The sequence below is a fragment of the Flavobacterium sp. FG139 genome (assembly GCF_057809695.1).
Map to the genome: position 1 here is coordinate 57,672 of NZ_JBMDKL010000002.1, position 115,343 is coordinate 173,014.

108 protein-coding genes (2 of these 108 cut by a window edge) are annotated in these 115,343 nt (G+C 33.0%); 68 read left to right on the forward strand and 40 right to left on the reverse strand.

What is annotated here, in order from left to right; all coding sequences use genetic code 11:
• A protein-coding gene (locus tag ACODSI_RS01695; protein WP_488915111.1) for an RteC domain-containing protein crosses the window boundary here: on the forward strand, positions 1 to 639 show its 3' portion. The gene continues 207 nt to the left of window position 1, outside the view; 639 of the gene's 846 nt are visible here — the last part of the coding sequence; its start codon lies beyond the left edge, outside the window; the stop codon is at positions 637 to 639.
• A gap of 72 nt (positions 640 to 711) precedes the next feature.
• Here the strand turns inward: ACODSI_RS01695 and ACODSI_RS01700 are convergent, their stop codons facing one another.
• A complete protein-coding gene (locus ACODSI_RS01700; RefSeq protein ID WP_488915112.1) occupies positions 712 to 1,428 on the reverse strand; it encodes a hypothetical protein in 717 nt (238 codons plus the stop codon).
• A 379-nt stretch (positions 1,429 to 1,807) separates the two neighbouring features.
• Between ACODSI_RS01700 and ACODSI_RS01705 the strand changes: the two genes are divergently transcribed.
• The 26 genes from ACODSI_RS01705 (at position 1,808) to ACODSI_RS01830 (ending at position 31,747) form a co-directional block, all read left to right on the forward strand.
• Entirely contained in the window at positions 1,808 to 3,541 is a 1,734-nt protein-coding gene (locus tag ACODSI_RS01705; protein ID WP_488915113.1) for a helix-turn-helix domain-containing protein, read from the forward strand.
• A gap of 262 nt (positions 3,542 to 3,803) precedes the next feature.
• Positions 3,804 to 4,094 (forward strand): helix-turn-helix domain-containing protein, encoded by a 291-nt coding sequence (locus ACODSI_RS01710; RefSeq protein WP_488915114.1) that lies wholly within the window; start codon positions 3,804 to 3,806, stop codon positions 4,092 to 4,094.
• 201 nt (positions 4,095 to 4,295) lie between these two features.
• On the forward strand, positions 4,296 to 5,159 hold the full coding sequence (locus ACODSI_RS01715; RefSeq protein ID WP_488915115.1) for a transcriptional regulator: 864 nt from the start codon (positions 4,296 to 4,298) through the stop codon (positions 5,157 to 5,159).
• On the forward strand, positions 5,092 to 5,754 hold the full coding sequence (locus ACODSI_RS01720; RefSeq protein WP_488915116.1) for an AAA family ATPase: 663 nt from the start codon (positions 5,092 to 5,094) through the stop codon (positions 5,752 to 5,754). Before ACODSI_RS01715 ends, ACODSI_RS01720 begins: the two co-directional genes overlap by 68 nt.
• Before the next feature lie 103 nt (positions 5,755 to 5,857).
• Positions 5,858 to 6,490, forward strand: a complete 633-nt coding sequence (locus ACODSI_RS01725; protein ID WP_488915117.1) for a hypothetical protein — start codon at positions 5,858 to 5,860, stop codon at positions 6,488 to 6,490.
• A gap of 107 nt (positions 6,491 to 6,597) precedes the next feature.
• The gene (locus tag ACODSI_RS01730; protein ID WP_488915118.1) at positions 6,598 to 6,969 is read left to right on the forward strand and encodes a hypothetical protein; all 372 of its coding nucleotides are present in this window, start codon (positions 6,598 to 6,600) and stop codon (positions 6,967 to 6,969) included.
• Positions 6,970 to 7,125: 156 nt separating this feature from the next.
• Complete coding sequence (locus ACODSI_RS01735) at positions 7,126 to 7,995, forward strand: DUF3347 domain-containing protein (protein WP_488915119.1); 870 nt, start codon at positions 7,126 to 7,128, stop codon at positions 7,993 to 7,995.
• 9 nt (positions 7,996 to 8,004) lie between these two features.
• Positions 8,005 to 9,054, forward strand: a complete 1,050-nt coding sequence (locus ACODSI_RS01740) for a YncE family protein (protein ID WP_488915120.1) — start codon at positions 8,005 to 8,007, stop codon at positions 9,052 to 9,054.
• A 105-nt stretch (positions 9,055 to 9,159) separates the two neighbouring features.
• Complete coding sequence (locus ACODSI_RS01745; RefSeq protein WP_488915121.1) at positions 9,160 to 9,867, forward strand: DUF3347 domain-containing protein; 708 nt, start codon at positions 9,160 to 9,162, stop codon at positions 9,865 to 9,867.
• The gene (locus ACODSI_RS01750) at positions 9,868 to 10,326 is read left to right on the forward strand and encodes a heme-binding domain-containing protein (protein WP_488915122.1); all 459 of its coding nucleotides are present in this window, start codon (positions 9,868 to 9,870) and stop codon (positions 10,324 to 10,326) included.
• On the forward strand, positions 10,319 to 11,569 hold the full coding sequence (locus ACODSI_RS01755) for a hypothetical protein (protein ID WP_488915123.1): 1,251 nt from the start codon (positions 10,319 to 10,321) through the stop codon (positions 11,567 to 11,569). The genes ACODSI_RS01750 and ACODSI_RS01755 overlap by 8 nt, the downstream gene beginning before the upstream one ends.
• A 4-nt stretch (positions 11,570 to 11,573) precedes the next feature.
• Entirely contained in the window at positions 11,574 to 12,134 is a 561-nt protein-coding gene (locus ACODSI_RS01760) for a helix-turn-helix domain-containing protein (protein WP_488915124.1), read from the forward strand.
• A 77-nt stretch (positions 12,135 to 12,211) separates the two neighbouring features.
• On the forward strand, positions 12,212 to 14,749 hold the full coding sequence (locus tag ACODSI_RS01765) for a heavy metal translocating P-type ATPase (RefSeq protein ID WP_488915125.1): 2,538 nt from the start codon (positions 12,212 to 12,214) through the stop codon (positions 14,747 to 14,749).
• A gap of 12 nt (positions 14,750 to 14,761) precedes the next feature.
• Positions 14,762 to 17,290, forward strand: coding sequence for a multicopper oxidase domain-containing protein (locus ACODSI_RS01770; RefSeq protein ID WP_488915126.1), 2,529 nt, complete (start codon positions 14,762 to 14,764; stop codon positions 17,288 to 17,290).
• Positions 17,291 to 17,593: 303 nt separating this feature from the next.
• Positions 17,594 to 17,908 (forward strand): DUF6660 family protein, encoded by a 315-nt coding sequence (locus ACODSI_RS01775; RefSeq protein ID WP_488915127.1) that lies wholly within the window; start codon positions 17,594 to 17,596, stop codon positions 17,906 to 17,908.
• A 95-nt stretch (positions 17,909 to 18,003) separates the two neighbouring features.
• The gene (locus tag ACODSI_RS01780; protein WP_488915128.1) at positions 18,004 to 22,326 is read left to right on the forward strand and encodes a CusA/CzcA family heavy metal efflux RND transporter; all 4,323 of its coding nucleotides are present in this window, start codon (positions 18,004 to 18,006) and stop codon (positions 22,324 to 22,326) included.
• An 11-nt stretch (positions 22,327 to 22,337) separates the two neighbouring features.
• Entirely contained in the window at positions 22,338 to 23,591 is a 1,254-nt protein-coding gene (locus ACODSI_RS01785; protein WP_488915129.1) for an efflux RND transporter periplasmic adaptor subunit, read from the forward strand.
• Positions 23,592 to 23,663: 72 nt separating this feature from the next.
• The gene (locus tag ACODSI_RS01790; RefSeq protein ID WP_488915130.1) at positions 23,664 to 23,891 is read left to right on the forward strand and encodes a dodecin family protein; all 228 of its coding nucleotides are present in this window, start codon (positions 23,664 to 23,666) and stop codon (positions 23,889 to 23,891) included.
• Positions 23,892 to 23,956: 65 nt separating this feature from the next.
• A complete protein-coding gene (gene lpdA, locus ACODSI_RS01795) occupies positions 23,957 to 25,354 on the forward strand; it encodes a dihydrolipoyl dehydrogenase (RefSeq protein ID WP_488915131.1) in 1,398 nt (465 codons plus the stop codon).
• A 230-nt stretch (positions 25,355 to 25,584) separates the two neighbouring features.
• Positions 25,585 to 26,235, forward strand: a complete 651-nt coding sequence (locus ACODSI_RS01800; RefSeq protein WP_488915132.1) for a hypothetical protein — start codon at positions 25,585 to 25,587, stop codon at positions 26,233 to 26,235.
• Between the two features lie 133 nt (positions 26,236 to 26,368).
• Positions 26,369 to 26,755: a SpoIIAA family protein gene (locus ACODSI_RS01805; RefSeq protein ID WP_488915133.1), complete on the forward strand. Its 387-nt coding sequence runs from the start codon at positions 26,369 to 26,371 to the stop codon at positions 26,753 to 26,755.
• 23 nt (positions 26,756 to 26,778) lie between these two features.
• Positions 26,779 to 27,240, forward strand: a complete 462-nt coding sequence (locus ACODSI_RS01810) for an MgtC/SapB family protein (protein WP_488915134.1) — start codon at positions 26,779 to 26,781, stop codon at positions 27,238 to 27,240.
• Positions 27,241 to 27,271: 31 nt separating this feature from the next.
• Complete coding sequence (locus ACODSI_RS01815; RefSeq protein WP_488915135.1) at positions 27,272 to 28,003, forward strand: ZIP family metal transporter; 732 nt, start codon at positions 27,272 to 27,274, stop codon at positions 28,001 to 28,003.
• A gap of 12 nt (positions 28,004 to 28,015) precedes the next feature.
• Positions 28,016 to 28,693 carry a DUF1345 domain-containing protein gene (locus tag ACODSI_RS01820; RefSeq protein WP_488915136.1) on the forward strand — a complete coding sequence of 226 codons (678 nt, stop codon included), beginning with the start codon at positions 28,016 to 28,018 and terminating at the stop codon, positions 28,691 to 28,693.
• A gap of 12 nt (positions 28,694 to 28,705) precedes the next feature.
• Positions 28,706 to 29,587, forward strand: a complete 882-nt coding sequence (locus ACODSI_RS01825; RefSeq protein WP_488915137.1) for a bestrophin family protein — start codon at positions 28,706 to 28,708, stop codon at positions 29,585 to 29,587.
• A 39-nt stretch (positions 29,588 to 29,626) separates the two neighbouring features.
• A complete protein-coding gene (locus ACODSI_RS01830; protein ID WP_488915138.1) occupies positions 29,627 to 31,747 on the forward strand; it encodes a heavy metal translocating P-type ATPase in 2,121 nt (706 codons plus the stop codon).
• A 62-nt stretch (positions 31,748 to 31,809) separates the two neighbouring features.
• On the opposite strand, the gene ACODSI_RS01835 is transcribed toward ACODSI_RS01830, so the two are convergent.
• From ACODSI_RS01835 to ACODSI_RS01890, 12 genes are all read right to left on the reverse strand, one after another.
• Positions 31,810 to 34,860 (reverse strand): efflux RND transporter permease subunit, encoded by a 3,051-nt coding sequence (locus ACODSI_RS01835; protein ID WP_488915139.1) that lies wholly within the window; start codon positions 34,858 to 34,860, stop codon positions 31,810 to 31,812.
• Between the two features lie 3 nt (positions 34,861 to 34,863).
• Complete coding sequence (locus ACODSI_RS01840; RefSeq protein ID WP_488915140.1) at positions 34,864 to 35,778, reverse strand: efflux RND transporter periplasmic adaptor subunit; 915 nt, start codon at positions 35,776 to 35,778, stop codon at positions 34,864 to 34,866.
• Between the two features lie 5 nt (positions 35,779 to 35,783).
• Positions 35,784 to 36,944 carry a hypothetical protein gene (locus tag ACODSI_RS01845; RefSeq protein WP_488915141.1) on the reverse strand — a complete coding sequence of 387 codons (1,161 nt, stop codon included), beginning with the start codon at positions 36,942 to 36,944 and terminating at the stop codon, positions 35,784 to 35,786.
• Between the two features lie 94 nt (positions 36,945 to 37,038).
• Positions 37,039 to 37,461 carry an EamA family transporter gene (locus tag ACODSI_RS01850; RefSeq protein WP_488915142.1) on the reverse strand — a complete coding sequence of 141 codons (423 nt, stop codon included), beginning with the start codon at positions 37,459 to 37,461 and terminating at the stop codon, positions 37,039 to 37,041.
• 146 nt (positions 37,462 to 37,607) lie between these two features.
• On the reverse strand, positions 37,608 to 38,630 hold the full coding sequence (locus tag ACODSI_RS01855) for a YncE family protein (RefSeq protein WP_488915143.1): 1,023 nt from the start codon (positions 38,628 to 38,630) through the stop codon (positions 37,608 to 37,610).
• A 48-nt stretch (positions 38,631 to 38,678) separates the two neighbouring features.
• A complete protein-coding gene (locus ACODSI_RS01860; RefSeq protein ID WP_488915144.1) occupies positions 38,679 to 39,452 on the reverse strand; it encodes a phosphatase PAP2 family protein in 774 nt (257 codons plus the stop codon).
• A 12-nt stretch (positions 39,453 to 39,464) separates the two neighbouring features.
• Positions 39,465 to 39,752, reverse strand: a complete 288-nt coding sequence (locus ACODSI_RS01865; RefSeq protein ID WP_488915145.1) for a hypothetical protein — start codon at positions 39,750 to 39,752, stop codon at positions 39,465 to 39,467.
• Between the two features lie 140 nt (positions 39,753 to 39,892).
• A complete protein-coding gene (locus ACODSI_RS01870) occupies positions 39,893 to 40,756 on the reverse strand; it encodes a hypothetical protein (protein ID WP_488915146.1) in 864 nt (287 codons plus the stop codon).
• Between the two features lie 72 nt (positions 40,757 to 40,828).
• Positions 40,829 to 41,275 (reverse strand): PepSY-like domain-containing protein, encoded by a 447-nt coding sequence (locus tag ACODSI_RS01875; RefSeq protein WP_488915147.1) that lies wholly within the window; start codon positions 41,273 to 41,275, stop codon positions 40,829 to 40,831.
• Positions 41,276 to 41,375: 100 nt separating this feature from the next.
• Positions 41,376 to 42,647: a sensor histidine kinase gene (locus ACODSI_RS01880; RefSeq protein ID WP_488915148.1), complete on the reverse strand. Its 1,272-nt coding sequence runs from the start codon at positions 42,645 to 42,647 to the stop codon at positions 41,376 to 41,378.
• The gene (locus tag ACODSI_RS01885; protein WP_488915149.1) at positions 42,644 to 43,324 is read right to left on the reverse strand and encodes a response regulator transcription factor; all 681 of its coding nucleotides are present in this window, start codon (positions 43,322 to 43,324) and stop codon (positions 42,644 to 42,646) included. Before ACODSI_RS01885 ends, ACODSI_RS01880 begins: the two co-directional genes overlap by 4 nt.
• 79 nt (positions 43,325 to 43,403) lie before the next feature.
• A complete protein-coding gene (locus ACODSI_RS01890; RefSeq protein ID WP_488915150.1) occupies positions 43,404 to 44,447 on the reverse strand; it encodes a phosphatase PAP2 family protein in 1,044 nt (347 codons plus the stop codon).
• Positions 44,448 to 44,879: 432 nt separating this feature from the next.
• Here ACODSI_RS01890 and ACODSI_RS01895 point away from each other — a divergent pair, with 432 nt between their 5' ends.
• Entirely contained in the window at positions 44,880 to 47,987 is a 3,108-nt protein-coding gene (locus tag ACODSI_RS01895) for a DUF5686 family protein (protein WP_488915151.1), read from the forward strand.
• A gap of 81 nt (positions 47,988 to 48,068) precedes the next feature.
• On the opposite strand, the gene ACODSI_RS01900 is transcribed toward ACODSI_RS01895, so the two are convergent.
• Positions 48,069 to 48,665: a DUF6134 family protein gene (locus ACODSI_RS01900; RefSeq protein ID WP_488915152.1), complete on the reverse strand. Its 597-nt coding sequence runs from the start codon at positions 48,663 to 48,665 to the stop codon at positions 48,069 to 48,071.
• 10 nt (positions 48,666 to 48,675) lie between these two features.
• Positions 48,676 to 49,905, reverse strand: a complete 1,230-nt coding sequence (locus ACODSI_RS01905; RefSeq protein ID WP_488915153.1) for a T9SS type A sorting domain-containing protein — start codon at positions 49,903 to 49,905, stop codon at positions 48,676 to 48,678.
• Positions 49,906 to 51,310: 1,405 nt separating this feature from the next.
• Here ACODSI_RS01905 and ACODSI_RS01910 point away from each other — a divergent pair.
• The 6 genes from ACODSI_RS01910 (at position 51,311) to ACODSI_RS01935 (ending at position 55,285) form a co-directional block, all read left to right on the forward strand.
• A complete protein-coding gene (locus ACODSI_RS01910) occupies positions 51,311 to 51,751 on the forward strand; it encodes a DUF6943 family protein (protein WP_488915154.1) in 441 nt (146 codons plus the stop codon).
• A gap of 35 nt (positions 51,752 to 51,786) precedes the next feature.
• Positions 51,787 to 51,966 (forward strand): hypothetical protein, encoded by a 180-nt coding sequence (locus ACODSI_RS01915; protein WP_488915155.1) that lies wholly within the window; start codon positions 51,787 to 51,789, stop codon positions 51,964 to 51,966.
• Positions 51,967 to 51,982: 16 nt separating this feature from the next.
• On the forward strand, positions 51,983 to 52,336 hold the full coding sequence (locus tag ACODSI_RS01920) for a PcfK-like family protein (RefSeq protein WP_488915156.1): 354 nt from the start codon (positions 51,983 to 51,985) through the stop codon (positions 52,334 to 52,336).
• 4 nt (positions 52,337 to 52,340) lie between these two features.
• The gene (locus ACODSI_RS01925) at positions 52,341 to 53,630 is read left to right on the forward strand and encodes a PcfJ domain-containing protein (protein WP_488915157.1); all 1,290 of its coding nucleotides are present in this window, start codon (positions 52,341 to 52,343) and stop codon (positions 53,628 to 53,630) included.
• Between the two features lie 134 nt (positions 53,631 to 53,764).
• A complete protein-coding gene (locus ACODSI_RS01930) occupies positions 53,765 to 54,268 on the forward strand; it encodes a hypothetical protein (RefSeq protein ID WP_488915158.1) in 504 nt (167 codons plus the stop codon).
• 252 nt (positions 54,269 to 54,520) lie between these two features.
• Positions 54,521 to 55,285, forward strand: a complete 765-nt coding sequence (locus ACODSI_RS01935; RefSeq protein ID WP_488915159.1) for a DUF2971 domain-containing protein — start codon at positions 54,521 to 54,523, stop codon at positions 55,283 to 55,285.
• 82 nt (positions 55,286 to 55,367) lie between these two features.
• On the opposite strand, the gene ACODSI_RS01940 is transcribed toward ACODSI_RS01935, so the two are convergent.
• The 5 genes from ACODSI_RS01940 to ACODSI_RS01960 are packed head-to-tail and all read right to left on the reverse strand — an operon-like array spanning position 55,368 to position 57,542.
• Positions 55,368 to 55,544, reverse strand: coding sequence for a hypothetical protein (locus ACODSI_RS01940; RefSeq protein WP_488915160.1), 177 nt, complete (start codon positions 55,542 to 55,544; stop codon positions 55,368 to 55,370).
• Positions 55,531 to 55,773 carry a hypothetical protein gene (locus ACODSI_RS01945; protein ID WP_488915161.1) on the reverse strand — a complete coding sequence of 81 codons (243 nt, stop codon included), beginning with the start codon at positions 55,771 to 55,773 and terminating at the stop codon, positions 55,531 to 55,533. The genes ACODSI_RS01940 and ACODSI_RS01945 overlap by 14 nt, the downstream gene beginning before the upstream one ends.
• 25 nt (positions 55,774 to 55,798) lie before the next feature.
• Complete coding sequence (locus ACODSI_RS01950) at positions 55,799 to 56,377, reverse strand: hypothetical protein (RefSeq protein ID WP_488915162.1); 579 nt, start codon at positions 56,375 to 56,377, stop codon at positions 55,799 to 55,801.
• An 11-nt stretch (positions 56,378 to 56,388) separates the two neighbouring features.
• Positions 56,389 to 56,784: a DUF5675 family protein gene (locus ACODSI_RS01955; protein ID WP_488915163.1), complete on the reverse strand. Its 396-nt coding sequence runs from the start codon at positions 56,782 to 56,784 to the stop codon at positions 56,389 to 56,391.
• Positions 56,784 to 57,542 carry a hypothetical protein gene (locus ACODSI_RS01960; RefSeq protein WP_488915164.1) on the reverse strand — a complete coding sequence of 253 codons (759 nt, stop codon included), beginning with the start codon at positions 57,540 to 57,542 and terminating at the stop codon, positions 56,784 to 56,786. The genes ACODSI_RS01955 and ACODSI_RS01960 overlap by 1 nt, the downstream gene beginning before the upstream one ends.
• Positions 57,543 to 58,419: 877 nt before the next feature.
• Here ACODSI_RS01960 and ACODSI_RS01965 point away from each other — a divergent pair.
• From ACODSI_RS01965 to ACODSI_RS01975, 3 genes are all read left to right on the forward strand, one after another.
• Positions 58,420 to 59,301 carry a hypothetical protein gene (locus ACODSI_RS01965; protein WP_488915165.1) on the forward strand — a complete coding sequence of 294 codons (882 nt, stop codon included), beginning with the start codon at positions 58,420 to 58,422 and terminating at the stop codon, positions 59,299 to 59,301.
• Positions 59,302 to 59,309: 8 nt separating this feature from the next.
• Positions 59,310 to 60,077, forward strand: a complete 768-nt coding sequence (locus ACODSI_RS01970) for a S1/P1 nuclease (RefSeq protein WP_488915166.1) — start codon at positions 59,310 to 59,312, stop codon at positions 60,075 to 60,077.
• 94 nt (positions 60,078 to 60,171) lie between these two features.
• On the forward strand, positions 60,172 to 60,600 hold the full coding sequence (locus ACODSI_RS01975; protein ID WP_488915167.1) for a hypothetical protein: 429 nt from the start codon (positions 60,172 to 60,174) through the stop codon (positions 60,598 to 60,600).
• Here the strand turns inward: ACODSI_RS01975 and ACODSI_RS01980 are convergent, their stop codons facing one another.
• Positions 60,601 to 60,915, reverse strand: a complete 315-nt coding sequence (locus ACODSI_RS01980; RefSeq protein ID WP_488915168.1) for a rhodanese-like domain-containing protein — start codon at positions 60,913 to 60,915, stop codon at positions 60,601 to 60,603.
• A gap of 155 nt (positions 60,916 to 61,070) precedes the next feature.
• On the opposite strand from ACODSI_RS01980, the gene ACODSI_RS01985 reads away from it, so the two are divergent.
• The 15 genes from ACODSI_RS01985 to ACODSI_RS02055 all read left to right on the forward strand — a co-directional run bounded on the left by ACODSI_RS01985 (position 61,071) and on the right by ACODSI_RS02055 (position 75,049).
• Complete coding sequence (locus tag ACODSI_RS01985; protein ID WP_488915169.1) at positions 61,071 to 61,529, forward strand: MarR family winged helix-turn-helix transcriptional regulator; 459 nt, start codon at positions 61,071 to 61,073, stop codon at positions 61,527 to 61,529.
• A 23-nt stretch (positions 61,530 to 61,552) separates the two neighbouring features.
• On the forward strand, positions 61,553 to 62,185 hold the full coding sequence (locus tag ACODSI_RS01990) for an NAD(P)H-dependent oxidoreductase (RefSeq protein WP_488915170.1): 633 nt from the start codon (positions 61,553 to 61,555) through the stop codon (positions 62,183 to 62,185).
• A gap of 35 nt (positions 62,186 to 62,220) precedes the next feature.
• On the forward strand, positions 62,221 to 62,784 hold the full coding sequence (locus ACODSI_RS01995) for a YceI family protein (RefSeq protein ID WP_488915171.1): 564 nt from the start codon (positions 62,221 to 62,223) through the stop codon (positions 62,782 to 62,784).
• 393 nt (positions 62,785 to 63,177) lie between these two features.
• Complete coding sequence (locus ACODSI_RS02000) at positions 63,178 to 64,578, forward strand: anthranilate synthase component I family protein (protein ID WP_488915172.1); 1,401 nt, start codon at positions 63,178 to 63,180, stop codon at positions 64,576 to 64,578.
• Positions 64,579 to 64,721: 143 nt separating this feature from the next.
• Positions 64,722 to 65,288, forward strand: a complete 567-nt coding sequence (locus ACODSI_RS02005; RefSeq protein WP_488915173.1) for an anthranilate synthase component II — start codon at positions 64,722 to 64,724, stop codon at positions 65,286 to 65,288.
• A gap of 44 nt (positions 65,289 to 65,332) precedes the next feature.
• Entirely contained in the window at positions 65,333 to 66,325 is a 993-nt protein-coding gene (gene trpD, locus ACODSI_RS02010; protein WP_488915174.1) for an anthranilate phosphoribosyltransferase, read from the forward strand.
• Positions 66,322 to 67,107: an indole-3-glycerol phosphate synthase TrpC gene (trpC, locus tag ACODSI_RS02015; protein ID WP_488915175.1), complete on the forward strand. Its 786-nt coding sequence runs from the start codon at positions 66,322 to 66,324 to the stop codon at positions 67,105 to 67,107. The genes trpD and trpC overlap by 4 nt, the downstream gene beginning before the upstream one ends.
• Positions 67,104 to 67,733: a phosphoribosylanthranilate isomerase gene (locus ACODSI_RS02020; RefSeq protein ID WP_488915176.1), complete on the forward strand. Its 630-nt coding sequence runs from the start codon at positions 67,104 to 67,106 to the stop codon at positions 67,731 to 67,733. The genes trpC and ACODSI_RS02020 overlap by 4 nt, the downstream gene beginning before the upstream one ends.
• Entirely contained in the window at positions 67,717 to 68,904 is a 1,188-nt protein-coding gene (gene trpB / locus ACODSI_RS02025) for a tryptophan synthase subunit beta (RefSeq protein WP_488915177.1), read from the forward strand. Before ACODSI_RS02020 ends, trpB begins: the two co-directional genes overlap by 17 nt.
• A gap of 5 nt (positions 68,905 to 68,909) precedes the next feature.
• Positions 68,910 to 69,671 carry a tryptophan synthase subunit alpha gene (gene trpA / locus ACODSI_RS02030; RefSeq protein WP_488915178.1) on the forward strand — a complete coding sequence of 254 codons (762 nt, stop codon included), beginning with the start codon at positions 68,910 to 68,912 and terminating at the stop codon, positions 69,669 to 69,671.
• 162 nt (positions 69,672 to 69,833) lie between these two features.
• On the forward strand, positions 69,834 to 70,457 hold the full coding sequence (locus ACODSI_RS02035; protein ID WP_488915179.1) for a TetR/AcrR family transcriptional regulator: 624 nt from the start codon (positions 69,834 to 69,836) through the stop codon (positions 70,455 to 70,457).
• A complete protein-coding gene (locus tag ACODSI_RS02040) occupies positions 70,444 to 71,751 on the forward strand; it encodes a TolC family protein (RefSeq protein ID WP_488915180.1) in 1,308 nt (435 codons plus the stop codon). Before ACODSI_RS02035 ends, ACODSI_RS02040 begins: the two co-directional genes overlap by 14 nt.
• A gap of 7 nt (positions 71,752 to 71,758) precedes the next feature.
• Entirely contained in the window at positions 71,759 to 72,838 is a 1,080-nt protein-coding gene (locus ACODSI_RS02045) for an HlyD family secretion protein (RefSeq protein WP_488915181.1), read from the forward strand.
• Between the two features lie 125 nt (positions 72,839 to 72,963).
• Entirely contained in the window at positions 72,964 to 74,541 is a 1,578-nt protein-coding gene (locus tag ACODSI_RS02050; protein WP_488915182.1) for an MDR family MFS transporter, read from the forward strand.
• Positions 74,542 to 74,701: 160 nt separating this feature from the next.
• On the forward strand, positions 74,702 to 75,049 hold the full coding sequence (locus ACODSI_RS02055) for a hypothetical protein (protein ID WP_488915183.1): 348 nt from the start codon (positions 74,702 to 74,704) through the stop codon (positions 75,047 to 75,049).
• A 1-nt stretch (position 75,050) separates the two neighbouring features.
• On the opposite strand, the gene yaaA is transcribed toward ACODSI_RS02055, so the two are convergent.
• The gene (gene yaaA, locus ACODSI_RS02060; protein ID WP_488915184.1) at positions 75,051 to 75,812 is read right to left on the reverse strand and encodes a peroxide stress protein YaaA; all 762 of its coding nucleotides are present in this window, start codon (positions 75,810 to 75,812) and stop codon (positions 75,051 to 75,053) included.
• A gap of 152 nt (positions 75,813 to 75,964) precedes the next feature.
• Between yaaA and ACODSI_RS02065 the strand changes: the two genes are divergently transcribed.
• The 13 genes from ACODSI_RS02065 to ACODSI_RS02125 all read left to right on the forward strand — a co-directional run bounded on the left by ACODSI_RS02065 (position 75,965) and on the right by ACODSI_RS02125 (position 89,731).
• Complete coding sequence (locus ACODSI_RS02065) at positions 75,965 to 76,720, forward strand: DUF2695 domain-containing protein (RefSeq protein ID WP_488915185.1); 756 nt, start codon at positions 75,965 to 75,967, stop codon at positions 76,718 to 76,720.
• Positions 76,720 to 77,109, forward strand: coding sequence for an SMU1112c/YaeR family gloxylase I-like metalloprotein (gene gloA2, locus ACODSI_RS02070; protein WP_488915186.1), 390 nt, complete (start codon positions 76,720 to 76,722; stop codon positions 77,107 to 77,109). Before ACODSI_RS02065 ends, gloA2 begins: the two co-directional genes overlap by 1 nt.
• Positions 77,110 to 77,152: 43 nt before the next feature.
• A complete protein-coding gene (locus ACODSI_RS02075; RefSeq protein WP_488915187.1) occupies positions 77,153 to 78,115 on the forward strand; it encodes a lipid A deacylase LpxR family protein in 963 nt (320 codons plus the stop codon).
• 99 nt (positions 78,116 to 78,214) lie between these two features.
• Positions 78,215 to 78,760, forward strand: coding sequence for an IS1096 element passenger TnpR family protein (locus tag ACODSI_RS02080; RefSeq protein WP_488915188.1), 546 nt, complete (start codon positions 78,215 to 78,217; stop codon positions 78,758 to 78,760).
• A gap of 74 nt (positions 78,761 to 78,834) precedes the next feature.
• On the forward strand, positions 78,835 to 79,194 hold the full coding sequence (locus tag ACODSI_RS02085) for a four helix bundle protein (protein ID WP_488915189.1): 360 nt from the start codon (positions 78,835 to 78,837) through the stop codon (positions 79,192 to 79,194).
• A gap of 44 nt (positions 79,195 to 79,238) precedes the next feature.
• Positions 79,239 to 80,297: a nucleoid-associated protein gene (locus ACODSI_RS02090; protein ID WP_488915190.1), complete on the forward strand. Its 1,059-nt coding sequence runs from the start codon at positions 79,239 to 79,241 to the stop codon at positions 80,295 to 80,297.
• A 177-nt stretch (positions 80,298 to 80,474) separates the two neighbouring features.
• Complete coding sequence (locus ACODSI_RS02095; protein ID WP_488915191.1) at positions 80,475 to 82,265, forward strand: hypothetical protein; 1,791 nt, start codon at positions 80,475 to 80,477, stop codon at positions 82,263 to 82,265.
• A gap of 128 nt (positions 82,266 to 82,393) precedes the next feature.
• Positions 82,394 to 84,088: a WG repeat-containing protein gene (locus tag ACODSI_RS02100; protein WP_488915192.1), complete on the forward strand. Its 1,695-nt coding sequence runs from the start codon at positions 82,394 to 82,396 to the stop codon at positions 84,086 to 84,088.
• A gap of 67 nt (positions 84,089 to 84,155) precedes the next feature.
• The gene (locus tag ACODSI_RS02105) at positions 84,156 to 85,499 is read left to right on the forward strand and encodes a DEAD/DEAH box helicase (RefSeq protein ID WP_488915193.1); all 1,344 of its coding nucleotides are present in this window, start codon (positions 84,156 to 84,158) and stop codon (positions 85,497 to 85,499) included.
• Positions 85,500 to 85,576: 77 nt separating this feature from the next.
• On the forward strand, positions 85,577 to 87,505 hold the full coding sequence (locus ACODSI_RS02110; RefSeq protein WP_488915194.1) for a vWA domain-containing protein: 1,929 nt from the start codon (positions 85,577 to 85,579) through the stop codon (positions 87,503 to 87,505).
• Positions 87,502 to 88,755: a dihydroorotase gene (locus tag ACODSI_RS02115; RefSeq protein ID WP_488915195.1), complete on the forward strand. Its 1,254-nt coding sequence runs from the start codon at positions 87,502 to 87,504 to the stop codon at positions 88,753 to 88,755. Before ACODSI_RS02110 ends, ACODSI_RS02115 begins: the two co-directional genes overlap by 4 nt.
• Positions 88,755 to 89,081: a magnetosome magnetite crystal formation protein family gene (locus tag ACODSI_RS02120; RefSeq protein ID WP_488915196.1), complete on the forward strand. Its 327-nt coding sequence runs from the start codon at positions 88,755 to 88,757 to the stop codon at positions 89,079 to 89,081. Before ACODSI_RS02115 ends, ACODSI_RS02120 begins: the two co-directional genes overlap by 1 nt.
• An 11-nt stretch (positions 89,082 to 89,092) precedes the next feature.
• Positions 89,093 to 89,731 carry an alpha/beta hydrolase gene (locus ACODSI_RS02125; RefSeq protein WP_488915197.1) on the forward strand — a complete coding sequence of 213 codons (639 nt, stop codon included), beginning with the start codon at positions 89,093 to 89,095 and terminating at the stop codon, positions 89,729 to 89,731.
• 51 nt (positions 89,732 to 89,782) lie between these two features.
• Here the strand turns inward: ACODSI_RS02125 and ACODSI_RS02130 are convergent, their stop codons facing one another.
• From ACODSI_RS02130 to ACODSI_RS02140, 3 genes are read right to left on the reverse strand one after another with little or no spacing between them, the layout of a single operon-like run.
• Positions 89,783 to 90,277 (reverse strand): hypothetical protein, encoded by a 495-nt coding sequence (locus ACODSI_RS02130; protein ID WP_488915198.1) that lies wholly within the window; start codon positions 90,275 to 90,277, stop codon positions 89,783 to 89,785.
• An 11-nt stretch (positions 90,278 to 90,288) separates the two neighbouring features.
• On the reverse strand, positions 90,289 to 90,780 hold the full coding sequence (locus ACODSI_RS02135) for a hypothetical protein (RefSeq protein WP_488915199.1): 492 nt from the start codon (positions 90,778 to 90,780) through the stop codon (positions 90,289 to 90,291).
• A complete protein-coding gene (locus ACODSI_RS02140; RefSeq protein WP_488915200.1) occupies positions 90,781 to 91,545 on the reverse strand; it encodes an MBL fold metallo-hydrolase in 765 nt (254 codons plus the stop codon).
• Positions 91,546 to 91,687: 142 nt separating this feature from the next.
• Here ACODSI_RS02140 and ACODSI_RS02145 point away from each other — a divergent pair, with 142 nt between their 5' ends.
• Both ACODSI_RS02145 and ACODSI_RS02150 read left to right on the forward strand, forming a co-directional pair.
• The gene (locus tag ACODSI_RS02145) at positions 91,688 to 93,151 is read left to right on the forward strand and encodes a TonB-dependent receptor (RefSeq protein ID WP_488915201.1); all 1,464 of its coding nucleotides are present in this window, start codon (positions 91,688 to 91,690) and stop codon (positions 93,149 to 93,151) included.
• Positions 93,152 to 93,356: 205 nt separating this feature from the next.
• On the forward strand, positions 93,357 to 93,599 hold the full coding sequence (locus ACODSI_RS02150) for a DUF1660 family phage protein (RefSeq protein ID WP_488915202.1): 243 nt from the start codon (positions 93,357 to 93,359) through the stop codon (positions 93,597 to 93,599).
• Positions 93,600 to 93,648: 49 nt separating this feature from the next.
• On the opposite strand, the gene bcp is transcribed toward ACODSI_RS02150, so the two are convergent.
• Positions 93,649 to 94,101 (reverse strand): thioredoxin-dependent thiol peroxidase, encoded by a 453-nt coding sequence (gene bcp / locus ACODSI_RS02155; RefSeq protein WP_488915203.1) that lies wholly within the window; start codon positions 94,099 to 94,101, stop codon positions 93,649 to 93,651.
• Positions 94,102 to 94,165: 64 nt separating this feature from the next.
• Here bcp and ACODSI_RS02160 point away from each other — a divergent pair, with 64 nt between their 5' ends.
• Positions 94,166 to 94,825, forward strand: coding sequence for an endonuclease III domain-containing protein (locus tag ACODSI_RS02160; RefSeq protein WP_488915204.1), 660 nt, complete (start codon positions 94,166 to 94,168; stop codon positions 94,823 to 94,825).
• Positions 94,826 to 94,841: 16 nt separating this feature from the next.
• Here the strand turns inward: ACODSI_RS02160 and ACODSI_RS02165 are convergent, their stop codons facing one another.
• The 14 genes from ACODSI_RS02165 to ACODSI_RS02230 form a co-directional block, all read right to left on the reverse strand.
• The gene (locus tag ACODSI_RS02165; protein ID WP_488915205.1) at positions 94,842 to 94,985 is read right to left on the reverse strand and encodes a hypothetical protein; all 144 of its coding nucleotides are present in this window, start codon (positions 94,983 to 94,985) and stop codon (positions 94,842 to 94,844) included.
• Positions 94,986 to 95,035: 50 nt separating this feature from the next.
• Positions 95,036 to 95,620 (reverse strand): RNA polymerase sigma factor, encoded by a 585-nt coding sequence (locus ACODSI_RS02170; protein WP_488915206.1) that lies wholly within the window; start codon positions 95,618 to 95,620, stop codon positions 95,036 to 95,038.
• Between the two features lie 248 nt (positions 95,621 to 95,868).
• Entirely contained in the window at positions 95,869 to 96,627 is a 759-nt protein-coding gene (locus ACODSI_RS02175; protein ID WP_488915207.1) for a glycoside hydrolase family 16 protein, read from the reverse strand.
• A 3-nt stretch (positions 96,628 to 96,630) separates the two neighbouring features.
• Positions 96,631 to 98,853 (reverse strand): glycoside hydrolase family 3 N-terminal domain-containing protein, encoded by a 2,223-nt coding sequence (locus ACODSI_RS02180; protein WP_488915208.1) that lies wholly within the window; start codon positions 98,851 to 98,853, stop codon positions 96,631 to 96,633.
• Between the two features lie 14 nt (positions 98,854 to 98,867).
• Positions 98,868 to 100,649 (reverse strand): cellulase family glycosylhydrolase, encoded by a 1,782-nt coding sequence (locus tag ACODSI_RS02185; protein WP_488915209.1) that lies wholly within the window; start codon positions 100,647 to 100,649, stop codon positions 98,868 to 98,870.
• A gap of 30 nt (positions 100,650 to 100,679) precedes the next feature.
• Positions 100,680 to 102,137, reverse strand: a complete 1,458-nt coding sequence (locus tag ACODSI_RS02190) for a glycoside hydrolase family 30 protein (protein WP_488915210.1) — start codon at positions 102,135 to 102,137, stop codon at positions 100,680 to 100,682.
• Between the two features lie 9 nt (positions 102,138 to 102,146).
• The gene (locus ACODSI_RS02195) at positions 102,147 to 103,589 is read right to left on the reverse strand and encodes a glycoside hydrolase family 30 protein (RefSeq protein ID WP_488915211.1); all 1,443 of its coding nucleotides are present in this window, start codon (positions 103,587 to 103,589) and stop codon (positions 102,147 to 102,149) included.
• Positions 103,586 to 104,431 (reverse strand): endonuclease/exonuclease/phosphatase family protein, encoded by an 846-nt coding sequence (locus tag ACODSI_RS02200; RefSeq protein WP_488915212.1) that lies wholly within the window; start codon positions 104,429 to 104,431, stop codon positions 103,586 to 103,588. Before ACODSI_RS02200 ends, ACODSI_RS02195 begins: the two co-directional genes overlap by 4 nt.
• 79 nt (positions 104,432 to 104,510) lie before the next feature.
• Positions 104,511 to 105,602, reverse strand: coding sequence for a glycoside hydrolase family 16 protein (locus ACODSI_RS02205; protein WP_488915213.1), 1,092 nt, complete (start codon positions 105,600 to 105,602; stop codon positions 104,511 to 104,513).
• A gap of 69 nt (positions 105,603 to 105,671) precedes the next feature.
• On the reverse strand, positions 105,672 to 106,661 hold the full coding sequence (locus ACODSI_RS02210) for a hypothetical protein (RefSeq protein ID WP_488915214.1): 990 nt from the start codon (positions 106,659 to 106,661) through the stop codon (positions 105,672 to 105,674).
• Positions 106,642 to 107,748 (reverse strand): hypothetical protein, encoded by a 1,107-nt coding sequence (locus tag ACODSI_RS02215; RefSeq protein WP_488915215.1) that lies wholly within the window; start codon positions 107,746 to 107,748, stop codon positions 106,642 to 106,644. The genes ACODSI_RS02210 and ACODSI_RS02215 overlap by 20 nt, the downstream gene beginning before the upstream one ends.
• An 18-nt stretch (positions 107,749 to 107,766) precedes the next feature.
• A complete protein-coding gene (locus tag ACODSI_RS02220; protein WP_488915216.1) occupies positions 107,767 to 109,275 on the reverse strand; it encodes a RagB/SusD family nutrient uptake outer membrane protein in 1,509 nt (502 codons plus the stop codon).
• Positions 109,276 to 109,288: 13 nt separating this feature from the next.
• Positions 109,289 to 112,369: a SusC/RagA family TonB-linked outer membrane protein gene (locus tag ACODSI_RS02225; protein ID WP_488915217.1), complete on the reverse strand. Its 3,081-nt coding sequence runs from the start codon at positions 112,367 to 112,369 to the stop codon at positions 109,289 to 109,291.
• Positions 112,370 to 112,715: 346 nt separating this feature from the next.
• Positions 112,716 to 115,343: the 3' portion of a triple tyrosine motif-containing protein gene (locus ACODSI_RS02230; protein WP_488915218.1), read on the reverse strand. 192 nt of this gene lie beyond the right edge of the window; 2,628 of the gene's 2,820 nt are visible here — the last part of the coding sequence; its start codon lies beyond the right edge, outside the window — the gene reads right to left on this strand; its stop codon occupies positions 112,716 to 112,718.

Genomic DNA, 115,343 nt, shown 5'->3' on the forward strand with positions numbered 1-115,343 from the left:
TTCGCGGCCAAACTTATTTATTACAACGAAATCTATAATATTGAAACGAGCAAGCCATTGGGCACAAAAAAGATGATTAGAAAACATCTTAATACGGAATTAATAAAATTGCAAACCTATTTCAATGAAAATAAGGAGTTTTACAAATACCTCAGAACAGGTAATCGTAGTTTAGACAACAAATACTTTCTTAGAGGCAAACATCATTTGTGCCACACTTTAGATAGCTTTTACTTTCAGGCAGACCATCGGTTCTCTACTTCACACGATTATAAAGTAGCACGAATTTTGGCAAATGATAAAATTAAAATCTTTTTAGAATCCGAAATTTTAAAACTGGAAAATAAACCCAATCACAACGGAACAAATGCTACACTAAAGAAAATTCAAAAATGGACCGGTTCAAAAGTGGCTTTAGTCGAGTTAATATATGCACTACATACCGAAGGAGTTTTCAATAACGGAGCTTCTGAACTCAAAGAAGTCTTTTCTTTTTTTGAAACTGTATTTGAGGTCGATTTAGGGCAATTCAACCGAACTTTTCTTGAAATCAGAACCCGAAAATCTGAAAGAACCAAATTCCTAAATACCTTAAAAGAAAAGCTTATCCTCCGCATGGATGATGCCGACGAAAATTAATAAGGGCTGCCGAATAGCAACTGCCCTTATCTAAAATCTTGCATCTTGCCTTCTGCTTTCTGCTTTCTTTCTCTAATTCTGAGCTATTCCAGTCACAAGTCCCATCACAATAGCTTCTGCAGAACCATATTCAGCCCCATCAGCTGCGGCAATTACATTACCCACAAATATAATCCAATCAGGATCAGTATTCTTTTTAGGTTTCTTCTTAGCTAGATAGGTAGAATGTCTAGCAATCGAGGTAGTAATTAAGATAATCTGTTTATCCCGTGCAGTCAGCAAAGTAGTATTGAGAATTCCCTTTTCATATTCCGAAACAAACTGATAAAGGTCGTCAGAGGTACTTTCACCATTAAAAGTTGTCAGTAAAGAATTAATAAATGTGGTAAAGCTCAATTGAGCTCCTGCACTTAAAGTAGAATTTGATATGACATCACCCACACAAGTTTTGGAATGATCCAAAAGATATTGAACCCGTTCAACCGATACGGGGTGATACGAAGAAGTTTTAATGCTAATGAAATTGGCATTAGTATTGGCTAAAGCTTCAACCCTACTAATAATAGCAGAAAGGTTTTTTGGGTTACTAGTATTCTCATAATACGATTCGAAAAGGGCATTGTGAATCCAACCAGCAGTATCATAAGGATTGGCAGCATTTCTAGGCAACTCACTTGCAATACGGTGGAATTGTTCTTTATTAGTGGTTTGTTCTAGCGATAGGTCTGAAGCCGTATCACAGGAAATAAAAAAAGTCAAAATGAATACACAGGTATAAATTGTTTTCATGTTAGTTAATGTGTTAAAATGTTACTGATTACTTTTTTTCATCAGTTCATTTCGCCCGGGGTAATCTGAACTAGGTTTTGGTTTTGCTTATAACAAAACCGTTTGAATTCAAGGCAAAACTAAGGGGCGTTTTTACGTCCCACAAGTCATTAACTCCACCATTCGGGAATATAAAATGTACCATTCCCGAATGCAACACCAATTAGTTATAACTAAATAACAACCCATCAATAACTTACATTACAATTACAATTTTCTCAATTTAGGACTACAATTCGTACAGTTTTAGAATATTTTTTTTACATTTATTCGCAACAAATAGAGCCTAAATCACAATTATTTTCCTTTTTTTAATGCATTAAGTAACAATTGTTTAAAAATGACTAAAAAAACACACCTATATAGTATTCTTTACTTATCCTTCAATTTTCTAGGCGCTCAACAAGTGAATACCAAAACACAGGACTCGCTTAGTAATAAAAATTATGAGCATTTAAGTAAGGTAATTTCCAACACTGAAATAAATACCAATAAATCACAGATATATGTAAAAGCCTGGCTAAAAAAAGCCAAAGCGGAAAAAAATTATCGTCAGTTAGCGCGAGCATACAAAGCTCAAATTCATAACAGTAGAAAAGAATTTAGAATAGCATACGCTGATAGTATGGTAAATGCTGCAAAGCTTACAAATGAAATTGAATTAATTGGCTCAGCATACATGACAAGAGGAATAGTCTTTTATGATCATAAAGAACAAATTAAAGCACTCGACAATTATTTAATAGCAGACAAATACATTTCTCAAACAGATGATCAATACTTAATTTTTAAAGTAAAATATGGAATAGCCCAAACCAAATATTACCTAGGATTCTATGAGGAAGCAATAAGCCTATTCAGAGAATGTATTGACTATTTTAAAGAAGAAAACGATCGTGCTTATCTCAATTCGCTACATTGTTTAGGCTTGTGTTATAACCATATAGGAAATTATGAGTGGTGTACCATAACCAATCAAATGGGCATAGATGAAGGAAGAAAACTAGAAAACCTCGAAATGGAACCCTATTTTATTCATTCAGAGGGCGTAAATCTCTGTGGAAAGCACAAGTACAAAGAAGCAATAAAAGAATTGAACAAGGCTTTGCCAAACATAATTAAGGTAAAAGATTTTGCAAACGAAACGGTTGCTTACTTCTATATAGGAAAATCCTATTGGGAGATGAAGCAAGAAATAAAAGCAATAGCCTATTTTAAAAAAGTAGATAAAACCTTCGAGAAGGAAGGATACATCCGACCTGATCTGCGCGAAGGTTATGAAAGGTTGATTGATTATTATAAAAATCAAAACGATACAAAATCACAATTATTCTATATCAACCAACTGCTAAAAGTGGATAAAGTGCTAGGGCAAAACTACAAATACCTACTGCAAAAAATTGTCAAAGAATACGATACTAAAGAATTACTAAAGTCAAAGCAAGACATTGAAAAAGCTATGACATTCAGAACTAGTGTGGGGTTTAGTATAATTGGTGTACTGATTATTGTTATTGTAGTATTAATCAATAGACATTTCAAAAACAAAAGATTGTTTGAAGAAATAATGAAACGAGATACTTCAAAACCTGCTACTAGTGAAAACAATAATTCGCAAAAGGGTATTGAAGAAATAATAGGAACCAATAGTGATAGCATTAATAGTGCAGAAAACAGCGACAAGCAAAATACACAGGAGATTAGCCCAGATATAGAAATAGGTATTGTAAAAAAGTTAGAGAAATTTGAACAAAATAAAAAGTATCTAGAAAAAGACATGACACTTACCAAAATGGCATCTTTATTAAATACAAACACAAAATACGTTACTAAGATTATTGCCAAACACAGAGGAAAAGGTACTATTGAGTACATAACGGATTTAAAAATAGACTACATAATCCACATTCTAAAAACAGAAAGTAAATACAGAAACTACACCAACAAAGCTTTAGGAGAAGAAGCAGGTTTTGGTTCCACTCAAAATTTTACTAAATCATTCAAAGAAAGAAATGGAATTTCCCCAACCTACTTTATTTACAAATTAAAAAAGTCAATAAATACAGGTAATTAGCAATAAATTGTATTTTTTTCTTTCACAACTTGTGATTGACTTGTGAAATAAAAATTTCCAAATCACACAATTTTGCATTACCGGTTAATATTCAAAATTGCCTTAAAGAAATTGAGGCTTTTTTTCTTTATTCAATAAAGAAAAATCAAGCATAGCATGGCTACGTTTTATTTTTATTTTGAAGAAGAAAGGAAAAAAGGCCAATTTACTAAGGTTATTTTGGGTGTTAATCGGTAAAATATAACAATGTAAAACATAAATTATGGCAGTAGAAATTATTACTAAGCAAGACCTTGAAGATTTCCGCACATTACTCTTAAATGACATTAGGGAAATTTTCCAAAGCAAAACAGAGCAAACTAGACAATGGCTCAAATCCAAAGAAGTCCGCAAGCTATTAAACATTTCTCCAGGAACACTCCAAACCCTTCGTATCAACAAAACATTATCCTATACTAAAATTGGCGGTATCCTCTATTACGACAATGACGATATAGACAAACTACTATCAGCCAACAAAGTCTCCGCTAACCCAACGCTCTTCAAAAAGTAAAATTTCTAATTATTGAGTAAAAGACCTTGGAGTTCGGAATCGAGCGTCAAATATTCGAAAAATTCGTAAAAAGAAAAGCTGTCTGAGCGAAGCGAGTTCTTTTCTTTTAGAATTTGAGAATTAATTTGACCGATGAGAACTCTAGTCTTGACCTTTTGTTTCTTTTGGGTCAAGCCAAAAGAAAACATAACAACTACAAATATGAATTATATAAAACACCTCACAGGCTTTTTTGATAAAGTAGCCAAAGACAGAGCATTGAATCCAACACATGTAAGTCTATACATGTCACTGTTTCAGTTCTGGAATTGCAACCGGTTCAAAAATCCGATAAGTATTTCCCGTGATGAAGTAATGCGAATTAGCAAGATCAGTTCCAAAGCTACGTATCACAAATGTCTCAAAGCATTACATGCACAAGGCTATATTAAATACGAACCTTCCTATAATCCATTCAAAGGTAGCCATGTTTTTTTATTCAATTTTTCGGATGATCTAAAGCCTTTACCAAAAAATACAAGTTCAAATTTTAACCCAGTTGATGAACAAGTAGTGAACAAGTCTTGTACTGGTTCTGAAACAAGTACTGAACAGGTTGATGAACAAGTCGTAGTACCTTATATAAACAATACAAACAATACAAACGATTTAAACAATTCAAACAGTTTAAACTTGGACGAGCCCGAAAAAAAAATTGAAGAAGATCAATTCATTTTTAAAAATTCGGAAGTACAAGAAAAAGAAAAAGGTTCCGCTGAAAAAGAAAAAGATGTAATGACTTCAAATTTGTCATCCCGAGCGCAGTCGAGGGAACTCAATCCAGCTTTAGAAGATGTATTAAATTATTTCCTCCAACAAAACTTCCCAGAACTGGAAGCCCATAAATTCTACAATTACTTTTCAAGTGTTGGTTGGCTAGTCGGTGGAAAAATACCAATGGCTGACTGGCCAGCAGCTGCCAATAACTGGATGTTAAACGCACCTAAATTCATTTCAAATGAACGAACAGACAGAACAAAACAACTCGACACCTCAGCAAATAAAGACTATTCAGAACCTCTATAGCTATGAGGATATTGTCTTGTGGATTGAAAAAAAAGGTGCTGAGCTCTATGGTAATCATTTCAAAATCCTTGAAATCGATTATCCAATCATATACAAACTCATAGCCTATTTTCTAAAAGATGAGCCAACATGTTTTCAATATGGGATAAACCTCAACAAAGGAATTCTCCTTTCTGGTCCTATTGGTTGCGGCAAAACTTCACTAATGAGCATCATGAAATACCTAACGCCAACAGAACACAAATTTTTCGTAAAACCATGCCGGGATATAAGCTTTGAATTTATCCAGGACGGCTACCAAATCATACACAAATACAGTAAGGGGAAATTATATGAATCAGAACCTAAAATAATTTGTTTCGATGATTTAGGAATAGAGAACAACTTAAAATATTACGGTAACGAATGTAATGTGATGGCAGAAATATTGTTAAGCCGCTATGATGTTTTTATTGCAAAAAGAATTCCAACTCACATCACTACTAATTTATCAGCATCAGAAATAGAAACCCATTACGGCAAGAGGGTGAGAAGCCGAATGCGGGAACTTTTCAATTTAATAGCTTATGATAACAACACTAAAGATAAACGTTAGGGACGAGCGTAAAAAAACAGTTCAGTGAACTGTTTTAGCGAAGTAGCCAGGCGGCGCGATGGCATTTTGTAATCGAATCAAATAACTTAAACAAAATTTTATTATGAAAAAAGTAGAACATTTTTGGTCCTGGTTCAGTGGCCACCAATCAAAATTAAAAAACCTAATCACATTAAGCGCAAAAGAGAAAAAGCACTATGTCCATTGGCTTGATTGGCACCTCCATTTTTATGCTCCAGGGGTAGATTTTATCCTGATATTTCCTAACCGCAAAAATGAAAAAACACAAATGATTATCTCAGCCAACGGTAATCCTGATTTTTTTAATAAAGTGGAAGAAGTTATAAAATCTGCACCTAAACTAAAAGATTGGGAATTTATTGCATTCGTTCAACCTTCCGCAGCTATTGACGAAATGGAAGCCGGATTGGACAAACCTTATATATTCAAAGACATAAACCTCAAGGCAAGTGAACTTAAATTCATGCCTTTTGAATATGAAGATTCAAAAAAGATTGACATGATTGTTTACCTAAAGAATTATACGGTGCATTGCAATAATAAAAACCTACTTGAGGCAGTATTCATTATCATGCAGGACATACTAGGGGAAAAATCTTTGTATGAAAATATCAATTTCGTAGAATTAGCGCAAATGCCGGAACAGGAAGATGATGAATTGATTTACCTCTACGATTTGCAATATTATCTTGACGAGATAAATACAAAAAAATAAAATCAATTATGGTCTTTGAATAATTCACAACAAAACATGATGATTTAACAAATGTTTAGTGAAATATCAATTCAATTTAATTATTTTTGTGACGTTTAGTTTTAAAAATGAAAAAATACCACTTCATATTACTTCTGTTATTAGGCATATTCTTTATGCCTAATAACACTTATGCTTGTGGTACATGCTCGGCGGACAAGCACTCAGCAAAAAAAGAAATTTCATCAAAAGCAGACAAAGACAGTTGTTGTGAAAGCACCAATCATTCCAAAACAAAAAATCATGAGGGTTGCGGCGGAAAATGTGGTCATTCAAAATGTGCCTGTCCATCAGCAATAAGTGGCTTTACAGTTTCTTCTGAATTTATTTTAAAAAATAATAGTTTTGATTTTTCTCTAGAAAAACAAAAATTTTCTAATACTGAAACCGCTATTTCTTCTGGTTTCTATTTCCTTTGGCTAATCCCAAAAATAAGCTAAAATCCTTTTTTGACAGCCATAAGTGTGTCAAATAGAAAGCATAATTTGCTTTTAAATTCATTTATTTTTTCGGTTAATTCAATTTCAAAATTTCGGCATAATACGCCATGTTTTGTGATGGTTTAACTAATTCAATTTAAAATTAATTTCATAACAATGAACTCATTAAATAAAATAATGATGGCAATCCTAGTATTGCTGTCAGGAGTATCAAACGCACAAATAAAAAATGCTAAAACCGAAACAGTTAAAATCTATGGTAACTGTGGGATGTGCAAAACCAAAATAGAAAAAGCAGGGAATCTGAAAAATATTGCTCAAGTCGATTGGAATGAAGATACCAAAATGGCAACCCTAACTTATGATGAAAGCAAAACCAATCAAGATGAAATACTAAAACGTATTGCTCTTGTCGGTTATGATAGTGAAAAATTTCTTGCTCCTGCTGATGCTTATTCAAAACTTCCCGGCTGTTGCCAATATGACCGAGAGGCAAAAGTTCCAGTAAAAGTAGATGCGGTATCAGGAGCTACTAAAATGGTAATGAATGACCACACTACAATGTCTGAAAATCAAGACCCGAGCAATAGCGAACTGACGAAGCAAAGCAATCAATTACAATCAGTATTTGATAACTATTTCTTATTGAAAGAGGCGCTAGTAAAAACAGATGCTAAAACAACTGCAGCTAAATCAAAAGAGCTACTAACTTCAGTCGAAGCGGTAAAAATGGAAACGTTGAAAATGGAGGTTCACATGGTTTGGATGAAAGTACTGAAAGATTTGAAAGCTGATGCGAAAAGTATTTCAGAAACACAAGACATCAAAAAGCAAAGAGATTCTTTTAAATCATTATCTAAAAACACGTATGAATTGATAAAAGTTTCAAAACCTACAGAGCCTGTATATTATCAATACTGCCCTATGCAGGATGCTAATTGGTTAAGCAAAGAAAATGCAGTTAAAAACCCATACTATGGGTCTCAAATGTTGACTTGTGGTAAAACAGTAGAAACAATTAAATAAAATAACGAAATGAAAAAAACAAATTCAATTTACACCATAGCAACTGTAATGGTTGTAATTTTTACATTAGCTTCTTGTTCAAAAGATAATAATACAGCTACACCATTAAATGTAGATTATCCTGCGGCTTATGTAGTCAATGGTCAAGATGCAACAGTTTCAGTAATAAAACTATCAACAGGTGAAGTAACCGGAACAATATCGTTTCCTAGTGCTGACATGATTACTTGGCCACACCATATTGTTTACCATCAAGGGCATTTAGCGTTAGGAGTTCCCGGAATGGATTTTAGCGCTGGTCATACAATAACGGGTACAATGCCCGGAAAAATGTTAGTTTTAAATGCAACAACAGGTGCAGTTTTAGAAAATTTAGATTTGCCTGTAATGAATCATAACACTATCTATTCTCCAGATGGTACAGAAATTTGGGTACCACAAATGGATATGGATGGAAAAGTATTGGTTTACAATGCAACTACTTACGCATTGATGACCACAATTACAGTTGGAATGATGCCCGCAGAATTAACATTTTCATCTGATGGTACAAAAGCGTATGTGGCTAATGGAGACGATGATACAGTTTCTGTAATCAATGTCGCTACAAAAGCAGTTATCACTACTGTTAATGTTGGAGATAATCCAGTTGGTGCTTGGACAGGGAGCAACGGACAAATGTTTGTTGACAACGAAGACGGACAATCTATTTCTGTAATTAATGTCGCTACAAATGCAGTTGACCAAACTATTGCTCTAGGTTTTATGCCAGGTATCGCTGCTCACAATGGGGTTAAAAATGAATTATGGGTTACTGACCCTATGAATGCAAAAGTACACTACTACACTTGGGATTCGGGTATGGGAATGTGGATGGACGCAGGTGTAATAAATGCTGGGAATGGAACTCATGCAGTTGCTTTTACAACCGATGGAAACACAGCTTATGTCACTAATCAATCAGCCAAATCAGTTTCAGTAATAAACGTTACAAATCATACAGTTACCAAAACAATAACTGTAGGTAACAAACCAAATGGTATCGTTTTAAAAATGTAATTATAAAAATGAAAAAAACACTAAACATATTAAAGTGGATTTTCAAAAAAATATTTATTAAAAAATGTTGCCAATAGCAACGATAACTATTTAAAATATAAAAAAATGAAAAATATAATCCTTTCAGCCATAGCAATGGCATTTGTTCTAGTTTCTTGTAATCAAAAAAATAAAGAAGCTTCAACAACTAATTCAGAAAAAACAGAAAGTACCTCACAGTTATATGCGTGTTCAATGCACCCAGAAGTAACAGGAAAGAAAGGCGATAAATGTTCAAAATGTGGCATGGAATTAACCGAGCCAGTTCCAACCGCAGAGTCAAAAACGACTGATACAATAGCAAAAACTGGAGCAACTGTTGATAGTGCTACAGTAACTCCAAAAGACTATGTAAGTGACATTGTAACGTGCTACATAAATCTTAAAAACAATTTAGCAAAAGATGATTCTAAAGGTGCTGCGGATAACGGAAAATTATTATTGGCATCGCTTAACAGATTTGATACAAAAACGCTAAATGCAGAACAGAAAAAAGAATATCTTGATATTGCCGATGATGCTAAAGAAAACGCAGAACATATCGGAGATAACGCTGGTAAATTAGAACATCAAAGAGAACATTTTGTATTGTTAAGCAAAGACATCAACGATTTAATTAAAACGTTTGGGTCACACAGAAAGCTATACCAAGACTATTGTCCTATGGCAGATGATGGCAAAGGTGCGATTTGGATAAGTGAAATTAAAGAAATCAAAAATCCATATCAAGGTAGCAAAATGTTAACTTGTGGTTCTGTTAAAAAAACATACTAAATGAAAAAGCTCATCAAAAAAATAGCAGTTATTGGGTTCATTATTTTTTTGCTGATGCAATGCTATCAACCTGCTCGTAACACTAGTTACGAGCAGTATTTTTCATCAAATTTTACTGAAGTATATAAAGTGCCAAAGAATATTGAAACTACTTTAAGAACTTCCTGCTACGATTGCCATAGTAATAATACTAATTACCCTTGGTATTCCTATATACAACCTGTTCGTTTCTTTATGGACGGACATATTAATGAGGGGAAAAAAGAATTGAATTTCAATGAATATGGAAATTACTCAAAACGAAAACAAGAGAATAAATTAGACCGAATGATAAAGCAAATTAAAAAAAACGAAATGCCTTTGAGTTCTTATACTTTGATTCATAAAAATGCAATACTTAAAGCCAAACAAAAAGAAGAAATAATCAATTGGATAAATACACTTAATAAAGATGAGTAACCTAACACAAATCATTCAGCAATACAAAAACGACAACGAAAGTGTTTACAATACTTGGTTTGTTGACAATGACCAAAGACTAAAGGCATTCCGAACAATTAGACGTGGTGTTTTACAGGTTATTGAAGACATAAAAAACAAAAACTTCCCAAACGATTTTAAAGAAAGTAGTTTAGAGTTTGTATTGAGTTGTATTGCAGAACAAAAGCAAGTTTTCGTTGGAGTTGCACATCCTTTTTATTGGAAACCAAAATTGCGCATCCCCGATATTTATGAAAATCAAACCAACAAAATCGCTTTTGGGCAGTTCCTCGAAAATTGCATCAATGCTAAAACCGAAGAACAAGTAGTAAAAGAGATTGTAAAGTTAGATACACTCAAAATCAAAGGTCTTGGTCCTGCGGTCGCCAGTATTTTATATTTCATACATCCCACTTGGTTTCCACCATTCAATACGGCTATTCTCAATGGGTTTAATTTTTTATACAAAGACAAAAAGAAACTTGGCAGTTGGACAGAATATCTAAAAATTCGTGAAACACTTCTCGAAACCAACAATGCACATAAAACCGATTTATCAAATGATTTAGGCGCAATAGCAGGACTGTGTTTTGAAATTGGAACGCAAAAAATGTTGATTGGTAATGATGAATATTTAAGTGAAGAGGAACGTAATAAGTTTGAAAAAAACATAGTAAAACGCCAAAAAGAAATTCAAGAAGAAAAGCAGGAAGAAAATTTACATAGTGAAATGCAATACCATTTATTAAAAATTGGAGCTTCATTAGGTTTTGATGTTACACCTGCCAGTAATGATAAAAGTAAAGCTTTCAATGGACAAAGTTTTTCTTTTATCTCTATGAGCAAATTCCCTGAATTACCATGTGATAAAGATACGCAAAACACTATTAAACTAATTGATGTCCTTTGGTTTGAAAAAGGAACTAACAATATTATTGGTGCGTTTGAGGTAGAAAAAAGCACTAGCATTTATTCGGGAATTTTACGCCTTTCCGACCTCTATTTTAGTATTTCTGATGGTGATGAAGTGTTTTATATAATCATTCCAGACAGTCGAGAAAAAGATGTAATTCAGCAACTCAACAGACCTGCTATAAAAAATTCAAAAATGTGTATCAAATACATATTGTTTTCAGAATTGAGAGCCAATTGTGATGCGATTTGCAAATTCGGAACAGATCATTCCATTATGGATAAAATAGCAAAATCAATTTTAACCTAATAATATGAAACTGTACATAAAAAATATGGTTTGTAGTCGCTGCAAAATGGTTGTGAAATCTGTGTTTGAAAATATAGGTATTAATCCTATTGTAGTTGAATTGGGTGAAGTTGAATTGGAAAATAATATTAACGAAAACCAAAAACAGGAATTACTAAAAAACCTTCGTGCAATTGGTTTTGATTTAATCGATGATAGGAAAAGTAAAACTATTGATAAGATTAAAACCCTCATTATTGATTTGGTTCAGAATAAAAACAACGATTTGAAAAGCAATTTATCCGATTATATTTCACAAGAACTGCATCAGGACTATAATACCTTGAGCAACCTGTTTTCAGAAGTCGAAAATACTACTATAGAGAAGTATTTTATGAATCAAAAAATTGAAAAAGTAAAAGAGTTAATTATCTATGATGAACTGTCATTAAGTGAAATTGCTTATTCTTTAAATTACAGCAGCGTTTCTCATTTAAGTAACCAGTTCAAGAAGATAACAGGCTTTTCTCCAACCTATTTCAAAAATTTAAAAACCATCAAACGAAGACAAATTGAAGATTTATAAATCTTGCAAATCAAACCCAGAATTGTGCAACTCCATAATAATGATATACGGGAAATTTGTATTAAAATAACAAAAAGATGATACATACTTACAACATTACCGGAATGACTTGTGATGGTTGCCGCACCAAAGTCGAAAAAACATTGAATGCTATTGATGGCGTTGAAGCTAAAGTTTCATTAAACCCACCAATCGCAACTATAACTATGGAAAAGCACATTCCAACAGCACAATTTCAAGAAGCATTAACAGCAGTTGGAAAATACACCATAGAAATGACTAATAGCAAAATGTCAGAGCAATCAGCAACGAATGAGGTTACTACAAAATCTTGTTGCTCTACACATTCTCACAGCGATAAAAAAGAAATCAAAACACCCATTAATGCTAATGGAAAATACTATTGTCCAATGCACTGCGAAGGCGAAAAAGTCTATGACAAAGCAGGCGATTGTCCCGTATGTGGAATGGATTTAGTCAAAGCACCAGAGTTGACAGTTAGCAAAACTTTGTACACTTGTCCCATGCACCCAGAAGTTATTAGTGAAACTCAGGGTTCATGTCCAATTTGCGGAATGGATTTAGTACCTATGAATCCAACTGACACCGAAGACCAAAAAAAGTATAAGGATTTGGTTAAGAAAATGAAAATAGCGGTTGTATTTACAGTTCCCATTTTCGCTATTGCAATGATAGAAATGGCACACAACAATCCTTTATTCAGAATAATGGATGCTCCAAAATGGAATTGGGTGCAATTGATATTATCGCTTCCTGTGGTTTTTTATGCTTGTTGGATATTCTTTGTTCGTGCTTGGAAATCAATAATCACATGGAATTTGAATATGTTCACGCTTATCGGAATTGGTACAGGAGTAGCATTTGTATTTAGTTTAGTCGGAATGTTTTTTCCCGATATTTTTCCAAGTGAATTTAAGACAGAACATGGAACAGTATTACTCTATTTTGAAGCTACAACTGTCATTCTAACTTTGGTTTTGTTGGGGCAATTGTTAGAAGCGAGAGCGCATAGTCAAACCAGTGGAGCGATAAAAGAATTATTAAAATTGGCTCCTACTGAAGCTACTTTGGTTATTGATGGAAGCGATAAAGTAATCTCGATTCACGACATCAAAAAAGGTGATTTATTAAGAGTAAAACCCGGAGACAAAATACCTGTTGACGGAAAAATTACCGATGGCGAAAGTAGCATTGATGAAGCTATGATTACAGGCGAACCAATACCCGTTGATAAAAAGAAAGATGATAATGTTATCGCCGGAACAATTAACGGTAATAAATCATTTGTAATGATAGCTGAAAAAGTAGGTTCAGAAACCTTGCTTTCTCAAATCGTGCAAATGGTAAATGATGCTTCTCGTTCCAGAGCACCAATTCAAAAATTAGCCGATAGTATCGCAAAATACTTTGTGCCAATTGTTGTAATTATTTCCGTCATTACCTTTTTATTTTGGGCAAAATTTGGTCCCGAACCTGCATTAGTTTACGGATTTATAAATGCTATTGCCGTTTTAATTATTGCCTGTCCTTGTGCTTTAGGATTGGCAACTCCAATGTCAGTGATGGTTGGTGTTGGCAAAGGTGCGCAATCAGGCGTTTTAATAAAAAATGCGGAAGCTTTAGAGAATATGAATAAGGTTAATGTTCTAATAACTGATAAAACAGGAACCATTACAGAGGGGAAACCATCAGTAGAAAAAATTTATTCGTCAAATAACAACGATAATGATTTATTACAAAGCATTGCTTCGTTAAACCAGTATAGTGAGCATCCATTGGCGCAAGCTGTTGTGAATTATGTAAAAACAAAATCTATTTCATTAATTGATGTTAAAGATTTTGAAGCCGTTGCAGGCAAAGGAGTTACAGGAACAGTAACCAATAAAAAAGTAGCATTAGGAAATAAAAAACTAATGGAACAAGTAAAGGCAAATGTTTCAAATGATTTGGAAAACAAAATTATTGCCGAGCAAAAACTAGGAAAAACCGTTTCATATATTGCTGTTGATGGGGTTGCAGTTGGTTTTGTATCAATTACCGATGCAATTAAAATATCAAGTAAAGAAGCTATAGAAGAGCTGATGCGTCGAGGAGTTGAAGTAATAATGCTAACTGGCGACAATATAAATACAGCCAAAGCTGTTGCTGATGAATTAAAATTATCATCCTACAAAGCAGGATGTTTACCCGAAGATAAATTAAACGAAATTAAACGTTTACAATCCGATGGAAAAATTGTAGCGATGGCAGGCGATGGTATAAATGATGCACCTGCTTTAGCACAAGCTAATATAGGAATTGCAATGGGAACAGGAACTGACGTAGCCATTGAAAGTGCCAAAATCACATTAGTAAAAGGAGATTTACAAGGTATAGTGAAAGCCAAGAATTTAAGCCACGCTGTTATGAGAAATATTAAGCAGAACTTATTTTTCGCATTTTTCTATAACGTGTTAGGTGTTCCAATTGCAGCGGGGGTTTTATATCCATTTTTCGGAATTTTACTATCTCCTATGATTGCCGCTTTAGCCATGAGTTTTAGTTCCGTTTCAGTAATTGTAAATGCCTTGCGCTTAAGAAGATTACAACTTTAAAAAAACAAAAAGATGAAAATTAAATTATCAATAATTATTGTTCTCCTAACTTTCGCTCATATAGCTACTGCTCAAGATATGAAAGGCATGGATATGGGTAAAAAAGAAAAACAACAAACGTTCTATACTTGCATAATGCACCCAGAAATTCACGAAAGTAAACCTGGCAATTGTCCTAAATGCGGGATGGTTTTGATTAAAGAAAAATCAAAAACCACTAATAAGGCAGTAGAGACCAAAAAAATAGTTTCAGAACCTAAAAAAGTAATTCAAGAACAGAATAATGAAGTTCAAAAAACTCCAGTTTCATACAAAGCAGAACCAGTAAAGGAAAATAAAGTAAAAACAATTTCTAAAACGGTTCGTTACGATTTATACGTCCGTGATACTATTGTAAATTTTTCGGGAAAACAAAAACGCGCAATAGCTGTAAACGGTCAAATTCCAATGCCAACCTTAACTTTTACTGAGGGCGATATTGCCGAAATATATGTACATAACGAGCTAAATGAAGAAACATCAATGCACTGGCACGGTTTATTTTTACCTAATCAATATGATGGAGTACCTAATCTTACTCAAATGCCAATAAAACCCCATACTACACATTTATATACTTTTCCAATAATTCAACACGGAACCCATTGGTATCATAGCCACACAGGTTTACAAGAGCAAATCGGAATGTATGGTTCATTCATAATGAATAAAAAAGCTGAGGATCCAACATTTAGAAAAGGAATTGATGATTTGCCAACACTTCCGATAATTTTAAGTGAATGGACAGATTTAAAACCCGAAAATGTTCATAGAATGTTACACAATGCTACGGATTGGTTTGCTATCAAAAAAGGCACAACACAAAGCTATGCCGAAGCCATAAAACAAGGATATTTTAAAACTAAAATAGCTAACGAATGGAAACGAATGAATGCTATGGATGTGAGCGATGTGTATTATGAAAAATTTCTAATCAACGGTAAAAACGAAAGTCAATTATCACAATTTAAAGCGGGAGATAAAATTCGTCTAAGAATTTCAAATGGTGGTGCTTCAACCTATTTTTGGCTTACCTATGCGGGCGGGAAAATCATGGTAGTTGCTAATGATGGTAACGATGTAGAACCCATCGAAGTCGATAGATTAATAGTGGCTGTTTCCGAAACCTACGATATTATTGTAACCATTCCGGCAGATAAAACCAGTTATGAACTTTTAGCCACTCCGGAAGATAGAACAAAATCAACCTCAATATATATTGGAGCTGGCATTAAGCAATTGGTTTCTCCAATGCCAAAACTGAAATATTTTGAAGGAATGAAAATGATGAACGGCATGATGAAAATGAACGGTGACTTAGACGATATGGGAATGCAAATGTCATTGAACCAAATGGATATGAATGTGGTAATGTACCCAGAGATTACGGGTGAAACCAAGAAAAAGGCAGATGATAAAATGGGTAAAATGAAAATGAGTGCTGATGATTACAACAGCAACGAACTTTCAGATATTACAACCCTAAATTATCAAATGCTCAAATCTCCAACAAAAACAACACTTCCAAAAGATGCACCCGTAAAAGAATTGCATTTTGAACTTACCGGGAATATGAACCGATACGTTTGGAGTTTAGACAACAAAGTAGTTTCCGAAACCGATAAAATCTTAATCAAAAAGGGCGAAAACATTAGAATGGTAATTCACAACGGTTCCATGATGCGCCACCCAATGCACTTACACGGACACGATTTCAGAGTACTCAATGGTCAAGGCGATTATGCGCCACTCAAAAACATAGTAGATATAATGCCAATGGAAACCGATACTCTTGAGTTTAATGCCAATGTTGAGGGAGATTGGTTCTTTCACTGTCATATTCTCTACCACATGATGAGCGGAATGGGACGTATTTTTACTTATGAAAACCAAGCAGCAAATCCAGAAATTCCAAATCCAAAATTAGCGCAACGAAAACTATTTGCCGATGATAGAAAATTTCATTTTATGGGGGAAGATAATATTGCAACCAACGGAAATGAAGGTACCGCAATGATTGCTAATACACGTTGGAAAATTAGCACACTTTGGCATTTAGGCTACCACGATATGCACGGTTACGAAAGTGAAACTATGATTGGTAGATATTTCGGCAAAATGCAATGGCTATACCCATACATTGGTTTTGATTATCATTATAAAATGGAGGGAGGTCCAAAAAATATTTTTGGTAGCGAAGAAAAAAACTGGTTTGGACAAACCAGCAATAAAAACAATCGACACACACTAATAGCAGGTATTGCTTATACTTTACCTATGCTATTTATTGCTGATTTACGAATTGATGGCGATGGCAAATTTCGTTTTCAGTTAGGTAGAGAAGATATTCCTGTTTCAAAACGATTAAGAGCGATGATTATGATTAATACTGATAAAGAATATACAACGGGCTTAAAATATATTTTCACAAGAAATTTAGGCGTAACAACTCATTATGACAGCGATATGGGTATAGGGTTTGGAATGAATTTGAATTACTAAAAATAAAAATATTATTTTTACATCTGTGAACCAATCATTATTAATTTATAATTATAGACTTGATTAGAATTAATATTTTTTCTCACTACAATTCCAATTACATCAAAATTATTTTAGAGCAATTATATAATGGTAAAAAAAATAACACATAAAAAAGCACCAATTAAAAGACCAATAATAGGATTTGGTGTAGTTCGAGTAATATTGATTACTTTAGCTTGTTCAATTTTGATTTTAGGAATAGTAGCAAGAGTTTTGCATTACTTTAACAATCATTAAAATATAATTGCTATTTTTGCAACAATGAAAATTTTTAATATAATATTATCAATTTTAGTCCTTCTACTTTCTTGTATGCCTTGTGCAGATAAGGAACAAGTATTTTTATACAATGATGTAACTGTAAAAACAAGCCCTAAACAGCACCTCGATAATGATGCTTGTTCGCCATTATGTATCTGTAACTGTTGCGGTTGTCAAGGTTTTTCTTCTAATAATACTTACAATTATACTTTTTTTTCTGTTAAAACCATAATAGACAAAAAAATACCTGAATACAAATCAATACTTACTTCCAATTTCTTCGGAAGTATTTGGCAGCCACCACAAATAGTATAATTAAGCCCGAGTAATTTCGGGTTAGAAACTCGTGACCTTTTCACAAATAATAGCAAAAGAAATTTTGCTAATTTCTAATTCATTATACTATTTCAATGTTAGACAAAATAATTCACTTTAGCATAAATAACAAGTTCATCATTGGTTTGATGACTTTATTTCTAATCATTTGGGGAGTTTGGAGTGCATCCAAATTACCAATTGATGCCGTACCAGATATTACAAACAATCAAGTACAAATTATTACGCTTTGCCCAACATTGGCAGGGCAAGAAGTAGAACAATTAGTAACTTTTCCAATTGAGCAAAGTATAGCAAATCTTCCTGATTTAGAAGAAACTAGAAGTATTTCGCGCTTTGGTTTATCAGTAATCACTGTTGTTTTTGATGATGATGTCAATATTTATTTTGCTCGTCAATTAATTAGTGAGAGACTTAAAGAAGCCATTAGTCAAATACCTCAAGGTATTGGGACACCTGAATTAGGACCAGTGAGTACAGGACTTGGTGAGGTGTATCAATATATTTTGCATCCAAAAAAAGGAAGTGAAAATAAATATTCCGCAATGGATTTACGTTCTATGCAAGACTGGATAGTAGCAAGACAACTTAACGGAACTCCTGGAATTGCCGAAATAAATAGTTTTGGTGGAAAATTAAAACAATATGAAGTTGGCGTAAATCCAAATCGTCTCAAAGCAATGGGAGTAACTATTCCAGATATTTTTAACGCTTTAGAAAAAAACAATCAAAATACAGGTGGTGCATACATAGATAAAAAACCAAGTGCATACTTTATTCGAGGTGTTGGGTTAGTTACTTCGCTTGAAGATGTAAAAAATATCGTAGTAAAAAGCAATCCTAATAGCGTTCCTATTTTTATAAAAGATGTTGCACAAGTGCAATTTGGAAACGCTGTAAGATATGGTGCGATGACTTACAATGGTAAAGTAGATGCTGTAGGTGGAATCGTGTTGATGCTAAAAGGAGCTAACAGTAACGAAGTAGTGCAAAGAGTAAAAGATAAAATGATTATCATTCAAAAATCATTACCTGATGATGTGGTTGTCGAACCTTTTATTGACAGAAGTAAATTTGTAAATCGTGCTATTGAAACTGTAGAGAAAAACTTAATCGAAGGAGCATTAATTGTAATTTTTGTTTTAGTCCTATTTCTCGGAAATCTGCGAGCTGGACTTATTGTTGCTTCTGCAATACCGTTGTCTATGCTTTTTGCGTTAGCATTAATGAAAATATTTGGAGTAAGTGCCAACCTAATGAGTTTAGGTGCCATAGATTTTGGTCTAATTGTAGATGGTGCTGTAATTATTGTCGAAGCCTCTTTATATTTTCTCGAGCACAATAAAAGCAAAACGGCACTCACACAAATTGAAATGGATAGTGCTGTTGAAAATAGTGCTAAAAAAATGATGAGTAGTGCTGCATTTGGACAAATCATTATTATGATTGTTTATTTCCCTATTTTATCATTAGTGGGTATTGAAGGAAAAATGTTTGGACCAATGGCAAAAACCGTTTCATTTGCCATCATAGGTGCAATGATACTTTCATTAACATATATTCCGATGATGAGTGCCTTGTTTTTACCAAAAAACATCAGTCATAAAAAAACATTTTCTGATAAAATGATGGATTTCTTGTACAGCAAGTACGAACCGCTTTTGGTAAAAGTAATTGCAATAAAATATAAAGTAGTTGGTATTACTGTTGCCTTATTATTAGTTACCTTTTTTATCTTTAGTAAAATGGGTGGTGAGTTTATTCCAAATCTAGCCGAAGGAGATTATGCGTTTGAATTTAAAATGCCACTTGAAACATCTTTATCTCAAAGTATTGAAACTTCAATGCAAGGAGCAAGAATCGCCAAGCAATTTGATGAAGTAAAAATTGTAGTAGGAAAAACAGGTGCAGGAGAAGTACCAACTGACCCAATGCCACCAGGTGCAACAGATATGATGATAATTCTAAAACCGCAAGACGAATGGAAATCTGGACGATCTTATGATGAATTGGGCGATGCGTTAGAAGAAAAGTTGAGCGTAATACCTGGTGTTTTTATAGAAAAAAGCCAACCCATTCAAATGCGTTTCAATGAATTGATGACGGGAATTAAACAAGATGTAGCGATAAAAATATTTGGCGAAAATTTAGATAGTCTTTCTGTTTATGCTAAAAAAGTAAAAGATGTTATTATAAAAGTGAAAGGAGTTTCCTCGCCACAAGTCGAGCAAGTTGACGGTTTACCACAAATTAATATTGAGTACGACCGTTTACGAATCGCAAATTATGGACTAAATGTTGAAGATGTAAATGGTATCGTAAGTACTGCTTTTGCAGGAAAAGCAGCTGGAGTAGTTTTTGAAAATGAGCGAAAATATGATTTAGTAGTGCGTTTAGACAGTACATCACGAAGAAGTATCGATGATGTAAATAATCTGTTGATACCAACACCTACTGGCAGTCAAATTCCATTATCTCAAGTGGCAAAAATAGATTTTAAATTGGGTCCAGCACAAATAAGCCGTGAAGCAGGAAAACGTAGAATCGTTATTGGTTTCAATATTCAAGATAGAGATGTTCAAAGTGTGGTAAATGAAATTCAAGGCAAGTTGGCAACAAAAGTAAAATTACCTTCGGGCTATTATTTTACTTACGGAGGTACATTTGAAAATTTACAAAAAGCATCCAATCGTTTGATGATTGCAGTACCAATTTCATTATTACTCATTTTTATGCTTTTGTATTTTACATTTAATTCTATGAAACAAGCCAGTTTGATATTTTCTGCAATACCTATGAGTGCTATTGGTGGCGTATTTGCATTATTGCTACGAGGAATGCCCTTTAGTATATCAGCGGGTATCGGATTTATTGCCTTATTTGGTGTAGCCGTATTAAACGGAATTGTATTAGTTGGCACTTTCAATCAACTCGAAAAAGACGGTTGGAATGATGTAATAAAACGTGTTATTGAAGGAACAAAAATTAGGTTACGCCCAGTTTTAATGACCGCTACCGTGGCATCATTGGGCTTTTTGCCAATGGCATTATCACATAGTGCAGGTGCCGAAGTGCAAAAACCACTAGCGACAGTAGTTATTGGTGGCTTACTTTCTGCAACGTTTTTAACTTTATTTGTATTACCACTTTTATATATAATTTTCAATTCTAAAATTAATTTATCATTGAAACCAAAAGTAAATATAATTACAACAATTTTAGTAATTGGATTGTTTTTATCTTTTAATAACAGTCAGGCACAATCCAGAAAAAGTATTGATGAAGTTTTGAATTTAGGTTTAAAAGACAATTTACAATACAATATAAATCAATCACAAATCACCAAAAATCAGTTTTTGATAAAAGGAAACAAAGAATTTCCTAAAACAGGTTTTTTTATAGAAAATGAAGATTTGCGTCCATCAGATAAATCAGGGATTTTGAAAATAGGTTTGCAACAAAGTTTTTTTATGCCACAAGTAAACCAATCCAAGAAAAATTATTACAAAGAGCAAACTAAATATTTTGAAATAAACAAAGAAGTAATCAATACGGAACTGAAAAAAAATATTCGGTCAGTATATTATCAATTGTGGTATTTACAAGATAAAACGGCTTTGTATCAAAGATTGGATAGCATTTATATAGTTTTGCTAAAAACTACTATTGTAAAAGTAAAAACAGGCGAAAGTGCAGGTATCGAAAAAATTTCAGCAAACGTAAGGTTGAAAGAAATTGAAACCAATATTATGCAACTTCAAAAAGAAATCCAAGTACAACAACAGGCATTAATGCAATTACTAAATAGTTCAGAAGCTATTTTACCACTTTCTAAATCGTTAGAAAAATTAGATTATGGATTACAAAATTCATCAGAAAACCATCCTAATCTTCTTTTATTACAACAAAATGTAGCCATTGCCAATAGTGAAATTGCGATACAAAAAAGCAGTCGTTTGCCAGAATTTTCAGGTCGTGTTTTTTCACAAAAATTATATGGTTTGCAAGATCCTTACACAGGTTTTTCATTTGCAACGTCATTTCCAATTTTTGGTAATGGTGCAATTAGTAACAAAATAAAAGCTGCTAAAAAAGAAAAAGAAGTACAGGAGCAACAATTGCAATATCAGTCACAAATTTTAAAATCATCTTTGGCACAAAGACAAACCGAAGTAGAAAAAAGTTTATCTGGATTACAATTTTACGAAACTTCGGGTTTACAACAGGCAGACGAAATTATAAAAGCCGCAAATCAATCCTATAAAGCTGGAGAAATTAGTTACGCCGATTTTTCACTGTATTTAAGTCAAGCCATTGAAATACGAAAAAACTATTTAGATAATTTGAATGCTTATAACCAAGCAATTATCGAATACAATTATTTTACAAATAAATAAATTTAAAAAAAATGAAAACTTTAAAAATAAAATATAAGAATTACTTTTTGATTGCAATTTCCTGTTTAGCAATAATTTCTTGCGGTAGTAAAGAAACTAAACTAGATGAAACCGAAGAAAAAGTAACAACCGATGAAGCACCAACATCAATTGCATCACTCACTGCCGAACAAATAAAAACAGTAGATGTACAATTTGGGTCTATTGAACAAAAACAATTAACAGCAACGCTCAAAGCAAATGGAGCGTTGCGAGTACCCAATAATAACAAAGCAAATGCAACATCGCTTTATGGTGGTGTGGTCAAAAGCATTACGGTACAATTAGGAGATTTTGTAAAAAAAGGGCAAGTAATTGCTACAATTGCCAATCCTCAATTCATACAATTACAAGAAGAGTATTTGAGCACCTCAAGTAAAATAATCTTTGCCGAACAAGAAGTCGCAAGGCAAAAAGAATTAAATGCAGGAAATGCAGGAGCATTAAAAAATTATCAAAATGCCGATGCTGAACTAAAATCAATGCGCACTCGCAGAGCATCATTACAACAACAAATTCAACTGATGGGTATTAATCCATCAAGTTTAAATAATAGTAATTTGCGCTCTGCATTAACGGTTACAAGCCCAATAAGTGGTACAATAAGTAATGTGTTTGCAAAAATCGGAAGTTATGTTGATGTATCGTCGCCTGTTGCCGAAATTGTAGATAACTCTCAATTGCATTTGGATTTGAATGTTTTCGAAAAAGATTTACCAATGTTAAAAGTTGGGCAAATTATTCATTTCAGAATTACCAATAATTCTAGTGAAGATTATAACGCCAAAGTATATTCAATAGGTGCTTCATTTGAAAACGATAGTAAATCAATTCCTGTTCACGCCACAGTTCAAGGTAATAAATCAGGATTAATAGATGGTATGAATATCACTGCCATAGTAAGTTTAAATAATGTTACAACAAGTGCAGTTCCTAATGATGCTATCGTGAGTGCAGAAGGCAAAGATTACATTTTTGTTGTTACCAATAAAAAAGCCGAAGAAGAAAAACCTGAAGAAGGCGAAGAACAAAAAGAAACTGAAACAAAAGGTAAAGAGCAAGATGCAAAAAATACCAACTTTGAAAAAATTGAAGTAGTTAAAGGTGTCTCAAATTTGGGTTATACTGCAATAACTTTAGTAAAAGATATAGCAGCAAATGCTAAAATTGTAACCAAAGGAGCGTTTTTTGTAAATGCTAAACTAACCAATAAAGGAGAAGAATAAAACAACCAAGAAAGGCAAAACGAAAGTTTTTCCTATATTTAAACCTTTAATTAATCTTAAAAAAACCAAATTATGGCAGTAGTAAAAGTAATCGAAGTTATTGCAACTTCGGCAATCGGAATTGAAGATGCAATTCAAAACGCAGTTACAGAAGTTTCTAAAACCATTCGCAACGTAGATTCGGTATACGTTAAAGATACCAAAGCGCACGTAAAAGATGGAAAAGTAACAACCTATGGCGTTATTTGTCAAATCTCATTTAGAATCGATGCTGGTGTAGATTCAGAACCATCAGAATAAAAAGCTTCAGGCATAAGTAAGATTATGCCTGATTTTTTTTTTTACTTAATTAAAAATTTAACTTTATGCAATACAATTTAGCAATTATAGGCTCTGGACCTGGCGGATATGTAGCTGCCATTAGAGCCGCGCAATTAGGATTAACCGTTGCCATTATAGAAAAATACAACACATTAGGCGGTACTTGTCTTAATGTGGGCTGTATTCCATCAAAATCATTATTGGATAGTTCAGAACATTTTTTTAATGCCAATCATATTTTTGCCGAACACGGAATAAAAATTGGAACTCCAGAAGCCGATATTAATCAAATGGTTACCCGAAAAAACGGAGTAATCAAAAAAATAAATGACGGCATACATTATTTAATGAGTAAAAATAAAATCACAGTTTATAACGGTTTGGGTTCTTTTATTGATAAAAATTCCATCAAAATTGTAAAACTTGACAACACCGAAGAAACTATTACAGCCGACAACATCATCATTGCAACTGGTTCTAAACCAACTGTTTTGCCATTTATTCCTTTAGATAAAAAAAGAATTATAACTTCTACCGAAGCATTAAGTTTGTCAGAAATACCAAAAAGCCTAATCATCATTGGTGCAGGAGTTATTGGTGCCGAAATGGGTTCAGTATTTGCACGATTAGGAGCAAAAATTACATTTGTAGAATTTGCCGATAGTCTGATTCCAACAATGGATAAAACAATGGGGAAAGAATTGCAAAAATCAATGAAGAAAGATTTTTCGCCAGAATTTTATTTTAATCATAAAGTTGCAAAAGTTGAAAACCTAGGTAGTGAAGTAGTAGTAACCGCAGATAATAATGGACAAATTATTGAACTTAAAGGCGATTATTGTTTGGTTGCCATTGGTAGAAAGCCTTATACCGAAGGATTAAATTTAGAAAGTTTGGGTATTGAGTTAGACAAAGGACGAATTCCAGTTGATGAAAAAACATTACAAACTAATATTCCGAATATTTATGCCATTGGTGATGTAATTCGGGGTGCAATGTTGGCACACAAAGCATCAGAAGAAGGTGTATTGGTAGCCGAGATTATAGCTGGACAAAAACCACATATTAATTATAATCTGATTCCAAATGTAGTTTATACTTGGCCAGAATTGGCATCGGTTGGACAAACCGAAGAGCAATTAAAAGAACAAGGAATAAATTATAAATCGGGAAGTTTTCCTTTTAAAGCATTAGGTAGAGCAATAGCAAGCGGAGACGAAGATGGTTTAGTAAAAGTATTAGCAAATAGTGCGACAGATGAAATTTTAGGCGTTCATATGATAGGTGCAAGAACAGCAGATTTAATAGCAGAAGCTGTACTAGCAATGGAATATAGAGCCTCTTGCGAAGATGTAATTAGAACAAGCCACGCACACCCAACCTATACAGAAGCATTTAGAGAAGCCTGTATGGCAACAGATAACAAGGCGATACATATTTAAAAAACGAATAGTATGACAAACATTTCAGATCAAACCTGAAAATAGTAAACATAATCAAACCAATACAGAAATAGATCAAGAATATTAAATGGTATTTTACATTTAAAAATAGCAAAAAAATGAATAAATACTTGATAGTTTTATAATTCTGAGCTATTAATCAAACAAATTACAGCGTATGAGATTTACACATTCAACAATATTTTAGTATCAACTTAAAAATCAATATCATGAAGAACGTAATTTTAAAATCAACATTCATTTTTTCGTTTCTATTCATTACCTCAAATCATATTATAGGACAAACAAAAAGGACATTTGAAGAAGATGGTCCAAATAAATTTGAATTTGTTGTGGTAGCTAAATTAGGAACATTAAAGTATCAGGAAACAGGAAATGTAGCTCTTAATGGATTTACAAACAGTGCTGACATTTTGTTTTCAAAAAAAATTAATAAAAAAATAAATATCTCAACGGGTATCGGATTAATTGAGTTTGATGGTAACAGAATAGCGTTAGGCACAACTTCAAGTATAAAAAACACTTATTTGCATTTGCCTTTAAATTTAAAAAGTAACATCAATATATTTAAAGATAAAGCTGACTCTAACATATTTTTATCAGTAGGGTTAGGTTTATATGGAAATACTTTATTAAAACAAACTGTTGAAACGACAAGTGGAAATTTTAACGATAAAAATTTAGGTTGGAATATTGGTTTTTCAACTCAACTCGGTATAAAATTTAAAGCATCTGATAAATTAAATTTAGGTGTTGGGTATGAGAGTCAAAGTGACTTATTTAAAATGAAGAAAAATAATATTGAACGAAAAATTGAAGCATCAAATTCAATCTATTTTTCATTTGGATTAATTTTATAGGAATCAAAACATTCATGTCTACAATTACAATGTGGATATCGATATGGTATTTCAAAATTTTATATGATTTATACAAACAGTTAGTAATAGTTTTTTGATTAAAAACTACTCAAAACTTTAAAATATTTGAATTATGTTACAAATGTTAGACTTTACTGGAAAGAATGTTATAGCTACTCGTGCTAATGACTTACTAGGAATAAAAGACTACGAAAAGATTCATCCGTTTATCCACAATATAATAAATACAGGTAAAAAAGTCCGCTGGTATTTTGAAATGGATGATGATTCGGAATCTGAATCAATAGGTTTTTGGGAAGATGGTGAAATTGAAATAAACTACGGCAGTATGAAATTTATACATTCAGAAGATATAGAGACTATTGCTATTGTTGGTGATAAAAAGTGGAAAAAGTGTATGCAGTCAATAATGAAACCATTTGTAAATGCTAATTTGGTTTATTTTGAAATGTCAGAAAGGGAAAAAGCGAAAGAATGGATTATTAATAGTACAAAGTAAAATGAAAATAAATCTGCAAAATTATGGATGTTACTTTTGAATTAATTATCGTTTCAAAATTAATTGTTTCCTTTTTATTAGGAGCATTTATAGGTTTAGATAGAGAAAAACACGGTCGTGATGCAGGAATAAGAACCTATGCAGCCGTTTGTATTGGAGCAACTATGTTTACAAGCATAACTGCTCATTTAGTAAATAATCCGTCAGATACATCAAGAGTAATTGCCAATATTATTACTGGTGTTGGTTTTCTTGGAGCTGGAATTATTTATCGTAATTCTAGCACAGGAGCATCAAAAGGGTTAACAACAGCAGCAACTGTATGGTGTACATCAGCTATTGGCGTTGCTATTGGAGTAAATATGTTTATAATAGCAATTGTAGGTTCAATGTCTTTGTATTTTTTACTTTCATTGCATCATCAAAAATGGTATTTAAAATGGAAAGAAAAAATGATTCACAAACATAATCAAGAAGATGAATAATTAAAATATTAAGTTAATTTAAAAATAATATATGACAAACATTTCAGAAGTCTATTTATACGCGTTAATTCCACTTATTTCAATACTTTTTGGAGGAATTGTAGGATTAATAAAAACACCTAGTGAAGCATTTAAAAGTTCTGTGCTTCATTTTGCAGGTGGTGTGGTTTTCTCGGTGGTGGCAGTAGAATTATTGCCCGAAATTATCAAAAATCATAAACCTGTAGAAGTTGGTATCGGTTTTAGTTTGGGAATTTTAACAATGCTATTGATAAAATACTTTGCAGAAAAATTTGAAGAAAAATCAGAAGCAAATAAAAAAAAGAATGCTTTACCAATAGGCTTATTGGTAGTATTAGGCATCGATTTGGTGATTGATGGTTTGTTACTCGGTGTAGGTTTTGCCGCCGGAAACACCGAAGGGATTTTACTGTCTGTCGCATTAGCATTTGAGGTATTTTCATTAGGTTTAGCCGTAGTTTTAGCTTGCGCCGATGCCAATATATCCAAACAAAAAAACCTAATGATATTACTAGTATTAGGTTTACTATTCTTTGTAGGTGCCATTATAGGAATTACACTTTTATCAGGTTTATCACAAGAATGGTTAGAACTAGTTTTATCCTTTGGGCTTGCCGCTTTGTTATTTTTGGTAATCGAAGAATTATTAACCGAAGCACACGAAGAAAAAGAAACTTTATTTCAAACCGCAATGTTTTTTGTTGGGTTTCTTATATTTTTAATAATTGGAATGATAGCGTAAACATTTAAAATAATGGAGAATAACAGCAAACATCATTGGATTGAAAAAATAACGGGTTCTAAAAAATTAATTATTTCTTCAATACTTTCAATAATTATATTTAGTTTATTGTTTTATTTAAATGTCAATTTTAATAATCGTATTATTTTAAGTTGGGATGCTTTTTGTATATCAATGTTATTTTTCAGTTGGACACTTTTTTTCTCAACACAAGCCCACGAATTGTGTCACATTGTTGCAAAACAAGATGAAAATATTAAAATCATATTTGGGATTGTGGTTGTTGCTGTAATTTTTAGTCTTTTTGGAACTTTGGCATTAATAACTGAAAAAAACTATGTAAATCAATATAAACTTTTTTATTCTATTATTTCAATCTCACCAGTTGTATTTTCGTGGACACTTTTGCACACAACATTTACAATTAGATATGCTCATTTATACCACGACCATAACGAACTCAATACAGGTACTAATATTGGTGGTATAAAATTTCCCAGCAAAACCAAACCCGATTATTTAGATTTTGCCTACTTTTCGTTCGTAATAGGAATGACTTTTCAAGTTTCAGACATTGTAATAACTTCAAGAACAATTAGGCGTTTTGTTTTATTTCATAGTTTAATATCTTTTTTATTCAATACAATCATTGTGGCACTAACAATAAGTGCAATTTCAAACTTAAAATAAAAATATTTTCAAATGTTATTAAATAAAAAAATATCTCTCTGGTACTTTCTAAATCAAATAAAATACCAACTACTACTAATTATTTGTTTTGCCATATTTGTTGGTTTTTTAGATACACATCCAATTTTTACAAACATTATATTACCATTGCCAATAGTGGCAATAGTTGGAACTGTAGTTTCATTACTTTTGGCTTTTCGTACCTCACAATCTTACGATAGGTGGTGGGAAGCACGCAAAATTTGGGGAGCAATTGTAAATGATTCTCGCACCTTTGTGCGACTCCTAATTCAATTCAATTCAGGAACCAATTTTTCTGAAATTAAATTATTTACTGAACGACAAATAATATGGACTTATGCACTTGGCGAATCGTTAAGAAGACAAACTTATTCAAAAAAAGTAAAAGAATTTATCGAGTTAAATAACATTGAAGCATCAAATATTCCAAATGCTTTACTTGATGCTCATGCAAACCAGTTAAAAAAACTTGCGAAAAAAAATAGCCTATCAGAATTGCAATTGATGCAACTCAATACAACTCTTAACAATTTTTGTGCTAGTATGGGCATGTGCGAACGAATAAAAAATACAGTTTTTCCAAAATCATATAGTTTGGTTTTACATACTCTTATATATATATTTACCTTTCTTTTACCTTTTGGCTTAGATGATTCTCAAATTGTTATCGAAATAGTTTTAACAATACTATTACCAACTATTTTTCTAACTATAGAAAAAACAGCAATACTAATGCAGGACCCATTCGAAAATACACCAACAGACGTTCCAATTACTACAATTGCACAAACCATAGAAATAAATATATTGCAAATGATAAACGAAATTAATATCCCTAACATCCAGCAACAAAAACTTTATTACCAGATGTAAAAAATAGTAAATTTAACTCTTAATTTTAAATAATAAATCATGAAAAATACAGACCCAAAACACAAACATATTTTTGACAAAAACGGCAAACAAATTTGTTGTACTCAAGAAGAAAAAATAAATCTTTTGGCAGACAAAAAAACCAAAAACAAACCAAAAAAAGACAGTTGCTGTGGCGATGACGAACCTGTAAAAGCACCTCATAAACACAATGACAATCACGAGGACGGACACGACCACGATGCACACAGCCACGACGAACATTCAGACGATGACGGACACGACCATTCAGGCACAGACCAAACAATGTTTCAAATGTTCTTGCCAGCAATCATAAGTTTTACATTATTACTCATTGCAATTGCTTTCGACAACTATTTTACTCAAACTTGGTTCACAGGTTGGGTGCGTATTGGTTGGTACATTTTGGCATACCTTCCTGTTGGTTTTCCTGTGGTTAAAGAAGCATTTGAAAGCATTCGCAAAGGCGAAATATTTTCAGAATTTCTATTAATGTCAATAGCAACAATCGGAGCATTTGCCATTGCCGAATTTCCTGAAGGCGTTGCCGTAATGCTATTTTACGCCATTGGCGAAATTTTTCAAACCTTGGCAGTGCAACGAGCAAAAGCCAATATTAAAACCTTACTCGACCAGCGACCAGACGAGGTGACTGTTCTTGAAAACAATGTAGCCAAAACCATCAAAGCATCAACCGCAAAAATTGGCGATATTATCCAACTCAAAGCAGGAGAAAAACTGGGTTTAGATGGCGAATTACTATCAGATACGGCTTCATTCAACACAGCCGCACTCACAGGCGAAAGCAAACCCGACACCAAACTAAAAGGCGAAACCGTTTTAGCAGGAATGATAAACCTAAACACTATTGCACAAGTAGAAGTTACAACCGCTTACACCGATAGTAAATTATCAAAAATACTTGAAATGGTGCAAGATGCCACCGCCAAAAAAGCACCAACCGAATTATTTATCCGCAAATTTGCTAAAATATATACCCCAATAGTGGTAGTATTGGCGATCTTAATTTGTGTTTTACCTATGCTTTTTGTCGATAATTATGTGTTTAGAGATTGGTTGTACCGTGCATTAGTTTTTTTGGTTATTTCGTGTCCGTGTGCATTGGTTATCAGTATTCCATTAGGCTATTTTGGCGGAATTGGTGCAGCAAGTAAAAACGGAATATTATTCAAAGGTTCAAGTTTTCTCGACATAATGGCATCAATTCAAGTCGTCGTTATGGACAAAACAGGAACGCTAACCAAAGGAGTTTTTAAAGTTCAGAAAGTAGTAGCAATTGATATTCCCGAAGCCGATTTAGTAAAATTCACATCAGCACTCGAAACCAAATCAACACATCCTGTTGGTACTGCAATAATCGAATATGCAAAAGGAACAGAAAAAAACGCAACTGTTACCGATGTTGAAGAGATTGCAGGACACGGACTAAAAGGAAAAGTTGACGGAAACGAAATTTTGGCAGGAAATATCAAACTGATGAAAAAATTCAATATCAGCTACGATGCCGAAATCGACAATACACCTTTTACAATTATTGTTATAGCAATCAATCAAAAATATGCAGGATATTTTCTAATTGCCGATGAAATCAAAGAAGACGCAAAACAAGCCATCGAAAGTTTACATAAAATAAACATCAAAACCGTTATGCTTTCGGGCGACAAACAAGCCGTTGTAAATGCAGTTGCAACAGAACTAAACATAGATTTAGCACACGGCGATTTATTACCCGAACACAAAGTAGAAAAGGTCGAAGAACTAAAACTTCAAAACCTAAAAATTGCTTTTGTGGGCGATGGTGTAAACGATGCACCAGTAGTTGCTCTTGCCGATGCAGGAATTGCAATGGGTGGTTTAGGAAGCGATGCCACAATAGAAACCGCTGATATTGTAATTCAAAACGACCAACCATATAAAATCTTTACTGCTATTAATATTGGCAAGAAAACAAAACAAATTGTTTGGCAAAATATAGGTTTAGCATTTATTGTAAAAGCAATTGTTTTAGTTCTTGGCGCAGGAGGTTTAGCTACAATGTGGGAAGCCGTTTTTGCTGATGTTGGAGTAGCGTTATTGGCTATTTTAAATGCGGTTAGAATACAGAGAATGAAATTTTAGAGTTAATTATTATTCGATAATTAAAGGGTGTTTGTTTTAAATAACAAGCATCCTTTTTTAATTTATTCCAAATGCTTAAAATGTTTCTCATTTTTATAAACCCGCGCTAAAAAACTTGGTAGCACTATCAATAACAAAGGCATTGCAATAATAAAACCACCAATTACGGCTATCGCTAAAGGTTGATGCAATTCTGAACCAGTTCCTATTCCTATGGCTAATGGTAAAAGAGCTATAATAGCTCCCAAAGCGGTCATTAGTTTTGGTCGCAATCGGGTTGAAATAGAATAAATAATGGATTCATTTACATTTCGTGTCAGTTTGAAGGTTTCTCTAAATTGAAGAAAAGTGAAAATAGCATTTTCTGCAATTATACCTACAATCATAATGATTCCTGTATAGCTACCAACATTTAATGGCGTTCCTGTTATAAAAAGCAACAAATAACTACCAGCTATTCCTAAAACAGAGATTAAAAGAATCACTAATGCTACTCTAAAATCTTTAAAAAGAAATAAAATTACTCCAAAAACCAACAAGGATGAAGTGATTAAAATCAGTAATAATTCTTTAAAAGATTGTTGTTGGTCTTTATAAGCACCGCCATATTCTATATAATATCCTGAGGGAAGATGCACTTCAGCAGTTACTTTATTTTGAATTTCTTGCATTACACTACCCAAATCTCGATTGTCCAATCGTCCTGTAATGACACTCATCATTTGAAGGTTTTCTCGTTGAATTTCGGCGATTCCCTTTTGAACGTTTATAGTAACCAAATTAGTTATGGGTACTGATTGTCCGCTCGGTAAAAAAAGTTTAAGTTGCTTAATATCTTCCAAACTTCGTTTTTGTCCATTGGCATAAATCAATCGTATGGGAATAATACGTTCGTTTTCCAACAAGCCGCCGACCACATTACCTTCGAGAGCGGTTTGCAATTGAAACTGTAAGTTACTAGGTGTAATTCCGTATTGCGCCAGTTGTTTGTAATTGGGCTCAATATTAATAGCTGGTCCAGCCAAAACAATACCGTCAAAAACATCGGCGGTACCTTTTACTTTTTCTACAATGGCAGCAACTTGTTTGGCTGTTTTTTGCAAAATTATTTGATTGCCTCCATAAACTTTTACCTCAATTGGAGAAACCGAACTCATTAAATCGCCCAACATATCGCCAATTACTTGACCAAAATCTATACGCAATGCAGGCTGTGTGGCTTCTACCCTAGCACGAATTTCATCTATAACGGCATTACTGGTTTTATTTCTGTCTTTTTTTAATTGAATTAAATAATCTCCACGATTAGGCTCAGTAATAAAAAAACCCATTTGTGTACCTGTTCGTCTGCTATAAGCGTCAACCTCGGGGATACTGATGATTATTTTCTCTACTTCTTTCAGCACTCTGTCGGTTTCTTCTAGTGAAGTTCCTGGTGGACTTTCATAATCTAAAACGATGCTTCCTTCATCCATTTCAGGTAAAAAACCAGTTTCTAAATTGGGAAGTAGTATAAAAATAGAAAGTAATAGTAAAACACAAAATGAAATACTGAAGATAGGTTTTTCGATAAAAAAAGACACCCATTTTTGTGTTGGAACATCATGTGACTTTGTTTCTCTTCCTAATGTATAACTATTTCCTTTTTTAGTAAGTAACAAATAAACTACTGGAAGCAATAACCAAGTTACAAAAAAGGAACAAACTAAAGTGATAATCATAGTATCGGTGAGTACTTTAAAATAGGCTCCAGCTACACCACTCATTAATACAAAAGGAATAAAAATCACAATAGTACTTATAGAAGAACCCAACATGGCAGGAAATAAATAATGAATGGCTTTTTGCAAAAGCGAAACGGTGGGTTCACTTGGATGTTCTTCGTGGGTTCTATGTATTTGCTCCACAACAACAATGGCATCATCAATAATTAATCCTAAAGCTGCTGCTATAGCTCCTAAAGTCATAATATTAAAAGTAGCGCCAGTTAAGTATAAAACAATTAGCGTGAGTCCCAAAGTAACTGGAATTACAATCAAAATAGTAGCACTTGCTTTAAACGATTTTAAGAACAAAACCGCTACAATTAGGGCTAAAAGCAATCCAATTAATAAACTGTCGGTAACACTTTTTACAGCGTCATTTACAAAACTGGCTTGCTCATAATACGGTTTGATAGTAACGCCTTTGGGTATGATTTTTTTTAAGGCAACCAACTTGTCACTCATAGCATCCGAAATTGCAATTAAGTTAGAATTGGGTTGTTTGATTACCGCAATTAAAATGCTTTCATTTCCGTTGGCATTGACTTTTATGTATTCTTTTGCTTCTCTAATTTCAACTTCAGAAATGTCTTTAAGAGTAACAATTCCTTTTCCGTTGTTGAGAATTACTAGATTTTCAAGTTCTTCTTTTTGATCTACTTGAGCATCAGTTATTGTCAAATACAAATAACGATAATCGGCTAAATAACCATTGGATTTTATAAAATTAGTCTGGCTCAATACTTGCGAAACAGCATCGGGCGTGATACCAAGAGCTGCCATTTTATTAAAATTCAACGACAACCAATATTCTTTTTCTTTACCGCCAATAATTCTAATTTCGGAAACACCATCAATTTGTGAAAGAAATGGTTTTATAGTATAATTGGCAATTTTTTTTAATTCTAAAGCCGATTTTCCTCTGCCTTCCATGGCATATCCAATTACGGGTAGAATGGACGGATTCATCTTCTCAACGGTTATTTGAGTGCCCAGCGGAAGATTATTTTGAATTTGATTAATTTGTTCTTCAATACGCGTTTTACTCAAATCAATATCCGATTTCCAATCCATAAAAGCCGATATCTCACAACTTCCTCTGCTGGTGGTGCTTCGTACCGTTTTTAAATCTTGTACTTTTTTAATCGCATTTTCAAGTGGTTTGGTAACCGTAATCATCATTTTATCGATAGGTTGTTGTCCTGCATCGGCAATAATTTTTATTTTCGGAAACGTAATTTCTGGAAACAAACTAGTTTGCATTTTGGAATACGTAAAAATTCCGCCCAAAATAATCAGGAAAATTATTGTGCTTAAACCATTTTTATGCTTTACAAAAAAAGTATTCATACTTTAATTTTTAATTACTTTCACTTTAATGGTATCATTTACGCCATAATTACCTGTCAATAAAACTTGATCTTTATTAGTTAAAATAGGCCAAAGAATTTCTATTTTAGTATCAGTTTCAATTCCTTTTTGAATTGGAATTTTTACAGCCGTATTGGTATTAATCAGTTTCATAATCCAAAAATGAGATTCTGTTTCATCACTTAAAACGGCAGCTTTTGGCAACGAAATAGTATGAGAATTGGACGATTTATTAATCTTCACTTTCACAATTAAATTCTCAGGAATATCTTGTTTGCCATCAATTTTTAAAACTACATTTTGAGTTTGAGAAACTGCATCAACAGTAGGCATAAACTTTTGAACAGTACCAGTTCTGGTAGTACCATCGGGCAAAGTAATTGGAAACGATTGACCAACGGCAACATACTTTTTAAGCTCGTAGGGCAAACTTAATAAAATACCAAAGCTTTTAGTATCATTAATAGTCACCAATGGATCGCCATCTTGAATGTAATCGCCTTGTTGTACACTTATTAAGATTACAATGCCATTAGTATTGGAACGTACTTTGATAGCTCCGCCAAAATTTAAGGTAGGATCAATTTTATTGATAGTATTTCCCAATACTTTTGCCTCTCGAGTTTTTATTGAAAATAATTCTTTGCCATTGGTAACAAAATCATTAATAGCAACATTGACCGAATTCAAATATCCAGTGGCATTGGCTTTAATAACATTTTTGACTAAATAAGTAGCCGTTCCATTCAACTCAACGTAGTCCTCCAATCCACTAGTAGTAATGGTGGTTAGTGTTACTGGAATACTAGCATCAATATCCTTTTCAGGTGCTTCCGTTTTTTTACAAGCGGTAAACGATAACAGCAATATGGCATAAAATAGAACGTGTTTTTTCATACTATTTAGTTATTTGTACTCCAATAATTAAGGTCGTTAATAATTTGAAGTTTAGTGACTTTATTTTGAGAAATGGTATTGTTAATCGTAATTATATTTCCTATTGCAATTACAAAATCGGTAATTTGAGCATCACCTGTGAGTAATAATTTTTTATCAGCTTCTATGAGAGCCTCGGCTACTTGAAGTTGTAACTGCAATTGTTTTTCTACCTGATTGGTTTGTTCTAATTTTTGATTCAGAAGCAATAATTGTTGATTATACTGACGATTGAAATTATTTTTGTATGCCAAATTAGTGGCCAAAGCAACTTGATTTTTTTGATGTAATAAATCTCTTTGATTACCATCATAAATGGGAATTGAAAGCCCCAAACCAACACTAAAACCAAAGTTCTTATAGCCTTGACTGTAAAAACTAGACAAATAACCCGCATCACTTAACAAATTTAAGGCTGGTTTGTATCGATTATCAATAAGTTTATTTTGATTTAAAATCTTCAAACTGTCTACTTCAAATTGCTGTATAAAAATACTTTTACTAGTGCTTTTACTATTTGTTAAAGAAATATCAGGTTTTTTCAAATTTATATAAGTGGTATCCGTTACTCCGCATAGATAATTAAGCAAACCTAAATCATTTTGATATTGTTGTTGAAGCTGCAATACTAATAATTCCTGTTGTTTTAATGATGAAAGAAAAATTAAATAATCGGTTTGTTTGTAAATGGAATTTTGAGTCAGTTTTTTTAAAATGACGGCTTCGTCTTTGAGTAAGGAACTCATTTTTTTGTTATACTCAATTTGTTCGGCACTTCCAGAAGCGGTAATATATTGTGACGCTACAATTCTATTCAAATCCTTTAACGCAATTTTTTTATTTAAAACCAAAGCATCTTTAAGCAATTTAAAACTTTCAGATTGCGACTTGATTTGATTTTTTCCGATGATTCTTTTATTTACTCCAACCAATCCTGCAATCGATTGACCATTAGTAACCGCACTATCATAACCAAATCCGTTTAGACTTGGTGAAAAATTGGCATTCAAATTTCCAGTAACTTGTGGTTTGTACAATGCTTTGTTGAGCAAACTATCCAATGAATTGGACTTGATTTGATTCGATAAATCAGTTACTAATGGAGAGTTAGCTTTTGCTTTTTCCATATAAAAACGTAAGTCCTTTTCTTGTGAAAAAGAAAGTAGGCTACATAAAAAAAGTAAAACTAAAAAAGTGCTTTTCATTATTTTGAAATTTATTCTATTTCAGTGTCAAAACTAATATTCCTCCAATAATCAGCAACCCTCCAACAGCAACTTTCCAAGTAAATTGTTCATTAAGGAAGAAAAAAGAAAGTGCGAGAGTGATAATGATACTTCCCTTATCAATTAATGCAATTTCAGAAACACTACCTATTTTCATTGCTCTATAATAAAATATCCAAGAAATTGTAGTTGTGAATCCAGAAACACCAAGTAATAAAATATCTCTTTTTGTGAGGTTTCCAAAATCTTTGGTAGTATTAAATACTAAAATATTAAGCCAAATTAAAAAAAACACAAACGAAGTTCGCACGGCTAAACCGGTATCCGACGCTACATTTTTTAAACCTGCCTTTGCAATTACGGATGTCAATCCTGCAAAAACCATTGATAGGAGTGCAAAAAGCTGATATTGTTTCATTATTAATTAATTTTCAATGGACTAATGATGAAGGTTTTATGGTAAAAAGCGTAAGTCCTTTTCTTGCGAAAAAGACTTAACACCAAACAAAAAAAGCATGAAAAAATATTTAATTTCTTTTGATATAATTAAGGCAATTCGACTACTTATTTGATAGCACTATCTACAACCAAAACAACAAATGAATTTGGAGTCAAACTCGCTCTTGGCTTTGGGTTTTCAGTTGTTGGATCTGGTTTAGCACCAAAATCAGCAGTTGATAAATACAATTGACTAGTGGTTCTATTCAAAGCAATTGTTCGTGCTCCTTTTTGAGTTTCCACGGTTTCTAATACCGAAAAACTATTGGCATTATCTTCTTTTACTACAGTAATTGTTCCAATTCCGTTAGAACTAAAAACAAGTTTTTTCTTAGGATCAAATGCCACGCCATCACAACCATCATCAATAGGTAATGTTTTAATTATTTTACCATTTGAGGCATCAACAATGATCATTAAATTATTTCCACAAACCGAAAATAATCGGTTGGTTTCCAAATCAATTGCCAATCCAGATGGTTCGTCACCAGGCGCAATACTCCAAGTTGCTGTAACTTCTAATTTAGTGGCATCAATGGTTTTAATTTGGTTTTTATCTTCAATATTTACATAGATCAAACCTTTGGTATTAGTCACCGAAAATTCTGGTTTTCCTCCAAGCGGAATTGTTTTTATTACTTTATTAGTAATAGCATCAAGAACTGTTGCATCATTAGATTTAGCATTGTAGGTAAACACTTTTTGAGAAAATTGGTCATATAAAACCGCATCTGGTTTCTGTCCTTCAATGGCAACTTTTTCAATTAGTTGAAACGTTTTCAAATCAACAACAGCGACAGCATTCTCTTTACCGCAGGTTATAAAAGCTTTATTTAAATCATAAGCTACAGCAATTCCGTGCACACCTTTTGTATCTAAAATTGTAAATAGTGTTTTATCTGATTTCAAATCAATCACATTAACTACGTTTCCATGAGAAACAAATAAATGTTGATTGACATCATCTACCGCTAAATAATCCCAACCTTCATCGCCAGCGATACTTATTTTTTTGGAAACTTTATAGGTTTGACCGATGCAGCTGCTAATACAAAAGCAAGCAAATAGAATAGATATTATTTTTTTCATAGTTTTATAATTTAGTGTAAATATCCGAATTAGTTTTAATTTAAATAGTTATTTTAGATTTAAAATCATGCCTACGCCCATTTGATTTCCATTATAAAAAGGAGCTACCATTCCAGTAGTTCCATTTTTTTGTGAGTTAAAAATGTGTTTATTTACATAAGGAAAAATCCAATAAGCCACCTTAGTACTCAATATTCCAATACCAGCACCTGCAGCTACATCGGTTAACCAGTGTTTGTTGTTGTAAATTCTGAAGAATCCTGTTCCTGTGGCTACAATATATACTGAAATTCCATACCAAACAGAAACATCTTTATACTCTTGCCACAAAAACTCTGCACCTGCAAATGCAGTCGCTGTATGTCCAGATGGAAAAGAGTTAAAGCCACTTCCATCTGGTCGTTCTATTTTGGTTAAATTTTTTAATCCATAGGTTGTAGTTCCCATAATTAAATAAGAAGTTGCCAAAATGATACTTCTATCACGCAAGTTATTTTTTCCTTTTATTCCTCCTAAATTTAAAGCATAAACCGATACTGCTGGAACATATTGTGAGAAATCATCAATTGTAATTTTCTTATCTATATTTTCGGTTACTTCATTTCTAATATCAAGATTTACACCTTTTAAAGCATCACTTTCAATACCAATAACACCATAAGTAATAAGTGCTGTTGGTATAATTAATTGTTTATAATTAAATTTTATGTTTTCATTTTTTGAATCACTTATACTATCTTTTTTTATAATTTCTTGAGCATTCGTTGTATTAAACAAGAACATAATTATAAAAAGGTATATACTTTTATTTAATATTTTCATTTTTCTAAATTTTTAATCAGCTGTTTCTCCTTTTGTTGATAGTTCATTATCGATATTCACTCCACCTTCGTAACGAGGATTTACTATATTATTAAAAATAGAACCAAATGTATAACGCACTCCAATTTGCATTGAATAGCTAAAATTAGTTAGTGTTTCTCTTTGTTTCAATATAATTTGTTCTGGAGTTAAACTTTGTGAACTCAAAGAAAGTTGGTTATTGATTAATGAAGCGTTTCCTGTAATGTTAAAAAATAAACCTTTTGCTACTCTAAAATTTACTTGATTAACTAAATCCAATCGATAAGCTTTGGTGTGGTTCAAATAATCGGAACCAGTAAGTGTAGAAGATATATTCCCCCAAGGTGCAATATGAGTATAAGTAACATCTACTATTTGATTGAATAAAAACTCGTTCGTTTTATCAAAAACAGTGTTATTTATATAAGTGTTGTATAGTGGTTTAGTCTATATTTAAAAGTAAATAAATCATTTACAGATTGCGTGTACGGAAAAACATCATATTCAATTCCCGATGCAATGGAGAATTGCGATTTTACATTACTAAAAGTTGAAGCATAAAAAGCAGGTTCTAAACCTAAACTCCAATGGTCATCAAGACTTTTTACTATCAAACCTTTTAAATTTTTTATAACTGTTGATCCTGTAAAATTATAAGTTGCAGTTTCATAATTGTTACTTCCATAACTTAATCCTGCCGTCAACCTTGTTTTCCATTGATCTGTAATTCTTGCAGCACTAAAAGAACCATCAGCAGACAAAACTTCCGAAACTTTATCACCACTCAAAAAAGTATTAGCGGTTGCGGTATATACCCAATTCTTGTATTTATCAACACTTTGTTCTACTAATTTGGTTTTATCGGTATAATCAAAAGCCATATATTTTTGTTGTCCGTTTAATGCTAAATAAGGCATTAATCCCATTGTAATTACATTGGTTAATTCATCACGATTTTCACGATTACTATTTTCTACTTTTGCAATATATTGTAGTGTATCGTTTTTATTTTCAAATTTTTCGTGCCCTAAAAAGCGAACACTATATTTCATTCCACCAGATGCTGTTGGTTGTGAGTTGATAATAATATGTACTTGCGATTGTTTTTGATCACGAACATAATCTATATACCAAAGCTTAACTTTGATGTAATTCTCACTTTCTGTAGCTCCATCTAAATAGACACGCAAATAATTATTTTTAGGTAAACTATCGTTAGATTGCGCAAAAACATTGCTGTATATTGTGGTAAGCAATAAAGTAAAAAGAACTATTTTTTTCATTTGAGTAGGTTTTATTAATAGATTAAAAAAAGGGCAACAAGTAAAATGTTGCCCATTAACTAACTCAAATAATTAATCTCCTTCAACGATTTTTATAAATTTTCCGTTTGCATCAAATAAAACATCGTATGATTTACCATCTTTTCCAATTTCAGCTTCATAGGTAACTACATTTTTATCATCAGTAATTTTTGCAGCTTCAGTAATTTTACTTTTTGGGTAATTTGTTTTTACATAATCTAATACATTTGCAGGAAGTTCAGTCGTTTTAATAGTTATTTCAACTCCCTTTTTGTGTCCTTTTTTATCATAAACTGCTGATGCATCGCTTCCGTTTATTTTAAATTCCGCTTCAAAGTCGCCATCTTCCATTCCCCATTTTACTTTTTTACCAGGAAAGTCTTTTGTAAATTGCGTTTTTACAACATCTGGTACATTTACTTTTTTTGATTTTGCTTCTGTTTGTGCAAACGTTGTTAGACTAAAAGCGATTGCCATTGCTAAAAATACTTTTTTCATTTTTTTAGATTTAAAAGTTAATTGTTTTTAATTTTATAGCACAAATATTAAATGTAATTCTATTTTAATTCTATGCTAAAATGGTAGTAAATCAGTTTTTTTATTTAAATGTTATAGTAAAACGATGTCTATAAGTAATAAACTTATATTTTAACGACAATCCGCTTACTTCGGCTATTTCATTTGCGATTGCTAGACCTAATCCTGTAGATAAATGAGAGGTAGAATTTTTTTGAAAACGTTTAAAAAGTAATGCCATATTAAGCGGTTCTTCTTTGCCTGTATTGTGTATGGATAAACTATTGTTTTTAATAAAAATAATAATACTTCCTCCTTCAATATTATGTCTAATCGCATTTTGAAACAAATTATTAATAAGTACCAAGAATAAATCGGCATTCATATTGATGAAAAAATCTTCTTCAATGTTTTTTAGCACTTTAATTTTATTCGCTTTTATATGCTCTTCAAATAAAAGTAATGATTGATTTATAATTTTAACTACTGAAACATTTTCTGTAGTTTTAAATTGTTTATTTTCAATTTTTGTAAGTAATAATAATGATTTGTTTAATCGTATTAATTTAGAACAAGCATCGTCAATAGCAATAATTAGTTCTACTTCATTTGCTTTTAAATTAGCAGATTGAATGAGTAAATCTACCTTCGATTTTATTACTGCTAACGGTGTTTGAATTTCGTGGGAAGCATTTTCTGTAAATTTCTTTTGACTATTATAGTCCACAATCATTTTATCCATCATTTCAGTAAGCGAATTATTCAAATCCTTAAATTCTGTAACAGTTGTTTTAGAAAATTCTGGGACATCATTATCGCTGGCACGAAAAGTTTTTAACGAACTTATCGTTTTATGGAAAGGTTTCCATAAGGTTTTAGCAACTAGAAGATTAATACATAAGGAAATTAAAAATAATAAAAATAAAATAATTGTTATCAAGTAAAACAATCCAACTTTCAGTTCGTCATACTCAAGTGTGCTTCGCCAAATCTTAATTTGATAATTTGTATTTCTTACCGATACAATAGAACTAATCATTCGATGTTCAGCCATTTCATCTTCTTGCTTATCAAGTATCAAAGTGTCCGAAAACATAGTTTTTGTTCCGTTTTTAAATTGGCTTCGTCTAATTTTTTCAATTTGAGCTTCTTTACTTTTTATAATAAGACTTAATGACACAGTATCATTATTTTTTAAATAATGTTCTACTTGAATTTTTCGATTAAGCAATAATTCATTATTACTGTCTTTAACCTCTTTTGTAATTACGTAGTAGCAAACAAATCCCGATAAAATTAAAATCGGAATACTCAATAGTAAATAGTATAAACTGGTTTTTGCAAGTAACTTCATTCGTGTGTTTTAAAATTATAACCTATTCCGTATATGGTTTGCAAGTAATCTTCACATTTTTTGTCTAATAATTTTTTGCGAAGATTTTTTACGTGATTGTATATAAAATCAAAATTATCAAGTCTATCAGCATTATCACCCCAAAGATGTTCTGCCAAGGCATTTTTACTAACAACTCTGTTTTTATTTGCAATAAAATAGAGTAATAAATCATATTCTTTAGAAGTCAAAATCACGTTTTTATCATTCACAAAAACACTTCTTTCTACTGGCAAAATTCTAATTTCATTGACAGTGATTTCTAAATTTCCATCAAAACTTTTACGTCTTATTAGTGCTTTTATTCTCGAATTCAATTCCGATAAATGAAACGGTTTTGGCAAATAGTCATCGGCACCAAGATCTAAACCATAAATTTTATCATCAAGCGAATTTTTGGCAGAAATAATAATAACTCCTACTTTAGACTTTTTTAGTTTTATTTCCTTTATTAAATCCAATCCAGAACCATTAGGCAAAGTAATATCGACCAATATACAATCGTAATCGTAAATTGCTATTTTCTGTTCAGCCTTTCCGTAATCTGACGCTATTTCAACTACATTTCCTTCCATTTCAAAGTATTGCTTGATACTTTTCTGCAATTCGGGTTCGTCCTCAATTAATAAGATTTTCATAATATAAATGCTTTATTTAGAGTTAGAATATGATTTCCAATAAAAACCATAAAATTAATCAAGATTTACAAACATTGGTTTAAAAAACCATATTTACTCCTGCTAATATGTAATTTTGATTTGAACTAAAAGAATAATTAAACTTGGGCTGAAACGTTTTTAAATCACCAACATTATTGTTTTTTATTTCTGTAATTCTTGATTTAACAATGCTTTTTCCAATTATATATCCCATAAAAACAGCAATTGGATAATCGGAAATCCAATGTACTTTGCTTTGCAACATTTCAAAACCCATTAGCCCCATTAGTCCAAAACCAACTGGTTTTATCCATTTTACTTCTTTATAATTTTCAGAAAGTATCATTACAGTAGTCATTAACGTAGTAATATGTCCCGAAGGCATTGCATCATAATATGGAGTGTTTTTTTGATAAGCGGTAAACGAAGGAAAGAAATTCCAATCACCACCTTTATTTCCATTTTGCTCTGCAATAAATGGACTTTCACGGCCTGTAATTCGTTTTATTGGTTGTACTAACAATCCTGAAGCAATTAATCCTTCCATCAATTCACTTGAGGTATGTATCGCTCTATAATCATCATTAGACAAACCATAAACCAATAATCCTCCACCAACCAAAAGTGCAGTAAAGCCGTTACCAACTCTATAAATTCCAGAATTTATATTTTTGGGAAACATTTTTAAAGGTCCTGAATAAGTATGATTTTCTTGCAATCCTATTTGTTGACCAAAGTCTCTCGAACCGTTTATTATTTGTTGGTCAATCGGAAGTAATGCAGCTGTAGTCCCAACCGAAGCACCAAACCAAATTAAGTTATTTTTTTGTATCAGCATACTTCCCATTAGTCCAAAATCGTGAGGCACTTTTGTAATGAAATCAAAGAATTTAGGTTTTGAATATTGATACGTTAAATTATAATTTATTTTAAACTGTTGATAGTTTAAATTTTCAATAATTGGTTTTGTAATGGTGTCTTTTGCTTGTGCTTTTATACTTGAATAACATAGAATAAATGAAATTACAATCACAATTTTTCTTATGCTAGCATTTTTATCAAACAAAAATTTAAAAGTACATTTTAATTTATGATCTCTCATTTTCTATGTCGTATGTAATTTAATCGAAAATAATTTCGGTACAATTTTATAAACTAAATCTATTTCAATTCTATGGTAAGTAAGATATTATTAGTATTCTGAATTTTTAAACTGAAACAATAGATTTCAAATAGATTTCAGATAGAATTGAGGTAGAATGAAAGCCTACTATTGTAGTACTATTAATTAAAATACAATAAGATGGTACATTTTCTTAATCATATCTTTGAATTTCAAATTTTACTGTTCATTTGTGTATTAGTGTTTTTTTGGGTTTTAGAATTTTTTATTTTCTCTCAAAATATAAAAACCAAACTTTCTCATACTTTTTTAAACGCAAGGTTCTTGTTTTTTGTAATTCCAGTTCAATTTTCATTATCAATTCTGGTATTGTTTGCTTCCAATTTTATTGAGGTTAAACAGTGGGGCTTTATGTTTTTACTACCTATTTCAAAAAACTCATTTCTGTTTTTTATAATTGCTTTTGTGATTCTTGATTTGTTTGATTATTTATATCATTTTATGATGCACAAAACATCATTCTTTTGGAAATTTCATCAAGTACATCACAGTGATTTAGATGTAGATATTTCAACTACAGTTAGAGAACATCCTGGAGAAACATTTATAAGAGTAAGCTATTCCGTTTTGGTAATTTGCCTTGTTGGTGCTACACCTTGGGTACTTATTCTCAAACAATTTATTCAAAGTGCCTCTAATATTATTTCACATTCTAAAACCAAGCTTCCTAAAAGAGTAAACGATATTGTATCTAAAGTTTTTGTTACACCAAACACACATCACATTCATCATCATTATCAATTGCCTTATACGGATAGTAATTTTGGTGATGTGCTTACAATATGGGATCAATTATTTTCTACATTTCATCAGTTAAAACAATCCGAAATTATTTGTGGTGTAGATACCAATATGGTTCGTGATGAAAACGAGAGTTTCAAAAAGCTAATTTTAAGACCATTTGTTGAAAAAGATAAATGCTCAAAACACAAAGTAAAATCGAAAGTAATAGTAATGAAAACCAATACTTTAATAATTGGTTTTCTATTAATTTCTAACTTTATGTCAAGCCAAACTAGCGTAAAAGGTATTCTTACCGATGAAAAAAGCAAGCCAATAGCTAGTGCCAATATACTATTTGTAGGTTCAACCGAAGGTACATTAACCAATTCCGCTGGGGCTTTTACATTAAAATCAAACAACCATTATTCTGATATTAGTATCAGTTTTATTGGATTTGAAAATAAAATAATTCATCTAGAAAATCAAAATACCAATAACCTTACTATTGCACTAAAAGAACAAGCTTCAACACTAAACGAAGTTATTATAAAATCTAGACCAAGAATACGATTAAAAAAGAAAGAAAATCCAGCTTATAAAATCCTTGAAAATATCTGGAAAAACAAAAAAAAAAATGGATTAAAGCTTGCTAAAAACTATGAGTTTGAAAAATATTCAACAATAGAATTAGGTATTGATAATTTAGATACTGCATTTGTAAAAAAAGTTTTAAAAAAAGATTTTGATAGTATTGCATTAAAAATGAAAACTAATATTGATAATAAGTTTTATGTGCCAATAGAATTAGTAGAAAAAAATGAAAAAATATATGGAAGTAATATTCTAAACAAAGAACGAATAGATATTGAAGGAGAAAGAATAATTGGTATTAAACAAGAAGGAAAAATATTCGAAAATATTGCAAATACATTTCAAGAAATAGATGTTTATCAAAACAATATAACGATTTTAAACAAAAATTTTGTAAGCCCAATTTCATCTGAAGGTTTCGGAACCTACGATTATGAGTTAACTGACAGTACATTTGTAGCAGATAAAAAACAATATACTATTCGATTTTTCCCAAGAGAACCAAGAAATTTTGCTTTTAGAGGAAGTTTTACCGTCGATACTAAAAATTTTGCATTAACAGAAATTGAAATGCGAACACCTAGAAAAATGAATTTGAATTTCGTTAGAAATTTTGAATTAACAAAAACATTTACAATTCAAAACGATAGTATTTACTTACCATTATTAAATGAGTACAAAGGAGATTTCACACTACTAACCAAAGATGAAAAAGAAAAAGGTGCTTATGTTGTTAAAAAAGAAATGTTTAGCAACTACTTACTTAATGCTGCAAAAGAAGCCGGTTTTTATAATATTGAAATACAACAAATAGTTACCAATCAGTTTGAAAAGGACAGCATTTATTGGAATAACAAACAAGATGAAGAAACTAAAAACTTATATAAACTTGTAAATGTAATCAAGGATAGTAAAAAAATAAAAGCGGTTACTGGAACTATTTACATACTTTCAGACGGTTATATTCCGCTATTCAAAGGGTTTCAAACAGGTAATATTTGGGCAACAGCAGCAAGAAATCAAATTGAGGGTTTACGATTGCGATTTGGTTTTAGGACATTCATTTCAGATGATGATCGTTTTAGAGTAGAAGGATTTACGGCTTATGGTCGCAAAGATAAAATAACAAAATACGGTTTAGAAGCTAGATATTTACTTTCAAATACTCCAAGAACGACTATAAGTGCCGCATTTTTGAAAGATAACGAACAAATGGGTTTGACACAATTTAATGGTATTCATCTTTTGCCCGAAGCAGACAAAGGTTCGAAAGCATTGTTTAACAGAGGTCAAAATTTCTTTCTTTCTAAAATTCAAAAAAGTATGTTCAGAATTGATTTAGAGCCTTCAAAAAATTTGCACCTTGGTCTAACTCTTACCCATAATATAATCAAATCAGCAGCTCCAAATAGATTTTCACTAGATTATTTAGATACTAATACTGGGCAAATAAAATCTGAAACCACCGATGTAACATCCGATTTGTACTTGACTTATACACCAAGAAAAGAAGTTTCAGGTTTTGGCGTTGATCAAAAACAAGGTATCAAATTGCATCCTACATTTATGTTCAATTATAAACGAGGTTATAAAAATGTATTTGGTGGAAGTTTTAATTACAACCGATTACAAGTTTTGTATAACAATCCTATTTCATTGGGTAAATTTGGTGTTTTTGATACTACAATTGGTGCTGGAAAAACATTTGAACCTACGCCATTATCAATACTTACAGCAGTCTCTTCTAATCAAACCTATTTTTTATTACCCAATACATTTGCATTGTTAGATTATTATGATTTTGTAGCCGACACCTATGTAGAAGGTCATTTCGAACACCATTTTAACGGATTTTTAATGAATAAAATTCCAATTATAAAAAAGTTAAACTGGAGGAGTTTAGTGACCTTTAGAGGTGTTTATGGTACAATTTCTAATGGAAGTAAGGAAATAAACCAATCGTCTATATTGTACGTTGCGCCAACAAAACTCTATTACGAATATGGTTTTGGTTTTGAAAACATTGGTTATGGGAACGTAAGACCGTTCCGATTAGATTTTATTTGGCGAAGCGATTTTCAAAATTTTAATGGCTCTGTAAATCCAAAATTTGGAATTAGAATTGGATTAAAAACCACATTTTAATTAATAAAAATCATTAGCTATAATTATAAAAAAAGCTTTTGGTAATTTTTTAATAATTATAGCTAATGGTTATGATTGAAATTATTTAGTTTTCAAAACCATTTTAAAATCTACTAAAGTGTTTCTAACTAAAGAAGATTGCAAGTTGCCATCTTTATAGTTATAATCATCTTTTTGAGTATTATTTTGATTAAACAACTGATAATTATTCTCTTTAATTAGTTTTATAGTTTTAAAATTACCTTCAACTTCTTCAAAATAAATATCTTTATCATTGGGTTTTTCAAAAGGCAAAATGATTGTGCTTTTTACTATTTTTTTGTTATAAGTTGAAACGTTCTTGTCGTGAATAATCGAATAAATACCATTTGATAGAGTAACATTTGCTTCCTCTTTTAATTTTCCGTTTTTATAAAATTGGTAACTACTTTCTTGAAGAATATTATTTTTATAAACAACAGTCATTCGCGTTTTTATTTGAATTTTAAAAAGCATTGAAGCGGTGGCATCACTGTTTGAGGTATAAGTGATTTTATTACCTTCTACTTTTTTGGTAGCAGTTACAGTTCCTATTTTTTCTCCAGACACAATCAAGTCATAAACTAAAACATCATTTGATGCAACAGGGTAGAATAGACTTATTAAAGATACAAAAAAAACTAATGCAATTGATTTCATCTTTTATTATTTAATTAATTACAAATCGCATACTTTTGGATAGATTAATATTAGATATTTTGCACAAATAAACACCCGAATTCAACTCATCTAAAGCAATTGAATTTTCGCTATTTAACAGTAAAGCAGTTTTTACAGTTCTACCTAATGCGTCAAAAACTTCAATTTTTGTAAGTTCATTTTGGGGATTCAAATAATTAAATTTCAATTCTTTATTCAATATAGGATTAGGTGCAATAACAAAACTATTATTTAAAAAACTAGAGCTTTCAATACTCAACGGACTTGTAGTAGCTAACCAAATAATAGCATTCATTAGCAATCGTTGATGATTTCCACCTGCATCTACAATGTAACCGTTATAGAGTGTATCTCCACTATCACCAGTACCATCATCTGGAATAGAGCTATCACCAATAGCAATAATCTTTCCGGCTTGATAAGTTGCAGAAGCACACATAACATTGGTTATTCCTGTAGTACTTGAACCTGTTTTGTAAACCAAACCAGTTACACTACTATTTTGAGTAGGATTTAAAGTCATTGAAGTTCCGTTTGACCATTTCACTTGTGTAACATTTCCAGCTGTTCCGTGTAAAATAATATTGCTTGGCAGTACCGCAATATTAGATGAAGTTTGAGAAAAATCGGCATAATCAAAAGTAATTCCAAACGGATTATTTTGTACAGTATTGTTAATCATTAAATCATTTAAAACCTGTGGCGAATCTACACCATCATTATTCCTATCAGAAATAGTATGGTCGGAAATTATACATAAACCGCCACCGTTTTGAACAAAAGTTATAATAGCATTTTTTTCAGATGCAGTAAATGAAATATTTGGTTCATCAATTATAAATACCTTATAATTACTCAAATCCTGTAAATTTGAAGTTACACCATAAGTAATTTGACCATTATAAGGCAAGCTTTCTACTACATAACCTTGTTTTACGCAATCAATAGCCCAATTAGATAATCCTCCATTCCAATAATCTTCTAAAGTGGATGACGTTATAGTAGATTGAAGTGGTGTTGGTATTCGTTGAGGATTACTTTCCGATCCACTTCCAGCAATTGCAGGACCAGATGAAAATCCTATATTATGACTGTCTGCATCAATTACCCAATCTGCATTTCCAGCACTTTCAGCTTTGGTTGCATCAAACAAAATTTTAATTTGTGAATTTGCATTTAAGGATATGATTACAAAAGCTAGGAATAAAATATTTTTCATTTAGTAATTGTGATTTTAATTTTGACTGTAAAATTAGAATTCAATTCTATTGCAATTCTATGTCAAATCGCTTTCAATAATCAAAACTAGAAAGATAGTATTCTTGATAGTCTTAAATGATTAGTAAACTGTAATTCAATTGCCACTCCTTTGCCAACACTCTAAAAAAATTGCTGTCATGGTTTTTGTAATAGCTTCCAAAAGCTATTCTTGCTTCCTTTAAAAATCAAATATACACTCCGGAAAAAACAAAAACGCGTTCGCAAAGCGACTCATGCCAGTAATTTTTTTTCCAAAGCTTCTTTACATAATGTGGCATTATGGTGCTGCGCAGCCATAATAACATTATGTAAAAAAGCCGCCACACCCAACGCGCTTGCCAGTGGCTCCAGGGCAACCTTTTTGGTAGCTCCCATCGCCTCACCCAGCTACCAAAAACACCACCCTTCGCCACTGTCTTCAACAACGTCCTGTTTTTCAAAAGAAACTTTACAGTTCTACTGATTCTTAAGAACGTTTATCTTACCTGTTTTTAGCAACTAACTGTTTAAATTGGTAGTGTTTTCATTGCTTTTGTAAGTTCTAAAAATGGCTTAGACATTTAGTGTTTTGCCGATGGTTAAAGCCATTTTTAGAACCCGCAAAAACAAAAGACCCAACAAGAGTATCATTTTTCATTTGCCAGAACGAAAACAAGTAATTGCTTTCTCGATAGCTGATGCCTCACCATTACTAAACACAATGCTGCTATAAACTGCGAGTGTGACTTTCAAATAGCTTTATGGCACCAGCTATCCACAAAAGCAATCAGAAACATCCCAATAAGCAAATAAAATATGATACCCTTGGCTGCGCTTCTGCCTCATCACACTAGGTAAGTTAATGCATTGTTTTTGAAGATGCCTCCCATTTCCATAAGAGATTTTTCTGCTAACTGAACACTGCAACTGTCAACTGACTTATAGGCATCCTCAAAAATCAACTCCAAACAAAGAGTGTAAAATTTCTGTGCCTAATAAAAAGAAAACTTATTAATGCATTCGGTAATTTTATTAGGCACAGAAATTTTACACCCTTTCCCTACACGACCTGATATCTTTTCAAAATAAAAAAGAGATAAAAAAGAGAGCAAAACTAAGTTCCGGGTATTAAAAAAAGCAAGTTCAAGCCCTTCGGGTTTAAGATAAAATCTCCACCCTTACTTTTTCAAAACAACCATTCACTAATCATTTTTCACCAATCACTAGTATGGGTAGTATTTTACCTGAAAAACTGGCTTTTTTGAAACCCTCCACTTCAACAGACGGCTTTCTTTTTTCTCTTTTTTTCTTTTGAAATGATTGGTTTCATTTCAGTTTTCAAAAGAAAAATTTGGAAAAAACACGTCGAACTTAATCGGATAGCCATGAAATCAAAAATCGAAGTAGTGCAAAATGGAGTACGTAAAAATTACATTATTAAAACCCACAAAAAAGGCACGAATTACAACAAACCGCACCTATTCATTTTAAATAAAGGAATGAACAGCGGAAAACCCTCTAAAGAAGAGATTGTCAACAGCTACATTGTCATTTTCGAAAATGAAGAAGACTGCGAAAACATCTACCACATTACAGAACTCCTTTGGAAATCCAAATTCTGGCACCGAAACCTGTATGGTTCGGTAATTCCATTTTTAAGAATTGGTGATTTCATCAAAGAGTTTTCTAAAAAAGCAGATGAAATGCTCAATGATTTCGAACAGCATCAAAAAGACATAGCAGCACTCAAACTGTTACTCAGTAAAGAAGAACAATTCCAACAAAACATTGTACTCATAAACGACTTAAAAAGAGTCATTCTATAACGCTACTGTAAATAATTAACCTTAAATCCAACACTATGACATTATTTATTCTCTACCAAACAGACATCTGGAAAAGCAAGTCATCAAGAATTTTCTTTGGTGTTTTCGATTGCAGAACAAAAGCTACAGATTGTGCCAAATACCACAATTTATACGCAAAAAATTCAAAAGTAGTAATTGAAGAAGTAACTCTAAACCAATGTACAGAACACTAACAAAAAAATTTAAGCCATGGAAGCAACTACAGACCCATTTAAAGAAGCAATTAAAACCTTTTTAGAAGAACTAGCAAATACCGATGCCTTGTTTGCTAAAACATTCAGTAAGCCCTATAAGAATATAAACGACTGCGCTACCTATATTTTGAATGAAGTAAAGAAAAGTGGTAGAATGGGGTTCGCTGATGATGAAATTTTCAATATGGCAATTCATTACTACGATGAAGAAACAGTTGAAATCGGAAAACCAATAAACGCCAAAATAATAGTCAATCGTTCCATTGCTGCAGCTCACAGAACTAATGATACATTAAAATCAACAACTAAAAACGGTGATGTCAATCAAACGTCATTATTCAAATTGTAACACCATGAAACCAAAAACTGCATCCGAAATCAAAATAGTGGAGTTGAGTAAGAACTTACCTCTTATTACCAAAAAACAAAACGAAGCAGCATTTAAAAAGTGCTTCGATAATTATGCGGTACACTCAAGAAAAAGTATGTTTTGCCTTGAATGCGGACACACTTGGAAAGTGACCGATAACAACAAACTGAAAAAAGTAACTTGTGAAAAATGTTCTAAAAAATTGGTAGTTACAAACAAATATAGCAATGGTTTAAAAGAAACGGATTACTACCAAATAATAACAACGGCTGATAATTTTCAAATTGTCAGAATGATTTGCATCACCAAAACCATGAAGAAAAATTCAAAATGCTATTTTTTTGCTCACGAAGTAATGCAGCTATTCATCGACGATACCGGAAAAACAAGAATGATGTCAAAAAATGTAATGGGAATGTCCCAATATATTGACCAATGGGTCATACACAGCGAATTGACACTAAAACCTAACATCAATACTAGTAGATTCTACTTAAGTCCAAGCTTTGTACAGCCAAATAAAAAAATACTCCCAATTATCAAACGCAATGGTTTTAGAGGAAAATTCTATGGTATAGCGCCACAAATATTTTTAAAAACACTACTAACCGATAGTATTGCAGAAACATTACTTAAAGCAAACCAAATTGATGTGCTGTATTATCATATCAGAAACACAAGTATAAAGAATGATAGTGTCTATTGGAATGCTATAAAAATCTGCATCAGAAACAAGTATCAAATTAAAGATGCAAAGCTTTGGATGGATTACATCGATTTGCTCTACTATTTCGAGAAAGACTTACGAAGTCCAAAATATGTTTGTCCAATGGATTTGAACCGAAGTCACGATAAACTAATGGCTAAAAAGCAAGAAGAAATTTTGAAAAGCACTTTTGAAGAAAAGAAAAAACTAATAGCTAAAAATCAAAAGCCATATTTCAAAGCTAAAAAGCAATTCTTCGGATTGGTATTTTCCGAAAACAATATTTCCATAAGAGTAATAGAAACAGTGAAAGAATTCTTAGAAGAGGGATGTATTCATAATCACTGCGTTTTCACTAATGAATACTACAAGAAGCAAAATTCATTAATACTTTCGGCAAAAGTAGATGGTGTTCACACAGAAACAATTCAAATCTCTTTGGAAAATTTTGAGATATTGCAATCGCGTGGTAAAGGCAATAAAGCAACTAAATATAACAAGCAAATTATCAATCTAGTTAGTAAAAACTTACATCAAATAAGAGAAAGAACAGTAATAGCCTGTTAAACATGAGAATAACAAAAATACTTTAAAAGTTAAATCAAGTAAATGATTTGCCTGAAGTTATTTTTTATGTTGATATGTTAATGATTATTTTTATAGCCATCATTTTATTAGCTTTGTATAAATAATTAAATACAATGCAAAACAGCATTTTTATTACTTATAATCCTAATTCAGAAAGTGAAAAAAACATTGCGCTTGACCTTTTTAGAAAAGGCAGACAAAATGGCTATTTTATTTATTTACCTGAAAGAAATTATTTCAATAAATTAAATTCACAAACCAAAGCTAATATAGATACTTCTAATTGGTTTGTGATTTTTTCAACTTCACAACTATCTGACACTGTCAGGGAGGAAATAGAATATGCATTAAAAACAAAAAATGATAATCAAATTATTGTAATCTACTCAAATCACACGGGTAAAAATATTGATTTTCAAGGCAAAAGCCCTATTGAAATGTATATAGATAATTACGATTTGAATAGTTTGGAAAAATTTAAAGTGGATTTATTTAATAAAATATCTTCTGCTAAAAAACCTCAAGATAAAGAAGGTTTAAGTGGTTTAGAAATATTATTAGGGGTTGGTGCAGCAATATTACTACTAGCAGCTTTAACCAGTGACAAGAAAGAGTAATATGAATATGGAAATAAAAAAAAAAATCCAGTTTTTGAAGCTTTAAAATTAAAACTCGAAAAAGAACTTGAAGATATTTTAGAAAGCTATTCCATTCAAAAGCCTAACAAGAAAAACAAAACACTTTACCACTACACAACCTTATCTGGCTTAAAAGCCATAGTTGAAAATCAATGTTTTTTTTCTAGTAATTCAGCATACTTAAACGATAAGAAAGAATACTATTATGGTATAGAGTTATTCAAAAAATGTGTGGAAGTAAAAAAAGAAAATATTGAGGGTTTCATTGAAAATAATTTAATAGATGCAATACAAAAAGAACTAGAAAACAAACTAATTTCATACCATTTTGTTACTTGCTTTTCTTTAGATGGTGACTTATTAAGTCAGTGGAGAGCATATGCAGATGATGGAAAAGGTATTGCAATTGGACTCGATTTAAAAAAATTAATAGACGCATTCCAACCAAAAGCAAATGGAATGTTAATTGAGTATAGTTTGGAAAATCAAAAAAAAATAGTTGACAAAATTATAAATACTTGTTTCAACTTTTACTTATCCGAGATGGAGGTTCTTAACAGTATAAATCAACCTAATCTTAATGATGTAATAGCTCAAGAAATCAACGAGATTATTGATAAATATGTTGGACAATTCAAACATAGTTCATTTAGTGAAGAAAAAGAATTCAGATTTGATCTTTCAATTGATAAAGATTACAATGAATCTCAACAAATAATATCTTATAGGGTTAGTAAAAATAATTTATTAGTTCCATTTCTGGAACTTAAAACTAACTATATACTTGAAAAAGAATATAGAGAGAAAAATAATATAAGTACTTATGATTTAGAGAAAAACAAAAAGTTTAATATTAAGAAATTACCAATAACAGAAATTATTATTGGCCCATCAATTGATTTTGAACTAAACAAACAATCTATCAAAGATTTTTTAAGAAAAAACAATTATGATAATGTAAACATTATTCGATCTGAAGTTCCTTACAGAATATGAATTCTTAAAATATAAAAAAAGCCAGGTCTTACGACTTGGCTTTAATCTGTTTAACCCAACGGTCACCACAACACGAGTTAAACTATTTTTTGTGCTTCTTAATAATGCTTTTGAGTACTAAAGATATAGTAAAACTGACCACAGCTCCAATAGCTGCCAACATAACAGTCTTTAAAATATCAGTTGATTGAAGACTAGGCAGTATACTCAAAAATGTTCCTCCAGCGGTACCCATCAGGGTAGGACTATGGGCTGTCATCGTCATCCTCCGTTTTGCTATGGTTAGCATCGGTAACGGTTAACTGACTAACAGCAGAAGCAACACCGCCAGCTACTGCCAAATAACCACCTACCGAAGTCACAATAACGGGTAAAGCAATGGGAGCCGTCAAAATACTTCCACCAACTGCTACCAACACCAAACCTATAGTTCGAAGCACTTTAAAAAACTTTGGCGTGGGTGCACTGGCTCTTTTTCTAATAGTCATGACTTTTAATAATTATATTGAATAATCAAGAATACACTTCTAGAATCGGTTTAATACCATCAGGCAACAAGGTCGGTTCTTGACTCTTTCCTCCTCCTATAGCACCTCCAGTACTTTTACAGCTTATTGCTTCTGATTTGGTAAACTCACCAACAGGCGGCTTAACACCTCCAATGGCTAATGCCAATGTACTATGTAATACACTAGTAGTAGATGTACCGCCAAAATCAAATTTTGACATACTATTAGTAACCAAACAAGCACTAAAACTTATTTGTCCAAGATTATCAGAAGTAACGCTTCCACCAATTTCGTAACCATAGATCATGGTCGGAATATCCTGTCTACCACCAATCTCATTGGCATCGGTACTTTTACCACCAATAACCAGTAATCCTCTACCGCCTATATCGGATTGCGTAGTAATAGTAAATGGTGTTATTGGGGGTACTTGCTTAACGCCAATATCCATAAGACCTCCTGTGTCTGGAGTTCTACTACCTCCAATGATTGGGGTCGATTGTGCATAACTAATAAATGTTCCAAGAACAGCAATTAAAAGAAACAATCTTTGTTTCAGTGTTTTTAAAAAATGTGTTTTCATAATTAAAATTTTTAAGATTTAATGATTAATACTACTTCTTGCTTTTCATCCAATGCTTTATATACAATCGTTCTAAGCTTGGTAAAAGCTTTTCGGGATTTTAACCCTAAACCGGCTCCCGAAATTTTTGTAACCGGTGCGATACAGCCATTTAATTCTTTCAATGCATTATTGGCAGGATGAAACAGAATCAGACTTCTGTTTTTTACTTCAATGAATTCCAAATGCCATTGGAACTTTTTGCTGTAACGCTTTCTAATAAAATATTTCCCTTCCGGAATGCAGGAAACCTTCGTTTCGTTATTCTTCCAAGGCAATTCAATGGTGTTACAAATTAATTTGCCCTCGCATTCGAGTTTGCCATTAGTTCCTTCTGGGAAATAAGTTCTGGTAATTAGAAGAACCATTACACGCCACTGTCAATTTTAACAAGCGATAAAGGGTTAAATGCACCGTTTTTAAGTGGATACATCTGTCCATTGACCTCTTGATAAAACTCGATTCCTAAAACTAAGAATAGCGGTTTAGTACTCGCAGCAGTAAGCTGATTAGTATGCGCTACGGCAACAGTAGCTGCTGCATCCCATGGTAAAATAGCCGTTTGCGAGGTTTCAACAACAAAGGTTTCCGCCTCAAAGTCAATTTCAGCTCCTCCAGTTATGATTTTGTAATGCGTCGTGCCACTAGGGGCTGCAATCATGTTTACAGGAACAAACGGAGGGATAGCAATGGTAATAGCTCCGGTCACACGATCAATAGCTCCTGTGTAGGGCGCATACAAACTCGTACCTAGTTTACCTCTGATGTTGAATTCAAAGCCCAACAACAATTCCGTTTCGCCGTCAATCACATTACGCAAACCGCGCTCACTAACCATATCCGCTTGGATTACTTTTACCATTTGCTTAGTCAACCGACTCACCATTCTGCTGTCAGACGAATTCAAAAGCATGGAGCGTAAAGCGGTTCTCAGAATCTTACCAGCCTTCCCTGCCCTACCAAACTCTGAACCGTTCTCCCGAGTTCTTTGAAAAGCAGGGTCGCTCTTAATTCTGCTAGCATCAATACCTCCTTTCTCGCGAGCCAAATGCCCGTCTTGCGTTTTATAAAAGGTAATATCTCCAATAGTCCCTTTCAATTTAATTATGCCTTTCTGTCTTGCCATAATTTTTAAACTTTTTGATTAATACTCGTTTCAAAATCCAATTTCATTTCGTTAATCGTTGCAACTAAATCCCGAATGATTATAGCAAAGATTACAAAGCATTTATCTAAAGAAAAAGTCACTAGTGTACCATATGTCCAAAAACGACACATATGTCCAAAACAGACATAAAAATTGATAATTAAGTATGAAAAATTATAACTAAATTGCAAAAGAATTTCTGCACGTCAGAAGTAAGTCAAAGCCTAATCAAAGGTATAGATAAAGTATGAATATTGAAAAACAGAGGGTGTGCATATATCCAAAAGACATACAACGCATAACAGGAAAAAGTTATCGTCAAAGTACTAGATTATTGCAAAAGATAAAAAAAGACCTCAACAAGCTCAATAATGAGTTTCTAACTATTGAAGAGTTCTGTACATATTCAGGAATAAAATATGAACAAATAGCTCACTTGATATTTGGATAAAACTGAAACTTAATTTAATAAAGTTTAATCCAAAAAACACATTATACAATAAAAAAACCAGTTCATTTTTTAGTAATGATTGTTTTCTTTTTAAAGAAAATATACTTAAATTTACAACATAAGATATTACGAATATTTGAATTTAAATTGTGAGGTGGTAAATTCGGTTACCCTAAAAAAGTAACTTCTCTAAAGCCTTTAAAATATTGGTATTTCGAGATGGGTTATATTCTCGGCGACTCCACAAAAGCCTTTGTAAAACATTGATTTACAAAGGCTTTTATTTTTATCCTAATCATTACATTTTCACAATACTTAACAATCAATTAAGTTTTTTTGATAATTGCGCTATAATTTAAAATAATTGTTAGATTTACTAAAACATTCAAATCAATTTACGTAGCAATGAAGAAAATCACCATTATCATATTAATCCTTACTTCCACACTAAGCTTCTCTCAAGTAAAATTGGATTCAAAAGACACCAACAACTTAATTTCTATCGGCGTTTTTTGCTCAGATCATGCTAATGCAGACGGCAAAGAGTTTGCTGAAGCTTTGACAAAATTTAGATCTCCAAAACTAAATCCATTGATTGATGTTTTAGTAGAAACTGGAACTAAAAATTTTGTGGATGCTAAAGTTTTGAGTAGACCTTCAAATGAAGTTTTAACCTTGTGGTATGTTATTTCTGAAATCAATTACAATCATAATACTGAAAACAAAACGATTCGCCCCGATATAGACATCGTTAAAGAAGTTTTAGAAAAACCCATTGATGAAAACTTGATGCTTTGTAATTACTATCACAATCTATATGGTGGTTTAGCCAATCTTTTTAATGAAGCCGATTTAAAGGAAGTTAACATCGATTTAGAAAATTTATCTTTTAAAAATAATCAAGAAAAAGCCATTTGCTTACTTAACGTTTTTGATGCCCTAGTAGGCGGCAGATTTAGAGTATTGAGTTATATGAAAAATCCGAGCAAACTAATTGAATTTGCTGATAAATTACCAAAAGTAAACGGAAAAGAATATTACTATTATACTAATTTTGATTATACCGATTTCAAATTAGACCACGATGCCGACAATGATACTTTCAACCAAAGATATCTCGGTGGTTTTTTTGCCATACTAGCCTCGCATTTTAGTAGTGCCGCTGATGTTAATAAAATTGATTTTGCCAAAAACCTTTACATCAATTCGGTTCTTCATGAGCCTAAGTACTTTCAATTTACACCTATGAAAGCTGATTTAGAAGAAATTTACAAAAAAGCAAAATAAACTACAACATGAAACAGTTAATTCTTGTAATGCTTCTGTCTTTAATTCTTTTCCCAACAAACGTAAAGGCTTGGGGAGAAAAAGGACATCAATTAGTAGCCGAAATTGCGTTCAAACAATTGGATAAAAAAACCAAAAAAATACTATTAAGTTATTTAGACGGAATGAGTATTGAAGAGGCATCTACTTGGATGGATGACATCAAAAAAGATCATGCTTATGACAAATTAAAACCTTTACATTATGTGAATTTCGACAAAGGAACCGTAGTTAAAGACACGTGTTGTGACAACATTATTCATACCCTAACTGAAACTATTAATGATTTAAAACATTATAAAGATTTCTCCAAAGCCGAAATCAAAATCAAATTATGCTATTTATTTCATCTCATTGGAGATATACACCAACCCTTGCATGTGGGCTATGGTTCAGACAAAGGCGGTAATTCATTTCAAGTAAATTTTAATGGAAAAGGAACAAATCTGCATGGATTATTTGATTATGGCATTATCGAATATAAAAACCTAAAATTGAAAGATTGTCTTAAAGCCAAAAAATACAATTCCAAAGAATTAGAAGACCTAAACAACAGCAATGTAGTAGATTGGGCCAAAGAATCTAGAAGTTATTTGGATGAAATTTATACTACAACAACAAAAATTGACGTTATGTATACAGACGCCAATTATACCCTAATTAAAAATCAAATTCAAAAAGCAGGGTTGCGACTGGCTAAAATATTAGAGGATACTTTTAAAGAAAAAAGCAATTGATTATCCAATGTAATAAAAAACGGAATTTAAAAGATTATTAGATATTTATAAATCCAAAAACTTATCAAATTCCGTATATAGAAAAAAATCAATTATGACTACCTTACAAACCGATAATCAAGTAATTCATTTCAGTAAAAAATTTGGTTTTGTTACTGAAAATCAACTGATTTTAACTTCAGGTTCTCGAAATAAAATCAGATTAGATTCTATTGATAGAGTTAATCTTATTAAACGTAGAGTATTTTTTTATAATACACTGTTGTTCATGATTAGCCTTTCAATCTTTGCCCTTACCTATCTATATTTCGAGGCAGAACGAATGGAATATTATTTATGCTTGGGTGCTTTCGGATTAATTATATTGGTATACTCTGTAATCCACAAATTTTATCAATACAGACTCATTATTAAGGAGAAAGATCATTCTATTATAGAATTAAAAACAACTCAAAGACACCGCAAGAGTATTAAAGAATTTTATGCTACAATAGTGAAATGTATGTCGTCCAAAAAACAATAATTATTCTGGATGAGCCACACTTCCTTCCCAATTCATGAATCCGCCTTCTAAATTATAGGTGTTTTCAAATCCCATTTGATTCATAATACTACAAGCTTGAGCACTTCTGCCGCCAGCTTTGCAATACACATAATAGTTTTTTGTTTTATCCAATTCTTCCAATCGGTAAATAAAACCTTGTCCTTTATAGATATCATTCAAAATGGCATTCGGAATAAATCCTTCATTCCACTCATCCTCAGTTCTAACATCCAAAATAACGGCATTCGTGTCGGCTTCAAGTTGAGAAACCCAATCTTCTTGTGATAAATTCATTTTTATTTTTTTTTTTCAAAAATAATAAATTCTGCCGACTTTCTACCCTTACCCATTTCTATCAAAAAAAATCTTAACAAAAAAATAACACACATTTGTATATACAAATAAAAAAATGCATTACATTTGTACCTACAAATATTGTAATTACAATTATGAGAATTGAAGAAATAATAAAATCAACTGTCGCTTTAGATGATGCTAAAAAAGTCATCCTAAATTTATTATATACTCAAAATGTAATTAATGATAAATTTAGTGAAGTATTAAAACCATACGATTTATCTGGAGAACAATATAATGTATTGCGAATTCTACGAGGTCAAAAAGGGTGTCCTGCCAACATGTGTGTAATTCAAGAACGCATGATTGCCAAAAACAGTAACACTACCCGATTGATCGATAAGCTTCTTTTAAAAGAGTTAGTAACCCGTGAAGTTTGCCCTGAAAACAGACGAAAAATAGAAGTGCAAATCACCCCAAAAGGATTAGAATTATTACAAGAATTGGATCCAAAAGTGTTAGACCACGAAAAGATATTTGCGGCTAATCTAAGTCAAGAAGAAATAGTACAACTCAACACCTTACTAGAAAAATACAGAACCCTAAAATAATAAAAAACAAAAATAAAATTACTATGAGTCAATTTAACGAAAACGCAAAATGGCGTTATGCTACTAAAAAATTCGATACTACCAAAAAAGTATCTGCAGAAGATTTAGCTACTTTAAAAGAAGCAATCCAACTTTCTGCTTCTTCTTTCGGATTACAATTATACAAAGTTATTATTGTAGAAAACCCTGAATTAAGAGCGCAATTACAATCAGCTTCTTGGGGTCAATCACAAATTGTAGATGCCTCTCACTTGATTGTTTTTGCCAATCAAACAACAGTTGAAAACGTTGATGTAGATAAGTATCTAAACAATGTTGCTGCTACAAGAAATTTACCTATTGATGCCTTAACAGGTTATGGTGATTACATGAAAGGTTTTATAGGTAATTTACCAGAAGACGTAAAACCAACTTGGACTGCCAAACAAACCTACATCGCGTTAAGCAATCTATTAAATGCTGCAGCCGAACTAAAAATTGATGTTACTCCAATGGAAGGTTTCATTCCTGCACAATACAACGAAATTTTAGGTTTAGACAAATTAAACCTTAATGCAGCTCTTGTGGCAGCAGTAGGATACCGTCACGAAGAAGACGCTACACAACACTACGCTAAAGTGCGTAAATCAAACGAGGATTTATTCATCACATTATAATTAATACCAATAATCAAATTTAAAATTTAAAAACAATGAAAAATTTAAAAACTATCGCAATTGCATTATTCGTGGCGGTTTCAACTATCGCTACAGCACAATCTAAAAAAGTAGATGCTGCTAAAAGTTCTATCCACTGGGTAGGTAAAAAAGTAACAGGTCAACACGAAGGAACGGTTGCTTTAAAAGAAGGAAACCTTATTTTTAAAGGAAAAAAATTAACAGGTGGAAGTTTCATTGTAGACATGACCTCATTAACTTCTACTGATTTAACTGGAGAATACTTAGGAAAATTAAACGGTCACCTAAAATCAGAAGATTTCTTCGGTACTGAGAAATTTCCAACTTCTAAATTGGTTTTCAAGTCAATTGGAGACAAAGGAAATGGTGTATACACAGTAACTGCCGATTTAACAATCAAAGACGTTACAGCGCCAGTAAAATTTGAAATTACTGTAAAAGGAAACACAGCTACCACTACTTTCAAAGTAGACAGAACTAAATACGGAATCAAATACGGTTCAGGTAGTTTCTTCGACAACTTAGGAGACAAAACAATCAACGACGAATTCGAATTAACTGTTTCTCTACAGTTCTAATAAAAGGGAAAAATTGCTATGAAAAGAAAACCTTGGAGAGAAATCTCTGAGGTTTTTTCATTTTTGGGCAAGTGCTAAAGCACCAGGCTTTTCGTTGCAATCTTTTATTTTTAAAGAAAAAAATAAAAGGATTTCCACTGCAATCCTTCTTGCAATAGCAGTTCAAAACACATTTTTTATTAAAAAAAAGCCAACAAACTTGCACACTAAAAAACAATCCCTACATTTGTAATTCAAATTAGCATTATGAACAACATTTTAAACAATACTTGGTGGTGGAACAATTTACGTCAAACGTCGTGAAGAGAACTGCTATAAGTATATTTTAAATCCAAATATAACCAAAGGCTTGTCAATCACGACAAGCCTTTTTTTATTCTCAAAAATGAAACTATGAAAACGTATCTTTTTAAAACCAATTACAAACAAATTTTAGCCGACACCATCACTCCGGTAAGTGTCTATCTAAAAATACGCGATAAATTCCCAAACAGTATTCTACTTGAAAGCTCCGATTATCATGCCAACGACAACAGTTTCTCTTATATCTGTTGCCAACCAATTGCTTCGATAAAAGTAGAAAATGAAATCATTACGAAACAATTTCCAGATAAAATTTTTCAAGAAATTGCTATTACTTCAAAAGTAAATGTAGCCAATGAAATCCAGCAATTCGCTTCCCAATTTGAATCTTCTAACGATGATTTCAAATTCATAACCAACGGACTTTTTGGTTACATCAACTACGATGCTGTGCGCTATTTTGAAAAAACAGTCATCACAAAAAAGTCAAATTTCAATGAAACGCCCGATATATTTTATGCTATTTACCAAAACATCATCGCCATCAATCATTTTAAAAACGAAGCCTATATTTTCTGTCATTCGCTAGATAATACAGACAATACCGATGAAATCATCCAATTGCTTCAAGCTAAAAATTTTGCGTCATTTTCTTTTAGAAAAGAAGGTGAAAAAACCAGTAACCTTTCGGATTCCGAATTTAAAAATAATGTAGCGATAGCCAGATCACATTGCCACCGTGGAAATGTGTTTCAACTCGTACTTTCCAAACGCTTTTCTCAAAAGTTTAAAGGCGACGAATTCAATGTGTACCGTGCTTTACGAAGCATCAACCCTTCTCCCTATTTGTTCTTTTTTGATTATGGAAATTTCAAATTGTTCGGTTCTTCACCCGAAGCCCAATTAATTATAAAAGATCGAATTGCCGAGATTCATCCCATCGCAGGAACTTTCAAACGCACAGGTAACGACGAACAAGACGCCATTTTAGCCAAACAATTATCAGAAGACAGCAAAGAAAATAGCGAACACGTGATGCTTGTTGACTTAGCTCGAAACGATTTAAGCCGTAATGGCTACAACGTAACGGTAGAAAAATACCGTGAAGTGCAGTTTTTTTCGCATGTGATTCACTTGGTTTCTAAGGTAACCAGCCATTTGTTTCCAAAAGCCAATTCGATGCAAGTCGTTGCTGATACCTTTCCTGCTGGAACGTTATCGGGTGCACCCAAACACCAAGCATTGGAATTAATCAACCAAATTGAAACTACTAACCGCGGATTCTATGGAGGTGCCATTGGCTTTATGGATTTCAAAGGCAACTTCAATCACGCCATTATGATACGCACTTTTTTGAGTAAAAATCATACCTTGCAGTATCAAGCTGGTGCCGGAATTGTAGAAAATTCTTCCGAAGAAAACGAATTAAAAGAAGTATACAACAAACTCGGCGCATTAGACAAAGCGCTAGAAATAGCCGAAAACATATAAAAAAGTACAATTTACGAAGTACAAAATACAATATAACTTTAGAGTATAAATTATAACCTTAAGACTTTTACAATAAAAAAATAAAATAAAAACTTTGCGACTTTATGCCTTAGTGGCAAAAATGGCATCTTATCAATAACAACATGAAAAATATAGTAGTCATCGACAATTACGATAGTTTTACCTATAATTTAGTCCATTATTTGGAAGATTTAAATTGCACTGTTACCGTTTTACGAAACGACGAATTTGAATTGGAGGAACTTGCACAATTTGATAAAATACTGTTATCGCCTGGACCAGGTTTACCATCAGAAGCAGGTTTATTAAAACAAGTCATTCAAGAATATGCTTCAACCAAAAGCATCTTAGGGGTTTGCCTCGGACAACAAGCCATTGGCGAAGTATTTGGCGGAAGCCTCATTAATCTAGAAAAAGTCTATCACGGTGTGGCTACAAAAGTTCAAATTACAGTCAATAACGAATCCCTTTTTGAGGGTTTAGAAAATGAAATTGAAGTCGGACGCTACCATTCGTGGGTTATCAATAAAGAAAATTTTCCTTCCGATTTAGAAATCACTTCTATCGATGAAAATGGAGAAATTATGTCCATTCGTCATAAAACCTTCGACGTAAAAGGCGTGCAATACCATCCAGAAAGCGTATTAACACCACAAGGAAAAAAGATTCTTGAAAATTGGGTCAGATAAAGACCTTTGAATCTTAAAACCAGAACAACTTAGTATCAAAAAAAATGAAAACCATACTCAACCGATTAATACATCACGAAATACTCACCAAAGACGAAGCCAAAAACGTCTTGGTAAACATTTCTACTGGGCAATACAACACGAGCCAAATAGCCGCTTTTTTAACCGTATACATGATGCGAAGCATTACCATTGACGAATTAGCCGGTTTTAGGGAAGCGCTGCTAGAATTGTGTATTCCAGTCGATTTTTCTCAATACAATACTATTGATTTATGCGGTACTGGTGGCGATGGAAAAAACACATTCAACATTTCAACTTTAGCGTCATTCATCACTGCTGGAGCTGGTATAAAAGTGGCTAAACATGGGAATTATGGCGTTTCTTCCATTTCGGGTTCAAGCAACGTAATGGAAAGTCTAGGTATCAAATTGAGTGCAGACGATGATTTTCTACAAAAATGCATGGAACAAGCCAATATTGCCATTCTACACGCACCTTTGTTTCATCCAGCCATGAAAAATGTCGGGCCCATTCGAAGAGAACTCGGAGTAAAAACGTTTTTTAACATGCTCGGTCCAATGGTAAATCCGTCGTTTCCGAAGAATCAAATGGTTGGCGTTTTTAGTTTAGAACTGGCTCGAATGTACAGTTATTTATATCAAAATACTGATACTAATTTTTGCATCCTTCACGGATTGGATGGCTTTGACGAAATTTCCTTAACCGATGAAACCAAAATCATTTCAAAAAACACCGAAACAATCATAAATCCATCCAGTTTTAATCTAGAAAAACACCAATTAAAAGACATCAAAGGCGGTGAAACCATTGAAGAATCGGCTGCTATTTTCTATAAGGTGATTTCTGGAAAAGGAACGCAAGCACAAAATAATGTGGTTTTAGCCAACGCTGGTTTGGCCATTTCAACTATAGAAAACTCAAACCTTTTAGACGGATTTGAAAAAGCAAAAGAGAGTTTATTCAGCGGAAAAGCTTTGGAAAAACTAATCAAATTACAACAATTAAGCCAATGACTATTTTAGATAAAATCATCATCGACAAACGTCAAGAAGTAATTTTGAAAAAGTCCGTAATTCCTATTTCACAATTGGAAAACTCGGTGCTTTTTGGCAATCGAACCGTTTCGTTGAGTAAAAATTTAAGAGCGAGCACTTCAGGTATTATTGCTGAACACAAACGCAGATCACCATCCAAAGGTGAAATCAATTACAATTTCAGTGTTGAAGAAGTGGTAAAAGGGTATGAAAGTGCTGGTGCTTGTGGTATTTCTGTTTTAACTGATGGAAAATATTTTGGGGGTTCACTAGATGATTTACTGTTGGCTCGTGCTTCTGTAAATCTGCCACTTTTGAGGAAAGAATTCATCATAGACGAATACCAAATTCTGGAAGCCAAAGCATTTGGAGCTGATGTCATTTTGTTAATTGGGGCTGTTTTAACTCGTAACGAAATTAAAAGTCTATCCGAATTTGCACAATCTTTAGCACTCGAAGTTTTGCTCGAAGTACACAATGAAGAAGAACTAAACAAAGCAATAATGCCTAGTTTGGATATGATTGGAGTGAACAATAGAAACCTAAAAACCTTTGAAGTAAACCTTGAAAATAGCCTCAAATTAGCTTCTAAAATTCCGAATGATTTTGTCAAAGTATCTGAAAGTGGCATCGAATCTATAACTTCAATTAAAAAAATTCAAAAAACTGGTTATCAAGGATTTTTAATCGGAGAAACATTTATGAAAAATAATGCAATTAACCCTTTTACCAAAGAATTCATTTCAAAAATTGGATTATGAAACTGAAAATTTGCGGCATGAAATATCCTGACAATATCCTAGAAGTTTCCAAGCTAGAACCCGATTATATGGGGTTCATTTTCTGGGATAAATCGATACGTTATTGTAATGAGGTAATTCCAGAAATACCAAGTTCCATTCAAAAAGTAGGTGTTTTTGTAGATGCAAGTATTAATGAAATTATTCCCAAAGCAAAAGAATTTGATTTAAATCTGATTCAACTGCACGGAAAAGAAAATGTCCCTTTTTGCGCTGAACTAAAAACCTATAACATGCCAATCATTAAAGCATTTTCAATCGATGCTGATTTTGATTTTAATCTTTTAGACGAATACGAATACGCTTGCGATTATTTCTTATTTGACACCAAAGGAAAGCTTCCAGGCGGCAATGGAACTTCATTTGACTGGAACATTTTAATGAATTACAACGGAAACAAACCCTTCTTTTTAAGTGGAGGTATTGGTTTAGATGATGTACTTAAAATTAAAGATTTCCAATATTCTAAACTCTTTAAAAATTGTATTGCAGTAGACGTAAATAGTAAATTTGAAATAACACCAGGAGTCAAAAAAATAAATGAGCTCATAGAATTTAAAAAAATGCTACATGAAAACGAATTATAATGTTGACGACAACGGCTATTACGGCCAATTTGGAGGTGCCTTTATACCCGAAATGCTGTATCCAAACATAGAAGAACTGCGTCAGAATTACTTGAAAATATCGACTGAAGTTTCTTTTCAAAAAGAGTTTTTAGAATTGCTTAAAGAATATGTGGGACGCCCAACGCCTCTTTATTTTGCTAAAAGGCTTTCTGAGAAATACCAAACCAAAATCTATCTCAAAAGAGAAGATCTTTGTCATACTGGCGCTCATAAAATCAACAATACTATTGGGCAAATTTTGGTCGCCAAACGTTTAGGCAAAACAAGAATCATTGCCGAAACCGGCGCTGGGCAGCATGGCGTTGCTACTGCGACAGTTTGCGCATTAATGGGTTTACAATGCATTGTTTACATGGGTGAAATCGATATTAAACGACAAGCTCCCAACGTAGCACGAATGAAAATGTTGGGCGCCGAAGTAAGACCAGCATTATCAGGCTCTAAAACCTTAAAAGACGCCACTAATGAAGCTATTCGTGATTGGATTAACAATCCGAAAGACACCTACTACATCATCGGTTCTGTTGTGGGTCCGCATCCATATCCCGATATGGTAGCTCGATTTCAATCGGTTATTTCAGAAGAAATTAAAACCCAATTATTAGAAAAAGAAGGCAATGAGAACCCTAATTACATGATTGCTTGTGTTGGCGGCGGCAGCAATGCGGCTGGAGCATTTTACCATTTTTTAGACAATGAAGATGTTAAACTTATCGCTGTGGAAGCGGCTGGAAAAGGCGTTGATTCTGGTGAAAGTGCTGCCACTTCTATTTTAGGAACTATTGGCATTATACACGGTAGTAAAACACTTTTGATGCAAACTCATGATGGACAAATCACCGAACCGTACTCGATTTCGGCAGGATTAGATTATCCAGGTGTTGGACCACTTCACTCCCATCTATTTGAAACCAAAAGAGCCGAATTCATCGCTATTACTGATGATGAAGCCATGCAATCTGGTATGGAATTATCCAAAACAGAAGGTATTATTCCAGCTATAGAAACCGCCCATGCCTTGTCTGTCTTAAGCAAAAAACAATTCAAACCTAATGATATTGTGGTTATCAACCTCTCCGGTCGTGGCGACAAAGACCTCAACACCTATATTGATTATTTTAAATTATAAAAAAAATGAACCGAATTAATTCCAAATTAGCCGAAAATAAAAAGCTGTTATCAATGTATTTTACAGCAGGTTACCCTAATATAAACGACACTGTCGCCATTATTGAAGAATTGGAAAAAAATGGTGTTGACATGATTGAAATCGGACTTCCTTTTAGCGATCCATTAGCCGATGGCCCTACCATTCAAGCTAGTTCTACAAAAGCATTAGAAAACGGAATGACTACTGAATTGCTGTTCCAACAACTCGCAAATATTAGGGAATCGGTTAAAATTCCATTACTGATTATGGGCTATTTCAATCCAATGTATCAATATGGAATAGCAGCATTTTGCAAAAAATGTAATGAAATAGGAATCGATGGATTAATCATTCCAGACCTGCCTCTAAAAGAATATCAAGAGCAATATAAAGAAGTATTTGAATTGAACAATCTAAAAAACATTTTCTTAATAACACCTCAAACATCTGATAAAAGAATTCAAGAAATCGATTCGGTTTCAAACAGTTTTATTTATATGGTAAGTAGTGCTAGTGTCACAGGAAACAGTGGTGGTTTTGGCACTAAAGAAGCCGATTATTTCAAAAGAATTTCCGATTTAAATCTTAAAAATCCACAAGTAATTGGCTTCGGAATCAATTCGAAAGAAACATTCTACAACGCAATTCAATATCAAAAAGGAGCTATAATTGGGAGCGCTTTTATCAATTTCATAAGTAAAAATAAAATTGCCGAAATAAGTGATTTTATTAACACTATTATTTAAGTAATAAACATTAAGCAAGTAGATTACAATACAATAAGCATTAATAATAGAATTTATCTATCACACATTATATGTTAAAAAAACGTTAACCTTTACTTAAACAAACGTTTGATTTAAACAAATGTTTAATTTTGTACTCGATTTTTAAACTAAAAATTAGTAATGGAATTTAACGATAAACAAATAGAGATTCTTCAAGTTGCCGAACAGCTTTTTGCTGAAGAAGGTTTTGACGGAACCTCTGTTCGAGAAATAGCGAAAATCGCCAATATTAATGTGGCCATGATTTCGTATTATTTTGGTTCAAAAGAAAAGCTTTTAGAATCAATTGTGTTGCACCGAATAGGCAGTATGGGATTGCGACTTGAGAACTTACTTAACGAAGACATCTCTCCTATTTCCAAAATTGAAGAGATCATTAAATATTATATTATTCAAGTAAATCAAAACAAACATATCCACCAAATTGTCCAAAATGAAATCACAAACAAAAAACGTGAAATAAATTTTGAATCATTTACCGCTTTAAAAAAGAACAACTTAAAGTTAGTTGAAAGCATCGTAAAAGAAGGTCAAGAAAAAGGAATGTTCAGAAAAGATGTCAATGTAGCGCTTTTCTCACCAATGATTATTGGATCGCTAATTTATTTCAACATGAATAAAGCATTGTACAGTGATTTATTTGGATTAAAAAGCGATGAAGATTTCAACAACTATATCAAAAATGATTTTACAAATCACATTCAAAAAACCATCAAAGCCCTACTTATCTATGAAGACAAATAAAATTATAACGCTCTCTTTTTTTCTATTGAGCATTACTTTAGGTTTTGCACAACAGAAAAAAACCATGTCCCTTAAAGATGCCATTTCATTGGTAATTGCTAATAGTAATGAAGCCGTTTTAGCCAATACTAAAGTCGCAACATCGCAATTGGAATTGGAAACCATGAAAAATAACCAGTATCCAACGGTTAAAGCATCTGGCCAATACATGCGATTGACCAATGCTAATGTAAAATCCAATTTGGGTGGTTCGGGTGCTGGCCCTGAAGTAAGTCAGCTATTACTTGGACAAGCTTCTGTTTCAATGCCTATTTTTAGTGGTTTCAAACTTAGAAACAGTATTGCTGCTTCCGAAAATTTATACAAAGCGCAAACTTTTTCGGCCTCACATACCAAAGAAGAATTGGCTCTTGAAACCGTTTCATTATTTGCATCACTATACAAATCGCAAGAAATGGTAAAGCTATTTCAAGAAAATTTAAAAAGTGCGCAACAACGCACCAAAGACTTCTCGGCCATGGTTGACAACGGATTACTCGCAAGAAATGATTTGTTAAAAGCACAATTGCAAGAATCTAATATTCAACTTTCACTAGACAGTGCGATTAAAAATGTAAATGTGGTAAATTACCAACTAGTTACTCTATTGCGCTTGCCAGAAGGCACAATTATCGACATTGATATCAATGCCATAAAAAGCGATATGGCTAAAAACCAATTAACCGCTACCAACGGTCAACGCAACGATTTAGAAGCGTTAAATTTTCAAAAAAATGCCTCTGAAGCTGGAATAAAAATCGCCAAAGCTGGGTATTATCCATCGCTTTCATTATCTGCGGGATACATTGCCTTAGATTTAAAAAATACCTTAACAGTTACCAACGCTATGAACTTCGGAGTTGGTTTTAATTACGATTTGTCTTCTATTTTCAAAAATGGAAAAGAAGTGAAATTAGCCAAAAGCAAAGCCGAGCAAACTACACAAGCCGTTGCTATTTTAACCGATAAAATAAAAGAGGAAACACAAGAGGCACAAGAAAACTACAATCTTTCCTTGAAGCAAAATAAAGTGTACGCTTTAGCAGTAGAACAATCGGATGAAAATTTCAGAATTGTAAAAGACAAATACGACAACAGTTTATCAACTACTAACGATCTTTTAGAAGCCGACGTTCAACAATTACAAAGCAAAATCAACTTAGCTTTATCGCAAGCCGACATCGCATTAAAATACTATCAATTACAATACGCATCTGGAAAATTAATCAACTCATTCAACTTATCTACTAAATAATAATACCATGGAAAAGACTCAAACTAATAAAAAATTCATTTTCATCTTTGCCGCTCTAATCCTTCTTGGAGGAAGTTATGGCGTTTTCAAATACCTGCATTCTTTGGCACACGAATCGACTGATGATGCTCAGATTGAAAAAAACATGAACCCGATTATCCCTAGAGTAGCCGGCTATGTGACCAAAGTATATGTAAAAGACAATGATTTTGTTAAAAAAGGCGATACCTTATTTACCATTGACAACAAAGATTATTTGGTGCGAATCGAAGAAGCGAAAGCCGCTTTAATCGCCGCAGAAAGCAGTTATGAAGCTTCTAAAGCTGATATTGGAACTGCTCAAGCAAATGTTTCGGTTTCGGATGCCAATGTGCAATCGGCTGGAGGAAACATTGAAACGGCTAAAATCAGATTGAATAGAGCTTCTAACGATTTTGATCGTTATGCCAATTTGTATAAAAATCATTCGATTACCAAACAACAATTCGAACAAGCAGAAGCCGCAAAATTAGAAGCGCAAAGTCAATTAAGAATTTTGCAAGAGCAACAAAAAGCCAGTGCTTTTCAAAAAAATGTAGCGTCAGCTAGAACGAATGTATCTAACAAACAAGCTGAAGTAGCTTCTTCTAATATTAAAAGAGCTCAAGCGGTTTTAGCCGCTGCTGAACTTAACTTAAGTTATACCGTAGTAACTGCAGCTATTGACGGACAAGTCTCTAAAATTTCAATTCAACCTGGACAATTTTTACAACCTGGACAATCGTTGTTTTACATCATCAACAATTCAGAAGCATGGGTAACCGCTAACTTTAAAGAAACACAATTAAACAAGATGGTTGTGGGACAAAAAGTAACCATCAAAGTAGATGCCTATCCAGATACCGATTTCAACGGAACTGTAGCTAGCTTTTCCCCAGCAACTGGTGCACGATTCTCTATTTTGCCTCCAGATAATGCTACCGGTAACTTTGTGAAAACAATTCAACGTTTACCCGTAAAAATTTCTATAGACACTGATAATGATGTTGAAAAAATAAAATTATTACGACCAGGAATGAATGTTGACGTTGATGTTCATATTAAGTAATTTTAGATATTAGATTTTAGATATTAAATATACTAAAGAGAAAATTTAGTTCTTTTTAAAGTTATTATATATCTGAATTCTATTATTAAAAATCTAACATCTAATATCAAAAATCTAATATCAATATGGTACAAGCTGACGATTTAGTAGAATACGGCTTTAGAAGGGTTATTATCACCATAACAGCAGTAATGTGTGCATTATTGGAGATTGTTGACACCACTATTGTAAACGTAGCGCTAACCAACATGAGAGGAAGCCTTGGCGCTACACTTACCGATGTGGCTTGGGTTATTACCGCCTATGCCATTGCTAACGTAATTGTAATTCCAATGACCAGTTGGTTATCACAACAATTTGGTCGCCGTAATTACTTTGCGGTTTCCATTATTATTTTTACAGTATCTTCTTTCCTGTGTGGAAACGCTACAAACATTTGGGAACTGGTAGCATTTCGATTTGTGCAAGGTCTTGGTGGTGGTGCTTTATTAGTAACGGCTCAAACCATAATCACCGAAAGTTATCCCGTAGCCAAACGTGGAATGGCGCAAGCTATTTACGGTATGGGTGTAATTGTGGGACCAACATTAGGTCCGCCATTAGGTGGATACATCGTCGATCATGCTTCGTGGCCATTCATCTTTTACATTAATATTCCCATCGGAATTATTGCAGCAATATTGACTTTAACTTTCGTTAGAAGTCCGAAATACGGAGAAAAACTCAAAGTCAATCAAGTCGATTGGTGGGGCATTTTATTTTTAATATGCTTTATTGGTTCGTTACAATTTGTATTAGAACACGGTCAGCAAGACGATTGGTTCAATAACGAATTGATTGTAACATTAAGTGTAGTATCATTATTTGGTTTATTGGCTTTCATTTGGAGAGAAATGACCTATAAACATCCTATTGTAAATCTTGGTGTTTTAAAAGATGGAAATCTACGTATTGGAATTTTAATGTCCTTCATTATGGGGTTTGGATTGTATGGTTCAACTTTAATAATTCCGATTTACACCCAATCTATTTTGGGTTGGACGGCTACTGATGCGGGTTTACTTCTAATTCCGGGCTCCATAACCACAGCCATCATGATGCCTTTTATTGGTAAAATGATTCAAAAAGGCGTGCCACAAGGCTATATGGTTGCTGGAGGATTTCTAGTATTTTTCTTATTCACCTTTTGGATGCACAACGTAATGACGCCCGACACTGGTGTAGAACATTTTTTCTGGCCCTTAATTTTGAGAGGCGTTGGCTTGGGATTGTTATTTGTACCCATCACCACTTTATCGCTTTCTACCTTACAAGGAAAAAACATTGGAGAAGGCGCTGCTTTTACCGGAATGATGCGCCAGTTGGGTGGTTCTTTTGGTATCGCAATCATCACTACATACATCACACGATTGACTCAAAAACATCGAGTAGATTTGATTCCGCACTTAGACGGTAGCCGATTGGAAGTGCAACAACGCATTTTGGCATTGCAAAGAGGTTTTATGTCGAAAGGATTTGCTGAAAATGAAGCGCTGAAAAAAGCACATCAAGTAATAGAATTTTCTATTTTTAAACAAAGTACCGTATTGTCTTACATGGATATTTTTATGTATTTAGGATTATTGTTTTTATGTTGTATTCCGATTATACTTTTGATTAAAAGAGGGAAAAACAAAATAAACCCTGCAGACGCAATGCATTAAATTTGGTTAATTAAATTGTTGGTTAAAAACTCTGAAGTATCACACTTTGGAGTTTTTTGTTTTGTACCGTTATAAGTTATCAACAAAATAACCAAAATAAAATATAATTAATTACATTTGATTGAAAACTAATCTGTTATAAATTATAAACCACTAGATTATGGGACTTTTTGGTAATTCTGATAAAAAAATTATTGCTGAACTTTGCAAAAAAAGTGAAGACATAAGTAAAGACCTTACGAACGAAATTGATGAACTGCTAGTGGAATTGAAAACCGACTATGAGGAGAATAGCAAAGTAGTTAACGAATTTCACGATTTTGTCAACGAAATCAAAACTAAACTGGCTCCAGAAGATGCTTCCAAGCTACTTGAATTCTCTTCCAAATTAACCAAAGTGAAGCGTTGTGCCAAAAAAGGTGTAGAAGCCATGAGAGAACTATCTCGCGACCAACGCAAAGCAACACGAGAAACTCTTAGGGAATATCAAGAATATCTGTATATTTAATTTATCGAGTAAAAACGAGTTTGTTCCCTTGGCTCAAATTGGCATCAAACGCATAACCTTCATAGTTAAAGCCTTTTAAATCTTCAATTGTTTCAGCATGGGTGTCGATAATGTAGCGCACCATCATGCCTCTAGCCTTTTTGGCAAAAAAACTTATCATCTTAAGTTTGCCGTCTTTGTAATCTTTAAATTCAGGTGTAATGACTGGCACTTTTAATTTTTTTACATCTACGGCATCAAAATATTCATTGCTGGCTAAATTGACAAACAATTCGTCTTTAGCAAGTTGGTCATTCAATTCTTTGGTTATGGTTTTTTTCCAAAATTCATAGAGGTTTTTGTTCTTGCCGATTGGTAGCTTAGTTCCCATTTCTAGACGATACGGCTGAATTAAATCAAGTGGTTTTAGCAAGCCATACAAACCTGACAGGATGCGAAGTTTGTCTTGCAAAACATTTATTTTGTCTTCTGAAAGTGAATAAGCATCCAAACCGATATACACATCACCACTAAAAGCATAAATCGCCTGACGTGCATTTTCAGGAGCAATTTCAGCCACATTTCGCTCTTGATTGCGTTGCCAATTTAATTCGGCTAACTTATCCGAAATATCCATCAATTCCATTAATTGTTTGGGTTTCTTTTTCTTTAAAACCTTATCAATACTCGTCGATTGTTTCACAAAATCATATTCTGTGTACAAATTTGTTGGCAACTGACTTTCAAAATCTAACGATTTGGCTGGTGATATAACGATTTTCATAACTTAATTTTAGTGATTTCTTTGGAATTTGCTAACAAATTAGCTCGAGTCAAAAATACAAATTCCAAAACAAAAGTAAATACGTTAAAATGATTAGTTTCGATTTTACTATCAGCATTATTTATTATTTTTACTTTTAAATTTTAGTAAATATGGACAAAAAAGAACGCCTTAAACTGCTTGATGACATACAAGAAAAAGAACTACAAGAGTTCAGAGCTAATCTTCCATTTGACGAAAAATATTTTCCAAAATTATTTGATTTTGTAGATCAAAAAATATCCAACTCCAACTGTACAAACGATTATAAGTTTACCGAAATCTTTTGTAAAAAAAACAAACTCGATTTTGAAAAACTAACCAATTGGTTGAAAAACGACGATAACGGCTATTACTGCGATTGCGAAGTTTTAAATTTGGAAGACGCCTTTCAATACCTCGCTCCAAAGAAAAAAATTATAATTAAAGAAAAGGATTGGTCCATTCGAAAATTATCTAGTTTACAAACTGATTTTGGATTTCATATTACCAAAACAGAAACCCCATGGCATCTAAAAGAAATCACCAAAAAAAATGAAATAAGCTATGTTTTTCAAATTGGAAAAAAAGAAGGACACATGGTTTCATTATTGAATTCATGGGATTCAGCACATTTTTTTAACGATGATTTTTTGAAAAATGATTACACCAGCACCACTGCATTAGAACATGATTTAGATTTTGTAATCACTCGTGAAGTGTATAAAAATTTTGAATATGTCACTGTAAAAACTATTCGTTGGGCAACTATTCTGATGTATTTTAAACCCCAACAAAGCATTAATTGGGTATTGAAATTACAAACTGAAGTAGCTCGTCAAAGAGTCGATTTAAAAGAATTTTATAAAATATTAGACGCTATTATTTAATGTTACACCTCAACAAAATACACCACATCGCCATACTTTGTTCCAATTATGAAGTGTCGAAACGCTTTTATACTGAAATTTTAGGATTACAAATTATTCAAGAAATCTACCGAAAAGAACGCGATTCCTATAAATTAGATTTGGCTTTGAACGATACTTATTGCATCGAGTTGTTCTCCTTTCCCAATCCGCCCAAACGCGTATCGAATCCCGAAGCAACTGGCTTGCGGCATTTAGCTTTTGAAGTGAATGATATTGAAGCAACTCGAAATTATATTCTAAACTATACTCTTTTTGCCGAAGAAATTCGAACAGACGAACATACCAACAAGCGTTTTTTCTTCATGAGCGACCCAGACGATTTACCTATTGAGTTTTATGAAATGTAACTAATTTTCAAACTTTTACACTACCGTTTTCGTACATCAAAGTATGAAAAAATCACTTACACTATTTTTATTTTTAATAATAGTACCAAATTTTCTATTAGCCCAAAAAATAGACAATATGGCTTCTTTTAGAGATATAAAAAGCACTAGTTATTTCCGATTTAATTACGATAACGACTATTTTGCTTCCACCGATCAAAACTACACCCAAGGTTATAATTTTGAATTGGTTTCTCCAACTTTAAAGAAAAATCCAATCAATTATTTTTTTTTCAAACCAAAATTCAGCGAATTAAAATACGGCTTATCTATTGAACACATTGGGTACACTCCAGATAACATTAAAAGTACAGAAATTCAATTTGGCGATCGACCATTTGCAGCAGCAATAATGCTAAAAAGTTTTTCAATTGCAACAGATACCCACCAAAAATCTAGATTTATTTCTTCATTAAACATAGGACTAATTGGACCTGGCGCTTTTGGAAAAGAAATGCAAGTTGCCATTCACAAAGCCACAGGAAACACAATTCCTGGAGGTTGGCAAAATCAAATTAAAAATGATCTTGTACTGAATTATGAAGTCAGTTATGAAAAACAAATTCTTAGTTTAGAAAACATTCTATCATTACAAACAAATACTCATCTTCAACTTGGAACCTTATTTACCAATGTTTCATTAGGAATGAATGCTACTTTAGGAATAATAAATGTACCTTTTTCTCCATTGAAAAATAAAAATAAGTTCGAGCTGTATCTGTATTCACAACCTCTTTTAAATATTATTGGATATGACGCCACACTTCAAGGCGGATTATTTAATGCAAATAGTCCATACACCATTTCAGCAGGACAAATAGAACGCTTTACCGCTCAAAATAACTACGGAATCATTCTTCAAACCCGCAGTATGTATTTTGAATACTCAAGAACTATGATTACACGAGAATTCCTATCAGGAACTTCCGCAAAATGGGGCGGAATAAAAATCGGATTTAAATTATAAACTCAGTCTCACGCAATTAAAATCTTATCAACAATTCGTAATTCGTAATTCGTTTTTCTAATTTATATTTTACCTTTGACCTTTCAAAAAATTAGAATCATGGTTTATAAATTTAGAGTAATTCTTGATGCCGAAGAAGACATTTTTAGAGATATTGCTATCTTAGAAAATGATACTTTAGAAGATTTACACAACGCCATTGTAAATGCTTTTGGCTTTGACGGATTGGAAGTAGCATCATTCTACACGTGTGACGACACCTGGAATCAAGAAGACGAAATCCCAATGTTTGATGCAGGTGATGTTCCTGGTGAAAACAAAATAATGAGTGATTACCAATTGTCAGACATTTTACATGAAGAAAATACCAAAATCATTTATGTTTATGATTTCATCAATATGTGGACGTTCTTGGTAGAATTGGCAGCTGTTGAAGAGGCTGTTGAAGTAGGTATGGTATATCCTAACCTATTATTTTCTCACGGAGAAATGCCTGCCGAAGCCATGGAAAAACATTTTCAAGCCGATTTTGATGAAGAAGAAAGCTACAACGAATTTGAAGACGATTTAGACGAAGACGATCTGGATGCCTTTGGAAGCGATGATAGTTTTGAAGACTATGGATTTGAGGAGAATTGGAATTAATTGAGGCACTAAGGTTCTGAGAAAAAAGGTTCTAAGGTTTTTATATATTTGTTGAAATTAAAAATATACAAGCCATGAGCAACTTTAGAAAACTTATCATCTGGCAAAAAGCCATGAACTTTGTAACAAAAACCTATGACTCTACCAAAAATTTCCCTAGAGAAGAAATCTTCGGATTAACTTCACAAATTAGAAGATGTTCCGTTTCTATTCCGAGTAATATTGCAGAAGGACATGGAAGAGAAAGTAATAAGGAATACCTGCGATTTCTGAATATTTCAATCGGTTCTTTATTTGAATTACAAACCCAATTAGAAATTGCAAAAAATATAGACTATTTAAAAGAAGAGGATTTTAATGCCCTTTATGAAGATAGTCGAGAGATAGAAAGAATGTTAGTTTCCTTCATAAACAAAATTAAAGAACGAAAATAAAACCTCAGTAACTAAGAAACTTAGCTCCTTAGAACCTAAAAAATATGATTAATTTATTCAACACCCACATAGAATCGTTATCCATCCATAGAGTTGGAAATAAAAGCCGCAACGAGGCCATTTTTCTATCGGAAAATCAATACGGACTAAACGACGAAATTGTTCCTTTATTGAAGGAATATTTCTTTAAATCGTTTCGTGAGAAAGAAGAAAACTATTTCCAATTTGCCCACGAAGTCGATTTGGAGTACAACGATATGTTCAATTTGGCAACCGAAATTTTTACCGACCCAAGTACCGTACATGAGGTTTCTAAAAAAATCACCAAACACCTTTTTGAGCAATCCAACCATCCGCACATTAAAAATGGTGAGGTGTATGTAACGTATTTGACCAACGTATCAATCGACAATAATGTGGTTGATGCGATTGGTGTTTTTAAAAGTGAGTTGCGCACCGATTTCCTTCAATTTGAAGAAAAAGGCAGCAATTTAGAAATGATTCTTCAAGAAGGAATTAACTTAAACAAATTGGATAAAGGGTGTTTGATTTTTAATCACAAAAAAGAAGAAGGTTACAAAATCCTTACTATTGACAGCAACCGCTACGATGCCCGTTATTGGTTAGAGCATTTCCTATCGGTGGATGCGTTTCAAGACGAGAATTTTATGACTAAAAAATATTTGAAATTCTGTCAAGAGTTTGCTAAAGAAGTAGTTTTCCCAGCCGAAGATAAAAAACAAGAAGTGATGTTTATGAATCGTGCCGTAAATCACTTTGCGAAAAACGACAACTTCGAAGAAACGGCTTTCTTAAATGAAGTAATGGACAATCCTGATTTGATTCCGGAGTTCAAAAGCTACAAAGCCGATCGTGGTGAAAAATACAGTATTGAAGACGTAACGTCCTTCCCTATCGCGAATGCAGCGGTTTCTGATGCTCGAAAATCGATTAAAAATGTAATTAATTTAGATACCAATATTCAAATCAAATTGGATTTCATCAATCCAGAAAGTGCCGAAAAATTTGTAGAAAAAGGCTGGGACGAAGAAAAACAAATGTACTATTATCTAGTGTATTTCAACAAAGAACAAAAAAGCTAAAATACTTTCAACTAATTATATCAATCCCCATCAGTAGACTGTTGGGGATTTTTTTTGTTTTGTTAAAGATTTAGGTTTTAATTTTGTAAAGACTATCTTTATGGTGTTTACAAAATTTACAAAAAATTGCGCTTTCGTATTTGCTTTATCTTGTTGTTACTTAGCTGTCAATTTCTGATGGCCCAAAAACCTGCGCCTACAAAATCGGATACTGTTTACAAAAAAATTGATGAATTTGCACAAGACAAAAAGTTTTTCAAGTTCATACATAAGGTTATGTTTCGTAAAAAGCAAACCGTTGTAAGCTCAAAAAAAGCCAAGAAAAAAGGCATCACTCCTATACAAAAATCATTTGACAAGTACAATTGCAAAATCATCCGAAAGATAAACATTGAAACCTTAGATCCTTTTGGATATTCCGCAGAAGATACTGCTTCAAAGCCCAGAAATCAAGTAGAGCGAATAGGTAATTTTATGCATATAAAATCTAAAAATTGGACGATTCGAAACTTATTACTTTTCAAAAAAAATCAAGAATTGGATTCGTTAGTGGTAAAAGAATCGGAACGTTTAATTCGAAGTCAACGTTATGTAAGAAGTGTTATTATTAAGCCGGTTCCAATTGAAAACTGTAAAGATTCGGTAGACATTTCAATTCGCGTTTTAGATACGTGGAGTTTGATTCCAACTGGTGCTTTTTCGAGTTCAAAAGCCAACCTCGACATGACGGAGCACAACATTTTTGGTTTAGGACATGATTTCGAATTGAACTACATCAAAAGCTTCAACAATAGCACCTACAATACTTTTGCCTACGATACGAAATACACCATTCCAAATTTTAAAAATACGTTTATTAAAAGTTCGGTTTCGTCCAAAAATGACCTCAACAACAACACCTATAAAACCGCTCGAATCGACCGAACCTTCTACTCTACTTTTGTACGTTGGGCTGGCGGCATGTATTATGACTACAAAGCTTTTGCACAACCATTATTGGATGTAAACGGTGTAAGCGCTTTACAAGATTTTAAAATAAAAACCTATGAGTTTTGGGGCGGTCATTCTTTTAATGTATTTGGCAATCAATCTGATTTTGCCCGTGGAACTCACCTGATTTTTTCGGCTGGTTTCACCAATACTACCTATTTAATTAAACCCGATATTGCTTTTGATCCGATCCGATTTTTAAATTCCTCTAAATCGGTTTTGGCCACTATCGGTATATCAAGTCAACGGTTTTATCAAGACAAATACTTGTTCCGATTCGGAGTGGTTGAAGACGTGCCTTACGGAAAAGTATTCTCCTTAACTGGTGGTGCCGAGAACAAAAACAATGTTTCAAGAACGTATTTTGGTGGACGATTTTCGTATGGCGATTACTTCGACTTTGGCTATTTACAAGGCAATATTGAATGTGGAAGTTTTTTTAACAATGGAAAAACAGAACAAAAAACCATTAAAATAGAAGCTAATTATTTTACCCATTTATTCCCTGTTGGAAGTTGGAAATTCCGTCAATTTATCAAGCCTGTTTTGGTTTTAGGCAGCAACCGTTTGGATTCTCCCAAAGACCGTTTGAACCTAATTGATGTTAACGGTATTCCCGGATTTAACAGTTCGCCATTGGTAGGTACCAAAAAATTCTTGACCACATTTCAAACCCAATCCTACAATCAAAAAAGTTGGTATGGCTTTAACTTTAGTCCGTTTTTTAATTTTACAGTAGGCTTTTTAGACGATGGAAACAAAACCTTTTTTAACAACAAAATGTATTCTCAAATTGGTCTTGGCGTTTTAATCAACAACAATTATTTGGTCTTTAACAGCTTTCAGTTTTCGTTTTCCTACTATCCGTCATTACCCATTGATGGCAGTAACATCATAAAAACTAATGCCTTTCAAAATTCCTATATCAACTTTCAAGATTTTCAAATTGGACAACCTTATGTAGTGCCGTATCAGTAAATTAATTTCCTGTTAAAGTCGACTGATTTACAGAAAAATAGTTATAGTTTCACGATTCCTTTGGCAGCCTTATGAATAAAAAAGTACTTTTATTTTTCTTCTTTTCTTTGTTGATTTGCATGAAATCAATGAGTCAAGTTATTTTACCTCAAATCGAAAAGAAAGGTCCTAATACCATTTATTACAAGTTTTATAATGGTATTCAAATGATTGAAATCGATTATAATAATTATGAAAAAGCCAGGGTTGATTTTGAAGATTTCTCAAAACCCATCAATAGTATAAGACCACGAAATTACGGTCACAATACTATCATTTTAAGAAATGAAAAAGGCGAACTTTTGCATCAATACAATCTTAGAAGCGCACCTTTCAAAGCCTCCGATTTTATGGCTTGTGATAAACCCATGTTGACGCTAACGCATTTGGGGAAAATAACTTCTAATCAAGAAGCCAAATCCAATTATCCATCTTACGGAACCTACCGTTATTATGTTACCGAAAACAACAAAGCGGGTGTCATTGACACTTTAGGAAATCCGGTTTTGGACGTTATTTATGATGGCATACAATCGTATAACTACAATTACAAGATGAATTCCTTTTCCACAAGTTATGAATTTAGGGATGGTGAAAACGAAGCAATTAGCAGTTACACTATGCAACGCAACGGAAAATGGGGTTTTAAAAACGATACCATTACTATTGAACCCAAATATGAAACCCTACTTCCGTTGAAAGAAAATGTTTTGCGAGTAAAGAAAGTAAACCAATTTGGATTACTGAATTATAAAGAAGAAACACTTTTAGCGCCCATTTACGCTGATTTACTTTACAAAAATGACTTTTATCTTTACACTAAAGCGGCCATTGACAATCAAGATCAATACAACACTTTTTACGGAATTATTGATGCGCATTTTAAACTAAAAACGCAACCTATTTACAGAAATTTTGATGATATTATTGAAAATTATTACCCTTCGGGAAAGTATTGGGCTTGTAAAACCGATGGCTGTGGTGCATTAGACAAAAACGGAACTGAAATTTCGAAGTTTAACTATGGTTCGATGCCTCAAAACCCCTACAACAAGTATTATCGAACAACTAGCTTTAGAGATGGTAACAAACCCTATATTTTGAATTTAGATTTTGAAGAAATTGGAAAGGATTACGATTTAATTTATGATTGGAAAAACCTACTCTTTACTGTAAAAAAAGGCACTAAATATGGCTTGATTGATTTGAATAGTAAAGTGGTACTTCAGTGTGAGTATGACGCTATTTGGGAAACCTCTAAAAACGAATTGGGTACGCTACTAAAAGACAAAAAATATGGAGTTCTTACCAATAAAGGGATTGTTGTAATTCCGTGTACCTATGATGATTTATACTTTACTATTGATAACACCATTGTAGCAACAAGTATCAATCCAAATGACAAAAGCAATCGCGATAGAAAAGTTGGCTTACTCGATGAAAAGGGTAACCTCATGACGCCCTTTATTTATGATGAAATTGAAACCATTGATTACGGATTCTATCGTGTGAGAATTGGAGCTAAATATGGCATTTTAAACAAAGAAGGAAAAGAAATTACTCCCATAAAGTATGATGAAATTTACCGCTATCAAAACGGATTTTGCATTGCTAAAATTGATTTTGGATACGGCTACATCAATTCGAGTGGGAAAGAAATCACGCATTTCTATTATGAAAAACCAACCAATTTCAATTATGATGCCAACCATAAACTCACTGCAAAAGTCGTTCTTGCTGGAAAAGAAATCGTGATTGATGAAAATGGGAAACCGATTAAATAGAATCGATTAAAACCCAAGTTTTCCATCCCAAAAAAGAATTCCCTACCTTTGCCAAAAATACTACGCCATGAATACGTTTGAGCAATTTAATCTTCCTAAATCTTTACAAAAAGCAATTGATGATATGGGGTTGACCACACCTACTCCCATTCAAGAAAAATCGTTTTCCGTAATCATGTCAGGGCGTGATGTTATGGGAATTGCGCAAACCGGTACGGGTAAAACTTTAGCGTATTTATTACCACTTTTAAAACAATGGAAATTTGTCAATACCGATTCGGCTCGTGTGGTTATTCTAGTACCCACACGTGAGTTAGTGGTTCAAATAGTAGAAGTGATTGAAAGTTTAACCAAGTATATGTCGGTGCGAACACTGGGTATTTATGGTGGTGTAAACATCAACACACAAAAGAAAGCAGTTTACGAAGGTATCGATATTTTAGTAGGAACCCCAGGACGCACCATGGACTTAGCGTTAGATAATGTCATTCGTTTTGATTCATTACAAAAATTAGTGATTGACGAGTTTGATGAAATCTTGAATTTAGGATTTAGAACTCAAGTGACTTCCTTGTTGACCATGATGAGTGCCAAACGTCAAAACATTTTATTTTCGGCTACCATGACCGATGAAGTGGATGCCATGTTGGATGAATATTTTGAATTACCCGAAGAAGTTTCGTTAGCGGCATCGGGAACACCTATAGAAAAAATTGAACAATTGGGATATTATGCTCCTAATTTTTTGACCAAAATAAATCTGTTAAACCATCTTTTGGCCACAGACGAAAGCACTTCGCGTGTTTTAATCTTTGCTAACAACAAAAAAACAGTTGATTTAATTGCCAACAGTATTGAAGAAAATTACCCGGAACAATTTGGTGTAATTCACTCTAATAAATCGCAGAATTATCGTTTGAATACCATGGCATCATTTCAAGCAGGCGAATTGCGTGGTATTATTACTACTGATGTTATGGCACGAGGATTGGACATTTCGGATGTAACGCATGTGATCAACTTTGAGTTTACCGAAATTCCCGAACAATACATTCATAGAATTGGTAGAACCGGTCGTGCCGATAAATCGGGAACGGCTATAAGTTTTATCAGTCCGAGTGAAGAAGAAATTCAAATTCAGGCCGAAATTTTGATGGAAAAAGAACTTCAGTTTATAGATTTCCCTGAAGGCGTTGAAGTTGCCACTCGTTTATTAGAATTTGAAAAAGACAAAAAGAAAGTCAAACAACTTTTAAAACGCGTAAAAAAAGAAGGTGGAGAAGCCTTTCACGAAAAGTCTAAAAAGAACCAAAAAATCAATTTGGGTGGACCTGCTAAAACCAAGCCTAGAAAAACAGCATCGAGAAATCGTGGTGTTGAGCGCAAACGTGACGCCAAGAAGAAAAAATAGTTTTCTTTCTGAAATAGATTTATGAAATTTTTAAATCTTTAAACTTTTTGCTACTTTTGACAAATTCATAAATAGAAATGCAATTTAAACATCCAGAGCTTCTTTATTTCCTATTTTTATTGGTTATTCCAATTCTGGTGCATCTGTTTCAATTGCGCAAATTTAAAACCGAATTTTTTACCAATGTCAAGTTTTTGAAAGAATTGGCACTTCAAACACGTAAAAGTTCCAAACTCAAAAAATACTTACTTCTTGCTACTCGAATGTTATTGTTGACATTCCTTATCATTGCCTTTGCTCAACCTTTTTTTAAAGCCAAAGACAGCAAAAATGCCACCAACGAATTGTATATCGTTTTAGATAATTCGTTCAGTATGCAAGCCAAAGGACAAAAAGGCGAACTACTCAAAAGAGCCGTACAAGATTTATTAGAACATACGCCAGAAAATGCTAATTTTTCTTTAATTACTTGTTCTGAAAACTATTGGAACACCGATATTAAATCGATTCAAAAGGAATTACAGAACTTAAAATACAGTGCAGCACCTTTTCAATTGGATAATCTTTTGGCAAAAATTAAAGCTCATAAATCGGCTTTCAACAAAGATATTGTGGTCATCACCGATGCTGTTGGTTTGCAACCCAACCAAGTGAAAAGTAGTAAAGAAGATGAAAATGTATATTTCATTTTACCCGAAGCTCAAAAAACCGATAACATTGCCATCGATAGTGTTTTTATCAACCAAACCTTAGATAATTTTTATGAAATTGGGGTAAAACTAGACGCGTTTGGCGAAGATTATAAAGACATTCCAATTGCATTGTATAACAAAAACAAGTTGATTGCTAAAACGCTGGTCAATTTTGAAACCAAAAATAAAACCATCAATTTCACCATTCCGAAAGAAGATTTTCATGGCTATGTATCGATTGCTGACAACAGTTTAGAATACGACAATACCTATTATTTTAGTTTATCCAAACCACAAAAAAGCAATGTAATTAGTATTGGTGATGCTGAAAAAAGCGGATTTTTAGCTAAAATTTATACCGCAGATGAATTCAATTATACCAATTATGCTTTACAATCTCTAGATTATAATTTATTGGAAAAGCAAGATGCAATTGTCTTAAACGAATTGAAAGATATTCCGCAAGCGCTACAAACAACGTTAAAATCATTTGCTGAAAAAGGTGGTAATGTAGTGGTGATTCCGAGTGCCGAAAGTTCAGTAACCAATATGAATACCTTCTTGTCTAATTTTGGAGGCATTCAATTCAAATCATTGGGAACTACTGAAAAAATGGTGAATAAAATCAATTTTAATCATCCCTTATTTAGTGGCGTTTTTGAGAAAAAGGTGGACAACTTTCAATATCCAAAAACCAAAACTTCCTTTGAAATTAGCAATTCGGCACCAATGGTTTTAGGCTATAGCGATCAAACTTCGTTCTTGAGTGCTATTCAAAACGGCATTTCTTCGGTATATGTTTTTGCCGCACCTATTAATAAAGTCAATAGTAATTTTCAAAACTCACCAATCATTGTTCCTACTTTTTACAATATGGGACAAAATGCTCAAAAAGCTGGGATAACGGCATTGACTATTGGCGAAAACAAACCTTTTATTGTAGAGACTTTATTAGGAAAAGATGAAATTGTAAACGTAAAAAATGACAAAGAAAGTTTCATTCCAATACAACAAATATTAAATAATAAAGTAAAACTAACTTTTAACGACAATCCGAAAGAATCGGGTAATTTTAGTGTTTATAACAACAATCAACCGATAGAAAACATTAGTTTTAACTATACCAGAACCGAAAGTAATTTGGCAAATGCAAATACAGATGCCACTAAAGAATATAAAGAAATAAGCAGCGTCGATTCTATCTTTGACACACTGCAAGCCAATCGAGCCGACAATCAGCTTTGGAAATGGTTTGTTATTTTGGCTCTAGTCTTTATTACTTTAGAAGTTTTAATTCAAAAATTTGTAAAATGAAAATCATAATCCGAGAAGCCAAGATTATTGACCCAAAAAGTCCTTTTCACAACCAAGTTGTCGATGTAAAAATCAACAATGAAATCATTGAAAAGATTGGTAAAAACCTATCTCTAGAAAACGATTATGAAGAAATAAAACATCCCGATTTACACCTTTCACAAGGTTGGTTTGACAGCAGTGTATCGCTTGGAGAACCTGGTTTTGAAGACAGAGAAACCATCACCAATGGATTGCAAGTTGCTGCAAAAAGTGGTTTTACTGGAATTGCATTACAGCCCAACTCCTTTCCTATTGTTGATAACCAATCACAAATTCTATTTGTAAAACAAAAAGCGGCCAATGCAGCAACCGAATTATTTCCAATTGGCGCTTTGACCAAAAATAGCGAAGGAACCGATCTTGCTGAATTATTTGACATGAAAAATGCTGGAGCCATAGCTTTTGGGGATTACGAAAAAAGTTTGTCAAACGCCAACTTATTGAAAATCGGAATGCAATATGTACAAGATTTTAATGGATTGGTTATCGCATTCTGTCAAGATGAAAAAATAAAAGGCAATGGTGTGGCTAACGAAGGAATTGTATCCACACGATTGGGTTTAAAAGGGATTCCGAATTTGGCAGAAGAACTGATTGTAGCTCGAAATCTATTTCTTTTAGAATATACTGGTGGAAAATTACACATTCCGACTATTTCGACAGCAAAATCGGTCGAATTGATTCGTGATGCCAAAAACAAAGGATTACAGGTGACTTGCAGTGTTGCCATCCACCATTTGGTTTTAACCGATGAAAAATTAGATGGATTTGATACTCGATTCAAAGTCACTCCACCGCTGCGCACTAATAGTGACCGAATGGCTTTGATTAAAGGCGTTTTAGACAACACTATCGACGTTATTACCTCCGAACATAATCCAATAGACATTGAGCACAAAAAGATGGAATTTGATTTGGCTAAAAACGGAACCATCGGATTAGAAAGTGCTTTCGGTGCTTTATTGACGGTTTTGCCATTAGATAAAATTGTGGAAAAGTTAACAGCCGCTAGAGCATTATTTCACTTAAAATCGACTGAAATAGCCGAAGGAAACACAGCCAATATTACACTTTTTACAACAGAAAATGATTGGACTTTTTCCAAAGAAAACATACTGTCTAAATCTAAAAACTCGGCTTTTTTAGGAACAAAAATGAAAGGAAAAGCCATAGGAATTTACAATAAAGGAATCTTAATTTTAGCCTAATGGACAAACAAACTATTGACGAAGGAAAATCGGCTGCAATTATCAGTTATATTTTAATTGTAGGTGTTCTAATCGCACTATCCATGAATTCAGAAAACAAAAACAAATATGCTTCTTTCCATATTAGACAAGGATTGGGATTGACGCTAACTTTTGTTACACTAGGAATATCCATAAGCTATTTTGAGAGCATTATGGTAGCAGCACCAATGTGGATTTTTATCTCAGTTTTGACAATTTACGGCATTTTTACTGCTGCAAAAGGTGAAACTATTCCATTACCCTTATTAGGAAAATGGTATCAAAAATGGTTCAGTAATATATAAAATAAAACAGAATGACTTTACATCATTTGGTTCGCGAACCAAAAATCAAGAACGATAAAAATCCATTATTATTATTACTACACGGTTATGGCAGTAATGAAGAAGATTTGTTCTCCTTTGCGACTGAACTTCCTGAAGAATATTATGTTGTATCAGCTCGTGCACCTTATGACATGATGTACGGCAGTTATGCCTGGTATGCCATTAATTTTGATGCTGATGAAAACAAATTCTCCGATATTGGACAAGCCCAACAATCAAGAGATTTAATTGCAAATTTTATTGACGAATTGGTACTAAATTACCCTATTGATGCGGATAATGTAACGCTAATTGGATTCAGTCAAGGTTGTATTTTGAGTTATGCCGTTGCAGTTTCTTATCCCGAAAAAGTACAACGAGTTGTGGCTATGAGCGGTTATTTTAATGCCGAAATAGCAACCGAAGACTTTACCAAAAATGACTTCAGCAATTTAAAAATCTTTGCTTCTCATGGCACTGTTGATCAGGTCGTACCTGTGGATTGGTCACGAAACTCGATTCCGAAACTCAAAGAATTAGGAATTGACATTATTTATAAAGAATATCCAGTTGGACACGGCGTAGCACCACAAAACTTTTTCGATTTTAAGAATTGGTTACAGCAATAAAAAAAAGTCCCGAATGCATCGGGACTTTTTATATTATAATAAGAATTGAAATTATTCTTGACCTTCTGGATTATCGCTTCCAGTTACTTTGTTACCAATTTCACCATCGCCTGAAAAAATAGTCGCTCCAGCTTTTGTTAAAACATATCCGTTTTTTTGAATGAGTTGATAATCTTCAAAAACCCAAGGCTTTCCAGAAGCTATTCTAGTTAATATGAATGATTTTTCATCGGGTAGAAATACTTCAGCTTTGTCAGCACTTTCATTAAAAAGCACATAAGCGCATAACGTAGCATCTTCTGTAGCTGCGTTGTCAACTGGATTTAATTGAATACCGGTAAAGGCGCGCACACATTCTTTATTGAGTTTAGACCACGTATAACCAGCAGAAGCTAAACATCCATTTTCATCTTGATCGGCTCCTACTATGGTTGAATCTTTGGGCTGTATTTTTTTACTGGCAACCTCTTCTGAAGTATCGTCTTTTAGCTTACACGAAACAAAAAAAGTTGCGATAACAAATATAATTGCTATTGATTTTTTCATTTTAAATTGAATTAATATTGTTCTTTTGGATAAAGAAACGAATCCATTGTTTGGAAAGTAATGGTTCCGTTTTCTTCTACAAAATATTTAATAAGCACATCACCCCACAACTGACCATTACTATAATCGGCTATTATCCAACGGTGATTGAGGATTTTTACCTTATTGATAATGAACTTCTGTTCGCCTATTTTATCTTGACCGGTATACATATTCCCTTTAGGATCGTCGTTAAAAGCCAACAAAGCTTCTCTTACTTTCGGAATTAATTGTTGAATACTATACTTTTCAAAATAATCTTGAGCATGTTGATTTTGTTCTAACGAAAAATAATCTGCATCAGACATTTTATTAGAAATCATGTTCATACTGTCTCTAACCACTTTCATTTCATCGGCATTGTTCTTCTTTTCAAAAGCCAATTGTTTCGTAAAATACATATACGTAAAAGCACTGACTAAGGCTGACAAAATAAATAAATATAGGTACAATTGTTTTTTCATCTAAATCGAAATTTCTAAGTTATCATAGGCCAAAAACACATTTGCAGGTAATTTTTTTTGAACTTCTTCATGAAAACCCAACAAATGACTGATGTGTGTTAAATATGTACGTTCTGGCTGAACCAAAGTTACAAAATCTAACGCATCTTGCAAACTAAAATGTGAATGATGTGGTTCTTCCCTCAAAGCATTAATAACCAATACTTTTATACCTTTTAGTTTTTCAACTTCTTCATTTTCTATCGACTTTACATCCGTTAAATAGGCAAAATCATTGATTCTATATCCAAAAACCTGTAAATTTGCATGCCATGCATTAATTGGAATAATATTCATTTCTCCAATAGAAAAAGGATGATTATTGCTTACTTCTAGTGCTTTCACAGAAGGTGCTCCAGGATAACGATTTTCAGTTTCAAAAATATAATCGAAACGTTTTTTTAAATTTTCAAGCACTCGTTGATGTCCATAAATTGGAATCTCACCTTGACGGAAATTAAACGGACGAATATCATCCAAACCTGCGGTATGATCAGCATGTTCGTGGGTGAACAAAATAGCATCCAGTTTATGACATTTTGAAGTCAACATTTGTTGTCTAAAATCGGGACCACAATCAACAACGATGGAATGCTCCTCATTATATATCCAAACAGAAACCCGAAGTCGTTTATCTTTAGAGTCGCTGCTATGACACACAGAATGATTGCTTCCTATAACAGGAATACCTTGAGAAGTTCCAGTACCTAAAAAATAAACTTTCATAAACTATAGATACAAATTTGCATGATTTTTGAGGATAATGTTGTTAAAAAAGCAACTCACTGAAAATTTTCTACAAAAATAGGATTATTTATCTTTTGATAAAGCACCTATTTTGTTAACTTTGCATAGTATATAATTGATTATGGGAAATTCCGGATTAGACATCAAATTAAAAGGCGACAAAGTAATAGAGCATATTCCATCTATTAAAGATAAGGCATTGCGCATTAATCTTAATGAAAATATTTATGGAACCTTTGCCGAAATTGGCGCTGGACAAGAAACTGTAAGACATTTTTTTAGAGCTGGTGCTTCTTCTGGAACCATAGCTAAAGCCATGTCAGCTTATGATAAAGACTTTAGTGATGCTATTTACGGTATTGAAGGTGATGGACGCTATGTGACTGAAAGTAGGTTAAAAAAAATGCTTTCACACGAAGTTGATTTGATTGAAAAACGTTTGGATCGAGAAAAACATCCGAATAAAATGTTTTTTAGTTATGCCAATACAGTAGCAACTATCGATTTTGCAAAACAATTCAAAGGTCATGGTTGGGTTGGAATTAAATACCAGTTAGAGCCCGACGAAGAATATAACGAAATTACACTTCACATTCGTTTTAAAGAAACCGATGCACGTTTACAACAAGAAACGCTAGGTATTTTGGGTGTAAATTTGATTTATGGTGCGTATTATAAATACAGTGATCCCAAAAAATTACTGCGTTATCTATACGACCACTTAGACAAAGATCAATTAGAAATAGACACCATTAACTTTTCAGGACCACGTTTTGCTAATGTTGACAACCGATTGATGAGTTTGCAATTGGTTAAAAATGGCATGACTGACGCCGTAATGTTTGGCCCAGACGGCCACAACATTTTGCCTGCAGCCGTACTGTACAAAAAAAATATTTTAGCATTACGAGGTAGTTTCCGTCCGGTTACGAAAGTAAACATGGACATGTATGAAAAGTCACTCGAAATGTTTATTGAAGAGAATAAAGTTGAAAAAGACAATACGTTTGTAATTTTTGAAATTACCCTTTCCAACTTGCGTTCAGAAGGAGAAATTGATGAGCGTGACTTTATGGATAGAGCGGAATTACTTTGTTCGTTAGGCCAAACCGTTATGATATCCAATTTCCAAGAATATTATAAAGTAGTTGAATATTTCTCTAATTATACTAAAGCTCGTATGGGATTGGTAATGGGAGTTAACAATTTGGTTGATATTTTTGACGAAAAATACTACCGCCATTTAAGTGGTGGAATCTTAGAAGCTTTTGGAAAATTATTCTACCGTGACTTAAAAGTATATTTATATCCGATGGAAGAAAACGGTGAGATTATTACTTCACAAAACCTTAAAGTGCATCCACGAATGAAAGAATTGTATAAATTCTTCGCCTACAATGGAAAAGTAGTTGATGTACCGGTTTATGATAAGGAAAACCTTAAGATTTTCTCTAGAGAAATACTACGAATGATCAACACTGGTATTCCTGGTTGGGAGAAAATGTTGCCGGCAGGTACCGCTGACTTAATTAAACAACACCAATTATTTGGTTACGACCCTAACCGAATTTTAGAAAAAGTATAATACGATATTTATTCCAAATAGCATCCTCAACCGTTATACAGTTGAGGATTTTTTTTTAAACAAACCATTAAAAATCAATTACATAAAATTAATATTTGTAAATATAAACTTATATACAAACAAATATTGTGTAGTTTATCTGTTTTATTTGTTGGTTTATCTATTTTTCAATAAGTTTAATCCACCAACCAATAAAACACTGATTATGAATACACTAAACACTAAAGAAAGATGGAGCACACGAAAATTAAGGTGCTCTTTATTTGGTCATAAATTAGTGGTGAAAAGAAATATAACCCCAAATTTTAGTGAATTTGAATGTACGGTTTGTCGTTTAGAATTAACACACGATGATAAAGGTAGAAAAACATCACTGACTCCTCGTTTAAAAGAAGTCAATGAAACATTATACCGTTTTCACAATAGAAGACAAAACATAGCTGTTTGAACTATCCTTTATAGTTTTTTGAAAAAGAACTGGCTTTGTAGTAAATTCTTTATTTTAATATTTGAGCAGCGTGATTTTTAGTTTTCACATCGGTGATGACCTCTTCGATTATCCCATTTTCATCAATCACAAAAGTGGTTCTATGAATACCATCGTATTCTTTACCCATAAACTTTTTGGGCCCCCAAACTCCAAAGGCTTGAATGACCGATTTATCTTCATCAGCTAATAATGGAAATGGAAAATTAAACTTTTCTTTGAATTTTAATTGTGCTTTTTCACTGTCGGCACTTACTCCTAAAAGCGCATAATTATTGGCTTGAAAACGCTCGTAATTATCTCTTAAATCACATGCTTCGGCTGTACAACCTGGTGTATTAGCTTTTGGATAAAAGAATACTACTAATTTTTTTCCTTTATAATCTCCCAACTGGTGGAATGTATTATCTTGATCAAAACCTGAAAAATCGGGTGCTTTGTCGCCTGTTTTTAGTGTGGTCATGTATGTTTCTTTAGAAGGATTAACGTATAATTTTGTTATATTTACATTTCAAATTTAGTTAAAAATGACCAAAAAAGAACGTGCAACGTTTGTTATAAATACGTTAAAAGAACTTTATCCAACAATTCCAGTTCCTCTGGACCATAAAGATCCTTATACTTTGTTAGTGGCTGTTTTGCTTTCGGCACAATGCACCGATGTTCGAGTGAACCAAATTACACCCCTATTATTTGCCAAAGCCGATAATCCATACGACATGATTAAAATGAGTGTAGAGGAAATCAAAGAAATCATCCGTCCCTGCGGTTTATCTCCCATGAAATCTATGGGAATTCATGGATTATCACATATTTTAATTGATAAATACAATGGAAAAGTTCCACAAAGTTTTGAAGCTTTAGAAGCATTACCGGCTGTGGGACATAAAACGGCTAGTGTAGTTATGAGTCAAGCCTTTGGAGTTCCAGCATTTCCGGTTGATACTCACATTCATCGTTTGATGTATCGTTGGAATTTATCAAGTGGTAAAAATGTAGTTCAGACCGAAAAAGATGCTAAAGCAATTTTCCCAAAAGAATTATGGAACGACTTGCATTTACAAATCATATGGTATGGAAGAGAATATTCTCCAGCGCGTGGTTGGGAATTAGAAAAAGACATTATCACCAAAACTATTGGTAGAAAAGAGGTACTGAAAGAGTTTGATAAAAAAATATCCCGATAATGCATCGGGATATTTCTTAATTAGCAATGATTTCGAAGTTCAAATTACCAACCTTAACCACATTCAATGCTTTTGAATAATTAAGAATAAAACTAATTGTTTCTTTTTTTGGTAACATTTTGGTGTTTGCTAATGCTTTTTTAGAGTAAAGTTTTGCCATAGAGTAATTTAAATTATACCACTATAACGTTATAACTTTCTCTTTATTGTTTAATTAGTCAAAATAATTTGATTTTTTTCAATTACTTTTCTCAAATTCAGTATGGCATAACGCATTCTACCTAATGCTGTATTGATACTAACACCTGTCAATTCAGCTATTTCATTGAAACTATAGTCTTGATAAATACGCATCATCAAAACCTCTTTTTGATCATTAGGAAGTTCTTGAATAATTTTTCGCAAATCTTTTTCAATTACATCTGTAATTATTCTGCCTTCTGCATTCAATGATGAATCAGTTAAAATAGAAAATATCGAAAACTCTTCTGTTTCCCGGAGCATGGGCATTTTTTTATTTTTTCTGTAATGATCTACAATTAAATTATGAGATATACGCATCACCCAAGGTAAAAATTTACCTTCTTCATTATAGGAATTCGATTTTAAAGTTTTAATAACTTTAATAAAGGTATCTTGAAAAATGTCGTCTGCTACATCACGATCTGCCATTTTGGAATAAATAAATCCATAAATTTTAGACTGATGTCTTTGAATTAATACGGCCAAAGCGTTTTCGTCGCCGGCTATATAATTCTTTACCAATAATGCGTCTGGGATTTGAATAGTAGCCATAAAATTACCTTTTAGTTTTGGGTTAAAAAATCGTAATGTTTTTTCTAAAAGTAATTTTATTCTATAGGCGACTGTTAATTTTTGGATTAATTATAGCCAAATATACCATAATATTTTCTTAATAAACAAATAAAATTTTAAATTTTAACACTTCTAATGCAATAAATTTGAAATTTCACTGTAAAAAAGGCAAAAAAAGAAACTCATTTCAATCAATTGAGTTCTTTTTATTACAAAACAAGAAAAAATTATTGATACACTCTGATGTAATCAAGTATGTATTCTTTAGGAAAAATAGAATCGTCTACTTCTGGACCACCAAAATTTCCGCCAACAGCCATATTTACAATAATAAAAAATGGTTGACTAAAAGGCCACGTGTTCTCATTTTTAATTTCAGGTTGGAACGTATATACCGAAACATTGTCAACGAAAAACTCTATTTTATCTTTAGTCCAATCAATTGCATAAACATGAAAACCCTCTTCTATTTCTGGAAAGTTGGTTACCTTGGAATTCACCGAATTCCCATGGCTGTCTTGTGTATGTAAAGTAGTATAAATAGTATGTGGATTTTTACCCACATATTCCATGATATCAATCTCGCCAGATTTGGGCCATCCTACGGTTTTTATGTTAGACCCCAACATCCAAAAGGCTGGCCAGATTCCTTGACCAGTAGGTAATTTAGCTCTAGCTTCAATTCTACCATATTGAAATTCTTTTTTCCCGGCGGTAGTAATACGCGTTGAAGTATATATTGAATCTTCTTTTTTAGCGGTAATAATTAATTTACCGCCTTTTAGTTTGTGATTTGTAGTTGTATACAATTGGCGTTCATTGTTTCCCCAACCACAATTAGGACACCCGTTACCCAGTTCGAAGTTCCAAACGGAAGCATCCAATTGTTTTCCGTTAAAATTTTCTTCCCAAACCAATTTACGTTCGATTTGCTGAGCAAAACTAAAATTTGAAGTTATAATAAATACTAAAAATAGCTTTTTCATCTTTTATTTTATTAATTCGAAATTACTTCTTAAACGAATGTCTGCCGATGATGAACCAATCATCAACTCAAAATCACCAGGTTCCGATTGAAACTCTAATTTAGAATTATAAAATGATAACTTTTGATTGTCAACAATAAACTTAATCACTTTAGATTCGCCAACTTCTAATTTAATTTTTTGAAAATCTTTTAATTCTATAATAGGTCGTACTACTGAACCAAATTTATCTTGAAGGTACAATTGTACCACTTCTTCACCAGCAAATTTACCCGTATTGGTAATGGTAACCGAAACTTCAATAGATTCGTTAGACTTGATTTTTTGTTTTGATAATTTCAAATCAGAATATTGGAATGAAGTATAGCTCAACCCGAATCCAAATGGAAATTTAGGTGAGGTTGGTAAATCAATATAAGCCGATTTATAATTTTTATCTTCATTAACCGATGGTCGTCCCGTACTGAAATGATTGTAATAAATTGGAATTTGTCCTTCCTCTCTCGGAAACGTCATAGGTAATTTGCCCGATGGGTTATAATCCCCAAAAAGCACATCTGCAATGGCATTTCCAGCTTCCGATCCCAACCACCAAGTATAAACAATTACTGGCATATTGTCTGCAGTCCAATTAAAAATTAAAGGTCGACCTGCATTGATTAAAACAACTATTGGCTTTCCGGTTTTTTGAAGTTCTTTAATCAAATCTTCTTGAACACCTGGTAAATGAATATTACTTCTGCTTTTGGCTTCTCCACTCATATCAAATCGTTCACCAACACTCAAAATGACTACATCTGCTTGATTTGCAATTGCGACTGCCTCTTGAAAACCCGATTTGTTAGCTCCTTCAATATCACATCCTTTGGCATAAAGCAACTTGGCAGTTTTTCCTACCTTATTTTCCAAACCTTCCCACTGCGATACGATATAGGTTGAATCAACTTCTTTCAAATCGATAGACCAAAATCCGTGATTGATTCGTTTTGGTTTCACCATTGGTCCGATAAAGGCAATGGTTTTAATATCTTTAGAAAGTGGTAAAATGTTGTTTTCATTTTTAAGAAGTACCATACTTTTCTTAGCCATATCTCTGGCAATTTTGGTATGCTCTGGATTGGAAAGTGCTGCGTTCTGTCTGTCTTGATTACAATATTTGTATGGATCATCAAACAAACCCAATTCAAATTTCTTGCGGAGAATTCGTTTTACGGCATCATCGATAACCGATACTGGTACTTTATTTTCTTTGACCAATTGCGCCAAATTATTGCGATAGGCATTGCTTTCCATATCCATATCACTCCCTGCTAAAATTGCTGATTGAGCGGCTTCTTTACCATCTTTAGCATAACCATGTGCTGTCATTTCACCAATAGAACCCCAATCGGAAACGACAAAACCTCTGAAGTTCCATTTTCCTTTTAAAATATCACGTTGCAGGTATTTATTAGCTGTAGCTGGAATTCCGTTTAAATCGTTAAACGAATTCATAAATGTGGCAGCTCCAGCATCTAATGCCGCTTTGAATGGTGGTAAATACGTTTCCCACAACATGCGATCACTCATATCAACCGAGTTGTAATCTCTTCCTCCAACTGCTGCACCATAAGCAGCAAAATGTTTGACACAAGCCATTACCGAATTCAATTCACCCAATTTTGTTCCTTGAAATCCTTTAACCCGTGCAATAGCAATTTTAGAACCTAAATAGGTATCCTCTCCAGCGCCTTCCATAACTCTGCCCCAACGTGGATCGCGAGCAATATCAACCATTGGTGCAAATGTCCAATGGATGCCACTTGCCGAAGCTTCTGTGGCGGCAACACGGGCTCCTTGTTCAATAGCTGTCATGTCCCAACTAGCCGATTCGGCTAAAGGAATTGGAAAAGTAGTTTTGTAACCATGTATGACATCCAAACCAAAAAGCAATGGAATTTTCAATCTTGATTGCATAGCCAATTCTTGATACTTTCGAGTTCTATCGGCACCCATAACATTCAACATAGAACCTAATAAACCAGCTTTAATTTCTTTTTCCTTATTTGGATTTACCACTAATGGTCCTGTTGGATTAGCATCGTTAGTATATTGATTTAACTGACCTATTTTCTCCTCAAGAGTCATTTTTTTTAGCAACTCATCTACTTTTTGATCTATTGTTTTTTGTTGAGAAAACCCTATACATGAACTTAATAAAACTAAAGCTAGTATATTTTTTTTCATAATGTCTCTTTTAGTTATTTTTTGGTATTGGTTGTGTTTTTAAATTCTAAGTAATTTAGATTGCAATTTCCTTTTTCAAAAAAAACTCTGATGGAGTTAATTCCTTTTTTCAACTTAATTTCTTTTAAATCTTGGGTTTGCCATTTTGATTTACTTCCAGTTGATGGAAGTGAAACTGTTGCTGTCAACTTTGTCCCATTCTCATCTAATAGATACACTTTAGCATCCGAAGTATCGGCAGCATACCTAAGAGTTAAATTAAATGTAGTGTCCGCTTTCAAATCAAATGTATACTGCATCCACTCCCGATCTTGAATAGCTGTTACATTGTAGCCATTTGAAATTTTATCAGAACACTTTTCAATATCTACACCATCATTGCGCATTTGGTTACCGCTATTCCATTCAGTTCTATTGCCCGATGAAACCCAATAATTGTAGGCATCATTATCAAAATAAGCAACATTAATAGCACCTAAATCATAGTTGGTTGCAAATATTTTACCGGGTAAAATGTGTTTTTTGTAAGGTTTGGCTTTTTCAGAATGAATTTGTCGAAACATAGCATCTATAACATCGTATTTGATGTTCAAGTTTTCCAATTTATAATTGTTAGCCAGTTTCATCAAGATTTTTTTGGCTTCATCTGCAGATGGTTTGTTTTTACCAGTTTTCCAATAATTTAAAAGGATTTTATATCCTGAAGGTTCTTTTACAGAAGTGACACCAGCAATATTATCAATCTTCTTCATAGGCCAAAAAGCCCAACCAATATTATTAGATTCGACTAATGTAATAGCATCTTTAAACCACGCATTAGAATTCTCTCCGCTCTCTCCCAACCAAATTGGCACATTGTATTGTTTTCTATAATCTAGCATTTGTTGAATGCTTGCCGTATCGTTGTAATTCCAATATTTGTGAAAACTCAAAGCCATATTGTCGTCCCAAAGCGGAAATAAACCATTATAATTGTTTCCCCAGCAATTTCCTTCGGCAATGATTAAATGATTACTATCTATCTTTCGAATGGCATTGGTTATTCGAACTTGGAGAGCTCTTAGAGGCGCATTCAATTTTTCGTCGCATCCATTTTTGTTGGTACTAGAAAAATTCCAGTTAGGTTCATTAATGATATCATATCCGCCAATCCAAGGATTATCTTTATATCGCTCTGCTATCTTTTTCCAGAAAGCTACCATTTTATCTTGATTATCGACACTTTCCCATAAAGAAGGTTTAGAATCATCATAATCAGAAATATTAGCATCCTTGCCCTGACCACCTGGAGCGGCATGCAAGTCTAAAATAAGATACATTTTATTGGAGGCACACCAATTTAGAAGTTCATCCGTCATCTTAAACCCTTCTTCCAACCAAGTATTCTGATTTGAGGCAGACTCTTTTTCAACTGGTAAGGTGTAAAGATTATAATGCATTGGCAATCGAATTGAATTGAATCCCCAAGCTGCCAATGAATCGATATCTCGTTTGGTAATTCCATTTTTTTTGTATGCTTCATAGAATTCAGAAGTGTTTTTTTCGCCAATTAAATCGGTGATTCTTTGCTTGATTTGATATTGAGGACCTGCAAAATCACCAGTTTTTAACATATAACCTTCTTGAACCATCCATCCTCCTAAACCCAATCCTCTTAAAAGAACATTTTTCCCATTTCCATCAACAATATTTTGTCCATCACGGTGCAAAAAATTTTGACTAAACGAAGAGATAGATAGGAAAATAAAAAATAAAACATACAAATTCTTATAGTGTATTGTACTGGATTGTATCATTTGATTAAACAAAATTTGAGGTAAAAATTATTAATACACTAAGGTTTGAATAGCATGAGGTAAAATAGTTACTGCTGTTGTTTCTGTTCCGATGCAAAGAAAATAATCAATTTTTAAATTACTCTGATTCATCACTACCGTGACCATTTTCCCATCAGGATTCATAAATGAAGTGGTAAGTAATGAACTTCTACTTGAAACGCTACTCACTCTTTTAGCACCTTTTTCAATAAATTTAGAAAAATGTCCAATAAAATAATAGGACGGTGTATAAATTAATTGACCTGTAGTAGTATCGGCGTGAATTGGTGAAAAACAAAAATTCTTCACATGATTTGGACCGCCATTTTGATCTAATAAAATATTCCAATCGGTCCAACCCACAGTTCCATTATTAAAATCATTGATCATTGACTTTCCATAACGCTCACCATTCTTCCATAATTGGTAATTTTTGGCATCAAACTTTTCTACACAACCTTCGGTAAAAAATAAGTTTTTAGAAGGATACATTTCATTTACTTTGCCTACGTTGTCATACATTTGATCTCCTCCACTCCAACTTTCATACCAGTGAAAACCGATTCCCCATACATATTTACTGGCTTCAGGATCATCTAAAATAGTACTAACACGTTGTGATATTAAATCGCGATTATGATCCCAAATTGAAATCTTTTTATCGCCTAAACCTGCTTTTTTAAGCGTTGGTCCAAGATAATTTTTAAGAAAATCGCGCTCTTCTGAGGCCGAATAAACACATGATTCCCATTTTTGTTTGGCCATTGGTTCGTTTTGAACCGTTAATCCCCAAACTGGAAGCCCTTCTTTTTCTAGAGCATTGATGTATTTGACATAGTAATTCGCCCAAGATTGGCTGAACTCTGGCAGTAATTTCCCACCATGTAAAACATCCTTATTGTCTTTCATGAAAGCTGGTGGCGACCAAGGACTCACATATAAAGAAGCCTCTTTACCAATAGCACCCATAGCTCTTTTTAACAAAGGAATTCTAAATTTTTTGTCGTGATCAATATTAAATGTTTTTAAAGCAGCATCGCCTTCTTGAATATAGCTGTAAGAATCTGAACTAAAATCACAACTACTGATATTGGTTCGTATAATGGTGTAGCCAATTCCTTTATTTTTAGAATAGTAGGCATCTAAAAACTCTTGTTGTTTTTCGGCTGATAACGTGGCAAAAACCTCTGCACTAGCATCGGTAATAGCACCACCTATTCCGAAAAATGTTTGAAATTTTTTATTTGGATTAACAAAAATACAAATCTGAGTTTCTACAGGTTGCTTTAGCTCTGAGAACTTTAAATCTTCGGCTGTTTTAGTTAATTTTAAGTTGGTACTATCAGCAGAAGTATATACAACTACCGTTTTATTTTTAACAGAATAAGAAACCGTAGTTGTATGCTTCTTTTGAGAAAACGCGACTAAAGTTGAAAGAAAAACTATGATTAAAAATACTTTATTCATGATATGATTTTAAAAAATGTAAGTGGCGACAGAACCTCCATTTAAGGAAGCTGCAACCCATTTGCCATTGTATTTGATATTAAAAACTTCAGACGCTGTACCATCATTTTCTACAATAAGAACTATCTTGCCTGATGGAGTTTTAAAAGCTACATTGTTCACATTACCGGTTTGAGTTGAAGCAATTCGAACAGATCCAGCAGGAACAAATTTAGAAGCATGCGCTACAATGTAATAACTCACATTTCGCATATAACTATCTGCACCTGTAACTGTTATAGCACCTTTACAAGTAGTACATCCGCCAGGTGTATTGGGACCAAATGCAGTATTATTAGCTAAATTCCATTCCAAAGCATTTTTACTCCAGTTGCGCATAGAACCTATGATAACATTCTTTACATGCCATTTCAAATCACCATCAAAACTTCCTGTAGAAGCGGTGTATTGTTCTGTAAAATACACATTTTTGTTAGGATAAGCATTGTGAACGGTACTCAATGCCGAAATATCTCCAGCGTATAAATGAAATGCCGAGCCGTCTACAAATGGATTGGCAGTTGGATCAGATAAAACGGTCATTGGGTATTGTGGTACATCACAATTGTGATCGTAAGATACTATTTTAGTGGTAATTCCTGCTGTTTGAAAGGCTGGCCCTAAATTATTTTTGATAAAATCAGTTTGTTGTGAAGCCGTCATCACCAAACTCGGATTATTGTATGGATTTAAAGGCTCATTTTGAGGCGTTACAGCGTCAATATGAATTCCTTGTGCTTGCATTGCTTGAATGTATTTTACAAAATATTGTGCATAAGCACTGTAGTATTGTGTTTGTAAACTTCCGCCAATAGTGCTGTTATTGTCTTTCATCCAAACTGGAGCCGACCATGGAGCAGCAATAATCTTTATATTTGGGTTGATGATTAAAATATCTTTTAGTAAAAGGATTAGTTCATTATCATTGGCTAAACTGAAATTATTCAAATTGGCATCCGTTTGCCCTGAAGGCATATCATCATATGAGAAAACGGTACTATTTAAATCGGAAGCTCCAATACTAATTCTTAAATAATTAACCGAAATTGAAGTAGCAGAAGCTCCAAATAATTCTTGCAGCAACTCAGTTTTTTTAGAAGCAGATAGCATATTAATCACTTGAGCGCTACCTCCAGTTAAAGTATATCCAAAGCCATCAACCGTTTGATATGTTTGGGAATCGTTAATCTCTATATTGGGGTACACATTATAAGTTGTACCGAAACCCATAACGATGGATTGTTTTTGTAATTTCACTGATTCGTCAGCTTTAGTAAGCCAAAAATCGACATCATTGGTTGTTGGTGTAGTATTAGAACCGTTATTAACTGTATCTGACGATTGAGCACAGCCTACTAATACACTTGCTAAGGAAGCAATAAAAAGAAATTGTATATTTTTTAATGTAATCATTTTTTAAAATTTAATTCGATATAAACGGGTAAATGGTCTGATGGATATTTTAAATCTTTGGAATCACTTAAGACTGCATATTTTTCAACAATTATAGTACTGTTTTTAGAAATAAAAATATAATCTATTCTTTTAGTTACAGCTTCATCATGTTTAAAACCATTGAAAGTACCGGAAGGCCCAAAAGGTTTTTGAGTAGAAATATCTCTAGAATCGAGCATTTCTTTTTTTAAATTTACTATTCGATTTTCTGAAGGTTCAGAGTTAAAATCACCCATAAACAGTACGGGATAATTGTTAGAATTTAACGTTTTTATTTTGGCAAGTATTAATTCAATGCCTTTAGTTCGGGCAACTTCACCAATGTGATCTAAGTGGGTATTAAAAACCCAAAATATTGTATTTGTAATGTTATCTTTTAATAAAACATAAGTACAAACCCGATTACATGCTGCATCCCAACCTTTGGAAATTTCATTGGGCGTTTCGGAAAGCCAAAACGTACTTTCTTGTAAAACACTGAATCGTTTTTTCTTATAAAATATATTTGAAGATTCACCCTTTCCAACACCTTCTCTTCCTATTCCAACATAAGAATATTGTGGTAGTGAAGTAGAAATATCGGTTACCTGACTTGGTGTGGCTTCTTGAATACCAAAAATATCGGGTTCATAAAATTGAATTTGAGACGTAAAATAGTCTTTTCTATTGGTCCAACTATTTTCTCCATCTGAATCTACATTCAAACGGATATTATAAGTCATTACTTTTAGAGATTGAGCTTTCAATGAAAAACTCAAAACAACTAAAACGATTGTAAAAAAAAATCTGATTTGTTTCATCTTAAAAACATTATCCATCAAAGCTTCTGTTGAAGAAATAACAGAAGCTATTAATGGACAAACTAACTTAAACAAAATATTATTGATACACTCTAACGTAATCTACTTCAAGTGTGGCTGACGTAAAATTAGGATCGATTGTTCCACCAAAATTTCCTCCCATTGCACAATTAAAAATAAAGAAGAAATTACTATTAAATGGAACTGCACTACTATTACCAAACGAACGATACAATTGGTTATCAACATAAAATTTAATTGCTGTTGATGACCAATCTATAGAATAGATATGAAAATCGGTAGTAGCTGTAGCAACAGTCGTAGTAGCCGAGTCTGCATTACCACCAGAATGGCCAGGATAATGAAGCGTTCCGTAAATAGTATTTAGATTATTTCCTATGTGTTCCATAATATCAATCTCACCACAGGCAGGCCAACCAACAGAACCAATATTTTCGCCCAACATCCACAGTGCAGGCCACGTACCTCCTCCAGCTGGTAGTTTGGCTCTCATATCAATTCTACCGTATTTAAATGATTTTTTTCCGCTAGTAACAATTCTAGCCGAAGTATAATTACTTCCGTTATATACTTCTTTTATGGCATTAATTCGCAATGTTCCGTTTTGAACAATTACGTTTTGAGGTCTATTGGTGTAACATTGCAATTCATTATTGCCCCATCCACCAGCACCAGTTTCATAGGACCAATTGGCACTATTTGGAGCTCCATCTACATCAAATTCATCTGCCCAAACTAAAGTTGGCTGAACATAAACAACAACAGGTATATTTCCTGAGATGAATTTACTCCCATTATATGCCGAAGCATAAACGGTATAGGCATTCGTACCTAAATCTGTAAATGTATAACTAAAAACTCCTGTAGTTGAATTGATAATATTTGAACCAATCAATATTTTATACGATGTAGCATTGGTTGCTGAAACTGTAAAATTCACTACTCCACTTCCATCACCATTAGGCATCGTTGAAGTTGTACCAACTACAGCAGCATTAATGACTAAATTTGAAGGCGTTATTTCTGAGGAAGAACTACCTCCGTTATCATTTTTACTACAACTCATAATAGATGTTGTAGTAAATGAAACTAAAGCAACTGCCATAAATATAAACTTCCAACGGTAAATTTTACTATTTTCTTTTTTCATAACTGTTTATTCATTAATAATAAGACACTCAGAACTGTTTTCGCTCTGAGTGTCTTTATTTACTTTTAATTATGGTGCTGGTTTAAGTTTTAAATACCAAGCATTTCCTGTTTCAGTACCTTGAACTCTAAGGTACATGTAAGTTGGTGTACTTACCATAATTTCATATTCTTTTTGCAAGGCACCATAACCAATATACGTTGTAGAACCTCCCAACAACATACTAGTTTGTGTAGAAGTCACTGTACTTGGAAGTCCAGAGCTAGTAGGAACAAAAGTAAATGGAGCAGTTCCGCCACCATAACTGTAACATCCTTCAGCACCTGATGCAGGAATTCCCGGAATTGAAGCTAAAGAACCTGTTTTAGTAAAAGCTCCATCTGGATTTGTTACTTGTAATGTAAATGAATTAGCTCCAGCTAGTTTATTAAATGTAAAAGTTGTAGTGTAAAAACAATTACAACAAGCTACTTTTTCATCAATTGCAGCCGACCACCAGTCTGGTCCTGATGAACTAGTGCTCCATGGTCCTACACCAAAATGTCCTGGAACACTTTTATCAACAACCCAAGTTTTAGAGGCATTGTTGGTAATGTTTGTCACAATAGACGGATCTGGATTGAAATTACTTACCACAGTAACATCTTTAGTTACCGTAGATGAAGTTCCTCCTTTACCATAAGCTACAACAGTAATTCTATAGGTATGAAGACCAAGAGCGGTAAACTTTTTAGTTGTACCACTAGAAGGTAAGGTTGATAAAGAAACTGGAGATGTTAAATCTGTAACATCATTATATCCTACTTTAAAAGCCAAAGCATTGTCTGCAGTTGCCGATACAATAACATCACCCGAACCATCTCCATTTGGATTAGCCGAATTACTTCCTACAACTTGTGCATTGATTACCGCATTTGAAGGAGCTGTTAAGTCGCCTAATGAATAGCTTTCCTCTTGACAGCTTGTAAGCGTTAGAGCAAAACCAACCAATAGACTAAAAATAAATTTTATATTCATCTTATTCATCATTTCTATTTTTTTAGTTTGATTGTGTAACATTGTCTATATAAATAACTTCACCAGAACCACCAGCTGCAAGATTATATTGGAAAACTAATTGTTTAAAAGTTGTTCCAGCAGGTATGCCAAGTGTGCTAAAATCAAAAGTTAATTCTTGCCATTGGTTAGCAACAGTTATTGGCACATCGATGGATTGATTTCCAATGCCAACAGAAGGTTGTTCTAGTTGAAAATGTAATAATTTACCAACTTGAGTAGCATAAACCATAACTTTAAATTTATTTCCGTTATTAAAATCTATTGGAACACCATTTGGTGCTGATAGTGGCGTCCAAGTTCCAGCCCATGACTCTGCACCAGCATTTTTGGTAAACCTCCAAACATTAGCCGATGTATCTATTCCTCCTGGAAATGGGTTGGCAACAACTGCTACGTCTACACCTCCGAAAGTGCCTCCAATTCCATAATTTTGAATAGGATTTTCATAGGTAATTGGTAATGAATATGGAGAATAAACAGTTATAGGATAAGTAACTGTTGTATTTGCCGCACCACCACTTAAAGCAGTAACAGTTAAAGTATATACTCCTGGTGCATAATTATGATCCGGTACTGTGAAAGTTCCTCCTAAAGTTCCTGTCATTGATTGTGTCAAACTTCCATCACCCCAATTAACTGTAAATCCGTTTGCATTTGTAGCAGTAGCAGTTAGAGTTAAAACAGTACCTGCAAAATTTCTAACTGTATTCACATTTGTAGGAGCTGTATATACCACACTTAAAGGATAGGTTGCCGTAGTAGAATGACCAGCAATATCATAAGAAACAATAGTTACGGTATAGGTTCCTTCAGGATAAACATGATTTGTACTAGCACCTGCAGAAACAGTAACTGGTGCTCCAGTTCCGTGACCGTAACTTACAGAGAAACTAGTTGCGCCATCTCCAATTGGAGTTATTTTAACAAGTCCTGAGTTATCTGTACTTACATCAAATATCTTAGAGTTGTTAGAAGATGATGCTGTACTTAATGAAGACAAATCAGTGTCAATTCCATCTGGTGATGAACAGCTAATTGCTGCGGCCATAAGAAGAGCACAACTGAAAATTAATTTTACTTTTTTCATAAATTAGATAATTAATTATTAATAACCAGGGTTTTGAACTAACTGAGTATTTTGTAATTCTTTGTAAGGAATTGGTAATACTTCATTTTTTCCAGCTATAAAGCCTCTACTCGATAATTTAGATGAAGCATCACCCCATCTTACTAAATCAAAGAAACGATGCCCTTCACCTGCTAATTCCAATCTTCTTTCTGCTTTAATAGCAGCCAAAGAAACTGGCACAGAAGGCAATCCAACTCTACTTCTCACCGCATCCAAAAGCGCTTGAGCTCTAGCTCCAGTTCCTCCTAATGCCTCAGCTTCAAGCAAGTAAGTGTCTGCAAGACGAATTACATAAGAATCTTGTTTGTAGTTAAGTACAGCATCTCCTTGACCTGTTGTAACATCTGATTGTCTTGGAATAAATTTATTTAAAAAATACCCTGTATCTTGATAGCCTGGGATATAATCTGCTTGACCCGCTAATTTTAAAGCTTTTAAGTCTAAAATAGTGGCTCCAAAACGAGGATCTCCTGCCATAGCATTGTATAAATCTTGAGTAATCACATTAAAACTCCAACCTGACGGAAGATTTGGAGCTGGAGAACCCGATGGTCTTGTGTATCCTCTAGGTCCTACCATAACATTAACTGTATTTCCTTCGTCTGATCCAGAACCCCAAATTCCCCAATAAGAGTTACCAGTACTTGTATGTGCAACTTCTAGAATCGATTCTGTATTGAATTTATTTGAAGTAATCCATAAATCATTAAAGTTAGATAATAAATGGTAACCATATTGACTAGTTCCTCCTGGAGTACCATTAACAGCGGCTAATTGAGTAGCTGCTAAAGCATTTTTTCCATCGTACAAATATACTTTTCCAAGCAAAGCTTGTGCAGCACCTTTAGTAAAACGAGCTGTCTCTGCACTAGTTAATGTTGACGGCAAATCATTAATTGCATCTAATAAATCAGCCTCAATTTGAGCATAAACAGCTGTTGGACTAGCTTGTGCTACATCATACATATTAGCTGCAGTCAATGGTTCTAAAATTAGTGGAACGTTTTTAAACATTCTAACTAAATTGAAATAGTACATTGCTCTTAAAGCTTTTGATTCTGCAGCAAATCTTACTTTCAGATTGTTATCCATCTGAGTATTTGGCAATTTTTGAAGTAAAATATTAGCTCTTGTTATTCCTTGATAATGATCGTTCCAAAAACTTTGTGGAATAGTGTTACCATTTTGGGTATAATTTGAAAATGATTGAATTCCAACACCATCTGTAGCACCACCACCACCAGCATAATGATCATCAGAACCAGCATTCATCATAGTAATCATGTTTTCAAAACCACCCGAGTTTTTTCGCATTACATCATAAACAGCTACCAAACCAGAATATGCTTGGTCTTCATTTTGATAGTAATTAGAAGTTAAATATTGACCTTCTGGATTAACATCCAAAAAATCTTTATTACACGAAGTCACCGCAGTTAAAGTAATCCCTGCAATAACTAGATATTTAATTTTTGTTATTTTCATAATAATATATTTTTTAGAATTGTAGATTAGCTCCAAACATAAATGTACGTGCCTGAGGATAATATCCTTTATCAATACCCATTACGTTTCCACCGATTTCTGGATCGTAACCAGTATATTTTGTTAGGGTTAATAGATTTTCACCTGTAACAAAAAGTCTCACTTTGCTGGCTCCAATTTTGCTTATCGCTGATGCTGGCAAAGAATATCCCAATTGAATCACTTTAAAACGTAAATAATCTCCTTTTTGCAAATAGAAATCAGACATGTTTCCAAAGTTACCATTAGTATCATTATTAGTTAAACGTGGAAAATCATTAGATGTTCCTTCTCCTGTCCAACGACTTAATGCAATTGTTTGATAATTTGAATTGGCAACATCTAGACGACGTAGCCCTTGGAAAATTTTATTTCCTGCAACACCTTGAGCAAAAACCATAACATCAAATCCTTTGTAATCGGCATTTAAGGTCAAACCAAAAGTACATTTAGGAATCATACTTCCTAGGAATGTTCTATCATTTGCATCAATTTTACCATCACCATTATTATCAACCCATCTGAAATCTCCAGGTTGAGCGTTAGGTTGAATTAAACCACCAGCTGCATTTTTGTATGCATCAATTTCAGCTTGGTTTTGAAAAATTCCAGCAGTTTGATATCCGAAAAATGAATTATATGCTTGACCAACTTGAGTTCTAGTTACATCACCCATAGATTGGAAACCTGCAGCGTCTTGTGTTAAGAAGTCAACCCCAGTTCCAATATTAGTTACTGTATTTTTTAGTGTTGAGAAGTTTGCATTGGCAGAAAAATTTACTCCTCCAATTTTCTTTTTATAACCTAATTCAAACTCTAACCCTTTGTTTTCCATGTCAGCTACGTTAGCAAATGGTTGTTCGTTAACTCCAACATATCCCGGAATTATCAAGCGTTGTAAAATACCCGAAGTTTTTTTCTTGTAGTATTCAACAGTAAGCGTAAAATCGTTAAAGATTTTAGCATCAAAACCAAAATTAGTTTGAATTGTTTCTTCCCAGTGTAACGAAGGATTTTCTAAAGTTCTTGGAGAATATCCTGTAGTGATAGCACCTGAATTACCAAAAGTATAATTTGAACCTCCACTCACTAAAGCACTATAATAAAAGTCTCCTAAACTACCATCATTACCTGTTTTACCGTAACCACCTCTAAATTTCAGAGAGTTCACGTATTTATTTTCTTTCCAGAAATTTTCTTTAGAAAGTACCCATCCCATGGAAACAGCTGGGAAATATCCGTATTTTTTATCGGCACCAAAACGTGAAGATCCATCTCTACGAAATACACCAGTAAATAAATATTTTTCTTTGTAATCATAATTTACTCTTGTAAACAATGATGTTAGTTTATGAGGAGTGAATGTATAAGAATATCCTGTTTTGTTCGCTGCTGGCAAACTAAAGTTAAATGAAGCTTCTTGGTAATTATTAGTAGGCAAATCGGCATGAGTTACCCCTGTTGCATATCCAATATTCAATTCATTTGCTTCTTGACCAACTAATGCTGTAATGTTGTGATCTCCAAATTTCTTGGTATACGTCAAAGTATTATTAAAAATCCAATCTAAAGCTGTATTGGTATTTCTTGTTAATGAATTTTGAACCACACTATTAAAAGAAGCATTTAAGTAAAATTTAGGTGTAAAATACTCATTACCCCAAAACGCTTTTTTACCACCAATTGACGATTTGAATTTTAAACCATCTATAATATTAGCTTCTAAATAGGCGTTTCCTACAATGTCATCTGACCAACCGAAGTTTCCTAATTGCACTTTTTGATAAGCAACTGGATTGGCAATTTCTTGACCAACTAATGAAGAAATACCATAAGGATTCCCATTTTCATCATGAAGTACATAAGGAGATAAACCGTTTAAGTAGGCTGCTTGAGTTGGATCTGTAACTACCAATGGTGTAGTTGGATCTAAATTGATTGCTGAACTTAGCACACCACCAAATTCACTATTTACAGTTCCAATACCCACTTGTTTTTGGTGCGTGTAAGCAATGGTTTGACCAAAACTAAACGTTTTAGAAATTTTATGATTAGAGTTGATTCTAAAATTCTTTTTAGTAAAATTTGAAACTTCTTTAGCAACAATCCCTTCTTGATCTTGTAACCCAAAAGATACGTAAAAATTAGAAACATCATTACCACCGCTAAAACTTAATTCGTGGTTGTATCGTTGTGCTGAAGTATTAAAAACTTGTTTTTGCCAATCAGTTCCAACACCTAAAACACTTAAATCAGGAAAAATCACATTTCCTCCAGCGGCTACCGATTTTTCATTCATTAAAGCTCCATATTGCGTAGCGTTTAATAATTTTAATGTTTTAGCAGGAGAAGAAACACCTGTGAAAGTGGTATAATTAACACTAATTTTACCTTTTTTACCTTTTTTTGTTGTTACAAGAATAACCCCTGTAGCAGCACGAGTACCATAAATAGAAGCTGATGCAGCATCTTTTAATACTTCGATAGATTCAATATCAGATTGATTGATATATCCAATTCCGCCTTGATCTACAACTACACCATCTACTACCCACAATGGATTGTTACCTCCACCAAAAGTAGTGATACCACGAACTCTAATAGTAGAACCTGAACCTGGTGAACCAGAATTGGTAGCAATTGTAACCCCAGAAACCCTACCTTGCAATGCTTGCTCGATACGTCCGTTAGGCACTTTTTCTAAATCTTTAGAACTCACCTTAGAGATAGCTCCAGTTACAACACTTTTCTTTTGTGTACCATAACCCACATTAATTACTACTTCTTCTAATGTGTTTTTTTCTTCTACCAAAGAAATTTTCATTTCTCCTGAAGTAATTTCAACTTCTTTTGTAGTAAATCCTAAATAAGATACTACTAAAGTTTTAGCATCATTGGGAACCGTTAATGCAAATTTTCCATCAATATCGGTTGAAACTCCTAGTGTAGAACCTTTTACCAAAACATTGGCACTTGGTAATGGAACACCATTAGACAATACTGTACCAGAAACTTTTTTCTGAGCTTGAGCCGATACAATAAAGATGAAAAACATAGAAATTAGGAAAAAATTATCCCTAAATCTTTCTGAAAATAGCTTTAAATTCATAAGCGTGTAAAATTTTAGTTTGGTTAAATTTTGCAAGACACTTTTTATGCCTTGTTAACATGGTGTTAAATTATCCAATTAAAAAATACGAATTAGATTATCAACCACAACAAAAAATATACATAATGAAATTTTGAAATGATAAATTTACGAATATGACAAAAGCACCAATAATAGCTGATTATTTAGAATACTAAACGGCATTGAATCAATTAATTTAAAGGTCTAAATTGTCTTACGAAAAGGTTATTGTAAAGGTAATGTTGTAGTGATTGACACTATTTCTGTATAGTTATATACTTAAAATGTAGTTTACCAACCCATCATCATGCATCAAATTGAGCTTTTTACGCAAACGATATCGTTTTATCTCTACACTTCGTATCGAAATGTTAAGCATTGGAGCGATTTCTTTTGAGGATAAATTGAGTCTTAAATAAGCGCAAAGTTTCAAATCGCTTGGAGTTAAACTTGGATGTGCAGCTTTTATCTTTTTTAAGAAATCTTTGTCGGCATTATCAAATGCTTCTTTGAATACATTCCAAGAATCATCCTCATTAATATTTTTATTTATTGTTGAGATAACTGATTTAATATTTCTTCCACTATTCTCCTCTGATGATTTCTTTAAATCTTCTTTAATAATTCCTAACAATTCATTTTTCTTAATCAAACTCATTGTAGAAACTGCCAACTCTCTATTTTTAGCATCAACATCTTGCGATAATTGTTCATTTCTTAATTTCATCAATTGCTGCTCACTTTCTAGTGCCGCAATTTCTAATAATAAATTATTTTCTTCTATTAATTTCTCTTTTTGTTTGTGGTAATAGTTTTTATAAGACTTATTAATATAGTAAGCCATAACAATAAAGAAAATTAGATAAATGAACAATGCAAAATTAGTTGCATACCAAGGTTTTTTGATTGTAAAATGATATACCGCAGTATTCTCAGGAGACGAATTTGCAATTTTGGCTCGAACTTTAAAGGTGTAATCTCCAGGTTCTAAATTTTTAAAACTTATGGTTGGTTTCGTACTCCACTCGCTCCATTGGGATTGAAGACCTTCCAGCATGTATTGATATTCAACTTCAATAAAACGGTTGTATTGTGGTACTGAATAATTAAAAACCAAATTGTTTTCATCATGAGACAATTCGCCTTCTGTAGTCATTGGTATATTTACAAAGGGCTTGCTCAATACGTTAACACTAACATCGGTCAGAACAATTTTATGACTCTTTACTTTAAAATCGCCTAAATTTATAATGAAATAGCCGTCAGTTTTACCAACTAAATATTCATTATTGGAAATTTGTGTAATATTTTCATAGCCGATCATTGGATTACTAATGGTGAAAGGAATAGGAATTTTATGTTTTTTCAATTCGCTATTAAAATTACCTGATGTAAAATAGTAAATGTAATTTTTAGTAAACAACCACATTTTATTGGTTTTATCTACATTTAATTTACCAGAAATATATTCACCATTGTTAAAAACAGTACTCAAATTAGCATCACGAACAAATTTATTGGATTTAGGGTTCAATTTGTAAATACCTTGTCTTCCTGCATAAAATATGATACCATTGTATTTAACTAAACTAATATGTTTGCCTTTTATTGGGTTTGTTATTATAGAAAACTTAACTGCCTTGTAATAATCGGTTGTGGTTTGTACTTTAATTATTCCTTTGTATTCGTGTCCGATATACAGCTCATGATTGTTGGCAATTTCAAAATATCGTGATGAAATATCAAATCCTGAAAGTTTATTTCTAAACGCCCAAGTGGTACCTTTCTTTTCTATTATGGACAGCCCATTATAATTCCCTTGCATCAATAAATTCGGATGATTTGGTATCGGATTGAATTTCCAAGTACCTGTTCCTCTAAAAATAAGCTGAATACCCGTCGAATTAATTAAAAAAGTTCCTAAGTCATGACCACAAAACAATTGTCCATCGTATTCAAATAAAGACCATACCTGCCCTTTTGTACCATTTACAAAAGTAAACCTATCGTTGGCTAGCATGCTTTTATAAAATAAACCTTGATTGGTACCTATATAAATACGATCGTTAAATTTTATTGACGCATATACAGTTCCTAAATATCCTTCGTCGTCTTTGTAGCTTTTAATTGGCGATTGAAGATTGATACAATCAATACCATTATCCAATCCTAGCCACAAGTTGTTGTCTGTATCTTCAATAATAGATAAGACCGTATTGTTACTTAAACCTGTGTTTTGCGTAATATGGTATTTGATTTTACCATTTTTATCTAAAATATAAATACCATTAGAAATGGTTCCTAAAGCATAGCCACCATCCGATAATTTTTTTGCACTAAAAATTGAATTTGGTTTTAATTCGTTTTCCGATTCAAAGTGATGAGTAGCTAAAATTTTGTCCTTCAACTTAAAAATTCCTGCACGTTCCGTTTGAAGTAATAAACCCTCTTCACTTGTAAAAACATCTACAATTCTATTGGTTTTAATTCTTTCATCATTTGAAATTAAAGCGCTTTTACCATTGGTTATTTCATACAAACCTTCTCCAAGAGCTTGAAAATAAATAGAATTATTGACTTTATAACATCTAAAAATATTTGGATGACCGTCTATGAATTGAAAACTTCCATCTTTAGAATTGTAAACATAAATTCGGTTAAACGATTGAAACAAAACCCAGTTATCAACGCTTATTATATTCCAAAAATGTTCATCTTCAATTAACTTATTTTTTATCTTCTTACTCAACGAAAAGTACTTCAAAGTGCCATCAGATTGTCTATTCCAATAACCAAATTCCATGTAGCAACCCGTATATATTTTATCGCCAACTGATTTTACAGAACGTATGATCGTCTCATTTGGTGAGGGATAAAGTGTCCAATTAGATCCATTAAA

Bases quoted from the DNA above. Each gene is read 5' to 3' on its own strand.
- ACODSI_RS02020 (WP_488915176.1), top strand. From the start codon at position 67,104: ATGAAACTGAAAATTTGCGGCATGAAATATCCTGACAATATCCTAGAA.
- ACODSI_RS01720 (WP_488915116.1), top strand. From the start codon at position 5,092: ATGAACGAACAGACAGAACAAAACAACTCGACACCTCAGCAAATAAAG.
- ACODSI_RS01915 (WP_488915155.1), top strand. From the start codon at position 51,787: ATGACATTATTTATTCTCTACCAAACAGACATCTGGAAAAGCAAGTCA.
- bcp (WP_488915203.1), bottom strand. From the start codon at position 94,101: ATGACCACACTAAAAACAGGCGACAAAGCACCCGATTTTTCAGGTTTT.
- ACODSI_RS01980 (WP_488915168.1), bottom strand. From the start codon at position 60,915: ATGAATTTATCACAAGAAGATTGGGTTTCTCAACTTGAAGCCGACACG.
- ACODSI_RS01810 (WP_488915134.1), top strand. From the start codon at position 26,779: ATGGATGTTACTTTTGAATTAATTATCGTTTCAAAATTAATTGTTTCC.
- ACODSI_RS02150 (WP_488915202.1), top strand. From the start codon at position 93,357: ATGAATACACTAAACACTAAAGAAAGATGGAGCACACGAAAATTAAGG.
- ACODSI_RS01780 (WP_488915128.1), top strand. From the start codon at position 18,004: ATGTTAGACAAAATAATTCACTTTAGCATAAATAACAAGTTCATCATT.
- ACODSI_RS02160 (WP_488915204.1), top strand. From the start codon at position 94,166: ATGACCAAAAAAGAACGTGCAACGTTTGTTATAAATACGTTAAAAGAA.
- ACODSI_RS02205 (WP_488915213.1), bottom strand. From the start codon at position 105,602: ATGAAAAAAGAAAATAGTAAAATTTACCGTTGGAAGTTTATATTTATG.
- ACODSI_RS01715 (WP_488915115.1), top strand. From the start codon at position 4,296: ATGAATTATATAAAACACCTCACAGGCTTTTTTGATAAAGTAGCCAAA.
- ACODSI_RS01730 (WP_488915118.1), top strand. From the start codon at position 6,598: ATGAAAAAATACCACTTCATATTACTTCTGTTATTAGGCATATTCTTT.
- ACODSI_RS02220 (WP_488915216.1), bottom strand. From the start codon at position 109,275: ATGAAAATAACAAAAATTAAATATCTAGTTATTGCAGGGATTACTTTA.
- ACODSI_RS01930 (WP_488915158.1), top strand. From the start codon at position 53,765: ATGCAAAACAGCATTTTTATTACTTATAATCCTAATTCAGAAAGTGAA.
- trpA (WP_488915178.1), top strand. From the start codon at position 68,910: ATGAACCGAATTAATTCCAAATTAGCCGAAAATAAAAAGCTGTTATCA.
- ACODSI_RS01905 (WP_488915153.1), bottom strand. From the start codon at position 49,905: ATGAAAAATATTTTATTCCTAGCTTTTGTAATCATATCCTTAAATGCA.
- ACODSI_RS02200 (WP_488915212.1), bottom strand. From the start codon at position 104,431: ATGAAACAAATCAGATTTTTTTTTACAATCGTTTTAGTTGTTTTGAGT.
- ACODSI_RS01760 (WP_488915124.1), top strand. From the start codon at position 11,574: ATGAAACTGTACATAAAAAATATGGTTTGTAGTCGCTGCAAAATGGTT.
- ACODSI_RS01975 (WP_488915167.1), top strand. From the start codon at position 60,172: ATGACTACCTTACAAACCGATAATCAAGTAATTCATTTCAGTAAAAAA.
- ACODSI_RS01860 (WP_488915144.1), bottom strand. From the start codon at position 39,452: ATGAAAATATTAAATAAAAGTATATACCTTTTTATAATTATGTTCTTG.
- ACODSI_RS01820 (WP_488915136.1), top strand. From the start codon at position 28,016: ATGGAGAATAACAGCAAACATCATTGGATTGAAAAAATAACGGGTTCT.
- ACODSI_RS01880 (WP_488915148.1), bottom strand. From the start codon at position 42,647: ATGAAGTTACTTGCAAAAACCAGTTTATACTATTTACTATTGAGTATT.
- ACODSI_RS01725 (WP_488915117.1), top strand. From the start codon at position 5,858: ATGAAAAAAGTAGAACATTTTTGGTCCTGGTTCAGTGGCCACCAATCA.
- ACODSI_RS02175 (WP_488915207.1), bottom strand. From the start codon at position 96,627: ATGAAAAAGCTATTTTTAGTATTTATTATAACTTCAAATTTTAGTTTT.
- ACODSI_RS01805 (WP_488915133.1), top strand. From the start codon at position 26,369: ATGTTACAAATGTTAGACTTTACTGGAAAGAATGTTATAGCTACTCGT.
- ACODSI_RS01875 (WP_488915147.1), bottom strand. From the start codon at position 41,275: ATGAAAAAAGTATTTTTAGCAATGGCAATCGCTTTTAGTCTAACAACG.
- ACODSI_RS02225 (WP_488915217.1), bottom strand. From the start codon at position 112,369: ATGTTTTTCATCTTTATTGTATCGGCTCAAGCTCAGAAAAAAGTTTCT.
- gloA2 (WP_488915186.1), top strand. From the start codon at position 76,720: ATGTTACACCTCAACAAAATACACCACATCGCCATACTTTGTTCCAAT.
- ACODSI_RS01890 (WP_488915150.1), bottom strand. From the start codon at position 44,447: ATGAGAGATCATAAATTAAAATGTACTTTTAAATTTTTGTTTGATAAA.
- ACODSI_RS01745 (WP_488915121.1), top strand. From the start codon at position 9,160: ATGAAAAATATAATCCTTTCAGCCATAGCAATGGCATTTGTTCTAGTT.
- ACODSI_RS01855 (WP_488915143.1), bottom strand. From the start codon at position 38,630: ATGAAAAAAATAATATCTATTCTATTTGCTTGCTTTTGTATTAGCAGC.
- ACODSI_RS01850 (WP_488915142.1), bottom strand. From the start codon at position 37,461: ATGAAACAATATCAGCTTTTTGCACTCCTATCAATGGTTTTTGCAGGA.
- ACODSI_RS02125 (WP_488915197.1), top strand. From the start codon at position 89,093: ATGACTTTACATCATTTGGTTCGCGAACCAAAAATCAAGAACGATAAA.
- ACODSI_RS02005 (WP_488915173.1), top strand. From the start codon at position 64,722: ATGAAAAATATAGTAGTCATCGACAATTACGATAGTTTTACCTATAAT.
- ACODSI_RS02135 (WP_488915199.1), bottom strand. From the start codon at position 90,780: ATGAAAAAACAATTGTACCTATATTTATTTATTTTGTCAGCCTTAGTC.
- ACODSI_RS01825 (WP_488915137.1), top strand. From the start codon at position 28,706: ATGTTATTAAATAAAAAAATATCTCTCTGGTACTTTCTAAATCAAATA.
- ACODSI_RS01985 (WP_488915169.1), top strand. From the start codon at position 61,071: ATGAGAATTGAAGAAATAATAAAATCAACTGTCGCTTTAGATGATGCT.
- ACODSI_RS01870 (WP_488915146.1), bottom strand. From the start codon at position 40,756: ATGAAAAAAATAGTTCTTTTTACTTTATTGCTTACCACAATATACAGC.
- ACODSI_RS01845 (WP_488915141.1), bottom strand. From the start codon at position 36,944: ATGGAAAAAGCAAAAGCTAACTCTCCATTAGTAACTGATTTATCGAAT.
- ACODSI_RS01790 (WP_488915130.1), top strand. From the start codon at position 23,664: ATGGCAGTAGTAAAAGTAATCGAAGTTATTGCAACTTCGGCAATCGGA.
- ACODSI_RS02140 (WP_488915200.1), bottom strand. From the start codon at position 91,545: ATGAAAGTTTATTTTTTAGGTACTGGAACTTCTCAAGGTATTCCTGTT.
- ACODSI_RS02055 (WP_488915183.1), top strand. From the start codon at position 74,702: ATGGGACTTTTTGGTAATTCTGATAAAAAAATTATTGCTGAACTTTGC.
- ACODSI_RS01710 (WP_488915114.1), top strand. From the start codon at position 3,804: ATGGCAGTAGAAATTATTACTAAGCAAGACCTTGAAGATTTCCGCACA.
- ACODSI_RS02075 (WP_488915187.1), top strand. From the start codon at position 77,153: ATGAAAAAATCACTTACACTATTTTTATTTTTAATAATAGTACCAAAT.
- lpdA (WP_488915131.1), top strand. From the start codon at position 23,957: ATGCAATACAATTTAGCAATTATAGGCTCTGGACCTGGCGGATATGTA.
- ACODSI_RS02080 (WP_488915188.1), top strand. From the start codon at position 78,215: ATGGTTTATAAATTTAGAGTAATTCTTGATGCCGAAGAAGACATTTTT.
- trpB (WP_488915177.1), top strand. From the start codon at position 67,717: ATGAAAACGAATTATAATGTTGACGACAACGGCTATTACGGCCAATTT.
- ACODSI_RS02110 (WP_488915194.1), top strand. From the start codon at position 85,577: ATGCAATTTAAACATCCAGAGCTTCTTTATTTCCTATTTTTATTGGTT.
- ACODSI_RS01770 (WP_488915126.1), top strand. From the start codon at position 14,762: ATGAAAATTAAATTATCAATAATTATTGTTCTCCTAACTTTCGCTCAT.
- ACODSI_RS01955 (WP_488915163.1), bottom strand. From the start codon at position 56,784: ATGGTTCTTCTAATTACCAGAACTTATTTCCCAGAAGGAACTAATGGC.
- ACODSI_RS02045 (WP_488915181.1), top strand. From the start codon at position 71,759: ATGGAAAAGACTCAAACTAATAAAAAATTCATTTTCATCTTTGCCGCT.
- ACODSI_RS02095 (WP_488915191.1), top strand. From the start codon at position 80,475: ATGGCCCAAAAACCTGCGCCTACAAAATCGGATACTGTTTACAAAAAA.
- ACODSI_RS01895 (WP_488915151.1), top strand. From the start codon at position 44,880: ATGTTTTTACTACCTATTTCAAAAAACTCATTTCTGTTTTTTATAATT.
- ACODSI_RS01950 (WP_488915162.1), bottom strand. From the start codon at position 56,377: ATGAAAACACATTTTTTAAAAACACTGAAACAAAGATTGTTTCTTTTA.
- ACODSI_RS02100 (WP_488915192.1), top strand. From the start codon at position 82,394: ATGAGTCAAGTTATTTTACCTCAAATCGAAAAGAAAGGTCCTAATACC.
- ACODSI_RS02085 (WP_488915189.1), top strand. From the start codon at position 78,835: ATGAGCAACTTTAGAAAACTTATCATCTGGCAAAAAGCCATGAACTTT.
- ACODSI_RS01775 (WP_488915127.1), top strand. From the start codon at position 17,594: ATGAAAATTTTTAATATAATATTATCAATTTTAGTCCTTCTACTTTCT.
- ACODSI_RS02210 (WP_488915214.1), bottom strand. From the start codon at position 106,661: ATGTTACACAATCAAACTAAAAAAATAGAAATGATGAATAAGATGAAT.
- ACODSI_RS02000 (WP_488915172.1), top strand. From the start codon at position 63,178: ATGAAAACGTATCTTTTTAAAACCAATTACAAACAAATTTTAGCCGAC.
- ACODSI_RS01910 (WP_488915154.1), top strand. From the start codon at position 51,311: ATGAAATCAAAAATCGAAGTAGTGCAAAATGGAGTACGTAAAAATTAC.
- yaaA (WP_488915184.1), bottom strand. From the start codon at position 75,812: ATGAAAATCGTTATATCACCAGCCAAATCGTTAGATTTTGAAAGTCAG.
- ACODSI_RS01750 (WP_488915122.1), top strand. From the start codon at position 9,868: ATGAAAAAGCTCATCAAAAAAATAGCAGTTATTGGGTTCATTATTTTT.
- ACODSI_RS01965 (WP_488915165.1), top strand. From the start codon at position 58,420: ATGAAGAAAATCACCATTATCATATTAATCCTTACTTCCACACTAAGC.
- ACODSI_RS02170 (WP_488915206.1), bottom strand. From the start codon at position 95,620: ATGGCTACTATTCAAATCCCAGACGCATTATTGGTAAAGAATTATATA.
- trpD (WP_488915174.1), top strand. From the start codon at position 65,333: ATGAAAACCATACTCAACCGATTAATACATCACGAAATACTCACCAAA.
- ACODSI_RS01990 (WP_488915170.1), top strand. From the start codon at position 61,553: ATGAGTCAATTTAACGAAAACGCAAAATGGCGTTATGCTACTAAAAAA.
- ACODSI_RS02195 (WP_488915211.1), bottom strand. From the start codon at position 103,589: ATGATTACATTAAAAAATATACAATTTCTTTTTATTGCTTCCTTAGCA.
- ACODSI_RS02215 (WP_488915215.1), bottom strand. From the start codon at position 107,748: ATGAAAAAAGTAAAATTAATTTTCAGTTGTGCTCTTCTTATGGCCGCA.
- ACODSI_RS02190 (WP_488915210.1), bottom strand. From the start codon at position 102,137: ATGAATAAAGTATTTTTAATCATAGTTTTTCTTTCAACTTTAGTCGCG.
- ACODSI_RS02035 (WP_488915179.1), top strand. From the start codon at position 69,834: ATGGAATTTAACGATAAACAAATAGAGATTCTTCAAGTTGCCGAACAG.
- trpC (WP_488915175.1), top strand. From the start codon at position 66,322: ATGACTATTTTAGATAAAATCATCATCGACAAACGTCAAGAAGTAATT.
- ACODSI_RS01755 (WP_488915123.1), top strand. From the start codon at position 10,319: ATGAGTAACCTAACACAAATCATTCAGCAATACAAAAACGACAACGAA.
- ACODSI_RS02165 (WP_488915205.1), bottom strand. From the start codon at position 94,985: ATGGCAAAACTTTACTCTAAAAAAGCATTAGCAAACACCAAAATGTTA.
- ACODSI_RS01920 (WP_488915156.1), top strand. From the start codon at position 51,983: ATGGAAGCAACTACAGACCCATTTAAAGAAGCAATTAAAACCTTTTTA.
- ACODSI_RS01995 (WP_488915171.1), top strand. From the start codon at position 62,221: ATGAAAAATTTAAAAACTATCGCAATTGCATTATTCGTGGCGGTTTCA.
- ACODSI_RS02040 (WP_488915180.1), top strand. From the start codon at position 70,444: ATGAAGACAAATAAAATTATAACGCTCTCTTTTTTTCTATTGAGCATT.
- ACODSI_RS01830 (WP_488915138.1), top strand. From the start codon at position 29,627: ATGAAAAATACAGACCCAAAACACAAACATATTTTTGACAAAAACGGC.
- ACODSI_RS01940 (WP_488915160.1), bottom strand. From the start codon at position 55,544: ATGACAGCCCATAGTCCTACCCTGATGGGTACCGCTGGAGGAACATTT.
- ACODSI_RS01705 (WP_488915113.1), top strand. From the start codon at position 1,808: ATGACTAAAAAAACACACCTATATAGTATTCTTTACTTATCCTTCAAT.
- ACODSI_RS01785 (WP_488915129.1), top strand. From the start codon at position 22,338: ATGAAAACTTTAAAAATAAAATATAAGAATTACTTTTTGATTGCAATT.
- ACODSI_RS02115 (WP_488915195.1), top strand. From the start codon at position 87,502: ATGAAAATCATAATCCGAGAAGCCAAGATTATTGACCCAAAAAGTCCT.
- ACODSI_RS01885 (WP_488915149.1), bottom strand. From the start codon at position 43,324: ATGAAAATCTTATTAATTGAGGACGAACCCGAATTGCAGAAAAGTATC.
- ACODSI_RS02185 (WP_488915209.1), bottom strand. From the start codon at position 100,649: ATGATACAATCCAGTACAATACACTATAAGAATTTGTATGTTTTATTT.
- ACODSI_RS02050 (WP_488915182.1), top strand. From the start codon at position 72,964: ATGGTACAAGCTGACGATTTAGTAGAATACGGCTTTAGAAGGGTTATT.
- ACODSI_RS02145 (WP_488915201.1), top strand. From the start codon at position 91,688: ATGGGAAATTCCGGATTAGACATCAAATTAAAAGGCGACAAAGTAATA.
- ACODSI_RS02130 (WP_488915198.1), bottom strand. From the start codon at position 90,277: ATGAAAAAATCAATAGCAATTATATTTGTTATCGCAACTTTTTTTGTT.
- ACODSI_RS01925 (WP_488915157.1), top strand. From the start codon at position 52,341: ATGAAACCAAAAACTGCATCCGAAATCAAAATAGTGGAGTTGAGTAAG.
- ACODSI_RS02105 (WP_488915193.1), top strand. From the start codon at position 84,156: ATGAATACGTTTGAGCAATTTAATCTTCCTAAATCTTTACAAAAAGCA.
- ACODSI_RS01740 (WP_488915120.1), top strand. From the start codon at position 8,005: ATGAAAAAAACAAATTCAATTTACACCATAGCAACTGTAATGGTTGTA.
- ACODSI_RS01765 (WP_488915125.1), top strand. From the start codon at position 12,212: ATGATACATACTTACAACATTACCGGAATGACTTGTGATGGTTGCCGC.
- ACODSI_RS01900 (WP_488915152.1), bottom strand. From the start codon at position 48,665: ATGAAATCAATTGCATTAGTTTTTTTTGTATCTTTAATAAGTCTATTC.
- ACODSI_RS01700 (WP_488915112.1), bottom strand. From the start codon at position 1,428: ATGAAAACAATTTATACCTGTGTATTCATTTTGACTTTTTTTATTTCC.
- ACODSI_RS02180 (WP_488915208.1), bottom strand. From the start codon at position 98,853: ATGAAAAAAAATATACTAGCTTTAGTTTTATTAAGTTCATGTATAGGG.
- ACODSI_RS01800 (WP_488915132.1), top strand. From the start codon at position 25,585: ATGAAGAACGTAATTTTAAAATCAACATTCATTTTTTCGTTTCTATTC.
- ACODSI_RS01945 (WP_488915161.1), bottom strand. From the start codon at position 55,773: ATGACTATTAGAAAAAGAGCCAGTGCACCCACGCCAAAGTTTTTTAAA.
- ACODSI_RS01960 (WP_488915164.1), bottom strand. From the start codon at position 57,542: ATGGCAAGACAGAAAGGCATAATTAAATTGAAAGGGACTATTGGAGAT.
- ACODSI_RS01735 (WP_488915119.1), top strand. From the start codon at position 7,126: ATGAACTCATTAAATAAAATAATGATGGCAATCCTAGTATTGCTGTCA.
- ACODSI_RS02065 (WP_488915185.1), top strand. From the start codon at position 75,965: ATGGACAAAAAAGAACGCCTTAAACTGCTTGATGACATACAAGAAAAA.
- ACODSI_RS02120 (WP_488915196.1), top strand. From the start codon at position 88,755: ATGGACAAACAAACTATTGACGAAGGAAAATCGGCTGCAATTATCAGT.
- ACODSI_RS01815 (WP_488915135.1), top strand. From the start codon at position 27,272: ATGACAAACATTTCAGAAGTCTATTTATACGCGTTAATTCCACTTATT.
- ACODSI_RS01970 (WP_488915166.1), top strand. From the start codon at position 59,310: ATGAAACAGTTAATTCTTGTAATGCTTCTGTCTTTAATTCTTTTCCCA.
- ACODSI_RS01840 (WP_488915140.1), bottom strand. From the start codon at position 35,778: ATGAAAAAACACGTTCTATTTTATGCCATATTGCTGTTATCGTTTACC.
- ACODSI_RS02090 (WP_488915190.1), top strand. From the start codon at position 79,239: ATGATTAATTTATTCAACACCCACATAGAATCGTTATCCATCCATAGA.
- ACODSI_RS01835 (WP_488915139.1), bottom strand. From the start codon at position 34,860: ATGAATACTTTTTTTGTAAAGCATAAAAATGGTTTAAGCACAATAATT.